At 64.4% G+C, this 113,123-nt stretch carries 109 protein-coding genes, 1 tRNA gene, 1 pseudogene and 2 riboswitches (2 of these 113 only partly in view); of the genes and pseudogenes, 52 read left to right on the forward strand and 59 right to left on the reverse strand.

The window, feature by feature from the left end:
* The 10 genes from ASC75_RS26595 to ASC75_RS00600 form a co-directional block, all read right to left on the reverse strand.
* Positions 1–253 carry the 5' portion of a hypothetical protein gene (locus ASC75_RS26595; protein WP_055969160.1) on the reverse strand. Its footprint begins 152 nt before the window's first position, so only the first 253 of its 405 coding nucleotides appear in the window; the start codon lies at positions 251–253; its stop codon lies beyond the left edge, outside the window.
* A 189-nt stretch (positions 254–442) separates the two neighbouring features.
* A complete protein-coding gene (locus ASC75_RS00560; RefSeq protein ID WP_244487722.1) occupies positions 443–985 on the reverse strand; it encodes a PadR family transcriptional regulator in 543 nt (180 codons plus the stop codon).
* A 294-nt stretch (positions 986–1,279) separates the two neighbouring features.
* Positions 1,280–1,726, reverse strand: a complete 447-nt coding sequence (locus ASC75_RS00565; RefSeq protein ID WP_055969164.1) for a hypothetical protein — start codon at positions 1,724–1,726, stop codon at positions 1,280–1,282.
* 115 nt (positions 1,727–1,841) lie between these two features.
* On the reverse strand, positions 1,842–3,866 hold the full coding sequence (locus ASC75_RS00570) for a VWA domain-containing protein (protein ID WP_055969167.1): 2,025 nt from the start codon (positions 3,864–3,866) through the stop codon (positions 1,842–1,844).
* Between the two features lie 2 nt (positions 3,867–3,868).
* Positions 3,869–4,429: an RNA polymerase sigma factor gene (locus tag ASC75_RS00575; protein ID WP_055970592.1), complete on the reverse strand. Its 561-nt coding sequence runs from the start codon at positions 4,427–4,429 to the stop codon at positions 3,869–3,871.
* Between the two features lie 57 nt (positions 4,430–4,486).
* Entirely contained in the window at positions 4,487–5,665 is a 1,179-nt protein-coding gene (locus ASC75_RS00580) for an NAD(P)/FAD-dependent oxidoreductase (RefSeq protein ID WP_055969170.1), read from the reverse strand.
* Positions 5,666–5,783: 118 nt separating this feature from the next.
* A complete protein-coding gene (locus tag ASC75_RS00585) occupies positions 5,784–7,100 on the reverse strand; it encodes an MFS transporter (RefSeq protein WP_055969172.1) in 1,317 nt (438 codons plus the stop codon).
* On the reverse strand, positions 7,097–7,774 hold the full coding sequence (locus ASC75_RS00590; protein ID WP_055969176.1) for a FadR/GntR family transcriptional regulator: 678 nt from the start codon (positions 7,772–7,774) through the stop codon (positions 7,097–7,099). The genes ASC75_RS00585 and ASC75_RS00590 overlap by 4 nt, the downstream gene beginning before the upstream one ends.
* A gap of 107 nt (positions 7,775–7,881) precedes the next feature.
* Positions 7,882–8,565, reverse strand: a complete 684-nt coding sequence (locus tag ASC75_RS00595) for a 4Fe-4S dicluster domain-containing protein (protein WP_055969179.1) — start codon at positions 8,563–8,565, stop codon at positions 7,882–7,884.
* A 96-nt stretch (positions 8,566–8,661) separates the two neighbouring features.
* Positions 8,662–10,236, reverse strand: a complete 1,575-nt coding sequence (locus ASC75_RS00600; RefSeq protein WP_055970594.1) for a trimethylamine methyltransferase family protein — start codon at positions 10,234–10,236, stop codon at positions 8,662–8,664.
* A 253-nt stretch (positions 10,237–10,489) separates the two neighbouring features.
* Between ASC75_RS00600 and ASC75_RS00605 the strand changes: the two genes are divergently transcribed.
* Complete coding sequence (locus ASC75_RS00605) at positions 10,490–11,188, forward strand: B12-binding domain-containing protein (RefSeq protein WP_055969181.1); 699 nt, start codon at positions 10,490–10,492, stop codon at positions 11,186–11,188.
* A gap of 71 nt (positions 11,189–11,259) precedes the next feature.
* Here the strand turns inward: ASC75_RS00605 and ASC75_RS25035 are convergent, their stop codons facing one another.
* Positions 11,260–11,394 (reverse strand): entericidin A/B family lipoprotein, encoded by a 135-nt coding sequence (locus ASC75_RS25035; protein WP_082496334.1) that lies wholly within the window; start codon positions 11,392–11,394, stop codon positions 11,260–11,262.
* A gap of 62 nt (positions 11,395–11,456) precedes the next feature.
* Here ASC75_RS25035 and ASC75_RS00610 point away from each other — a divergent pair, with 62 nt between their 5' ends.
* From ASC75_RS00610 to ASC75_RS26835, 12 genes are all read left to right on the forward strand, one after another.
* On the forward strand, positions 11,457–12,095 hold the full coding sequence (locus tag ASC75_RS00610; RefSeq protein ID WP_055969184.1) for a DUF1638 domain-containing protein: 639 nt from the start codon (positions 11,457–11,459) through the stop codon (positions 12,093–12,095).
* Positions 12,096–12,143: 48 nt separating this feature from the next.
* The gene (locus tag ASC75_RS00615) at positions 12,144–12,719 is read left to right on the forward strand and encodes a DUF4893 domain-containing protein (protein ID WP_055969187.1); all 576 of its coding nucleotides are present in this window, start codon (positions 12,144–12,146) and stop codon (positions 12,717–12,719) included.
* A 126-nt stretch (positions 12,720–12,845) separates the two neighbouring features.
* Positions 12,846–13,505 (forward strand): exopolysaccharide biosynthesis protein, encoded by a 660-nt coding sequence (locus tag ASC75_RS00620; RefSeq protein WP_055969190.1) that lies wholly within the window; start codon positions 12,846–12,848, stop codon positions 13,503–13,505.
* Between the two features lie 5 nt (positions 13,506–13,510).
* The gene (locus tag ASC75_RS00625) at positions 13,511–14,278 is read left to right on the forward strand and encodes a formyl transferase (RefSeq protein WP_055969193.1); all 768 of its coding nucleotides are present in this window, start codon (positions 13,511–13,513) and stop codon (positions 14,276–14,278) included.
* A gap of 136 nt (positions 14,279–14,414) precedes the next feature.
* A complete protein-coding gene (locus ASC75_RS00630; RefSeq protein ID WP_055970595.1) occupies positions 14,415–14,717 on the forward strand; it encodes a virulence factor in 303 nt (100 codons plus the stop codon).
* Positions 14,710–15,294, forward strand: a complete 585-nt coding sequence (locus ASC75_RS00635; RefSeq protein ID WP_055969196.1) for a methylenetetrahydrofolate reductase C-terminal domain-containing protein — start codon at positions 14,710–14,712, stop codon at positions 15,292–15,294. Before ASC75_RS00630 ends, ASC75_RS00635 begins: the two co-directional genes overlap by 8 nt.
* Positions 15,291–16,391: a methylenetetrahydrofolate reductase gene (locus tag ASC75_RS00640; protein ID WP_055969200.1), complete on the forward strand. Its 1,101-nt coding sequence runs from the start codon at positions 15,291–15,293 to the stop codon at positions 16,389–16,391. Before ASC75_RS00635 ends, ASC75_RS00640 begins: the two co-directional genes overlap by 4 nt.
* Positions 16,392–16,470: 79 nt before the next feature.
* Positions 16,471–17,439, forward strand: a complete 969-nt coding sequence (locus ASC75_RS00645) for a methyltetrahydrofolate cobalamin methyltransferase (protein ID WP_055969203.1) — start codon at positions 16,471–16,473, stop codon at positions 17,437–17,439.
* A 172-nt stretch (positions 17,440–17,611) separates the two neighbouring features.
* Complete coding sequence (locus ASC75_RS00650; protein ID WP_055969206.1) at positions 17,612–19,720, forward strand: ASKHA domain-containing protein; 2,109 nt, start codon at positions 17,612–17,614, stop codon at positions 19,718–19,720.
* Positions 19,721–19,943: 223 nt separating this feature from the next.
* Positions 19,944–20,123, forward strand: a complete 180-nt coding sequence (locus ASC75_RS00655; protein WP_055969210.1) for a hypothetical protein — start codon at positions 19,944–19,946, stop codon at positions 20,121–20,123.
* A gap of 163 nt (positions 20,124–20,286) precedes the next feature.
* Positions 20,287–20,589 (forward strand): hypothetical protein, encoded by a 303-nt coding sequence (locus ASC75_RS00660; RefSeq protein WP_055969212.1) that lies wholly within the window; start codon positions 20,287–20,289, stop codon positions 20,587–20,589.
* Positions 20,580–20,702, forward strand: coding sequence for a hypothetical protein (locus tag ASC75_RS26835; RefSeq protein ID WP_280137920.1), 123 nt, complete (start codon positions 20,580–20,582; stop codon positions 20,700–20,702). Before ASC75_RS00660 ends, ASC75_RS26835 begins: the two co-directional genes overlap by 10 nt.
* 223 nt (positions 20,703–20,925) lie before the next feature.
* Here ASC75_RS26835 and ASC75_RS00665 read toward each other — a convergent pair whose 3' ends face one another.
* Positions 20,926–21,825 carry a LysR substrate-binding domain-containing protein gene (locus ASC75_RS00665; RefSeq protein WP_055969215.1) on the reverse strand — a complete coding sequence of 300 codons (900 nt, stop codon included), beginning with the start codon at positions 21,823–21,825 and terminating at the stop codon, positions 20,926–20,928.
* Between the two features lie 230 nt (positions 21,826–22,055).
* On the opposite strand from ASC75_RS00665, the gene ASC75_RS00670 reads away from it, so the two are divergent.
* The 3 genes from ASC75_RS00670 to ASC75_RS00675 all read left to right on the forward strand — a co-directional run bounded on the left by ASC75_RS00670 (position 22,056) and on the right by ASC75_RS00675 (position 23,957).
* Complete coding sequence (locus tag ASC75_RS00670) at positions 22,056–22,235, forward strand: hypothetical protein (protein ID WP_055969219.1); 180 nt, start codon at positions 22,056–22,058, stop codon at positions 22,233–22,235.
* Between the two features lie 327 nt (positions 22,236–22,562).
* Positions 22,563–22,703, forward strand: a complete 141-nt coding sequence (locus ASC75_RS26325) for a hypothetical protein (protein ID WP_184117355.1) — start codon at positions 22,563–22,565, stop codon at positions 22,701–22,703.
* Positions 22,704–22,955: 252 nt separating this feature from the next.
* A complete protein-coding gene (locus tag ASC75_RS00675) occupies positions 22,956–23,957 on the forward strand; it encodes a GlxA family transcriptional regulator (RefSeq protein WP_055969222.1) in 1,002 nt (333 codons plus the stop codon).
* 10 nt (positions 23,958–23,967) lie between these two features.
* On the opposite strand, the gene ASC75_RS00680 is transcribed toward ASC75_RS00675, so the two are convergent.
* From ASC75_RS00680 to ASC75_RS00730, 11 genes are all read right to left on the reverse strand, one after another.
* Positions 23,968–24,375, reverse strand: coding sequence for a hypothetical protein (locus ASC75_RS00680; RefSeq protein WP_244487723.1), 408 nt, complete (start codon positions 24,373–24,375; stop codon positions 23,968–23,970).
* A gap of 84 nt (positions 24,376–24,459) precedes the next feature.
* Complete coding sequence (locus tag ASC75_RS00685; protein ID WP_055969225.1) at positions 24,460–25,302, reverse strand: DUF1194 domain-containing protein; 843 nt, start codon at positions 25,300–25,302, stop codon at positions 24,460–24,462.
* A gap of 123 nt (positions 25,303–25,425) precedes the next feature.
* Complete coding sequence (locus tag ASC75_RS00690; protein ID WP_055969227.1) at positions 25,426–27,987, reverse strand: FAD-dependent oxidoreductase; 2,562 nt, start codon at positions 27,985–27,987, stop codon at positions 25,426–25,428.
* A gap of 141 nt (positions 27,988–28,128) precedes the next feature.
* On the reverse strand, positions 28,129–29,325 hold the full coding sequence (locus ASC75_RS00695) for a hypothetical protein (RefSeq protein ID WP_156381053.1): 1,197 nt from the start codon (positions 29,323–29,325) through the stop codon (positions 28,129–28,131).
* Positions 29,326–29,351: 26 nt separating this feature from the next.
* Positions 29,352–30,764 carry an aspartate aminotransferase family protein gene (locus tag ASC75_RS00700; RefSeq protein WP_244487738.1) on the reverse strand — a complete coding sequence of 471 codons (1,413 nt, stop codon included), beginning with the start codon at positions 30,762–30,764 and terminating at the stop codon, positions 29,352–29,354.
* Between the two features lie 71 nt (positions 30,765–30,835).
* The gene (locus ASC75_RS00705) at positions 30,836–31,843 is read right to left on the reverse strand and encodes an NAD(P)-dependent oxidoreductase (protein WP_055969233.1); all 1,008 of its coding nucleotides are present in this window, start codon (positions 31,841–31,843) and stop codon (positions 30,836–30,838) included.
* On the reverse strand, positions 31,840–32,274 hold the full coding sequence (locus ASC75_RS00710) for an EamA family transporter (RefSeq protein ID WP_055969236.1): 435 nt from the start codon (positions 32,272–32,274) through the stop codon (positions 31,840–31,842). Before ASC75_RS00710 ends, ASC75_RS00705 begins: the two co-directional genes overlap by 4 nt.
* A 106-nt stretch (positions 32,275–32,380) precedes the next feature.
* Entirely contained in the window at positions 32,381–33,733 is a 1,353-nt protein-coding gene (locus ASC75_RS00715; protein WP_055969239.1) for an FAD-binding oxidoreductase, read from the reverse strand.
* A gap of 2 nt (positions 33,734–33,735) precedes the next feature.
* Positions 33,736–35,169 (reverse strand): UbiA family prenyltransferase, encoded by a 1,434-nt coding sequence (locus ASC75_RS00720; protein WP_055969243.1) that lies wholly within the window; start codon positions 35,167–35,169, stop codon positions 33,736–33,738.
* Positions 35,170–35,387: 218 nt separating this feature from the next.
* Positions 35,388–35,654, reverse strand: a complete 267-nt coding sequence (locus ASC75_RS00725) for a hypothetical protein (protein WP_055969246.1) — start codon at positions 35,652–35,654, stop codon at positions 35,388–35,390.
* 142 nt (positions 35,655–35,796) lie between these two features.
* Complete coding sequence (locus ASC75_RS00730; protein WP_055969249.1) at positions 35,797–38,277, reverse strand: mechanosensitive ion channel family protein; 2,481 nt, start codon at positions 38,275–38,277, stop codon at positions 35,797–35,799.
* A gap of 196 nt (positions 38,278–38,473) precedes the next feature.
* Here ASC75_RS00730 and ASC75_RS00735 point away from each other — a divergent pair, with 196 nt between their 5' ends.
* The 6 genes from ASC75_RS00735 to ASC75_RS00760 all read left to right on the forward strand — a co-directional run bounded on the left by ASC75_RS00735 (position 38,474) and on the right by ASC75_RS00760 (position 44,632).
* Entirely contained in the window at positions 38,474–39,733 is a 1,260-nt protein-coding gene (locus ASC75_RS00735) for a sarcosine oxidase subunit beta family protein (RefSeq protein WP_055969253.1), read from the forward strand.
* 10 nt (positions 39,734–39,743) lie between these two features.
* Positions 39,744–40,043, forward strand: coding sequence for a sarcosine oxidase subunit delta (locus tag ASC75_RS00740; RefSeq protein ID WP_055969256.1), 300 nt, complete (start codon positions 39,744–39,746; stop codon positions 40,041–40,043).
* On the forward strand, positions 40,040–43,036 hold the full coding sequence (locus ASC75_RS00745) for a sarcosine oxidase subunit alpha family protein (protein ID WP_055969259.1): 2,997 nt from the start codon (positions 40,040–40,042) through the stop codon (positions 43,034–43,036). Before ASC75_RS00740 ends, ASC75_RS00745 begins: the two co-directional genes overlap by 4 nt.
* Complete coding sequence (soxG, locus tag ASC75_RS00750; protein ID WP_055969262.1) at positions 43,029–43,613, forward strand: sarcosine oxidase subunit gamma family protein; 585 nt, start codon at positions 43,029–43,031, stop codon at positions 43,611–43,613. Before ASC75_RS00745 ends, soxG begins: the two co-directional genes overlap by 8 nt.
* Before the next feature lie 89 nt (positions 43,614–43,702).
* Positions 43,703–44,188, forward strand: a complete 486-nt coding sequence (locus ASC75_RS00755; RefSeq protein WP_055969264.1) for an SRPBCC family protein — start codon at positions 43,703–43,705, stop codon at positions 44,186–44,188.
* 48 nt (positions 44,189–44,236) lie between these two features.
* Positions 44,237–44,632, forward strand: a complete 396-nt coding sequence (locus ASC75_RS00760) for a RidA family protein (RefSeq protein ID WP_055969267.1) — start codon at positions 44,237–44,239, stop codon at positions 44,630–44,632.
* Between the two features lies 1 nt (position 44,633).
* On the opposite strand, the gene ASC75_RS00765 is transcribed toward ASC75_RS00760, so the two are convergent.
* Entirely contained in the window at positions 44,634–45,344 is a 711-nt protein-coding gene (locus ASC75_RS00765; protein WP_055969271.1) for a nitroreductase, read from the reverse strand.
* A 179-nt stretch (positions 45,345–45,523) separates the two neighbouring features.
* Here ASC75_RS00765 and ASC75_RS00770 point away from each other — a divergent pair, with 179 nt between their 5' ends.
* From ASC75_RS00770 to ASC75_RS00795, 6 genes are all read left to right on the forward strand, one after another.
* Positions 45,524–46,120: an XRE family transcriptional regulator gene (locus ASC75_RS00770; RefSeq protein ID WP_244487724.1), complete on the forward strand. Its 597-nt coding sequence runs from the start codon at positions 45,524–45,526 to the stop codon at positions 46,118–46,120.
* A 22-nt stretch (positions 46,121–46,142) separates the two neighbouring features.
* Entirely contained in the window at positions 46,143–48,596 is a 2,454-nt protein-coding gene (locus tag ASC75_RS00775) for an FAD-dependent oxidoreductase (RefSeq protein ID WP_055969274.1), read from the forward strand.
* Positions 48,596–49,273, forward strand: a complete 678-nt coding sequence (locus tag ASC75_RS00780) for an HAD-IA family hydrolase (protein ID WP_055969277.1) — start codon at positions 48,596–48,598, stop codon at positions 49,271–49,273. Before ASC75_RS00775 ends, ASC75_RS00780 begins: the two co-directional genes overlap by 1 nt.
* A 1-nt stretch (position 49,274) precedes the next feature.
* Complete coding sequence (locus ASC75_RS00785; protein ID WP_055969279.1) at positions 49,275–50,456, forward strand: pyridoxal phosphate-dependent aminotransferase; 1,182 nt, start codon at positions 49,275–49,277, stop codon at positions 50,454–50,456.
* Positions 50,453–52,897, forward strand: coding sequence for an FAD-dependent oxidoreductase (locus ASC75_RS00790; RefSeq protein WP_055969283.1), 2,445 nt, complete (start codon positions 50,453–50,455; stop codon positions 52,895–52,897). Before ASC75_RS00785 ends, ASC75_RS00790 begins: the two co-directional genes overlap by 4 nt.
* 70 nt (positions 52,898–52,967) lie before the next feature.
* Positions 52,968–53,771 carry a creatininase family protein gene (locus ASC75_RS00795; protein WP_055969287.1) on the forward strand — a complete coding sequence of 268 codons (804 nt, stop codon included), beginning with the start codon at positions 52,968–52,970 and terminating at the stop codon, positions 53,769–53,771.
* A 162-nt stretch (positions 53,772–53,933) separates the two neighbouring features.
* Here ASC75_RS00795 and ASC75_RS00800 read toward each other — a convergent pair whose 3' ends face one another.
* The gene (locus tag ASC75_RS00800; RefSeq protein ID WP_055969290.1) at positions 53,934–54,437 is read right to left on the reverse strand and encodes a tyrosine phosphatase family protein; all 504 of its coding nucleotides are present in this window, start codon (positions 54,435–54,437) and stop codon (positions 53,934–53,936) included.
* Entirely contained in the window at positions 54,434–55,492 is a 1,059-nt protein-coding gene (gene cobD / locus ASC75_RS00805; protein WP_184117356.1) for a threonine-phosphate decarboxylase CobD, read from the reverse strand. Before cobD ends, ASC75_RS00800 begins: the two co-directional genes overlap by 4 nt.
* Between cobD and cbiB the strand changes: the two genes are divergently transcribed.
* Complete coding sequence (gene cbiB / locus ASC75_RS00810) at positions 55,491–56,456, forward strand: adenosylcobinamide-phosphate synthase CbiB (RefSeq protein WP_055969296.1); 966 nt, start codon at positions 55,491–55,493, stop codon at positions 56,454–56,456. The two genes, cobD and cbiB, sit on opposite strands and share 2 nt — an antisense overlap.
* Positions 56,457–56,467: 11 nt before the next feature.
* Here the strand turns inward: cbiB and cobO are convergent, their stop codons facing one another.
* The 5 genes from cobO to ASC75_RS00835 all read right to left on the reverse strand — a co-directional run bounded on the left by cobO (position 56,468) and on the right by ASC75_RS00835 (position 59,527).
* A complete protein-coding gene (cobO, locus tag ASC75_RS00815; RefSeq protein ID WP_055969300.1) occupies positions 56,468–57,085 on the reverse strand; it encodes a cob(I)yrinic acid a,c-diamide adenosyltransferase in 618 nt (205 codons plus the stop codon).
* A complete protein-coding gene (gene cobU, locus ASC75_RS00820; RefSeq protein WP_055969303.1) occupies positions 57,085–57,594 on the reverse strand; it encodes a bifunctional adenosylcobinamide kinase/adenosylcobinamide-phosphate guanylyltransferase in 510 nt (169 codons plus the stop codon). Before cobU ends, cobO begins: the two co-directional genes overlap by 1 nt.
* Positions 57,587–58,345, reverse strand: coding sequence for a CbtA family protein (locus tag ASC75_RS00825; RefSeq protein ID WP_055969306.1), 759 nt, complete (start codon positions 58,343–58,345; stop codon positions 57,587–57,589). The genes cobU and ASC75_RS00825 overlap by 8 nt, the downstream gene beginning before the upstream one ends.
* A gap of 16 nt (positions 58,346–58,361) precedes the next feature.
* Positions 58,362–58,538, reverse strand: a complete 177-nt coding sequence (locus ASC75_RS00830; RefSeq protein ID WP_055970598.1) for a CbtB-domain containing protein — start codon at positions 58,536–58,538, stop codon at positions 58,362–58,364.
* A 34-nt stretch (positions 58,539–58,572) separates the two neighbouring features.
* Positions 58,573–58,770: riboswitch (cobalamin riboswitch) on the reverse strand.
* 67 nt (positions 58,771–58,837) lie between these two features.
* Positions 58,838–59,527: a gamma-glutamylcyclotransferase gene (locus ASC75_RS00835; RefSeq protein ID WP_055969309.1), complete on the reverse strand. Its 690-nt coding sequence runs from the start codon at positions 59,525–59,527 to the stop codon at positions 58,838–58,840.
* Between the two features lie 112 nt (positions 59,528–59,639).
* Here ASC75_RS00835 and ASC75_RS00840 point away from each other — a divergent pair, with 112 nt between their 5' ends.
* Together ASC75_RS00840 and ASC75_RS00845 are read left to right on the forward strand one after the other, a co-directional pair.
* A complete protein-coding gene (locus ASC75_RS00840) occupies positions 59,640–60,638 on the forward strand; it encodes a DUF1624 domain-containing protein (protein WP_055970599.1) in 999 nt (332 codons plus the stop codon).
* Positions 60,635–61,111, forward strand: coding sequence for an isoprenylcysteine carboxylmethyltransferase family protein (locus tag ASC75_RS00845; RefSeq protein WP_055969312.1), 477 nt, complete (start codon positions 60,635–60,637; stop codon positions 61,109–61,111). The genes ASC75_RS00840 and ASC75_RS00845 overlap by 4 nt, the downstream gene beginning before the upstream one ends.
* A gap of 292 nt (positions 61,112–61,403) precedes the next feature.
* On the opposite strand, the gene ASC75_RS00850 is transcribed toward ASC75_RS00845, so the two are convergent.
* From ASC75_RS00850 to ASC75_RS00860, 3 genes are all read right to left on the reverse strand, one after another.
* Positions 61,404–61,790: a MerR family DNA-binding transcriptional regulator gene (locus ASC75_RS00850; protein ID WP_055969316.1), complete on the reverse strand. Its 387-nt coding sequence runs from the start codon at positions 61,788–61,790 to the stop codon at positions 61,404–61,406.
* 264 nt (positions 61,791–62,054) lie between these two features.
* A complete protein-coding gene (mgtE, locus tag ASC75_RS00855; RefSeq protein ID WP_055969319.1) occupies positions 62,055–63,479 on the reverse strand; it encodes a magnesium transporter in 1,425 nt (474 codons plus the stop codon).
* Between the two features lie 126 nt (positions 63,480–63,605).
* A complete protein-coding gene (locus ASC75_RS00860) occupies positions 63,606–64,028 on the reverse strand; it encodes a helix-turn-helix domain-containing protein (protein WP_055969323.1) in 423 nt (140 codons plus the stop codon).
* Between the two features lie 73 nt (positions 64,029–64,101).
* Here ASC75_RS00860 and ASC75_RS00865 point away from each other — a divergent pair, with 73 nt between their 5' ends.
* From ASC75_RS00865 to ASC75_RS00875, 3 genes are all read left to right on the forward strand, one after another.
* Entirely contained in the window at positions 64,102–66,441 is a 2,340-nt protein-coding gene (locus tag ASC75_RS00865) for a heavy metal translocating P-type ATPase (protein WP_055969325.1), read from the forward strand.
* Between the two features lie 295 nt (positions 66,442–66,736).
* Positions 66,737–66,943, forward strand: a complete 207-nt coding sequence (locus tag ASC75_RS00870) for a hypothetical protein (protein ID WP_055969328.1) — start codon at positions 66,737–66,739, stop codon at positions 66,941–66,943.
* Positions 66,944–67,170: 227 nt separating this feature from the next.
* Positions 67,171–67,668 (forward strand): hypothetical protein, encoded by a 498-nt coding sequence (locus tag ASC75_RS00875; protein ID WP_156381055.1) that lies wholly within the window; start codon positions 67,171–67,173, stop codon positions 67,666–67,668.
* Positions 67,669–67,912: 244 nt separating this feature from the next.
* Here ASC75_RS00875 and ASC75_RS00880 read toward each other — a convergent pair.
* A tRNA-Leu gene (locus ASC75_RS00880) sits at positions 67,913–67,997 on the reverse strand.
* Positions 67,998–68,205: 208 nt separating this feature from the next.
* Between ASC75_RS00880 and lipB the strand changes: the two genes are divergently transcribed.
* The gene (lipB, locus tag ASC75_RS00885; protein WP_055969334.1) at positions 68,206–68,946 is read left to right on the forward strand and encodes a lipoyl(octanoyl) transferase LipB; all 741 of its coding nucleotides are present in this window, start codon (positions 68,206–68,208) and stop codon (positions 68,944–68,946) included.
* Between the two features lie 457 nt (positions 68,947–69,403).
* On the opposite strand, the gene ASC75_RS00890 is transcribed toward lipB, so the two are convergent.
* The 22 genes from ASC75_RS00890 to ASC75_RS00995 all read right to left on the reverse strand — a co-directional run bounded on the left by ASC75_RS00890 (position 69,404) and on the right by ASC75_RS00995 (position 92,126).
* Entirely contained in the window at positions 69,404–70,090 is a 687-nt protein-coding gene (locus ASC75_RS00890) for an ABC transporter ATP-binding protein (protein ID WP_055969337.1), read from the reverse strand.
* Positions 70,090–71,376 carry a lipoprotein-releasing ABC transporter permease subunit gene (locus ASC75_RS00895; protein WP_055969339.1) on the reverse strand — a complete coding sequence of 429 codons (1,287 nt, stop codon included), beginning with the start codon at positions 71,374–71,376 and terminating at the stop codon, positions 70,090–70,092. Before ASC75_RS00895 ends, ASC75_RS00890 begins: the two co-directional genes overlap by 1 nt.
* Positions 71,373–72,701 (reverse strand): proline--tRNA ligase, encoded by a 1,329-nt coding sequence (proS, locus tag ASC75_RS00900; RefSeq protein ID WP_055970600.1) that lies wholly within the window; start codon positions 72,699–72,701, stop codon positions 71,373–71,375. Before proS ends, ASC75_RS00895 begins: the two co-directional genes overlap by 4 nt.
* A gap of 521 nt (positions 72,702–73,222) precedes the next feature.
* Positions 73,223–73,492 carry a DUF1467 family protein gene (locus tag ASC75_RS00905; RefSeq protein ID WP_055969342.1) on the reverse strand — a complete coding sequence of 90 codons (270 nt, stop codon included), beginning with the start codon at positions 73,490–73,492 and terminating at the stop codon, positions 73,223–73,225.
* Positions 73,489–73,893 carry a methylmalonyl-CoA epimerase gene (gene mce, locus ASC75_RS00910; protein WP_055969345.1) on the reverse strand — a complete coding sequence of 135 codons (405 nt, stop codon included), beginning with the start codon at positions 73,891–73,893 and terminating at the stop codon, positions 73,489–73,491. Before mce ends, ASC75_RS00905 begins: the two co-directional genes overlap by 4 nt.
* A 14-nt stretch (positions 73,894–73,907) precedes the next feature.
* Positions 73,908–75,578, reverse strand: a complete 1,671-nt coding sequence (locus tag ASC75_RS00915; RefSeq protein WP_055969351.1) for a ribonuclease J — start codon at positions 75,576–75,578, stop codon at positions 73,908–73,910.
* A gap of 22 nt (positions 75,579–75,600) precedes the next feature.
* A complete protein-coding gene (locus ASC75_RS00920) occupies positions 75,601–76,428 on the reverse strand; it encodes a biotin--[acetyl-CoA-carboxylase] ligase (protein WP_055969356.1) in 828 nt (275 codons plus the stop codon).
* Between the two features lie 4 nt (positions 76,429–76,432).
* A complete protein-coding gene (nuoN, locus tag ASC75_RS00925) occupies positions 76,433–77,869 on the reverse strand; it encodes an NADH-quinone oxidoreductase subunit NuoN (RefSeq protein ID WP_055969359.1) in 1,437 nt (478 codons plus the stop codon).
* A 17-nt stretch (positions 77,870–77,886) separates the two neighbouring features.
* Positions 77,887–79,392 (reverse strand): NADH-quinone oxidoreductase subunit M, encoded by a 1,506-nt coding sequence (locus tag ASC75_RS00930; RefSeq protein ID WP_055969362.1) that lies wholly within the window; start codon positions 79,390–79,392, stop codon positions 77,887–77,889.
* Positions 79,392–81,380, reverse strand: coding sequence for an NADH-quinone oxidoreductase subunit L (nuoL, locus tag ASC75_RS00935; RefSeq protein ID WP_055969364.1), 1,989 nt, complete (start codon positions 81,378–81,380; stop codon positions 79,392–79,394). The genes ASC75_RS00930 and nuoL overlap by 1 nt, the downstream gene beginning before the upstream one ends.
* Before the next feature lie 10 nt (positions 81,381–81,390).
* A complete protein-coding gene (gene nuoK, locus ASC75_RS00940) occupies positions 81,391–81,699 on the reverse strand; it encodes an NADH-quinone oxidoreductase subunit NuoK (protein ID WP_055969368.1) in 309 nt (102 codons plus the stop codon).
* 2 nt (positions 81,700–81,701) lie between these two features.
* Positions 81,702–82,322: an NADH-quinone oxidoreductase subunit J gene (locus tag ASC75_RS00945; RefSeq protein WP_055969371.1), complete on the reverse strand. Its 621-nt coding sequence runs from the start codon at positions 82,320–82,322 to the stop codon at positions 81,702–81,704.
* A 128-nt stretch (positions 82,323–82,450) separates the two neighbouring features.
* Entirely contained in the window at positions 82,451–82,942 is a 492-nt protein-coding gene (gene nuoI, locus ASC75_RS00950; protein WP_055970601.1) for an NADH-quinone oxidoreductase subunit NuoI, read from the reverse strand.
* Positions 82,942–83,985, reverse strand: a complete 1,044-nt coding sequence (nuoH, locus tag ASC75_RS00955; protein WP_055969376.1) for an NADH-quinone oxidoreductase subunit NuoH — start codon at positions 83,983–83,985, stop codon at positions 82,942–82,944. Before nuoH ends, nuoI begins: the two co-directional genes overlap by 1 nt.
* 8 nt (positions 83,986–83,993) lie before the next feature.
* A complete protein-coding gene (gene nuoG / locus ASC75_RS00960) occupies positions 83,994–86,075 on the reverse strand; it encodes an NADH-quinone oxidoreductase subunit NuoG (RefSeq protein WP_055969379.1) in 2,082 nt (693 codons plus the stop codon).
* Positions 86,076–86,153: 78 nt separating this feature from the next.
* Positions 86,154–86,864, reverse strand: a complete 711-nt coding sequence (locus ASC75_RS00965) for an NADH-ubiquinone dehydrogenase (protein ID WP_055969382.1) — start codon at positions 86,862–86,864, stop codon at positions 86,154–86,156.
* 86 nt (positions 86,865–86,950) lie between these two features.
* Complete coding sequence (nuoF, locus tag ASC75_RS00970; protein WP_055969385.1) at positions 86,951–88,258, reverse strand: NADH-quinone oxidoreductase subunit NuoF; 1,308 nt, start codon at positions 88,256–88,258, stop codon at positions 86,951–86,953.
* Positions 88,259–88,269: 11 nt separating this feature from the next.
* Positions 88,270–89,376: an NADH-quinone oxidoreductase subunit NuoE gene (gene nuoE, locus ASC75_RS00975; RefSeq protein WP_055969388.1), complete on the reverse strand. Its 1,107-nt coding sequence runs from the start codon at positions 89,374–89,376 to the stop codon at positions 88,270–88,272.
* On the reverse strand, positions 89,377–90,567 hold the full coding sequence (locus ASC75_RS00980) for an NADH-quinone oxidoreductase subunit D (protein WP_055969390.1): 1,191 nt from the start codon (positions 90,565–90,567) through the stop codon (positions 89,377–89,379).
* A gap of 9 nt (positions 90,568–90,576) precedes the next feature.
* On the reverse strand, positions 90,577–91,182 hold the full coding sequence (locus tag ASC75_RS00985; protein ID WP_055969393.1) for an NADH-quinone oxidoreductase subunit C: 606 nt from the start codon (positions 91,180–91,182) through the stop codon (positions 90,577–90,579).
* 6 nt (positions 91,183–91,188) lie between these two features.
* Positions 91,189–91,770, reverse strand: a complete 582-nt coding sequence (locus tag ASC75_RS00990; RefSeq protein ID WP_055969396.1) for an NADH-quinone oxidoreductase subunit B — start codon at positions 91,768–91,770, stop codon at positions 91,189–91,191.
* Positions 91,761–92,126 carry an NADH-quinone oxidoreductase subunit A gene (locus ASC75_RS00995; protein ID WP_055969399.1) on the reverse strand — a complete coding sequence of 122 codons (366 nt, stop codon included), beginning with the start codon at positions 92,124–92,126 and terminating at the stop codon, positions 91,761–91,763. The genes ASC75_RS00990 and ASC75_RS00995 overlap by 10 nt, the downstream gene beginning before the upstream one ends.
* 343 nt (positions 92,127–92,469) lie before the next feature.
* On the opposite strand from ASC75_RS00995, the gene ASC75_RS01000 reads away from it, so the two are divergent.
* From ASC75_RS01000 to ASC75_RS01035, 8 genes and pseudogenes are all read left to right on the forward strand, one after another.
* Positions 92,470–93,696: a winged helix-turn-helix domain-containing protein gene (locus tag ASC75_RS01000; protein ID WP_055969401.1), complete on the forward strand. Its 1,227-nt coding sequence runs from the start codon at positions 92,470–92,472 to the stop codon at positions 93,694–93,696.
* Positions 93,692–93,894: riboswitch (cobalamin riboswitch) on the forward strand. Its footprint overlaps the gene before it by 5 nt.
* 111 nt (positions 93,895–94,005) lie before the next feature.
* A complete protein-coding gene (locus ASC75_RS01005; protein ID WP_244487739.1) occupies positions 94,006–94,368 on the forward strand; it encodes a DUF1636 family protein in 363 nt (120 codons plus the stop codon).
* Positions 94,365–95,402, forward strand: a complete 1,038-nt coding sequence (gene cobW / locus ASC75_RS01010) for a cobalamin biosynthesis protein CobW (protein WP_055969407.1) — start codon at positions 94,365–94,367, stop codon at positions 95,400–95,402. The genes ASC75_RS01005 and cobW overlap by 4 nt, the downstream gene beginning before the upstream one ends.
* Positions 95,403–95,567: 165 nt before the next feature.
* Positions 95,568–99,188, forward strand: coding sequence for a cobaltochelatase subunit CobN (locus ASC75_RS01015; RefSeq protein ID WP_055969409.1), 3,621 nt, complete (start codon positions 95,568–95,570; stop codon positions 99,186–99,188).
* A gap of 44 nt (positions 99,189–99,232) precedes the next feature.
* Positions 99,233–100,754 (forward strand): annotated as a pseudogene (gene cobG / locus ASC75_RS01020) (precorrin-3B synthase).
* On the forward strand, positions 100,729–101,361 hold the full coding sequence (locus tag ASC75_RS01025) for a precorrin-8X methylmutase (RefSeq protein ID WP_055969415.1): 633 nt from the start codon (positions 100,729–100,731) through the stop codon (positions 101,359–101,361). The pseudogene cobG and the gene ASC75_RS01025 overlap by 26 nt, the downstream one beginning before the upstream one ends.
* The gene (locus ASC75_RS01030; RefSeq protein WP_055969418.1) at positions 101,358–102,110 is read left to right on the forward strand and encodes a precorrin-2 C(20)-methyltransferase; all 753 of its coding nucleotides are present in this window, start codon (positions 101,358–101,360) and stop codon (positions 102,108–102,110) included. Before ASC75_RS01025 ends, ASC75_RS01030 begins: the two co-directional genes overlap by 4 nt.
* Positions 102,107–102,871, forward strand: coding sequence for a precorrin-3B C(17)-methyltransferase (locus ASC75_RS01035; RefSeq protein ID WP_055969421.1), 765 nt, complete (start codon positions 102,107–102,109; stop codon positions 102,869–102,871). Before ASC75_RS01030 ends, ASC75_RS01035 begins: the two co-directional genes overlap by 4 nt.
* On the opposite strand, the gene ASC75_RS01040 is transcribed toward ASC75_RS01035, so the two are convergent.
* Positions 102,835–103,599: a cobalt-precorrin-6A reductase gene (locus ASC75_RS01040; RefSeq protein WP_055969423.1), complete on the reverse strand. Its 765-nt coding sequence runs from the start codon at positions 103,597–103,599 to the stop codon at positions 102,835–102,837. The genes ASC75_RS01035 and ASC75_RS01040 overlap by 37 nt on opposite strands.
* Positions 103,600–103,753: 154 nt before the next feature.
* Between ASC75_RS01040 and ASC75_RS01045 the strand changes: the two genes are divergently transcribed.
* From ASC75_RS01045 to cobM, 3 genes are read left to right on the forward strand one after another with little or no spacing between them, the layout of a single operon-like run.
* Positions 103,754–104,983, forward strand: a complete 1,230-nt coding sequence (locus tag ASC75_RS01045) for a bifunctional cobalt-precorrin-7 (C(5))-methyltransferase/cobalt-precorrin-6B (C(15))-methyltransferase (protein WP_055969426.1) — start codon at positions 103,754–103,756, stop codon at positions 104,981–104,983.
* Complete coding sequence (locus ASC75_RS01050) at positions 104,980–105,366, forward strand: cobalamin biosynthesis protein (protein WP_055969430.1); 387 nt, start codon at positions 104,980–104,982, stop codon at positions 105,364–105,366. Before ASC75_RS01045 ends, ASC75_RS01050 begins: the two co-directional genes overlap by 4 nt.
* Positions 105,363–106,127 (forward strand): precorrin-4 C(11)-methyltransferase, encoded by a 765-nt coding sequence (gene cobM / locus ASC75_RS01055; RefSeq protein ID WP_055969433.1) that lies wholly within the window; start codon positions 105,363–105,365, stop codon positions 106,125–106,127. The genes ASC75_RS01050 and cobM overlap by 4 nt, the downstream gene beginning before the upstream one ends.
* Here the strand turns inward: cobM and ASC75_RS01060 are convergent.
* The gene (locus ASC75_RS01060; RefSeq protein ID WP_244487725.1) at positions 106,094–107,209 is read right to left on the reverse strand and encodes a cobalt-precorrin-5B (C(1))-methyltransferase; all 1,116 of its coding nucleotides are present in this window, start codon (positions 107,207–107,209) and stop codon (positions 106,094–106,096) included. The genes cobM and ASC75_RS01060 overlap by 34 nt on opposite strands.
* A gap of 53 nt (positions 107,210–107,262) precedes the next feature.
* Between ASC75_RS01060 and cobA the strand changes: the two genes are divergently transcribed.
* The 6 genes from cobA to cysT form a co-directional block, all read left to right on the forward strand.
* Positions 107,263–108,048, forward strand: a complete 786-nt coding sequence (gene cobA / locus ASC75_RS01065; protein ID WP_055969436.1) for a uroporphyrinogen-III C-methyltransferase — start codon at positions 107,263–107,265, stop codon at positions 108,046–108,048.
* Positions 108,045–109,358, forward strand: a complete 1,314-nt coding sequence (locus ASC75_RS01070; RefSeq protein ID WP_055969438.1) for a cobyrinate a,c-diamide synthase — start codon at positions 108,045–108,047, stop codon at positions 109,356–109,358. Before cobA ends, ASC75_RS01070 begins: the two co-directional genes overlap by 4 nt.
* A 1-nt stretch (position 109,359) precedes the next feature.
* Positions 109,360–110,118 carry an adenosylcobinamide-GDP ribazoletransferase gene (gene cobS, locus ASC75_RS01075; RefSeq protein ID WP_055969440.1) on the forward strand — a complete coding sequence of 253 codons (759 nt, stop codon included), beginning with the start codon at positions 109,360–109,362 and terminating at the stop codon, positions 110,116–110,118.
* 24 nt (positions 110,119–110,142) lie between these two features.
* Positions 110,143–111,153: a nicotinate-nucleotide--dimethylbenzimidazole phosphoribosyltransferase gene (gene cobT, locus ASC75_RS01080; RefSeq protein WP_055969443.1), complete on the forward strand. Its 1,011-nt coding sequence runs from the start codon at positions 110,143–110,145 to the stop codon at positions 111,151–111,153.
* A 187-nt stretch (positions 111,154–111,340) separates the two neighbouring features.
* A complete protein-coding gene (locus tag ASC75_RS01085; protein ID WP_055969446.1) occupies positions 111,341–112,327 on the forward strand; it encodes a sulfate ABC transporter substrate-binding protein in 987 nt (328 codons plus the stop codon).
* 180 nt (positions 112,328–112,507) lie between these two features.
* On the forward strand, positions 112,508–113,123 hold the 5' portion of the coding sequence (gene cysT, locus ASC75_RS01090) for a sulfate ABC transporter permease subunit CysT (RefSeq protein ID WP_055969448.1). It continues 206 nt past the right edge of the window; 616 of the gene's 822 nt are visible here — the first part of the coding sequence; it begins with the start codon at positions 112,508–112,510; its stop codon lies off the right edge, out of view.

Genomic DNA, 113,123 nt, shown 5'->3' on the forward strand with positions numbered 1-113,123 from the left:
CCGCGCGGTGGGCGTCGTCGACATCGCTCAGGCGGGCGCGCGACGGCCCCTGGCTGGCGACCTGCGTCGCCTGCTGAACGGGCTTGGCGGGCACATAGACATGGCTGTTTGAGGCAGGATAGGCAGCCTGCGCCGAGGCATCCGCCGCGGCGTCGCTGTTGCGGTTGGCGGCTTCGGGCCGGGTCGACGTCGCCAAAGAATCGGCGGCGCGAACATTCGAAACCGCACCCGACATCGCACGACCGACCAGCATTCTCGAACCACCCCTTGCTCACCCGCACCTTACTTAGCCGAGTTTTGTTGCGATCGGGTTCCGGGGCAAATTCGCTTTTGAATAAAATTGTTCGAAACGGCCCGCAAATCTGGCCTTTCATTGGGTTTCACACAAAAAAAGCTCCCGCCTTTGCGGCGGGAGCCATGACTTCTCGGGTGTTCGCGGGCCTCAGAGGTCTTCGAGGTCGCGGCGGGCCTGCTTGAGGATTTCACGCGCCTTTTCAGCCTGCATCGCCGTCAGCGATCCGCTGCGCAGCCGGCTGAATACGGCAAAGTTCAGCGCCTTGACCTCGTCGCCGAGGGCAACGCCGCTGACCTGCGTCGAGGTCTCGTCGATCTGGGCGTTGATCTTGGCAAGTTCCGCCGCGTTCTCCTCGAGATAGGCCTTGCCCTGCTCGGTGATCGAATAGAGCCGCTTGTTGCCGTTGGCGGCCGAGACCACAAGGTCCGCCTCCTCCAGCATCTGCAGCATCGGATAGATCGCGCCCGGGCTCGGGCTGTATGCACCTTGGAACTTGGCCTCTAGCGCCTTGATGATGTCGTAGCCGTGGCGCGGCTCCTCGGCGATCAGGCCAAGCACGACCAGGCGCAGCGCGCCGGGATCGAACATGCGCGGTCCGCGTCCGCCGAAGGGGCCGCCACGATGACGACCGAAGGGACCGCCGCGGCCATGCCGGCCGCCGCCCCTGCCGCCATCATGCTGGCCCGACATGGACCCATTCTCCACGGCAACGATGATTGAAATTCGGGTGGTTGAACATGTGAGTGCCTCTCCAGGATGTTTCCTTCATGTCGCTATATCTATTAAAAGATATATCTTTTGCAAGATAGAACTTGTCGATTTTCTCGCGGCCTGCGATGGCGACTGCCCGAAAACGGCTCTCGCAAAGCGCCCCAAGCACCCCACGGAGGATTATTTTTCTTATTTACTTCAGATGCTTATGGAAAATTCGCGCCGCAATCGAAGCGGCCAGGGCGAGAGCGAAATCCAGCGCGCTTTTGCGGCCTACGCACCGACGACGATGTCCGCCAGGGTCTTACTGAAGTGCTCTTCCTGTCGCTCCAGCCATACATGGGCCGCCGACCAGTTGGCCGGATCCATCATCGCGACGGGATGATCATGCAGATAGCAGAGCTTGTATTCGCCGCGCAGGCTGACGCCCAGCGCTTGCCCAAGGCCAGGTTCGAACGCCGACAGCCGGTTCAACGTTGTGGCAAAGCCCTCGCCGCGCTGACCGCGCACGAACAGCCCGACGCTTCGATTGGTCAGATAGAGCGAAACCACCAGATCGTCGGCAACGTGCCGCCAGCGCGAATACAGGCTGCCATGGCGTATCCTGGGATCGTTGCGCCGGGCGAGATAACTGTCCCAGAACGCCTTGATCTCGCGAGATGAAAGCGAACGCAGGCCGCCATGCGCGATATCCCATTCGTCCATCTGCCGGTCGGCCATCCGTCGTCTCCGAAGCGCCACCCGTTCGTTTTCGGGTGGACGCCTAGAGATCACAAAAGAACGGCCGGCGAAAAGCCCTTTCCGCCGGCCGGCCCACCTGCCCTTGCCTGTTGCCTTATTGCTTGCTGGCCTGGAGCGAAGATGCCAGCCGCACCAGCGACAGGAACTCCGCGCGATAGCCGAATGGATCGCTCCCGCGCGCCGCAGCGGCAATTTCGGCGATACGCGCATAGTCCATTGCGGCAAGCTGGTCGGTATCGCGCAGCTTTTGCCCGAAGGCCGCTACCGCCACCGAGAAGCGCTGGTCGGCACCTGCCGCATCGAAGCTCGAAACCTCGTTCGACTTCGTCACAGGGGTCGTGATCAGCTTGCTGACATCGCCGTCGGGCGCCTTGTAGCGGATCTTGACGAAGGCGTATTCGCCGGCATTCGCAACACCGTCCTTGCCGGTCGTGGCTTCGCCATAGCGCAGCGGATCGACTGTCTGCGCCGGGCTGCCCTTCGGCGTGATCTCGTAAATCGCCGTCACCGAATGCCCCGAACCGATCTCGCCGGCGTCGACGCGGTCGTTGTTGAAGTCTTCGCGGTTGAGCGCGCGCGTCTCGTAACCGATCAGGCGGTATTCCGAAACCGCACCGGGATTGAACTCGACCTGGATCTTCACGTCCTTGGCGATCGGAAACAGCGTCGACGATGCGTCCTGCACCAGCACCTTCTCGGCCTCGGCCAGCGTGTCGATGTAAGCCGCCGTGCCGTTGCCGTTCTGGGCGATGGTCTGCATCATCTGGTCGTTGAGATTGCCCCGGCCAAAGCCGAATACCGACAGGAACACGCCCGACTTGCGTTTGTCCTCGATCAGCCGCTTGAGATCGTCATCGTCGCTCTGGCCGACATTGAAATCGCCATCGGTGGCCAGCATCACGCGGTTGACCCCGTCCTTGACGAAGGACTTCTGCGCCAGGCGGTAGGCCTCGCGGATGCCCGCCTCGCCCGCCGTCGAACCGCCTGGCGTCAACGTATCGATCGCCTGCAGGATCTTTGCCCGGTCGGATGCCTTTGTCGGTTCGAGCACGGTGCCTGCATCGCCCGCATAGGTGACGATGGAGACGGTATCGTCGGGCTGGAGCTTGCCTATCAAGAGGCGGAACGCCGAACGCAGCAGCGGCAGCTTGTCCGGCTCGTCCATCGAGCCCGACACGTCGATCAGGAACACCAGATTCGCCTTGGGCTGCTCGGCGGGCTTGACGTCATAGCCCTTGATGGCGACATGCATCAGCTTGGTGTGCTGGTTCCAAGGCGTCGGCATGACGCTGACGGTGGTGTTGAACGGCGTCGCCGCCGCATCGGGGCCCTTCCAGTCATACGGGAAATAATTGATCATTTCCTCGACACGCACTGTATCGGCCTGCGGCAGCAGGCCTTCCTTCAGCGAGCGGCGAACGAACGAATAGGATGCCGTGTCGACATCGATCGAGAAGGTCGAAACAGGATGTTCGAGGGCGGAGCGGACCGGATTGGTCTTGAACTCTTCCATGCGGTCGCGGTTTTCCGCCTGCGGCGGCATCGGCATGTCCGAAAGCGCGATCTGGGGCTGAGCCATCAATGTCGGCATGCGGCTGGTCGCAATCGCAGCATCGGCCATCGGTGCTGACGCACCGCCGCCGACCGGTGCGGCCTCGTTCAAGATGGCCTCTTCAGTCGCCGCTTTCGCCTCGGGCTTCGCCGGCGCCGCTGCAAGAAGGTCGGTCGTGGTTTCCCGACGTTCCGCATCAGCCTCCTTGAGCGCGGCGGCGGGTGCCTCTTTCGAGCGCGCGACAGGTGCCTGCGCGACCTCCTGCTCGGCGCCGAAATTAAATGGCGATCCTTCCATCAGGTAGAATGTGGCGTAGCCGGCGATCGGCAGGGCAACCAGACCGGCAAGGGCCGGCGCTGCAATCAGCTTCTTTTGCATGATGTCTCTCCAGAGCTTTCGTGCTCGTTCGGTGAGACGATGGGTCGTGGCCGATCCTTGGGTGGCGGCAGGATTTTTTTCGAGGTCGTAGGCTGCCATGGCGGCGGCAAGCGCGCGCGCCTTGGCGTCGGCACCCGGCGCCGGCGTTGGAATGTTGCGGAGCATGTCGAGTTCGTTGTCGTCGACCATGGTCACTCTTCCCCGGCCGAGCGCATGAGCTGCTTCAGCCGTTTCTTCGCTTCATGGATGTGCCAGGACACCGTGGTTTCCGCGATCGCCATCGCTTCGGCGGCGGCTCCATGTGACAGCCCCTCGCCGTAGACCAGCAGCACCGCATCTCGTTGCTTGTCCGGCAGCTGCCTGACCGCCGCCCACAGCCTGTCGGCAGGGTCCTCGGCGGCCGGCTCGATGTCGACCGCCACCAGCGCATGGGCACCATAGGCGGCGGTCTTCGCCGTCTCTCGTGCGGACTTGCGCTGCATGTCGCGGGCCGCATTCAGCGTCATGGCGTAGAGCCAGGTCGTGAAGGCGCTGCCGCCGCGATAGTCGCGGATGGCGCGGCCAAGCCGCGCGCACACTTCCTGGGCGATGTCTTCGGCGTCGGTCCTGCTGCCGCACCAGCGCCAGGCGACGCGATGGACAAAGCCGTAGTGCCTCTCGACGAGTTCGCCGAAAGCCACCCTGTCGCCGCTGCGCGCTCGTCCGATCAGGTCGTTGTCGGAGGCTTCGCCTTCGTCCAGCATCATCGCCATCATTTGCCTGTTGGACGAAAGCTTTGGGGCAATCCTTGGGGTGGCGCGAAAATATTTCTAGACGGCCTGCCCGGCGGCCCAGCCGGACGACCAGGCCCACTGGAAATTGTAGCCGCCGAGCCAGCCGGTGACGTCGACGACCTCGCCGATGAAGTACAGCCCCGGCACCGACTTCACCTGCATGGTCTTCTGGTCGAGCGCATTGGTGTCGACGCCGCCCAGCGTCACTTCCGCCGTGCGGTAGCCTTCCGAACCGGCCGGCTTGATGCGCCAGGCGTTGACGGCAGCATCGACCGTCTTGATCTGGGCATCGTTCAAGTCGGCGAGATTGCCGTCAAGACCGGTGCGCTCGGCAATCGCCTGCGCCAGCTTCTTGGGCAGATGGGCGGCAAGGACGGTCTGAACCGCCTGCCGGCCATTGGCGCGCTTTGCCTCGCGCAGCAGACCGGCGACGTCGGTTCCGGGCAGCATCGAGATCGCAATCTCGTCGCCCTCGCGCCAATAGGACGAGATCTGCAGGATCGACGGCCCGCTGATGCCGCGATGGGTGAAAAGCATGGCTTCAGAAAAGCTGGTCTTGCCGCATCCGACGTCCGCATCGACGGCAATACCGGACAACGGCGCCAGTTTCACCAGCGTGTTGGCATCGAAGGTCAGCGGCACCAGCGCCGGCCGCGTTTCCACCACGGGCAAGCCGAATTGCGCCGCAAGCTCATAGCCCAAGCCGGTCGCCCCCATCTTGGGGATAGACTTGCCGCCGCAGGCGACGACGAGCGAACTGCAACCGACGCGACCGCCGGATAGGGCCAGTTCGAAGCCGCCGGCAGTCTTGCGAACGTCCTCGACCACGGTCGACAGGCGCAGTTCGACGCCGCTTTCCTGCATCTCCTCGACCAGCATGTCGATGATCTGCCGCGCAGAGCCGTCGCAGAACAGCTGCCCCAGCGTCTTTTCGTGATAGGCGACGCCATGGCGCTCGACGAGCGCAATGAAATGGCGCTGGGTGTAGCGGCTGAGCGCGGAGATGCAGAAATGCGGGTTCTGCGACAGGAAGTTTTTTGGGCTCGCATGGATGTTGGTGAAATTGCAGCGTCCGCCGCCTGAAATGCGGATCTTTTCGCCGGGCGCTCGGGCATGGTCGAGGATCAGCACCGACCGGCCACGCTTGCCCGCCTCGAGCGCGCACATCATGCCCGCGGCGCCGGCGCCGATCACCACGACATCAAAATATTGCATTTCGGACTTTCCAGATCGATCGGCGCGCGACCCAAGCTGACCGCGAAGGCTATATTCCGTGCCTGATAGCCGAACCCGTCGGGATGGCAAAGTTGGAAGTTTGCGCGGGCCGCCTGGATCAGCCCTGCTCGTCGATGCGGACGGTCCTTGCGCGCACATGCAGCGTGCGGCCCGCGCCCAGCCCCATCGCTGCGGCGCCGAGGCCCAGCACGACGAACAGAACCGCCGAAGCCGAAAAGCTGCCGGTCCATCCGCGGATCAGGCCGACCAGCAGCGGCCCGACTGCCGCCAGCACATAACCGACGCCCTGCGCCATGCCGGAAAGGTGTGCCGCGATATGCGAATCCGGCGAGCGCAGCACGATCAGCGTCATCGCCGCCGCGATCAGCCCACCCTGGCCGATGCCTTGCAGGATCGCCCAGAACAACACGGTCGACGTCGGCGCAAACAGGATGCCCAGCAGCGCGACCACCGCCGCAACGACGAGCGCCACGTTAACCCCGCTCTGGTTCTTCCGGCGCACCGCAAAGGACGGCACGGCGAGGCAGGTGACGACCTGCGCCATCACCGATATCGAAACGATCGCACCGGCGGTCGTGGCGTCGAAGCCGCGCTCGCGCAGGATCGGCGCCAGCCAGCCGAAGACGCAGTAGGCGAGTGCCGACTGCAGCCCCATGAACAGCGTGACCTGCCAGGCCAGAAGGTCGCGCCACAAACCGACGACGCGATAACCGCTGTGGCTGGCCTGCTTGCCGGCAGCCAATGCCTGCGGCGCCCAGATCACCAGCACGATCAGCGCCGGCACAGACCAGGCGGCCAGTGCTCCCGACCACGACCCGGTGATCAGGTGCTCGATCGGCAACGTCAGGCCGGCAGCGGCAGCCGAGCCGGCACAAAGGGCCATGGTGTATAGCCCTGTCATCATCGCGGCCTTGCCGGCAAAGTCGCGCTTCACCAGTCCCGGCAGCAGTACGTTGCCGATGGCAATGGCACCACCAGCCATGAAGGTGGCAAGGAAAAGCAGCGGAACGGACCCGAACCAACGCAACCCGGTGCCGATTGCCAGCACGGCGAGCGCCCCGAGCAGCGTGCGTTCGGCCCCGTAACGCTGGGCCAATTTGGGTGCAAACGGCGCAAACAGCCCGAGGCACAGCACCGGCAACGTCGTCAGCAGGCTAGCACCGGTCGTCGAAAGCCCTGTTTCCTGCATCACTTCGGGCAACAGCACCGACAGGCTCGAAAACAGCGGCCTGAGATTGAAGGCGATCAGCACGAGGCTTGCACCGAGCACAATCTGGGCAGTGCGGCTGCGCAGCACAGGCGGTTGCGGCTTGGGCAGGCTGTCGATCTCGGCATCGACAAGCTGGTCGTCGAGGCCGTTGACGGTTTCGATGCGCGAATCTCGCAGGTCGCCGGAACGGAAATTCTGATTCATGGCGCAAGCAGCCTGTCGAGTTCCAGAAGCACCGGTGCGACGAAGTCGCGGATGGCGGCAGCCGCGCGATCCGGATCGCCCGACGCGACCGCGTCGACGATGGCCTCGTGCGCGGGACCGTCTGGTTCCGGCAAATCGCCGCCAAGCGTCGCTTGGATGGTCTCGGCGATGGCACCGGTGAAGAAATCGTAGAGTTCGATCATCGCCTTGTTGCCGGAGGCCTCGACCACGGATTTGTGGAAGGCGATGTCACGGCGGATGAAGGCCTCGTATCCTCCATCGACCTGGGTGCCCCTCTCCTCAAGCAGGCGACGCATTTTCATGACGTCCGCCGGCGTGTGACGTAGCGCGGCAAGCCTCGCCGCCTCGACGTCCAGCGCCGTGCGCGCCTCCCATTGGTCGCGCAGCCCGGCGCGCTTCATCCGATGAAGTGCAGCCGAGGGGTCGACGGTCGAACGAACATAAGTGCCGGAGCCTTGCCGCGTCTCCAGGAGGCCTTGCGAGACCAGCGCCCTCACCGCTTCGCGCACCGTGCCACGGCTGACCGTCAGCAATTCGGCGAGCGCTGCTTCATTGGGGATACGCTCACCGACGCTCCAGCGTCCGCTCACGATTTCGCTGCGCAAGCTTTCGCCCGCACTGTCGGTCAGGTTGGTCCGGCTGGCCGGTTGCATGGCAGAGCCTATTCATCAAGTCATCGGATGACTTGATGAATAGGCTCGACAACCCTCTGGGTCAATTGGACAGGCTTACGGACGCGCTTGGACCAGACCGACCTTCCTCAGAAGCCGCCGAAGCTCCTCATGTGAAAGGCCTGAACCTGTCTGGGATATCTGAAGGCCAGGCCTTGCGGACAAGCGTTGCGGTCCAGACACCCACCGGTCCGGCACGGAACGCCCGTCGGTCCGCGCACATGCGCAAGGCACTCCCGATGGGCGAAACCGGTCTCTGAATAGGCATCGACCGGACAGGACTTAAGGCAGGGTTTTCCGTCGCATAAGTCGCAAAGGTGAATCTGTTTCAGAGATTCTTGCTTGTCGATCTCCGCATCGAACAGCAAGGCGCCGCGATAGGCATGCCACAGCCCGTATTCGGGATGCATCAGTATGCCGAGCGGCGAAGGCTTCAGGCCCTCTGCACGCATCGCCCATTGCTGGAACGGCAGATAGGGCTTGTCCGAAGGCGATACGGCGTGAGCACCGAACGCCCGTGCCACCTTGCCGATCGTCTCGCGCGACCAGCTGTCCAGAGGATTTTCAAGATCCTTTGGCTGCCGTTCGAGCCAGTTCCGGTAATGCGGCCAAGGCGCAGCGCCCGCCTGCCCCACCAGCAGCGCGGACCGAGCCGGTCTGCCTGCCGGTCCGGCCGGTGCGGCGTCGCCATCGCCGAACGCAAAACCGCCGCGCGGAATGAGACCATGCTCAGCCAGCGCGGTGGCGATGTCGTCAACCAGACGGGGTGACAAGCGTCACCCTTTCCGGTCCGGATCGGAGAACGCGCTCCGCCAGACTTCCTTGTGAATGATGCTGGCGACTTTAGCCCCGCCTGAAACGGGCTCCTTTCACGTGAAGGCGTCGGGCATCGACGCCTTCTTGGCGGCGATGAAGTCCTTCAGGCCGTCGTCTATGCTTGGGTCGAGATACGGCGCCTCGTAGCTTTCGAGCCAGCGCCGGGCGAGCTCGTTGGCGCGCTGCGGTGCGGTCTTCTGCCCTTCGGCAAGCCACTGCTCGTAGGAATTGTTGTCGGCGATGCTGGAGCGATAGAACGCGGTTTGGAAATTGGCCTGGGTATGGTCGCAGCCGAGATAATGACTGCCGGGGCCGACCTGGCGGATGGCGTCCATCGCCTGGCCATTTTCCGAGAGATCGACACCTTCGGACAGTCTCTGCGTCATGCCGAGCTGGTCGATGTCCATCATGAACTTTTCGTAGCAGGAGGCGAGACCGCCTTCGAGCCAGCCTGCCGAATGCAGCACGAAGTTGGTGCCGGCCAGGATGGTCGAATTCAGCGTGTTCGCGCTTTCGTACGCTGCCTGTGCATCCGGCACCTTGGAGGCGCAGAGCGAGCCGCCGGTGCGGAACGGCAGTCCGAGGCGGCGTGCGAGCTGGGCAGCACCGTAAGAGACCAGCGACGGCTCCGGCGTGCCGAAAGTCGGGGCGCCCGACTGCATCGAGATCGACGAGGCGAAGGTGCCGAACAGCACCGGCGCGCCCTTGCGGATCAGCTGGGTGAACGATGCGCCGGCCAGCACCTCGGCCAGGACCTGGGTCAGCGTGCCGGCGACCGTCACCGGGCTCATCGCTCCGGCCAGGATGAACGGCGTGACGATGCAGGCCTGGTTGTGGCGCGCATAGACCTTCAGCGCCCCCAGCATGGTTTCGTCGAAGACCATTGGCGAATTGGCGTTGATCAGGCTGGTCAGCACCGTGTTGTTTTCGACGAAGTCGTCGCCGAACACGATCTTGGCCATGGCGATCGTGTCTTCCGCGCGTTCCGGGGCCGTGACCGACCCCATGAACGGCTTGTCGGAATATTTGATGTGGCTGTAGATCATGTCGAGGTGACGCTTGTTCACCGGCACGTCGACCGGCTCGCACACCGTGCCGCCCGAATGGTGGATCGACGGCGCCATGTAGGCGAGCTTCACGAAATTGCGGAAATCCTCGATCGTCGCGTAGCGGCGGTTGCCGTCGAGATCGCGCACGAAGGGCGGGCCGTAGACCGGCGCAAAGACTGTGGCGTTGCCGCCGATCTGTACCGAACGCTCCGAATTGCGCGCATGCTGGGTGTAGATCGAGGGGGCGGTCTTCAGCAGCGAGCGGCACAGGCCCTTGGGAAAGTGGACGCGCTCGCCCTTGACGTCGCAGCCAGCCTCTTTCCACAGCTGCAGCGCCTCGGCGTCGTCGCGGAACTCGATGCCGATTTCCTCGAGCACCGTATCGGCGTTCTTCTCGATGAGCGCCAGCCCCTCCTCGTTGAGGACCTCATACACGTTGATCTGGCGCTTGATGTAAGTGAGCTGGGTGCCGGGCCCGCCGCCGGAGCGTGCGGCGCGCCGTGCGGCCGCTCCGCCACTTGCGCCGCGCCCGCGTCGTCCACCCGACGCTTCCTGATCGGTCACGAGGTTTTCTGTCATCGCCATCATCCTTGAAACACGTTTGGCCGCCTGTCGCAGCACCTCGCAGGATCGTAGTCATGCACCCTAGGCGAAACGGCTTGCCAGCGCCAACGCCTGTCGCAAAATCGACAAGCAAGTCGGCAAGTTATCAGTCGCTTTCGTTTTGCAGGAGGTCGCAAATCAGCTATGGATTTGCGGCACTTGCAAGCTACGTATTAGCGCAGTAGCCGCCCGCCGCAATTTTGGCGCCGTCCCGAGGGAGCCCCCGAACATGTCCGACGACGAAATCATCCTGTCCGAGCTTTCCGACGACGAACTCGTGCAGCAGATGCACGACGATCTCTATGACGGGCTCAAGGAAGAGATCGAGGACGGTACCAACATCCTGCTCGAGCGAGGCTGGGCGCCCTACAAGGTGCTGACCGAGGCGCTCGTCGAAGGCATGCGCATCGTCGGCGAGGATTTCCGCGACGGCATTCTGTTCGTTCCCGAAGTGTTGCTGTCGGCAAACGCCATGAAGGCCGGCATGTTCATCCTGCGCCCGCTACTGGCGGCCACAGGTGCTCCCAAGCAGGGCAAGTTGGTCATCGGCACGGTCAAGGGTGACATCCACGACATCGGCAAGAACCTCGTCGGCATGATGATGGAAGGCGCCGGCTTCGACGTCATCGACCTCGGCATCAACAATCCGGTCGAGAACTATCTGGCAGCCATCGAGGAACATCAGCCCGACATCATCGGCATGTCGGCGCTTTTGACCACGACCATGCCCTACATGAAGGTCGTCATCGACACGATGAAGGAAAAGGGCATCCGCGACGACTTTGTCGTGCTCGTCGGCGGCGCCCCGCTCAACGAGGAATTCGGCAAGGCCGTCGGCGCCGATGCCTACTGCCGCGACGCGGCGGTGGCCGTCGAGACCGCCAAGGACTATATGAAGCGCAAGCACAATTTGCGCGCCTCTGCCTGACGCAACAAGGCCGCACCTTGCGGTGCGGCCTCTTCGTGCCGATGTGAATGAGATTGACGGCGATCAGTCCCCTATTGGACTGTGTCCTCGATGGCGTTCGCCGTACCTTTGACGTCCTTGCCGACGCCGCGAATGGTGTTGGCACAAGAGGCCAGTGCGAGTGCGCAGGCGATGATGGCGACCGGTGCCAGACGTGACAGTTTCATGGACTGGATTCCCTCTCTCTGTATTTCGCCCTAACGCAACGAAGGCCGGTCGACTGGGTTCCATGGCCACAAAGCAAAAAACGAAACCCGACATCGCGGACAGGCTGCTGGTCATAGGCTGCGGCATGATTGCGCGCGAGGTGCTGACGGTCAAGGAGCGGCTGGGACTCGATCATCTCGAACTCACCTGCCTACCGGCCGACTTCCATTTTCGCCCCGACCGCATCGCGCCTGCCATGGACAAGGCTATCACCGAGGCCAAGGCGGAAGGCTACCAGCACATCTATGTCGGTTACGCCGATTGCGGCACCGGCGGCCTGCTCGACCGGGTCTGCGAAAGGCATGGCGTCGAGCGCATCGCGGGCCCGCACTGCTTTGCCTTCTACCAGGGCGCCGAAGCCTACGCCAAGGTCGGCGAAGCCGACATGATGTCGTTCTACATGACCGACTTCCTGTGCAGGCAGTTCGATGCCTTCTTCATCAAGCCACTCGGGCTCGACCGGCACCCGGAGCTGGTGACCGACTACTTCGGAAATTACGAGAAGCTGATCTACCTCGCCCAGACCGACGACCCGGCCCTCGACAAGGTGGCCGAGGACGCCGCCAGGATGCTGGGGCTGGTCTATGAGCGGCGCTCCACCGGCTATGGCGACCTGCCCCAGGCCCTTGCCAACGCAGCGTCAGCCACGGCAGATCATTAAAGCGCCTGATTCCTCCCCTGAGGTTCGGCCACAAGGGGAAGGTTTTTCATGGCTTTTCGCACGTTGATGCTTGCTGCGGTCCTCACGGCGTCCGCCGGTTTTGCCCATGCCGACGGCGCAGTGCAGAAGCTCATGACGCCCGCCGACAAGGCGCGGCTCGAAAAATACGACGACACGCGGAAAGAAGCCCTGCAGGGCGCCAGGACCGGCGCGCCGGCAGATGTGGCCGTGCTCGACGGAATGCTCGCCAAGCCGCTGCTTTCAGTTCCCGATTTTGACATGGCCGGCAATTGGCAGTGCCGCACCATCAAGGCCGGCGGCGACGTGCCTCTCGTGATCTACGGCTGGTTCAAATGCAAGGTCAGCGACGACGGCTCAGGCTGGCAGCTGGAAAAACTGAGCGGCTCCCAGCGTACCAAAGGCCGTTTCTACGACGACGGCGAGAAGCGCTCGATCTATCTCGGCTCCGGCTTCACCGCCGGCGACAAGCCGAAAGCCTATGGCGACGGCCCGGAAACGGACCAGATCGGCTATGCCTTCCGCTCGGGGCCGGCAGAATGGCGCATCGAATTTCCGTCGCCGCGATACGAATCCAAGCTGGACGTCATCGAATTCCGGCGCTGACATTGCATTCGGGGCCGCGCGGCATCACATGCAGCCTTCCGGTGTCATCAAGGATTAACCTGGCCGTCGCACACTGCGATGGGGATCGGCGCATGAAGATGCTGCCGCAAGTGGGCTGAAGACTGCATGAAAAGGCAAAACGACGAATCTGACGCGAGCGAAATCGCTGCGGCGCCGCAGCGGCGTCGCGGACGCCGCCTCTCCACCATCTTTGCCCAGCTCGCCCGCGACGCCAACGGCAACATCTCCATCGGCGACATCAGGGACACCTTGGGCAAGCGCAGCTTCGCGCCGCTCCTGGTGCTGTTCGCCGCCTTCAATCTGCTGCCCCTGCCGCCGGGCGCTTCGGCGGTGCTCGGCCTGCCGTTGCTGATCGTGGCCGCACAGATGGCCTTTGGCAGCAACCGCGCCTGGCTGCCCGACTTCATCACCAAGCGCTCGCTCTCGGCCGAACAGTTCCGCACCGTCACCGACTGGGTCATCCCGAGGCTGATCCGCCTCGAAGAAGTCGTGCGGCCGCGCTACTGGCCATTCTGGCGCAAGCAGGGCGACCGCGTGATCGGCATCATCGCGCTCATCCTGTCGGTGTCGATCACCCTTCCGATTCCCCTCGGCAACTGGCTGCCGGCCTTTGCCACGGCACTCCTCGGGCTGGCACTGTCGGAGCGCGACGGCATCCTCTTTGCCGTGGGCAGTGCCGTTGGCGTCGCCTCGCTGGCAGTCGTCGGCATCGTGGTTGGCGGCGCGGGCTTTGCCACGCACGCCTTCATTGCCTGGCTGGGGTAGCTTGAATGGATCGCAGGCCTATCGTCTTCGTCACCGAAGGCGGCGAACATATCTGGGCTATCATCAACAGTCTGACCGATCGTTTCGGTCCCATATCGGTCGTTCTTGAAACGCCCTATTCCAAGCGTGAGCTGCTGGTCCGCAGGGCCAGGAAGCTCGGCCGGTTGTCCGTCATCGGACAATTGGGCACCATGATCCTCATCCGGCTCGGGAAAAGCTTCTTTCACGGCCGTATCGACCAGCTGATCGCCCAGGAAAACCTGGAAACCGAGCCCCGCGCCGGCCAGGAAATCGTGTCGATTTCATCCGCCAACGGCCCCGAACTGGTCGAGACGGTACGCCGGCTCGAGCCGGCGGTGGTGTTTCTTGCCGGCTGCAGGCTGCTTTCGGCAAGGATCCTCGCCGACATCCCCTGCCCGGTCATCAACTACCACTCCGGCATCAACCCGAAATATCGCGGCATGAATGGCGGATACTGGGCGCTTGCCACCGGCGATACCGGGAATTTCGGCTCAACTGTGCATCTGGTCGATGCCGGCGTCGACACCGGTGCAGTGCTCTACCAGTCGCGCGGAATGCCCGGCAAAGGCGACACCATCGCCAGCTACGCCATGCGCCAGGCCGCCTTCTCCCGCGACATCTGCGCCCGGGCCGTCGAGGATGCCCTGAACGGAACCCTCGCGCCGATCGACACAGGCCTGCCCTCCAGGCAATGGTACCATCCAACCGTCTGGCAGTACCTTTGGACCGGCATCCGACGCGACGTCTGGTAGCGCCGCGGCAACTACCCAACCTCTATCTTTTTACGACACGCCACCGCGTCGCTTTTGAATGCGCGCGCGTCGTCCCATAACAAGCAGCACCCCCGTGGTTGCGGCAAAGCTCAACGTCACTGAAAGCGAGACCGAAATGGCCGACCTGATCATTGTCTACTGGCGCGACATCCCCGCTCAGGTGATCGTCAAAAAGGGCCGGCAGAACGCCAAGCGCGAACTGCCGCTGCGCTTCACCGAGGCGATCGACATGTGCGCCATGCGAACTGGCGCAGGCGACACCGACGCCTATCTGGCGGAGTGGCGCAAGGCCGACCCGGTTCCGGTCAGCGACGACCTCGAAGGCGAAGCCGACAAGGCCATGGCCGAGATCGATGCGAATTTCACACGCGAGCGGCTGGTCGCTCTCGTCAAGGCAGGCGGCAAGGAAGATGGTTGATACCCAGCCGACAGTAACCCAGGCGACCTTGGTCAAGAAGGCCGCTCCCAAGAGCGACTACAAGCCCGCCGACGTGTCGCCCCAGCGCCGCGTCCAGCGCAGCTACACGATCAGGCTGTGGTCGATCCGCCATTCGCGCCTGCTCGAATGGTTCTACAGCCGCTTCGCGGACGCCTTCCTGCTGCTCCACCCCTTGTGGAAAGGGATCGGCTATAGCCGCGTCGAGGCCCCGATCAAGTTTGTCGAGAAGCGCGTCAAGGGCCTGATGTTCGACTGCCGCATGTGCGGCCAGTGCGTACTGTCGTCCACCGGCATGTCGTGCCCGATGAACTGCCCCAAGCAGTTGCGCAACGGCCCATGCGGCGGCGTGCGCGCCAACGGCAATTGCGAGGTCGAGCCCGACATGCCCTGCGTCTGGGTCAAGGCCTGGGAAGGCTCGCGCAACATGGTCAAGGGCGACACCATCCTCAATGTCCAGAAGCCGGTCGACCAGTCGCTGCGCGAAACCTCGGCCTGGCTCAGGGTCACCGCCCAAGCCGCCGCAACGCGCGAAACCGCCAGCAAGGAAGTCGCATGACCCCGCCGCGCCCGCGCCAGACCGACGAGCATCCCGACGGCATCGACCTGCCGCTCGACCGCCTGCCCGGCCATTCGTCGCGGGGAAGGTTGGAGCGCGTACTTCGCCGGGGCGAGTTTGCCGTGACGACGGAACTCAACCCGCCCGACAGCGCCGACCCCGAAGACGTCTACAACCGCGCCAAGATTTTCGACGGCTGGGTCGACGGCATCAATGCGGTCGACGCCTCCGGTGCCAACTGCCACATGTCGTCGGTCGGCATCTGCGCCCTACTGACCCGCATGGGCTACGCCCCGATCATGCAGATCGCCTGCCGCGACAAGAACCGCATCGCCATCCAGGGCGACGTGCTGGGCGCCGCGGCCATGGGCGTCGCCAACATACTCTGCCTCACCGGCGATGGCGTGCAGGCCGGCGACCAGCCTGGCGCCAAGCCGGTCTTCGACCTCGACTCGATGTCGCTGCTCGAAACCGTCCGCATCATGCGTGACAACGGCAAGTTCCTGTCGGGCCGCAAGCTGACGACCCCGCCACAGCTGTTCCTCGGCGCGGCAGTGAACCCCTTCGCCCCGCCCTATGACTTCCGACCGGTCCACCTTGGTAAGAAGATCGCCGCCGGCGCGCAGTTCGTGCAGAGCCAGTACTGCTTCGACGTGCCGATGTTCCGCACCTTCATGCAGCGTGTCCGCGACCTCGGCTACGCCGAACAGTGCTTCATCCTGTGCGGCGTTGGCCCCCTTGCTTCGGCCAAGACCGCCAAGTGGATCCGATCGAACGTGCCGGGCATCCACATCCCGGATTCGATCATCGCGCGCCTAGAAGGTGCCCAGGACCAGAAGAAGGAAGGCAAGCAGATCTGCATCGACATCATCAACGAGGTGAAGGAGATCGCCGGCGTGGCGGGCATCCATGTGATGGCCTACAGGCAGGAGGAATACGTTGCCGAGATCGTCGATGAATCGGGCGTGCTGAAAGGCCGCCGGCCTTGGAAACGCGAAGCCCGCCCTGACGACCAGCTGGTCGCCTCGCGGCTTGAGCACCTCCTGCATGACGACGTTACCGAATCGCAGGTCGACATGGTGAAGACCGCGCACTGAAGATACGGGCGCGGCCGCCGCGCTTGAACGAAAACAGACAACGATATAAAGAAATCTTTATATCCCACGGAGAGGATACATGACCCGCACCATCGTCGCCTCGGCGACCCGCGAAATCGTCATCGGTTTCGACCAGCCCTTCTGCGTGATCGGCGAACGCATCAACCCGACCGGCCGCAAGAAGCTGGCCGCCGAGATGGTCGCCGGCAATTTCGAGACCGTCATCAAGGACGCACTGGAGCAGGCCGCCTGCGGCGCGACGATGCTCGACATCAATGCCGGCGTCACTTCGGTCAACCCGAACGAGACCGAACCGGGCCTGCTGGTGCAGACGCTGGAGATCGTCCAGAACCTCGTCGACCTGCCGCTGGCCATCGACAGCTCGGTGTCGGCAGCCATCGAAGCGGCGCTCAAGGTCGCCAAGGGCCGCCCGCTGGTCAATTCCGTCACCGGCGAAGAAGAAAAGCTCGAAGCGATCCTGCCGCTGGTCAAGAAGTACAATGTGCCCGTCGTCGCCATCTCCAACGACGAAACCGGCATTTCGATGGATCCGGATGTCCGCTTTGCGGTCGCCAAGAAGATCGTCGAGCGTTGCGCCGACTTCGGCATTCCCGCCCATGACGTCGTCGTCGACCCGCTGGTCATGCCGATCGGCGCGCTGGGCGATGCCGGCCGCCAGGTCTTTGCGCTGCTGCGCCGGCTGCGCGAGGAGCTCAAGGTCAACACCACTTGCGGCCTGTCCAACATCTCGTTCGGCCTGCCGCATCGGCACGGCATCAACGCCGCCTTCATCCCGATGGTCATCGGCGCCGGCATGACCTCGGCGATCATGAACCCGGTTCGGCCCCAGGAAATGGAAGCAGTCCGCGGCGCCAACGTGCTCAACGGCACCGACGAGCACTGCACCAACTGGATCAAGACCTACAAGGACTACAAGCCGGCCGAAGGTGGACACGCCGTGGCAGCATCGGTCGCGGTCACTGCGCCAGGCGACGCCGCCGGCGGCCGCCGCCGCGGCGGCCGTGAAGCTCGGATGGCCAGGGGGTAGCCAAAGACATCGTGATCAGCGACGCCACATCTCGCTTCCGCTGCAGCTCCGTCGACGAACGACGGGAAGCGTTGGCGTCGCAGAATTTCCCTTCTTCCCGGCCCCGGGGAGAAGGTACCGGCAAATGGAAGTCGCGCGACGCCACAGCCCCGGTGCAGACTGGAGTATTGCAATGAACTCTCCCGCCAACATCACCGACCCGCTGGTGCTCTTCATGCCCTCGGGCAAGCGCGGACGGTTCCCGGTGGGAACGCCCATCCTCGATGCCGCGCGCCAGCTCGGCGTCTATGTCGAGAGTGTGTGCGGCGGACGCGCCACCTGCGGCCGCTGCCAGATCGAGGTCCAGGAAGGCAATTTCGCCAAGCACAAGATCGTCTCGTCCAACGACCACATCTCGCCAAAGGGTCCGAAGGAAGAGCGCTACGAGCGCGTGCGCGGCCTGCCCGAGGGACGTCGTCTGTCGTGCTCTGCGACCATTGCCGGCGACCTCGTCATCGACGTGCCGCAAGACACCGTCATCAACGCCCAGGTGGTGCGCAAGGCGGCTACCGACCGCGTCATCGAGCGCAATGCCGCCGTCCAGCTCTGCTATGTCGAGTTGGAAGAGCCTGACATGCACAAGCCGCTCGGCGACCTCGACCGCCTCAAGGTCGCGCTCGAAAAGGACTGGGGCTGGAAGGACCTGCTGGTCGCGCCCCACCTCATCCCCCAGGTCCAGAAGATCCTGCGCACCAAGCTGCCTGACCAGCCCGAAGTCAGCCCCGGCAAATGGGGCGTGACTGCCGTGGTCCATCGCGACATGGATTCCTCGCGGCCCTTCATCATCGGTCTTTTCCCCGGCCTCAAGAACGAGGCCTATGGCATCGCCTGCGACATCGGCTCGACCACGATCGCCATGCACCTGGTATCGCTGCTATCGGGCCGCATCGCCGCATCGTCGGGCACATCGAACCCGCAGATCCGCTTCGGCGAAGACCTGATGAGCCGCGTCTCGTACGTGATGATGAACCCGGATGGCCGCGAGGCCATGACCAAGGCCGTGCGCGAGGCGGTCAATTCGCTGATCGGCAAGGTCTGCGAAGAGGGCCAGGCCAACCGAGAGGACATCTTCGACTGCGTCTTCGTCGCCAACCCGATCATGCACCACCTGTTCCTCGGCATCGATCCGACCGAGCTTGGCCAGGCACCGTTCGCACTCGCCGTCTCGGGCGCGCTGCAGTTCTGGGCGCATGAGATCGACATCGAGGTCAACCGCGGCGCGCGCCTCTACACCCTGCCCTGCATCGCCGGCCATGTCGGCGCCGATGCCGCCGGAGCGACGCTCTCGGAAGGCCCATACCGCCAGGACAAGATGATGCTGCTCGTCGATGTCGGCACCAATGCCGAGATCGTTCTTGGCAACAGGAACCGCGTCGTCGCCGCATCCTCGCCCACCGGCCCGGCCTTCGAAGGCGCCGAAATCTCCTCCGGCCAGCGCGCCGCACCGGGTGCCATCGAACGCGTGCGCATCGATCCCGAAACGCTGGAACCGAAGTACCGCGTCATCGGCACCGACAAATGGTCCGACGAGGAAGGCTTCGAGGAAGAATCGTGGACCACCGGCGTTACCGGCATCTGCGGCTCGGCCATCATCGAGGTCGTGGCTGAAATGTATCTGTCGGGGATCATCTCCGAAGACGGCGTCGTCGACGGCACGCTGATGGCCAAGAGCCCCCGCATCATCCCGAACGGCCGGACCTTCTCCTATCTGCTGCGCGAAGGCCGCCAGGGCGAGCCGCGCATCACGGTGACGCAGAACGATATCCGCGCCATCCAGTTGGCCAAGGCAGCACTTTATGCCGGCGTGAAGCTTCTGATGGAAAAGCAGGGCGTCGAGACGGTCGACACCATCCGCTTCGCCGGTGCCTTCGGCTCTTTCATCGATCCGAAATATGCCATGGTGCTCGGCCTGATCCCGGACTGTGTCCTGAGCGAAGTCAAGGCTGTCGGCAATGCAGCCGGCACCGGCGCCCTGATGGCGCTGCTCAACCGCGACCATCGCCGCGAGATCGAGCAGGAGGTCGGCCGGATCGAGAAGATCGAGACTGCCCTCGAACCGCACTTCCAGCAGCTGTTCATCAACGCCATGGCCCTGCCCAACAAGGTCGATCCGTTCCCCCAGCTCGCCGAGCAGGTAAAATTGCCGCCGCGCAAGGTGTCTGGTGCGGAAGGCGAGGCAGCGGACGCCTCTCCGCGGCGCCGTTCTCGCGAGGAACGCGCCGCGCGGCGCGCCCGCGACTGAGCGGATTAGGCAGGACACGGGGCCTGGGCGGGGATTTCGTGCCCCGCTGAAGCGCTTTCGTGCTAGCATGTCCGTATCGGGCATGTTTCCACTGCGCAACCGTTTCAGCACAATCCTGCGTTGAAACGAAATCGACCCGAAACAAATCCGAACTAGTTTCCGCTCGTCAATTGCCGCCTGCGGACGTCCCTGCATCGGCACTCACGATGAAAAGGAGACATCCATGTCGATCATTGGTTCGATAAGCCGCTACGGTGCCGACATCCGCAAGGCACGGCGCAACGCCAGGTCGCTGCGCCATCTGAATAGCCTGCCGCCTGAAATCCAGAAGGACATCGGCTGGCCGGCTGGGTGCGATGAGCAGATCAGGGCACTCCATTCGGCCTTCTTGTCGCAACGCTAGCCTCATCCGGCTGTCCGTTCTGTTTCAGAATCCTTTCATCCTGAAACAGAAAAACGACTAGGCGATATCAAAGTGAAACATAAGCGAACGTAAACTTCTGCCCGGTCGGCGGCGCATCCCAGTCTCGCGTAGCGCCGCCGACCCGTAGTCCCAGGAGACATCCATGTCCATCATCGGTGAGTTTCATCAATTTGGCGCCGTGCTCAGGCATGCCCGTCGTGACGGGCGCGTCGAAAAGATGATGAATGGCCTGCCGCGCGAATTGCAGGTCGAACTCGGCTGGATCGAGGGACCGTCTCGCCATGGGACGGGCACCGCAGGCCAACTCCACAAATACGGCCGCGTGGCGCTGCTGATGAACAAGCTGCCGCTCGACATCCAGATCGAGCTTGGCTGGCCGGTCGGTCCGCTGGCTTCGATGTCGAACGTGATCGCCTTCGACGGGCGGAAAGCACGTTGCGCGTGACCTTCGCCGAAAAGGTCCACATGCTGGCGTTCCGCAGTCGCAGCCCCGGTCGGCCTGCCGCGGCCGACCGGCGCTTGCGCTGGACGCTCAAGGCGATGCGCCGCGTCGGCTAGATCCCAGATCTCCAGGCAAATCCGACGGACAGGCGCCATGCCTTTATTTGACTAACTCGGTCGCCTCGGCGCCCGTTACAAACAGGCGCGCAACGAGCGCAGGACGGCGCGGATCATGAATGCGCTGCCGCCCGAGATCCAGCGCGACCTCGACTGGAACCCGCCGCCATCAGCGATGGCGAAGGTCTATCGCTGGGCCGCGGTGTCGGTCAGGCGCTGAGCTTCAGAACTTGCCGGTGAGATTGAAGGTTTCGAACGCCGCGCGGATGTGATCGGCGGCAGCCTTCACCGGTGCGCTCGCCTCCGGCGCCACGATCATCGCCAGGCTATAGTTGCCGATCTCCGGCATGCCGTCCTTGGGGCCGAGTTCGACGAGTTCTTCGCCAAGGAAGGATTTCGGCAGTGGCGCAACGGCCAGGTCTGAAAGGATCGCGGCGCGCTGGCCTGCCGTGTGCGCGCTCATGTAGGCGACACGGTAGTTACGTCCCTCGCGGCCCAGCGCCTCCAGCGCCCCTGCCCGCCAGGCACAACCCTCTTCCCACAGCGACACCGGCAACGGCTCGCGCATATGGGCGCAGCCACCCTTGGCACCGGCCCAGACGATCGGCTCCGTCAGAAGCGTCTCCGCACCGGCCGCATTGGCCTTGCACGCATTGGTGAGCAACGTGATGTCGAGGGCGCGGTCGTCCATGCGCCGGCGCAAATTGCTGCTCTGGTCGATGATGACGTCGACGGCGATTGCAGGATGGGTCTGGGCGAAACGCTTGAGCACGAACGGCAGCACGCGCTCGCCGAAATCATCGGGCGAACCCAGCCGTACCACGCCGACGATGTCGGGAATGATGAACTTCGACACCGCCTCGCGATTGATCGCCAGCATGCGGCGGGCATAACCGAGCAGCATCTCGCCATCGGTCGTCAGCGCCACCGAACGGGCGTCGCGCAGGAACACCGACCGGCCGAGAATGTCCTCGAGCTTCTTGATCTGCATCGAAACGGCCGACGGTGTGCGGAACACCGCATTGGCGGCGGTCGTGAAGCTGCCCGTCTCGGCGATCGCCACGAAGGTGCGCAGCACATCGAGATCGAGCAACGGCAGAGGATGATTGAGTGGCGCGTTCATGACCGATGTCCTTCAATATTTCTGATCGAACACATCATTTCATTTCGTTTGATTGAACCTCATGTCTCGGCGATAGTCAACTCCATCGAAGCACGGGGCATAGGCTCCAGCATCGAGGTTGCCCGGAAGCAGAAGCGCGAATGTGCGCAAGACGGTTTGAAACCAGCGGTGCCCACCGGGCGAGCACCTGAAGCCGGCCTTGGACCGGCCCATGAGGAAAGGTAACCGCAATGTCTATTCTTTCATCGATCGGTCGTATCGCCAGCGGGTTCAACGCAGCCCGCGCCCGCAATCGCACCGCGCGCTCGATCAGTTCCCTCCCGCTTGAATTGCAGAAGGACATCGGCTGGCCCGAGGCCTTCGATTCCGAAACCGGCTATCGTCATGGCAATGGCGGCCAGGCGCACTGAGCGAGACTGAAGAACGGCCTGCCGCACAAGGATCCGGCAGGTCCGATCGCACGGCGCTCTCGCGACAGCCATGCACCCCTGCACACCAATGCGACCTGCACGCATGGCCCGCAACCTGAGACTCAAGTAACTGTAAATATTGACTATTTTCCGACATTCGATGCACGATTTCGAAGCTGTCGGAAACGATGTCGCTTTTGTCGCTCGCCGCTTCGTTTTTGCAGCATACGGGGCCGTGTCCAAGCCCTATATGCGCATCATCAAACGAGCTGCCCCACTCCAGAGCGCGAAGGCACCCCGTGTAACCTGGATGCATGGAGACGTGTCATGAAGATTTTCGCCCGCCTTTTCGGCATCGGCCGCAACGCAACGCTCTCGACCGCGATCGAGCGCCAGCGCCTTGCCAAGACGATGCCCGGCCAGACCGGCGCCTTGGCCGCCAATCGCCTTGGCATGCTCATCGGCTGAATCGAGCCGATCCGCTCCCTCCCGCGGATCGCAACCTGACCGCCCTCCGGCCAACGCCGGAGCGGCGGTTTTTTCATGCCTGCCGCCTCACAAGCGCCACACTGCCGAAAATCCAGGGGCAACGGACACCGATGTCGCAGATTTAATTTTAGCGACAGGCCCAAACCCATTGACAGCAAGGGAATTTGCTGTTGTCGCTATGCTATTCGCGACATCAGGTTCGCGCCGTTTCCGGCCAGCGTGAGGGTTCCTTTGAACGCCATCAGACATCCGATCAAACGATCGCTTGTGTTCTTCCTCGTACCCGATTTCACCATGGTTGCGTTTGCAACTGCCCTCGACCCGCTGCGCATCGCCAATCGCATGCTCGGCTATGAAGCCTACAAATGGCGGCTTGCCAGCATCGACGGCAAGGCGGTGCGCGCGTCCAACAGCGTCGAATGCGCGGTCGACACCTCGCTCGAAGAGGAGCGCAAGAAGATGGCCGGGCCCGAGCGCCCGTCGATGGTCATCGTCTGCACCGGCATCAATGTCGAGACCTACACCAACAAGTCAGTCTTTGCCTGGCTGCGCGAGGAGTACAATCGCGGCGTCGCCGTCGGCGGCCTGTGCACCGGTGCCTATGTGCTGGCCAATGCCGGCCTGCTGTCCAACAAGCGCTGCGCCATCCATTGGGAAAACCTGCCCGGCTTCTCCGAGGCCTTCCCCAAGGCCAATGTCTACGCCGACCTCTTCGAGGTCGACCAGAACATCTACACCTGCGCCGGCGGCACCGCCGCGCTCGACATGATGCTGAAGCTGATCGGCGACGATTTCGACGACAATCTCGTCAACCGCATCTGCGAACAGGTGCTGACCGACCGCGTGCGCAGCCCCACCGACCGCCAGAGGCTGCCGCTGCGCGCACGGCTGGGTGTGCAGAACTCCAAGGTGTTGACCATCATCGAGCTGATGGAGGCGAACCTGTCGGAGCCGCTGTCGCTGATCGAGATCGCCGACCATGTCGGGCTGTCGCGCCGCCAGATCGAACGCCTGTTCCGGACGGAGATGGGCCGCTCCCCTGCCCGCTACTATCTCGAGATCAGGCTCGACCGCGCCCGCCACCTGCTGATCCAGTCATCGATGCCGGTGGTCGAGGTCGCGGTCGCCTGCGGCTTCGTCTCGGCCTCGCATTTCTCCAAATGCTACCGCGAGCTCTATGCCCGCTCGCCGCAGCAGGAGCGCCTCGATCGAAAACAGCTGATCGCGGCTTGAGCGGCGGCACTTACTGGTCGCCGTCGTAACCGCCATCCCGGTAATCGTCGGAACCGCCGTCCTGGTAGTCGTCGTATCCCTGGTCGTCACAGATGCATTCGGCTGATGATATCACGTCGTTCCAGCCGCCGACCGAGCGCACGTTGCGGAAAAACTCCTGCGATGCGCCTCCCATTCGGGTGTGCTCGTGGGCGACGAGCGAACAGCCCGGGGCGACGCGCACCGACGATACCCTGTCGTTCCAGAACTGCCCGTTGCGAAAGCTGACGGACTGGCCTGACGCCATCGGCAGGACACGCCCGCGGAACGAGACGTGCTCATACATCTCGCACGCGGTTTCGTCCTCATAGTATTGAGCGCCGGCAGTGCCGACCATGAGGACCGAAGCGACCGCTGCAATGGCTGCTTGGCGTTTCACGATCCGAGTTTCCTTCCATACGTCAACGGTTCGGGGAACCTTGCGCTCCCCAACATTGACGCTTGTATGGCAACATCGGAAATTCTAGCGGCTGTCCCACAGCCAGGAACGGTCGCGCCACAGCTTCTCGCCGACCAGGCAATCGTATTTCGGTCGCGCCTGGGCAAGCACGACGGGCGGATGAGCAGCCTCCTCAGCAGCCCATTGGGGCGAAGCCGGGCCGGCCAGTTCCATCACCAGCTTGCGCCGTATCGCTTCGGGAAACTGCGACCACTCGTTGACCGGGATCATGAAGGCGCCCGGCCCGCCGATGACGCAATCGGCGTAGTAGCGATCGAGATCCTCGACGTCATAGGCATTGCCGAAGCCGCCATTGGTCATCAGCGGCAGCCCGTTGATGGTGATCCCCTGGGCCACCACGCCGTCGCGGATGAGATCGACCGGCGGCCCCTGGTTGTTCGGCCCGTCGCCGGAGATGTCGATCACCCGCTTCATGCCGCGAAAGGCGCTTTCCGCGAACAGATCGCTGCCGAATTCGAGCGCGCTGGAGATCGAGGTCCGGCGAGCACTGTTGGGTGGCTTGGCGGTGAGCTGGCGAACCACGCGCTCGGCGTCGGCGCGATTGGCAATGACCGTCCACGGCACGATGACGATCTGGGAGGTCGACCCTGCCCACTCGACATAGGTGACGGCGATCTTGCCATAGGCACCTTCGGCGATCGCCTGCAATACGCGTTCATGCGTCAGGGCGGCGGCATAGCCGTGGCGCTGGATTTCGAGTTCATCCGGCGACATCGACAGCGAAACGTCGACGGCAAGCACCAGCTCGACATCGACCTGCTCGACTGCCTGGGAAGGGGACGCGAGGCCGAGCATCAGCGCCACAGCGGCACCGCCTGCAAAAAGAGCTTTGGCCACAGCAGACATTCATTGAGGGTAAGCGAGAATCCTCCACTTCAAAAGAAAAGCCCGGCAAGAATGCCGAGCTTTTCATTCACATTGTTGCGAAGTGCTGTCCGAATGCCTGCGCCAAGCCGACAAGAATGGCGATCAGCTCCGCGGCTTGAGGTTCTCCGGGTCGTAGAGCGGCTTGTAGCCAACGCCTGCGACTTCGACTGGATAAGTCTCGCCGAAATACTCGACCTGCAGCTTGCGGCCTTCCTGGGCATAAGCGTGCGGCAGGTAGGCGAGCGCGATGTTCTTGCCGATGGTCGGGCCATAAGCGACGGAGGTCGTGTAGGAGCGGCGGCCGAGCTCGTCGACGAGAACAGCGCCCGTCTGCGGATCCATGACCGGCAGCGTGCCGACAGGGTAGCGCTTGACGCCGTTCCCGTCGGTGTTCTCGGTCATGACCAGCGTGCACAGCATGGCCGGCTGGTGGTCGCGTGCCTTGTACTCCAAGTGCTTGGCCTTGCCGCGGAAATCCGCGTCCTTGACCTTCGGACGGGCAAGATCGGCCTCGATGAGATTGTACTGGGTCAGCAGATCGGCGTTCTGCAGGCGCAGGCTCTTTTCCATGCGGCGCGAATTGGCATAGGTCTCGACACCGAACGCCATGACGCCGGTCGCGCGCAGCGCATCCCAGACGGCAAGGCCGTCCTCGTATTTCATGTGCAGCTCCCAGCCCTGTTCGCCGACATAGGAGATGCGGAAGGCTGTCACGTTCTTGCCTGCGATGTCGATCTGCTTGATCGCAGCGAAGGCGAAGTTCTCCTGGTCGAGACCAACGGGATCCGCCGTCACCTTCTTTAGCGTCTCACGGGCGTTCGGGCCCCAGATGCCGATGGTGATGAACTTTTCCGAGACGTCGGAGATCGTGACGTCGAGGCCACGATCCTCGGCGACGCGCTTCATGTAGTGGAAATCGCGCGGGCCTGCGTCGGCACCGTTCACGAGGCGGCAGCGGTCGGCCATGCGGAAGACGGTGAAGTCGGCGCGCACCATGCCCTCGTCGTCGAGGAAGTGGGTGTAGACGCCCTTGCCGATGTTGCCGTCGCCACCGATCTTGGCGGCGCAAAGCCATTCGAGCAGTTCGACATGGTCAGGGCCCTCGATGTCGACCATGTGGAAATGGCTGAGGTTGACGATGCCGCAATCCTCGCTCATCGCAAGATGCTCGGCATTGGAAACACGCCAGAAGTGGCGGCTGTCCCATTCGTTCTCGCGCACCGGCACCCGATTGCCGTATTTTTCCAGCAAGTGCTCATTGGCCTTGTAGCCATGCGCACGCTCCCAGCCGCCGAGCTCCATGAAATAGCCGCCGAGCTCGACTTCGCGCTCGTAGAACGGCGAACGCTTGACGTTGCGCCCCGTCGCATAGGGCTCGCGGGTGTGCACGGCCGGGAAATAGATCTTTTGAGCCGCTTCGAAGGTACGGCCTTCGATGAACTTCTCCTCCAGCTGGTGTGGATAGAAGCGGGCATAGTCGATCGAGTTGTGGTCGATCTCGGTGCGGCCGTCGGTCATCCAGTCGGCGATCAGCTTGCCGTAACCGGGGCCGTCCTTGACCCAGATGGCTACGCAGTACCAGAGACCGCGCACCTTCTGGCTCTCGCCGCAGGAGGCGCCGCCGGCGGCGGAAACTTGCAGCAAGCCGTTGAACGAGTGGCTTTCGTTGTAGCCGATCTCGCCGAGGATCGGCGTCAGCTCCATGGCGCGCTCCAGCGGCTCCATGATCTGTTCCATGTCGAGGTCGCGCTGCGACGGCGACAGGCGCGCTTCGTGCTTTTCGAGAATGTCGCGCGGATGGCAGAGGCGCGGATTGGTGGTCTCGTAATAGCCCCACTCGATCTGGCCACCTTCGGTAGTCTTCGGATCGCCGGTGTCGCGCATGTAGGCTGAGTTGCCCTGGTCGCGCAGCAGCGGGAAGCCGATTTCCTTGCCCGTCCCTTCGAACTCGTTGTAGGGGCCGAAGAAGGTCAGCGGGTGGTCGACCGGCATCACCGGCAGGTCCTCGCCGACCATCTCGGCGATCAGGCGGCCCCAGATGCCGGCGCAAACGACGACATGGTCGGCCATGATGGTGCCGCGATGCGTGACGACACCCTTGATGCGCCCGCCCTCGACGATCAGCGACGTCGCCGGCGTGTTGCCGAAAACCTGGAGCTTGCCTGATTTTTCTGCGGCATCGACCAGCTTGCCCGCCACCGTCTGCGAACGCGGGATGACCAGGCCGGCGTCCGGATCGAACATGCCGCCCATGACCTGATCTTCCTCGATCAGCGGAAACATCGCCTTGATCTCGGACGGCGAGACATAGTGCGCGCGGGTGCCGAAGGCCTTGGCGGAGGACAGCTTGCGCTTGATCTCTTCCATCCAGGTGTCGTCGCCGGTGCGCGCCACTTCCAGACCGCCGATGCGGGCGTAGTGGCCCATCTTCTCGTAGAAATCGATGGAATACTGCGTCGTCCAGACCGACAGATAGTCATGGCTGGTGGTGTAGCAGAAATCGGAGGCATGCGCCGTCGAGCCGATGTCGGTGGGCACGCCCGACTTGTCGATGCCGACGATGTCGTCCCAGCCACGCTCGATCAGGTGATGGGCAATGGACGCACCGACAATACCGCCCAACCCGACGATGACGACCTTCGCCTTTTTCGGAAACTCTGCCATTGCCCTCGACTCCGAGATGATAGTTTGGCGGCAGACTATAGGGCGGGACCGCACAATTGCAGCCTGTTTGCGACATTGCCAAAGAGCCGCGCGACCTCGCGAAATTGAAGCTTACGCAGCCTGCCAAACGGCATGCATCCGCTATGCGGCTCGCTGTGCAACGGCCGTGTCGAAACGCGGCTTCCACATCGTCACCAGCATCATGCTCATCGCCCCGATGAAGACGAAGAAGAAGCGGTCGTCGGGCAGTGGAAAGCTGGCGAACTTGCCCAGCGTGCCAATTGCCAAGGCGAAGACCAGTGCGTTCTCCCGGCCGCCTCCCATCGGTCCGGCGCGGGCAAGCAGCGCCCAACCGGCCAGCAGCAAGGCCAGGATCGCCGGCCATTCATTGTCCATCACGGCAACGACCGCCCCCCTGACGTAGCCGCGGGCAAAGTCGACCAACGAAAAATCGGGATGGAAATTCGCCATCGAGTTCTGGATCTGCACGCATGAGAAATAGAAGTGCGCCCACCAGCCCGGATGACCGCCGAGCCTGGCAACGATCATGCCGCCGGCCAGCGCCGCCACGAAGGTGATGAGAAGCGGCAGCACGCGCCAACCGAAGGCGATGGCTGTCAACAGCAGCGCAAAGACCAGGATGATGTTGTCGGGCCGCAGGAATACTGACGCGAACAGCAGCACGCAGGCAGCAAGGTCGCGTTTCCTGAGCAGCAGGTAGATCGCAACGAACGAGACCAGCGAGACCAGCATGTCGGGCACGACGGCCGTGGTCATATGGGCATAGTCGGCGAGCACCAGCAGCGGCGCTAGCACGAACACCCCTTGCAGGGCGTCCTCCCTGGCAAGCCAGAAGAGGCAGAAGCCCCCTAGCGCCAGCGACGGCAGGACGCTCAGCAGGATGGCGGCGTTAACAAGCCCGACGACCGGCTCAAGCGCCCGCAACGTCGCGATGTAGGCCACCTTCACCCGATACATCGACAATTGTGACTGGAAGTCGGCAGGGTTCTGCCACTGGTTGAGGTTGTACGGGTTGCTCTGTTGCAGCGCATAAAGCTGGGTGTCGCTCGCGCGCTCGCCGATCAGCTTCCAGGTTTCGGCGTGAAGTTCGACCGGATCGCTGTGGCGATCCTCGAGCGCCGTCGCGACATAGGCGACCATGTCCCAGTTGTAGTCGGGCCGGACCAGCGCATAGGCCGAGATGGCGAGGCAGACGACGGCAAAGAATGCCGTCGCCAGGCGGTCGAGCAATCGCTTGCTGCCGAGCGCCTGTGTAAGCCATTGGACGATGCCCCTCCGCAGCGCCCAATCCATGACCGTTCCGCCGCGAGCCATCATCTCGAGTTTCCCGCCCGCCCTGTGCGTCAACCGACCTGGCTCTTCACGAAGTCCTTGACGATGGAAACGATGCCGCGCCCAAGAAGGCTGTCGAGAGACTGGACCAGCACATCGACATCGCCACGGCTGCAGGTCAGCGGCGGCAGCAAGCGAACGACGTTGCGGTTGTACTCGGTGAAGGCCACCAGCACGTCGTAGTCGCGCAGCAGCAGCGCCCCGACGAAGCCCGAAAGCGAGCCCTTGAGCTTGTCGTCGAGCACGCTGACGACCGGACGCAGCACCATCGGCAAGGTCTGCGAGAAATCGTGGAACTCCAGGCCGACCATCAGACCCTTGCCGCGCACATCCTTGATGATCTTGGGATATTTCGCCTTGAGCTCTTCCAGCCGCTCCAGCAGATAGGCGCCGGTCGCAGCGGAGTTCTCGATCAGCCCCTCGTCGTAAAGCACGTTGAGCGTCTCAATTGCAGTGATGCAGCCTTCGCCGATGCCGCCGAAAGTCGCCATAGCGTGGATCATCGCCGTCTTGGGGGTGCCGTAGGCTTTCATGTAGACGTCGCGGCGGGCGATCATCGCCGCCATGGCCGCCTTGCCGCCGCCGAGCGACTTGGCGACGGCCGTGATGTCGGGCACGACATCGTAATGCTCGAAGGCGTAGAAGCGGCCCGAACGACCGACACCGCACTGCACCTCGTCGGCAACCCAGATGACGCCGTACTTGTCACAGAGCGCGCGCAGCTTCTGCCAGTACTCAGCCGGTGCCTGGTTGATGCCGCCGCCGCCCTGGATGGTTTCGAGCACGATGGCACCGATTGCCGGATCGGAACGGAACGCATTCTCGACAGCGTCGATGTCACCGAAGGGCACGCGCGCGGTGTTGTCGGTGAGCCGGAACTCACCGCGATAAAGCGCACCGTCGGTGATCGAGAGCACGCCCTTGGTCTTGCCGTGAAACGAGTTCTCGGCATAGACGATCTTGGGACGCGCCGGGCCCGCCGCGCGCTCGGCAAGCTTGACCGCCGCCTCCATCGCTTCCGAGCCGGACGAGCCGAAGAAGACCATGTCGAGGTCGCCCGGCGAAATCTGGGCCAGATTGTAGGCCAGCGCCGATGCGTATTGGGACATGAAGGCGATGCCGATCTCGTGACGCTTCTCGTCCTGGAATTTCTTGCGCGCCTCGGTCACGCGCGGATGGTTGTGGCCGAGCGCCAGCGAGCCGAATCCGCCGAAGAAGTCGAGGATCTTGCGGCCGTTCTGGTCGATGTAGTGCATGCCCTCGGCACGCTCGATCTTGATCTTGTGAAAGCCGAGCAGCTTCATGAAATGCAGCTGGCCCGGGTTGAGATGCGCCTTGAAGAGGTCGGTCATCTTCGCGACGTCGAGCGACTTGGCCTGCTCGACCGTCATCAGCTTCGGCTTGGCGATCGCCGTGGCCGACATTGCGGGGGCACCGCCAATGGCGAGGGAACTGGCTGCATCCGGCTTGGTAACGAGCGTCATGGTCATATCCTTCATTCGGCCGGGGCGTGGTGCGCGCCAGCAGCGACGCTGTCCTTCTTGGCGCGGTATTCCTTGTAGGCAGCGATCAGCATGTCTTCGTCGCGATACTTTGGCACCCAGCCGAGTTGGCGGTCGCCCTTGCTGACGTCGAGCACGCATTCCTCGTCGGCGATCAGATATTGCTCGGGGTCCATGATCGGCAAGTTCAAGAGGTCGAGCAGGTCGAGCGTCCGCTTGACCGCCCAGGCCGGCGTCGGCAGCAGGATCGACTTCGAGCCGGCATGCTTGACCAGGTCGCCGAGGAGTTTGCGCACCGGCGGCGGGTTGAGCGAACCGAGGTTGTAGGCCTCGTTGGGCACGCCGGCCTTCCAGGCCAGACGTGCCGCCTCGGCGCAATCGAACACCGAGATGAACTGATACGGGTTCCTGCCCGAGCCGATCATCGGCACGGGAAGGTTCCAGTCGATCAGCTTGAACAGCTTTTCCAGGATACCGAGACGACCGGGGCCGATGATCAGGCGTGGCCGGAACAGCGAGATGTTCATGCCGCGGTCGCGCCACACCGCGGCCAGTTCCTCGGTCTTCTGCTTCGACCAGCCATATTCGCCCAGCGGCGCCACCGGATGCTCCTCGGTCATCGGATAGGTGACCGTGTGGCCGTAGATCATGTCGGTCGTGTAGTGCACGAGCTTCGACGCGCCCGCATGGTCCATCGCCTTGATGATGTTCTCGGTGCCGAAATAGTTGACCGGGAAGAAGAAGTCGTGCCGCTTGGCCCGGACCTGGATCGGCGACAGCATCTTGGCCGACAGATTGTAGACCACGTCATCGATCTTGAGGCCGAGTGCCGCGATCGACGCAGGGTCGGTCACGTCGCACTGGACGAAACGCACGTTTCGGTAATGCGCCAGCTCGCTCTTGACGATGTCCGCGACGATAACTTCCTCGCCGTCGGCGATCAGCTTTGGCGCAAGATGGCGACCGACGAAACCGTCGCCTCCGAAAATGACGTGTCTCATCGCAGGAGCTCGCTTGTCTTGGTGGGTTCGGTGGAGGCGGTGACGACCGTTTCATCATGGTCGCGGCCGCTCTGGGCGATCAGCACGGTGCCGACGCAGATGAAAGCAATGCCGGCGATGCGCCAGGCATTCAGGTCTTCCCGGAAAACGAAATAGGCAAACACCGCGACCGCGACATAGGCCAGGCTGAGGAACGGATAGGCAAAGCTGAGCTCGACCTTCGACAGCACATAGAGGTGCGACGCCATCGAAATGACAAAGGTCAGAAGTCCGGCAAAGACCCACGGACTGAAGACAATCTGCAGCAGCTTTACCAAGGGATTTGCACCCTCGAACGAAATCGCCCCAAGCGACATCATGCCCTGCTTGAGCATCAACTGTGCAGCGGCGTTGGTCATCACTGTGAAAAGAATGAAGGGCAGGTATTTCATTGCTTTATCCGTTCTCTTCGCAAGCTAGCGGCAAGCCGCGAATATTCCGTGAAACTTTCCGTACAATTTGAAACACCTGTGCATTTCTCGACCGATTGCAGGCGGCCTACTCGGCCGCTTGCGCAGCCCTACCGTTGCGCGACCCCAGTCGACCCGCGGTGCGCGCCCAGAAATCCGACATGAACGCTGGATCACGCATCGTTTCGAGCCGCTGCCAATCCGGAAAGGAGGCCGCGAAGGTCGCTGCCGACATGCGGGCGTCCTTGTAGGGATTGACCGCGCCACCGGCCTCTACAGTGATGCGGTCGAGTTCGGCGAGAAGCCTCAGCGTGCGCTGGCCATGGTTAGGAAAATCCAGCGTCAGCGTGTAGCCGGGCCGGGCAAACGACATCAGGGCTGGCGACCGCTGCGCGCCGAAACGCTTGAGCACCGTCAGGAACGAGCCCTGCCCCGCCTGTCGTGTCGCCGCCAGCAATGCCGACATGGTCTCGCGCGCCGCCTCGACCGGCACGGCACTCTGGTGCTGGAAAAGCCCATTCGGGCCATAGAGCCGGTTCCAGCCAGCCACGCGGTCGAGCGGAAAGAAGAATTTCCGGTAGCTTGCCGTGCTGGTCGCGGCCCGTCCGCGCCGCCAGCCATAGGCGGCGTTGAACAGCCTCAGGAACGGCCGGTTGAGCAGGGTCAGCGGCGGCTGGAACGGCACCGACAGTCTCGCCGCCCCTTGCGCGGTCGCGCGCGCACCATCGGCAGCGTGATTGCCGGCGAGCAAGAGGCCGCGCCCGGCGCTTCTTCCGCCCGCCAATTGATCGATCCAGGCGACCGCATATTCGTTATCGCGGTCGGCCGCCTCAGCCAGGTCGAAATATTCTTCCAGGCTGCCGAACGGCTTGACCGTCTCGGCGATGTCGAGCGACGGCACGCGCATGAGACGGATGGCGGCGGAAAGAATGATGCCGGTCAGCCCCATCCCGCCGATCGTCGCCCAAAACAGCCGTGCGTTTTCCAATGGCGAACAGGCATAGGTGAGGCCATCGGAGCGCAGCAGCGTCAGCCGTTCGACATGGCAGCCGAAGCTGCCGCGGCGATGATGGTTCTTGCCATGGACGTCATTGGCGACCGCGCCGCCGAGCGTGACGAACTGGGTACCGGGCACCACGGCAGGGAAAAAGCCGTGCGGCGCTCCCGCCGCGATGATATCGGCAAGCAGTACACCTGCCTCGGCCTCGATCACGCCGGTCTCCACATTAAAGGAGAGGATTCGATCGTGTGAGCGCATGTCAACGACGGCGCCGCCACTGTTCTGGCAACTGTCGCCGTAGCTGCGGCCATTGCCATAGGCGAGCAGCGACGCTGCGCGCGCCGATCCGCTGGTCAGCAATTCGGTCGCCTCGGCAACATCGATCGCCTGGCGAGCAGGTGGGTTGGTGCGGCCGAAGCTTTGGTAGTCGCCAGCCGCCATGCTCACCACCCCGCGACCAGAAGCAAGGCAGCACCGATCAGAACCACGATCTGGCTGCGCCAGTCGCGAATGATGAAGACCACAGGATCGTCATGCAGTTCGTCGCGGCGGGCGAGTATCCAGACTCGCATGGTGAGGTAGAGCACGATGGGCGCCAGCGGCCATATCAGCCAAGGCTCCCGGTAAAGTTCGCGCACGGCGCTGCTGTCGATGTAGAGCGCCAGCACCAGCACCGACGAAAAGGCCGAGGCCATGCCAGCCTGTGCGACGATGTCCTGGTCTTCGATGCGGTAGCCGCGCCCGGCAATGCGCTCGCCGACATTCAACGTCGACGAGCGCAGTTCGACGTAGCGCTTCACCAGCGCCAGCGACAGGAAGAAAAAGATGGAGAAGGCAAGCAGCCAGAACGAAACGTCGACGCCGGTCGCTGCCGCACCCGCCAGGATGCGCAGGGTATAAAGTCCCGCCAGCGTCAGCACATCGAGCAGCAGCATGCGCTTGACCGCCAGCGAATAGGCGGTCGTGGCGACGAGGTAGATGAGCAGTACAGCCAGAAATTCGATCGACGTGAAGGCAGCCGTCGCCAGGCTGATGACGAGCAGGATGGCAACCGAGGCAAGCCCGAAGGGTATCGATAGCTTGCCGCTGGCGAACGGTCGATCGCGCTTCGTCGGATGCGACCGGTCGAGCGTCAGGTCGAAGAAATCATTGACGATGTAGATGGCCGATGCCGCCGCACTGAACGACACGAACGCCAGCAAGGCCGGCGCCAGCATGTCGAGATTGACGTATTTGTGCGCCAGCACCAGAGGTACCGCGATCAGCGAATTCTTGAGCCACTGGTGGACACGCAGCATCTTGAGGATCGTACGCAGGCTCGGCTGCTGCGTCGCGATCAGCTCCGAGCCGTGGCTTGCCTGCCAGCGCGCGGCGGCGCGGTCGGGGGCAACGACGATCGCCGCGCGCGCGGCCTCGAATACCTTGAGATCGTGACGGCTGTTGCCGGCATAATCGAAGCCGCCGTCGCCATAAGCCGCCACCAGGGCGTTGCGCTTGCGCTCGGAGGTCAGGTTTTCGTCGCCGTCACTGGCAAGCACGGCATCGAACAAACCAAGATGCCGGGCAATCGCATCGGCAAACTTTCGCGGAGTGCCGGTGGCAAGCACGATCTTGCGGCCATTGGACTGTTCGTCACGAAGCCGCTTCAGAACTTCAGGCCTGTAAGGCAGCGTTGCCGGATCGATGTCGACCGCAGCCGCAATCGCCTGCTTCAGACGGGCCGGCCCCCCGAGCAGCCAGAACGGCACCAGAAAGATGTTCAGAGGGTTCTTCTTGAGAAGTGCAAACAGCCCTTCCCATAGCAAATCGGTCGCAATCAGCGTACCGTCGAGATCGACCGCGAGCGGTATTGCGCTGTTTTCTGATCGCGCGTCCATCGTCCTGCCTGCCCTGCCCTTGCCGGACGGCATTACCCTCCGGACCCCCACCAGTCCGCTATAGCGGGCCACCGGGTTCGGGATGGTTAAGGCGGCAGCGGAATGCTGGAGGCGCGCCGGTCATTTCCTCGGTCATGCTTAAACAGATGTTAGCAACATACGCAAAAGGCCGAGCATCCGCCCGGCCTTTCGATCAGTTGCCAGCAATGGGCCGCGATTTACTTGATGCGGGCGACCCCGCCCGAAATCTCTACCGTCTCCGCACCGGTCAGCGCTTCGCGGTCGCCATTCGGCATCGTCACGAAGCAGCCATTCGAGCAGAATTCGACCGTCTCGCCGGCGGCAAGAGCGAGTTCGGTCTTGGAACCGCCCTCCGTCACGATCAGCGTACGCGGCTCGGTATCGAGGTTTACCGCGCTCGCGGCATGCGCCGCACCCGACATGGCCAGGAAGAGCGCGCCTGCGGCGACAAGAAACCTTTTCATTCTCATCATCGGTGTTTCCACCGCCTCTGTTCATTTTCGCAAGGCATTCTCGCCGTTTGCAAGAGAGCTTATATGAGTCCGAAGCTGAACGGCAACTGAATGCCTTGTTCATGCCACAATTGGTTGGCGCGACGCCGACGTTTCATTCCGGGTCGGCTTTTTTCCTTCCAGGCTTGCGCCTGGCCGCAGCTTCGGCGGTGCGTTTGTTGCGCGCTTCTTCCACCTCCGCGACCAGCGCTTCGGCCTGCTCGTCATCGGCAGGCCATTTCTCGGCGGGCTTGGGATCGTGTGCGCGCGGTGTCGACGGAATAAAGATATGCTCGCGCTCGAAGGCTTCCAGGATAGCGAAACGGATGTCGTTCTGGACCGAATTGCTGCCCGTCACGTCGCCGAGGAAGAAACGAATCTCGAATTCCAGCGCCGCCGTGCCGAAATTTGCGAACAGCACGAAGGGTTCCGGGTTCCTCAGGATCATCGGATGTGCCCGCACGATGTCGAGCATGACGTCATGGGCGCGCTTAACGTCCGAATCGTAGGCGACGCCAACCTTGATGTCGACGCGGCCGAGCTTGTTGCGATGGGTCCAGTTGCCGACGGCGCTGTTGATCAGGTCAGAATTCGGCAGGATCACCGACTGGCGCTGGAACGTCTCGATCTCGGTGGCGCGCACGCTGATCTTCTTGACCGTGCCCGACACCTGGCCGGCAACGATCCAGTCACCGACCTTGAAGGGCCGCTCGGCAAGCAGGATCAGGCCCGAGACGAAGTTGGAGACCACGTTCTGCAGGCCGAAACCGATGCCGAGGGAAAGCGCACCGGCAACGAGCGCGAGATTGGAAAGGTCGATACCTGCCGCCGACACGGCGATCAGCCCGGCAATCGCCACGCCGGCATAGCCGACGGCCAGCCGGATCGAATTGCGCACGCCGGCATCAACCTTGCCGCGCGCCATGACCGAGCCGTCGAGCCACCCCTGGAACCAGCGCGTCACGAAATAGCCGATGGCAAACACCATGACGCCCGAAAGCAGACCGGCCGGCGAGAAGTTGAAGCTGCCGATCTGGAAGCCCGAGCCGATGCGGTAGAGCCAGGTGATCATGTCGCCGGGCTGGAAACCCCAGGTAAACAGGATCAGCGGCACACCGACGATCAGCACCAGCAGGTTGATGATCATGCTGGTGACGAGGCCAAGCTGGTCGAGCGTTGCATCGTCGAGGGTGAACATCCGCTTGATGCGCCGGCCGACAGTCGTCTTGATGAAGGCGTCTTCCTCGTTGATCGCCTGGGACGACAGGAAGCCGATATACATGGTGGCCAGGATCGTGCCGGTAATGACGATCTGCTGCGACACGAAGCGGGCCAGGCCGATGTACCCCAGCAGGGCCGCGACGATGGTGACCCCGCCCAGCGCAAGCACGATGTAACGGAAAAGCCGCGGCCAGGGCTTCGGACGGCCGTCTTCATCGACGAACGGTCGCACCAGACCGATGAGGATGACCAGCACGCCGATCACGACGGTCGAGGTCAGCGCCTCGCCCACCGTCAATGCCAGCGGCGAACCGAGCACTTGGTAGACCGAACTCAGGAAATAGTCGAGGCCGGTAAAGAAGGCGGTGGCGGTGATGAGCAGCATCAGCCAGCGCGCCGCGCCGCTTTCGACCGGAATCAGCCGCCATTTGGGCAGCCTGGGCGAAAGCACCGCCATACCGAGGCGCGAGACGAAGAACACGATGGCGATGACATAGAACAGCGACCACAGCATCGCGCCAATGTCGCCACGCAGCACCTCGAAATAATCGAACAGGTAGTAGGTGACGCCGAGGAACACGACCAGCGCCGTCGACTGCATGAAGGTCGACCAGAACGCCACCGAAAGCCGGCTGAGATAGGACGGCTCCTCTACCCTGCCGTCGGGCTCGAACATCCGGCCGAACATGCGCCGGCCGCCGAGAATGATGACCGCCGCCGCGCCAAGGGCGAAGAATGTTGCCGCAAGCATCGACTTGAGCTTGAAGCTGACAACGAAACGGACCCAGGACGAGACCGTGCGGTAGAGGTCGCTCATCTCCGTCCTGAAGGCGTCGACCACCTCCGATCCCAAGGCGAAATTGATCTGGTAGCGCTTGGTCAGGAGATTCTGGAACAGGCTGCGGCGTATCTCGGTGATCTGGCTGATCAGCTTGTCGATGCGGATCGAGAGGTTTTCGGCAACGCCGAGCACGGCGTTGATCTCGGTTTTCTCCGCGGCCAGGGCCTCGCGCTCGCTGGTCACCACCGCAGGTTCAGCCGGCTGGCCTTCCGCGGGCGGTTTGCCGAGCTGCTCCAGGCGGGTGTTGATCTCGGTCAGGCGCGGACGGAATGCGACACCGCTTTGCAGCAGGTCGCGCGACAGCTGCTCGAGCTGAAGTCGGATGTCGACAAGCCCGGCATCGTCCTCGGCGCTGGCATCCATCTTCTTCTGCAGCCCGTCGACCTTCGACGACAGGCTGGCGATGACTTCCTGCTGGTCTGCAATGACACCGGCAGGCGCCTTGCCGAGATCCTGCGCGATGGCCTGCGACAGGAGCACCGCCGCGAAAATGAACAGGGTGACGCCGATGCGCCGGACTGCGGAGAAAAGCATGGTTTGTCAGCGACTCACGGTCTGTTTGCCAAGTTCACGGCGCGCCATTGATAAAGACGCCCAACCTGCCGGGCAAGCCGGCCCCGGATGGGCTGGTGGGAAAGTCGGCCTAGCGAAAGGCCATGGCGGAATATTGGCTTTGAATTCCGGAAGCTGCCTGTAGTGTCCGCCCACAGCCCATAGGATGATTTGCAGTATGGCGGAATATTCGGCCTTTTCGCTTCTCAGGAACGCGCTCAGCGGAAACCGCGACTGGAAACCGGCATGGCGCAAGCCAAGTCCCAAGGCATCCTACGACGTGGTGGTCATCGGCGGCGGCGGGCACGGGCTGTCGACTGCGTATTATCTCGCCAAGGAACACGGCATCACCAATGTGGCGGTGCTCGAGAAAGGCTACCTCGGTTCCGGCAATGTCGGCCGCAACACCACCGCCGTCCGCTCGAACTACCTCTTGCCGCAGAACACGCGCTTCTACGAGCACTCGATGAAGATGTGGGAAAACCTTTCCCACGAATTGAACTACAACGTCATGTTCTCGCAGCGCGGCGTGCTCAACCTCGCCCACACCCCGGGACAGCTCGACGACCTGGCGCGCAAGGGCAACGCCATGCGTCATCTCGGCGTCGATGCCGACCTGATGACGCCGGCCCAGATCGGCCGCCGCGTGCCCAGGCTCGACATGTCGCGGTCAGCACGTTTCCCGATCTATGGCGGACTGATCCAGGAGAGCGCGGGCACTGCACGGCACGATGCGGTTGCCTGGGGCTATGCCCGCGGCGCCGACCGCCGCGGCGTCGACATCATCGAGAATTGCGAAGTCACCGGCTTCCTCCGCGACGGTGACCGGGTCACCGGCGTCACCACTAGCCGTGGCGAGATCCGTGCCAAGAAGATTGCGGTCGCGGTCGCCGGCAGCACCGGACGCGTCATGCAGCTTGCCGGCATCGAACGCATGCCGATCGAAAGCCACGTCCTTCAGGCCTTCGTGTCGGAATCGCTCAAGCCGTTCCTCGACACGGTGGTGACTTTCGGCATGGGGCACTTCTATGTCGGCCAGTCCGACAAGGGCGGCCTGATCTATGGCGGCGACCTCGACGGCTACAATTCATATGCCCAGCGCGGCAGCCTGCCCATCGTCGAGGAAGTGATGAGCGAAATGCTGGCGCTGTTCCCGTCGCTCGCGACGGTCCGCGTGCTGCGGTCATGGGGCGGGGTCTGCGACATGTCGATGGACGGTTCGCCGATCATCGCCACGGGGCCCCTGCCCGGCATGTATCTCAATTGCGGCTGGTGTTACGGCGGCTTCAAGGCGACGCCGGCCTCCGGCTTCTGCTTTGCCCACACCATCGCCCGGGACGCGCCACACGAGCTCAACGCGCCCTTCACGCTCGACCGTTTCAGCCGCGGCACCGTCATCGACGACAAGGGCCAGGGTCCGACACCGCGCATGCATTAGGGTTTGAACCATGCTGATCACCTGCCCCTATTGCGGTCCCCGCGACGTTTCCGAATTCGCCTACCAGGGTGACGGCAACCGCAGCCGGCCCGACCCGTCCTCGACCGACCTGGCCGCCTGGAACGCCTATGTCTATGACCGGCTCAACCCGGCCGGCACGCATAACGAGATCTGGCAGCATGCCGGCGGCTGCCGGGCCCATCTTGCAGTGGTGCGCGACACGCTGACCCACGAGATATCAAGCGTGCGCTTTGCCCGCGAAAAGGGCGCGCCTGCCCATGGCCGCCGCAAGTCGGGAGCCAAGGCATGAGCCCGCGCCGCAGGCCCTCGGGTGGCCGGATCGACCGGCTCCGCACCATCCGCTTCACCTTCGACGGCACGGCCTTTACCGGTCACCAGGGCGACACGCTGGCGTCCGCGCTGCTTGCCAACGGCGTTTCGCTGTTCGGCCGTTCGTTCAAGTACCATCGCCCGCGCGGCCTGCTGACCGCAGGCGTCGACGAACCCAACGCGCTGGTGACGGTCTTGCGCGGCGATGTTCGCGAACCCAACATTCCAGCGACAATGGTCGAAATCCACGACGGCCTTGTTGCCGTCAGCCAGAACCGCTTCCCCTCGCTCGCCTACGACGTCAGCGCCGTCAACCAGCTCGGCGGCAAGGTCCTTTCGGCCGGCTTCTACTACAAAACCTTCATGGGACCGGTGGTTGGCCCGCTGAAGGGCACACGCTTCTGGATGCTGTGCGAGAAGATCATCCGCCGCGCCGCCGGCCTCGGTCGCGCCGGCCATGCCCCCGACACTGCCCGCTACGAGCGCATGAACGCCTTCTGCGACGTGCTCATCGTCGGCTCGGGGCCGGCCGGGCTCGCCGCTGCGCGCGAGGCAGCGGCTTCAGGCGCCAACGTCATCCTTGCCGAGCTCGACCCGCAATTCGGTGGCTCGGCCAACTGGTCCGGCGAAACGATCGACGGCGAACCGGCAGCCGCCTGGGCGTCCGACATCGTCGGCGAACTCAGGGACCAGGCCAACGTCCGCCTGCTCAAGCGCACCACCGTCTGGGGCTATTATGACGACAATACGCTTGCCGCCGTCGAGCGCGTCAGCGACCACAAGGCCTCCCCCGCCAAGGGTGCGCCGCGCCACCGCCATTGGACGATCAGGGCCGGCAAGGTGGTGCTCGCCACCGGCGCGTTCGAGCGGCCGCTGGTGTTTCCCGGCAACGACCGCCCGGGAGTGGTTATGGCGAGCGCGGCACAGCGCTATGCCAACGAGTTTGGCGTGCTTCCGGGCGACAAGGTCGCGGTTTTCACCAACAACGACAGCGCCTACCGGTCTGCCGTCGCCCTCAACAACGCCGGCGCAACCGTGGCAGCCATCGTCGACGTGCGCGCCGAAATCTCCGAGGAGTGCCATACGCTTGCCCGCCAATGCGGCGCCGAGCTGATCCTAGGCCATGCCGTAACTGCCACCGAAGGCGGCAGGAAGCTGACCGGCATCAAGCTAGCGCCATTCACCGTGGCAACCGCAGCCCTGCCCTCCGGCGTCCGCAGCATTGAGGCCGATTGCCTGCTGATGTCCGGCGGCTGGTCGCCGACGATCCATCTCGCCAGCCAGGCCGGCGCACGGCCGCTCTGGGATGCCGAGCTCCAGGCATTCCTGCCGCCCGAGACAGGCAAGGGCTGGGTCGGCGCCGGCGCATTCAACGGCACCTTCTCGACCGCGAAAGCCATCGCCGAGGGTTTTGCTGCCGGCCGTGTCGCGGCAAACCTTCCCATGGTGGAGATCGGCGCGCTGCCCGACGTCGAGCCGGCGGCACTCGATCCGCGCCCGGCGCCGGTTTTCGAGATCAGGGCCAAGGGCAAGTCCTTCGTCGACTTCCAGCACGACGTGACGTCCGACGACGTGCGCCTTGCCCATATCGAGGGCTTCGTCTCGGTCGAGCACCTCAAGCGCTACACCACGCTCGGCATGGCGACCGACCAGGGCAAGGGCTCGAACGTTCCAGGCCTTGCCATCATGGCCGAGGCCCTTGGCAAGCCGATCCCCGAGGTCGGCACCACGCGGTTCCGGCCACCCTATGCGCCGGTTTCGGTCGGTGCGCTCGCCGCCGAGCGCTTCGGCGATCTCAAGCCCGAACGGCTGACGCCTATGCACGACTGGCACCTCGACAACGAGGCCACCATGTATTCGGCCGGGCTCTGGTTCCGCCCGATGATCTATGGCGGCCCGGGCGAGACCATCGAGCAGGCCTATGTCAGGGAAGCGCGAGCAACCCGCGAAACCGCCGGCATCGTCGACGTCTCTACACTCGGCAAGATCGCCGTCCAGGGCCCCGACGCAGCCGAATTCCTCGACCGTGTCTATTCCAACCTGTTTTCGACACTCCCGGTCGGCAAGGCGCGTTACGGCCTGATGCTGCGCGAGGACGGCCTTGTCTTCGACGACGGCACCACCTGGCGGCTCGGCGACAACGACTTCCTGATGACCACGACCACGGCCAATGCCGGCAAGGTCATGCAGCATCTCGAATATTTCCTCGATGTCGTCTGGCCGGACCTCAAGGTTCACCTGACCTCCGTCACCGACCAGTGGGCGGGGGCTGCGATCGGCGGGCCCAAGGCCAGGGAAATCCTGGCGTCCTGCGTCACCGGCACCAGGGTCGACAACGAGGCCCTGCCCTTCATGGGCATCGTCCATGGCGAGATCGCGGGCGCGCCTGTCATGATCTGCCGGCTGTCCTTCTCCGGCGAGATGGCCTTCGAGGTCTATTCCGGCGCCGGCCATGGCACGCATGTCTGGGAAGCGCTGACCGAGGCAGGCAAACCATTCGGCATGGTGCCCTATGGTCTCGAAGCCTTGGGCACGATGCGCATCGAAAAAGGCCACGTCACCGGCGCGGAGATCGACGGCCGCACCTCGGCCCGCGACCTGCATCTCGGCTGGATGCTGTCCCGGAAAAAGCCCTTCATCGGTTCGGCCATGATGGATCGCGAAGGCCTGGTTGCCTCGGGCCGGCTCGAACTCGTCGGCCTGGTTTCGCTCGACAACCGCCCGCTCAGCGGCGGCGCGCATATCGTCGAGGAAATCGACACCGCCAATCCGCACGGCTCGCTCGGCCACATCACCGCCGCCTGCTTCTCGCCGGCGCTCGAAAAATACATCGCGTTGGCGCTTGTCGCGGACGGCAAGGCAAGGCACGGCACGCGCGCCCATGTCTCAGATCCCCTGCGCGACCGGTTCGGCCCGGTCGAGATCGTCAGCCACCACTTCTTCGACCCCGAAGGGAAGCGCATGCATGGTTGAGCAGCTTTCACCGCTCGCAGCAGTGTTCCGGCCTGGTTCGCACGGCAACTTCGTCGACGGCGTCGGCGTGACCCTTTCCGAGATGGCTCCTGGTTCCATCGTCCAGCTTGCTGCCTGGCCGGGCGAGGAGAAGAAACTGATCGCGGCCATCACCTCCCTCACCGGGCTCAAGCTTGCCGATGGCGCCGGCGCCGGGGCCGCATCCGAACGCCACACTGTCTTCGGCTTCGCACCGGGCAAGTTCTTGCTCACCGACACGGCGGAAGGGCTTGTATCTGCGGCCGGTGTAGTCACCCCGGCCATGGGCACCATTACCGACCTGTCCCATGGCCGAACCGCCATTCGCATTGCCGGCCCAAGGTCCGAATGGGTGCTGGCAAAGCTGTTCGCCGTCGATTTCTCGCTCGTCGCCTTCCCCCAGGGATCCGGCATCTCGACCGCCCACCACGACATCTTCGCCCAGATCCAGCGAAGCGGTCCCGACCGCTTCGACCTCTACGTCTTCCGTTCCTTCGCCCGATCGCTCTGGAAGATGCTGTGCCATGCCTCCGACGAGGTCGGCTACGAGGTGAGGTAGCGGTGGCCGGCCCCTCTTCGATGGACTAGGATCCCCGTAGCCCGCCATGCCCTGGCGAGGCCGATCTCGGTGTCTGAAGGTGCCGGGCCATGGCGAGCAATTCGTTCCGCTTCGATGAGGTCTGGGAAATTCCCGAGGCTCCGCCGCAAGAGGTGTGGGAGGTGCTGGCCGACCCCGGCCTGCTGCCGCTCTGGTGGGGCGACGCCTACAAGGAGGTCGAGAAACTGACCTCGCATGACCGGCCAACGGTCGGCGCCAGGGCGCGCGCCCGCGCCCGCGGCTTCCTGCCCTACGAACTGAATTTCATTCTCGAAGCGGTCGAACTCGAGCCCGGCAAGGTCGTCGGCGTCAGGACCACGGGCGATTTCGACGGCCATTGGCGTGCCGTGCTGTCGCCGGCCGATGAGGGAACTCACATAGACCTCACCTGGCAGGTGCTGGTCGAACGGCCGATCCTGCGCCTGCTTTCGCCCCTGCTCCGCCCGGCCTTCGCGTGGAACCATCGCTGGACGACGCCGCGCGGCGAAGCAGGCCTGCGCCGCTATCTCGCCGAGCGGCACAAGAAATCAGGCTAGCCGGCCTGCCTTCCAGCCGGCAATATGCGGCCACCGAGGGGAAAAATCATGGAATTCATCAATTCGGCAGAAGCCAAGGCACTCAAGCTGCCGTTCAGCCAGGCCGTCCGCGTCGGCGACGTGCTCTATCTCTCCGGCGCGCTAGGCAACCGCCCCGGCACGCTGGAACTCGTTGCCGGCGGCATGGAAGCCGAAACGCGCCAGACGATGGAGAACATCAAGGCGGTGCTGGAAGAGAACGGCCTCGGCATGGCCGATATCTTCAAATGCACGGCCATGCTGGCCGACATGTCGAGATGGCCCGACTTCAACAAGGTCTATGCCGGTTATTTCGACCCCGACCGACTGCCGGCACGGTCCGCATTCGGCGCCAATGGCCTGGCGCTCGGGGCGCTGGTCGAACTGGAATGCTGCGCCTACATGGGCAACCGGCCCAAGGTCTGACCTATTTCAGGAACTGCACCCATTGGTCCTGCGGGGCGCGCTCCGTGCGGAAGGTGCTTTCCGGCTTGCTGGTGTCCTCGTGGCCAAGCGCCATGCCGCAGACCACCACCTCTTCTTCGGGAATGCCGAGCACCGGCCTGATCTGGCGGTGGTAGGGCGCAAACGCCGCCTGCGGGCAGGTATGCAGTCCCCTCGCCCGTGCCGCAATCATGATGTTCTGCAGGAACATGCCGTAGTCGATCCACGAACCCTGGTTCAGCCGGCGGTCGATGGTGAAGATCATGCCCACGGGCGCGTCGAAGAAAACGAAGTTGCGGTCGTGCTGCGCCCGCATCCTGTCGACATCGCGGCGACCGATGCCGAGCACGCCATAGAGGCCAAAACCGTTAGCGCGGCGGCGGCCAAGATAGGGTTCGAAAAACTGGTCGGGATAATATTTGTACTCGTCCCAGACCGCCTTTTCGGCGCGCACACCCGAGTTGAGGATGGCGTTGCTGATGCCGCGCAGCGTCTCGCCCGAGGTCACGTAGACCTTCCAGGGCTGCATGTTGGTACCCGAAGGCGCACGCGCAGCGACTTCAAGGATGTCGCTGATGACGCTGTCTTCGACAGGAGTCGGCAAAAAAGCGCGCACCGAACGCCGCGAGACGATCGCTTCATCGACGATTTCGGTGTCAGTCAGTTCCAACGGTTTTTGGTCCGGTGCCAGCATCGGCTGTCCCTATGGCATCGATATTGTCGGAACGCCCCTCACCGCCCGTTCGAAATCGAGCCTTTGCACTCTCTCCCGGAGTCTCGCAAGCGAAACTTGCTGGACCATGAAAATGAGCTTGAATTTTTCACGGCGATGACGTTTCATGAAATTCTGCAGTTAATTTTCACGAGGCCGCCTTGAGTCCTACCGCAACAGCCTCCCTTCGCAAGGAAAGCGATGTCGCGGGCGACCTGCTCGCCAACGACCTGCGCGCGCTGCGCAAGTCGCGCGGACTGACGCTGGCCGAAATAGCCCTGAAGCTGGGCCGCTCCGTTGGCTGGGTCAGCCAGGTCGAGCGCGGACTGTCGACGCCGTCGATCGGCGATCTCAGGGAGTTCGCCGCGCTGTTCGGCGTGCCCATCAGCCTGTTCTTCGCCCATGAAGCCCCCGTCGAAGCCGAGCGCGGCGTTGTTGTCCGCTCCGGCCGCCGCCGGACATTGGGCAGCAGCGAATCCGGCCTTGTGGAAGAACTACTGTCGCCCGACCTTGGCGGCAGCTTCGAAATGCTGCGTTCGATCTTCGCCCCGGGCGCCGGCATGGCCAAGCCCGTAACCCGCCCCACCGAGGAGGCCGGCTACGTCGTCTCGGGCGGCTTCGACATCGAGATCGACGGCACCTGGCATAGCCTTGGCGAAGGCGACAGCTTCCGCTTCGACCACAAGCCGTTCCGGTGGAGGAACCCGGGAACGGCACCGGCAGTGGTCATCTGGATCGTATCGCCGCCAGTCTATTGATTGCGTTTCTGGGGAGAAAGTCATGGCTGAGTTGCCGAGCACAGCACGCGTGGTGATCATCGGCGGAGGCGCGGTCGGCGTCTCCTCGCTCTACCACCTCGCCAAGGCGGGCTGGACCGATTGCGTGCTGCTCGAAAAGAACGAGCTGACCTCGGGGTCGACCTGGCATGCGGCCGGCAACGTGCCGACATTCTCGTCGTCCTGGTCGCTCATGAACATGCAGCGCTATTCGACCGAGCTCTATCGCGGACTGGCGGCGGAAGTCGACTATCCGATGAACTACCACGTCACCGGCTCGATCCGGCTCGCCCACTCCAGGGAGCGCATGCAGGAATTCCAGCGCGCCAAGGGCATGGGCCGCTACCAGGGCATGGACATCGACGTCATCGGCCTCGACGAGATCAGGCGCCGCTATCCCTTCATCGAGACGCACGACCTCAAGGGCGCGCTCTATGACCCCAATGACGGCGACATCGATCCCGCGCAGCTGACCCAAGCCCTGGCCAAGGGCGCGCGTGACATGGGGGCGAAGATCGTCCGCTTCTGCCCGGTCATTTCAGTCCGCCGCGACAAGGGCGAATGGGTCGTCGCGACCGAAAAGGGCGAAATCCGCTGCGAGAAGGTGGTCAACGCCGCAGGCTACCGCGCCGCCGAGGTCGGAAAGATGTTCGGCCGCGACGTGCCGATGATGGTCATCAGCCACCAGTACATCCTGTTCGACGAAATCCCCGAGCTCGCCGCATGGTCGCGGGACGCCGGCCACAAGCTGCCGCTGCTGCGCGACGTCGACACCTCCTACTACCTCCGCCAGGAGAAGAACGGCATGAACCTAGGCCCCTATGAGCGCAACTGCCGCGCCCATTGGGCAACGCCCGACGACCGAATGCCTGAGGATTTTTCCTTTCAGCTTTACCCAGACGATCTCGAGCGGCTGGAATGGTATCTCGACGACGCCGTCCGCCGCGTGCCGATCCTCGGCACCGCCGGCCTGTCCAAGATCATCAACGGCCCGATCCCCTACGCTCCCGACGGCAACCCGCTGATCGGCCCGATGCCCGGGGTGCCAAATGCCTTCGAGGCCTGCGTCTTCACCTTCGGCATCGCCCAGGCGGGCGGCGCGGGCAAGGTGCTGGCCGAGTGGGTCACTCAGGGCGAAACGGAGTGGGACATGTGGTCCTGCGACCCGCGCCGCTTCACCTCATTTGCGTCTAACCCCGATTACGCTGTCGCCAAGGGCATGGAGGTCTACGGCCACGAATACGCCATCCACTTTTCCCGGCACGCATGGCCGGCTGCACGGAACCGCAAGCTCTCGCCCATCCACGCCCGCATCGCCGCTCTCGGCGCCCAGTTCAACGCCTACAATGGATGGGAGCGCGCGACCTGGTACGCCCAGCCGGGCGACGATGTTTCGGCTGAGTCGACCCAGACCTTTGCCCGCTCCGGCCCATGGGAGAACAGAATCCGCGAGGAATGCCTGGCCGTGCGCGATGCCGCAGGCATCCTCGACCTGCCCGGCTTCAGCCGCTTCAACCTCGATGGACCCGGTGCCGCGGCATGGCTCGAGACGCAGGTCACCGGCACCGTGCCCAAGGTCGGCCGCATCGGGCTTTGCTATTTCGCCGACGATCACGGCCGCATCGTCACCGAGATGTCGGTTGTCCGCCACGCGGAAGACCTGATGACGCTGATCACGGCCGCCGTGGCGCAGTGGCACGACTTCGAATGGCTGAAGGCGCACATGCCTGCCGATGCAACCTTCGAGCTCATCGACCGCACCGAGGAATATGCGACGCAGATCCTTGCCGGGCCCAATTCGCGGACAATCCTGGTCGAGGTCTGCGAGGCCGACCTTTCCGCGCCGTGGCTGACACACCAGGAGACCACCATCGCCGGGCGCTGGGCCAAGCTGGTGCGCGTCTCCTTCGCAGGCGAACTCGGCTGGGAAATCCACACCAAGCTTGCCGACACCGCTACCGTTTTCGACGCGATCTGGTCGGCGGGCCAGAAGCACGGGCTGAAACCCTTCGGCATGTTTGCGCTCGACTCGCTGCGGCTGGAAAAGGGCTACCGCGCATGGAAGGGCGATCTGTCGACCGACTACACCATCCTGCAGGGCGGACTGGAACGCTTCGTCAGATGGGACAAGCCCGCGTTCCGCGGCAAGGCGGCGCTGCTCAACGAGAAGCAGCAGGGCGTTTCGAAGCGCTTCGTCACCCTCGTCATCGACACTCCAGGCGACTGCGACGCGCCCTACATGTCGACGCTCTGGCACAATGGCGTAGTTGTCGGTGAGACCACGTCAGGAGGTTGGGGCCACAGGGTGGACAAATCGATTGCGCTGGGCATGCTGCGTGCCGATCTGGCCGTGCCGGGCGCAACCATCGAAGTCGAGATTTTCGGCGAGCGCTTCAGCGCCACGGTCCAGCAGGACAAGCCCTTGTGGGATCCCGAAAACGAAAGGCTACGCTCATAATGTCCCTTCCCTTCCCCGATCGTGCTTTCGGCGCCTTCATGTTCGACATGGACGGCACCATCCTGAGCTCGATCGCCGCCACCGAACGCGTCTGGAGCGCCTGGGCGATCAAGCATGGGCTCGACGTGGCAACCTTCCTGCCAACGATTCATGGAGTACGCGCCTACGAGACGATTTCCCGGCTGAACCTTCCGGGCATCGACCTGATGACCGAGATCGAAGAGCTGACCCAGGCCGAATTCGACGACGTCGACGACATTGAATCGATCCATGGGGCTGCGAATTTCCTCAACGCCCTGCCGGCCGAACGCTGGGCAATCGTGACGTCGGCGCCGCGCCGGCTGGCACTGCGCAGGCTCGAGGCCGCCGGCCTGCCTGTCCCGCGGACGATGGTCACCGGCGAAGACGTCGCCAATGGCAAGCCTGCCCCCGACTGCTTCCTGCTCGGTGCTGAGCGGCTTGGCCACAAGGCAGAGGATTGCCTGGTGTTCGAGGACGCGCCGGCCGGCATTCGCGCGGCGGAAGCCGCAGGCGCGCAGGTGCTAGTCATCACCGCTACGCACAATCATGCCGGCGGCACGCCGCATCCGTCGATATCTGGCTATGGCGCGCTGACGCCCCGGCTCGACAGTGCGAGCCGGCTGACGCTCGCCACCCTGCTGGCTGCGGGAGCCTGACATGCCGAAGCCCTCTTCCCGCATCTCCGGCATCGTCCCGTCTGGCAAGGACGGCTGGGAAGTGCATTTTGACGCCATGACACGCAAGCAGGCCGGCGACGACATCATCATGCTGTCGGTCGGCGACCACGACTTCGATACGCCGTCGGAGACGGTCGAAGCCTGCGTCGACGCAGTCCGCGCCGGCTACCACCACTACACGCAACTTCCCGGCCTGCCGCGCCTGCGCGCCGCCATGGCCAAGATCTCGACCCGCTGCACCGGCATCGACACCGCGCTCTCGGAGATTATCGCCACGCCCGGCGGCCAGGCCGCACTTTACGCCGCGGTCCAGGCAACGCATGATCCGGGCGATCACGCCGTGGTCGTGGCGCCCTATTATGCCACCTACCCCGGCACCTTCCGCGCCGCCGGTGCCAGCTACACCGTGGTCGAGGCGCACGCCGCCGACGGCTTCCAGCCGCGCGCTGACGAGATCGAAAAGGCGCTGAAGCCCAACACGCGCTCGATCCTCATCAACACGCCGAACAACCCGACCGGCGCCGTCTATAGCAGGAAATGCCTGGAGGAGATCGCCGAGCGCTGCGTCCGCCGCGACCTCTGGCTTTTGTCGGACGAGGTCTACTGGACGCTCGGTGGTGGCGAGCATGTCTCGCCGAGGGCCCTGCCCGGCATGGCCGAGCGCACGTTGGTCATCAATTCGATGTCCAAGAGCCACGGCATGACCGGCTGGCGCATCGGCTGGCTCACTGCCCCTGCCGATCTCATATCGCTGGTGATCAACCTCAACCTCGTCACCACTTATGGCCTGACCGACTTCGTCAGCCGTGCGGCGATCGAGGCGCTGGAAAACCATTTCGGCGTCGAGCAGATCGCGGCCACCTATGCCGGCCGCCGCACGCTGTTCATCGACCAGATGCGCGGCCTGAACAACGTCACCGTGCGCGGTTCGGAAGGCGGCATGTATGTCATGCTCGACGTCAGCGCTATCGAGCCTGACTGCGAGAAGTTCGCCTGGGACTTGCTCCAAAGGGAAAAGGTCGCCGTCATGCCGGGCAAGAGCTTCGGCGACGCCGCCTCGGGTCACATCCGCATCAGCCTGTGCCAACCCGACGACGTACTGATGGAGGCCGCCGGTCGCCTGAGGCGCTTTGCCAACAGCTACGAGAGAACGGCCGCATGACCGAAATCCCCGCCCGCGCCCGCGCCGTCATCATCGGCGGCGGCGTGTCCGGCTGCTCCGTCGCCTATCATCTGGCGAAGCTCGGCTGGACCGACATCGTGCTTCTGGAGCGCAAGCAGCTCACATCAGGCACGACATGGCACGCGGCGGGGTTGATCGGACAGCTCAGGGCGTCGCAGAACATGACGCGGCTGGCGAAATATTCGGCCGACCTCTACGTCAAGCTGGAGGAAGAGACCGGGGTCGCCACCGGCATGCGTCAGGTCGGCTCCATTACGGTCGCGCTGACCGAGGAGCGAAAGCACGAGATCTACCGCCAGGCGTCGCTTGCGCGCGCGTTCAATGTCGACGTGCGCGAGATTTCACCTAGCGAAGTCAAGCAGATGTACCCGCATCTCAACGTCGCCGACGTGGTCGGCGCGGTGCATCTGCCGCTCGACGGCCAGTGCGATCCGGCCAACATCGCCATGGCCTTGGCCAAGGGCGCACGCCAGCGCGGCGCCAGGATCGTCGAGAACGTCAAGGTGTCAAAGGTTCATACCAAAGATGGCCGCGTCTCTGGCGTGTCCTGGGCGCAAGGATCCGAGCAGGGAACCATCGACACCGATATCGTCGTCAACTGCGCGGGCATGTGGGCGCGCGAACTCGGCGCGCAGAACGGCGTTACCATCCCACTGCATGCCTGCGAGCATTTCTACCTCGTCACCGAGGCCATCCCCGGCCTTGGCCGACTGCCGGTGCTGCGGGTGCCCGACGAGTGCGCCTACTACAAGGAAGACGCCGGCAAGATGATGCTTGGCGCCTTCGAGCCGGTGGCCAAGCCCTGGGGCATGGACGGCATCCGCGAGGACTTCTGCTTCGACCAACTGCCCGAGGACATGGACCATTTCGCCCCAATCCTCGAAATGGGCGTCAACCGCATGCCGATGCTGGAAACCGCCGGCATCCACACCTTCTTCAACGGTCCCGAGAGCTTCACCCCCGACGACCGCTATTATCTCGGCGAAGCGCCGGAACTCGGCGGCTACTGGGTCGCCGCCGGCTACAACTCCATCGGCATCGTCTCCTCGGGCGGTGCCGGCATGGCGCTGGCGCAGTGGATCCACGATGGCGAGGCGCCCTTCGACCTGTGGGAGGTCGACATCCGCCGCGCCCAGCCGTTCCAGAAAAACCGCAGCTACCTCAGGGAGCGCGTGTCGGAGACACTCGGCCTGCTCTACGCCGACCATTTCCCCTACCGCCAGATGGCGACGTCGCGAAACATCCGCCGCTCGCCGTTGCACGAGCATCTGAAGGCGCGCGGCGCCGTTTTCGGCGAAGTCGCCGGCTGGGAGCGCGCCAACTGGTTTGCCCGCGAGGGCCAGGAGCGCGAGTATCGCTATTCCTGGAAGCGGCAGAACTGGTTCGACAACCAGCGCGACGAACATCTCGCCGTCCGCAACGGCGTCGGCCTGTTCGACATGACCTCCTTCGGCAAGATCAGGATCGAGGGCCGCGACGCGCTGGCCTATCTCCAGCGCCTCTGCGCCAACGACATGGACGTCGAGCCTGGAAAAATCGTCTACACTCAGATGCTCAACCAGCGCGGCGGCATCGAGAGCGACCTGACGGTCACCCGCCTTTCGCCAACTGCCTTCCTGGCCGTTGTCCCTGGCGCGACCTTGCAGCGCGACCTCGCCTGGTTCCGGAAACATCTGGGCGACGCGTTCGTCGTCATCACCGATGTGACGGCCTCCGAGAGCGTGCTCTGCCTGATGGGGCCGAACTCGCGGGAACTGCTCGAGAAGGTCAGCCCCAACGATTTTTCCAATGACAAGAATCCGTTCTGCACCTGGCAGGAGATCGAGATCGGCATGGGCCTCGCCCGCGCCCATCGCGTCACCTATGTCGGCGAGCTCGGCTGGGAGCTTTACGTCTCGACCGACCAGGCGGCGCACGTGTTCGAGGCGATCGAGGACGCCGGAGCCGATCTCGGCCTGAAGCTCTGCGGTCTGCACACGCTCGATTCCTGCCGCATCGAAAAGGCGTTCCGCCATTTCGGTCACGACATCACCGACGAGGACCATGTCCTGGAAGCCGGACTCGGCTTTGCGGTGAAATCAGGCAAGGGCGAATTCATCGGCCGCGATGCGGTATTGCGCAAGCGCGACGCCGGCCTTACCCGCCGACTGGTCCAGTTCCGCCTGGCGGACCCCGAACCACTGCTCTTTCACAACGAAGCCATCGTCCGCGATGGCAGGATCGTTGGCACGATCACGTCGGGAAACTACGGCCACCATCTCGGCGGCGCCATAGGCCTCGGCTACGTGCCCTGCGCCAACGAAACGGAAGCCGATGTGCTCGGCTCCAGCTACGAGATCGAGATCGCCGGCGAGCGTTTCGCCGCCGAGGCCTCGCTCAAGCCGATGTATGACCCGAAGGCCGAGCGCGTCCGAATGTAACCGCCTCTTACAAAATCGCCCGCGCTGACATATTCAGTCGGAGGCGAGTTTCATGCGGCGAGGCCAGACAGTGACGAAAAAGCAGCGACGCGTCTGGTGGGGCGACTTCAAGGCGGCCGATTTTGCGGCGATCGACCCCGAGGCGACGATCGCCGTCATCCCCGTCGCCGCGATCGAGCAGCACGGCCCGCACCTGCCGGTTTCGACCGACCTCGCCATCATGGAGGGCATGCTGGCCGAGACCTTCGCCCATATGCCCGACGATCTCGACGCCCGCTTCCTGCCGATCCAGGCGGTTGGAAAATCCGACGAGCACATCCATGCGCCCGGCACGCTCAGCCTGCCGGCCAACATGCTGGTCGACGCCTGGACCGAACTCGGCGCATCGATTACCCGGTCGGGCATCCGCAAGTTCGTGTTCGTCACCTCGCATGGCGGCAACGAGGAGGTGATGGGCATCGCCTCGCGCGAACTGCGCGTGCGTTACGGCGCGCTCTCGGTGCGCTCGAGCTGGGGCCGTTTCGGCACGCCCGACGGTCTGTACCCTGCCCGCGAAATGCAGCTCGGTATCCATGGCGGCGACCTCGAGACCTCGCTGATACTGCATTTCCGGCCGGAACTGGTCGACATGGCCAAGGCGCAGGATTTTTCCTCGAGCTTCGAGCGTGCCGAAGGCGCGTTCGACCTGCTGCGTTCGCATGGCCCGCACGGATTCTCGTGGATTGCTTCCGATCTCAATCCACATGGCGTCGTCGGCAATGCGGCTATCGCTACCGCCGAAAAAGGTCGCCTGACGGCAGGCCATCAGGCCAAGGGCTTCGTCCGCCTGCTGCAGGACATCCGCAAGGCCAAGCTGGCAGAGTGGATCGCTTAGAGACTTGTTTTCGTGCTCGCCCGCCATCAGGCGAATACAGCTCAGTAGTCCTCATGGTGAGCCTGTCGAACCACGAGGACGCCGAGCGCCATATCTGATGACCCCAAAACCCATGGTTCGACAGGCTCACCATGAGGATTTGGTGCGCTCGTCATCTACGGGCTAAACCTCCAACCCGAACGGCACACCCTCGAAGCAATCTGCACCGCGGCCGAGGGCAGCGATGGCGGTCACCATCCTCCCGTCGCGCCCGAGAATCTGGTCGGCCACCGCAATCAGCCTTGGATTGGGCGTCGCGGTCGGCGAAAGCCGGCGCAACAGCGCGGCAAGCTCGGCCTCATCGCGCGACGGATCGAGCGCTGCCGCGATGATGTAGGCGGACGCCGTCGAGCGGCTGACGCCGGCCCAGCAGTTGATCGCCAGCGGCCGCGAGCGGTCCCAGGCGCGGGCGAAGTCCAGCAACTGCCGCACATGCGCCTCACCGGGCAGTGTCATGCCATCCTGCTCGGCTGCGATGTCATGCATGTTCATCAGCAGGTGGTTTTCGGCGCGAATTGCCAACGGCCGGGTCATCTCCGTGCCGGCCGAGAGCAGCGAGATCAGCCGTTCGGCGCCAATACGGGTGACCGTCTCGTCGACCTTCGACAACGGGCAGACATAAATCACCGCGCCGCCTCCTTCTTGGTCGCTTCCCGGTCCTGCGCCCAATCGCCCAGGGCCACATCGAGTCTGCGCCATTCGACCTCGTGCCCCGGGAGGCCGCAGCGCAGTTGCGTCGGCCGGTCGGCAAAACTGCGCACCAAAATGCCCTCGCGCCCCAGCGCTTTGAACAGCCCAACGGCGTCGGGAATGTCGACATGGCGAAACAGCGATGTGCCGCCGGTAACGATCACACCGGCGCGGGCGAAGGCCTGGTCGAGCCGGTGCGCGGCATGCGCCAGCGTCGTCCGCATCTCGCGCTGCCAGTCCACGTCCGACAGCGCCTTGATGCCGTATTCCAGCGACGGCACCGCCACCGACCACGGCCCCAGCTCTTCCTCCAGCCGTCCAGCGATATCGGGGTGAGCCAGCGCAAACCCAAGCCGAATGCCGGCAAGCCCATAAAACTTGCCGAAGGAGCGCAGAACGACAAGACCACCCATGTCGACATCACCGGCAAGGCTCTGCGCCTGCGGCCCGACATCCATGAACGCCTCGTCGACCACGAGCAGCCCGCCGCGCGCGCGCAGGCTGGCTGCGAGTTCGAGCAGGTCCTTGCGCTGGACGACGCGGCCGTCGGGATTGTTCGGATTGACCACGACGGCGAGTTCCGCCTCGAAAAGCTGGGCGAACTCCCTTGTCTCGGCCACCTGATGGCCTGCAATCGCCGCGGCGCGGGCATGTTCCTGATAGGTGGGCCCGAGCACGAAGGCGCGGCCCGGCCGTACCAGCGAGGCGATGCGCGGCAGGAGGATCTGGGTGCCCGGCGCAGGCACCAAATTGGCCGCCGAGGGCGCGCCATAGGCGGTGGCGGCAACGGCTGCGAGGTCGCGCGCGCGGCCCGGTTCGGGCAGACGCGACAAGGCTGTGGCAGGCAGCTCGAAAAGCGGATAGGAGTTCGGATTAATCCCGGTCGACAGGTCGACGAACGGCTCGGGCGCTCCCGGAAACAGCGCCCTCGCCCGTTCCAGGCTGCCACCGTGGTCCACGGTCCCTGTCCTACGTCCTGCAAGAAGCGTCATGTCTTTTCCGCTCGCCTTCCTGTCGCTTCTGGTTGAACTCGGTCTCGGCTACCCGGACCGGCTGGTTCGCAAGATCGGCCATCCGGTGATCTGGATCGGCAATCTGATATCCTTTCTCGACACCAGCCTCAACCGAGCCACCGATACCGACGCTCAGCGCCGCTTCTGGGGCGTGGCCGCGCTCGTCGTCATCGTCTTTGTGCCCGCCACGATCGCCTTCGCCATCGAACGCCTGTTCGGCCTGTTGCCTCTAGGCATCCTTCTCACCGCCATCGCCGCCTCCAGCCTCGTCGCCCAACGCAGCCTCGGCAGCCACGTCAAGGCGGTCGCCGACGCGCTCGACAGCGGCGGCATCGTTGCCGGCCGCAAGGCCGTCTCCCAGATCGTCGGCCGCGACCCCGAGCGCCTGGACGAAGCCGGCGTCAGCCGCGCGGCCATCGAGAGCCTGGCCGAAAACTTCTCCGACGGCATCACCGCCCCTGCCTTCTGGCTCGCCATCGGCGGTTTCGCCGGCGGCGCTGCCTACAAGGCCGCCAACACCGCCGACTCGATGATCGGCCACCGCACCAAGCGGCACGAGGCCTTCGGCTGGGCGGCGGCCCGTTTCGACGACCTCGTCAATCTGCCGGCCTCACGCCTGACCGCGCTCGCCATCGTGCTGGCCGCCTTCCTCATACCCGGTGCCGACCCGAAGACGGCATGGGAAGCCGTCTGGCGCGACGCGAACAAGCACCGTTCGCCCAATGCCGGCTGGCCCGAGGCCGCAATGGCCGGCGCGCTTGGCCTCGCCCTTGCCGGCCCGCGCGCCTATGGCGGCGTGATGGTCGAGGACGCCTTCATGGGATCGGGCGGCCGCCGCGAGGCCAATGCCCAGGACATCCGCTCGGCACTGCGCCTCTACTGGACGGCCGACGCCATCCTTGTCGTCGCCATCGGCCTTGTCGGCCTCGCCATCTGGCTCTGACGCACCGAAAGCTAGAACTCGATCCCCTTCTGCGCCTTCACGCCGGCAGCGAAGTGATGCTTGGTAGCGCCCATTTCGGTGACGAGATCGGCAGCCTCGACCAGTGCCGGCTTGGCGTTGCGGCCAGTGACCACGACATGCAGGCCCTCGCGCCGGCCCTTGAGCGTCGAGACGACAGCATCGAGATCGAGATAGTCATAGCGCAGCGCAATGTTGAGTTCATCGAGCACGACGAGTGAGATGCTCGGGTCTGCCAAAAGCTCCTGCGCTTTCGCCCAGGCAGCCTCTGCAGCAGCAATGTCGCGCATCTTGTCCTGCGTCTCCCAGGTGAAGCCCTCGCCCATCGTGTGCCACACGACGCGGTCGCCGAAGGCGGCAAACGCGTCCTGCTCGCCGGAATGCCAGGCACCCTTGATGAACTGCACGACGCCGACGCGATGGCCATAGCCGAGCATGCGCAGCGCCAGCCCGAAGGCCGCCGTCGACTTGCCTTTACCGGGACCGGTGTTGACGATCAGCAGTCCCTTCTCGACGATGGTCTTTCCCGCCACCTCGGCATCCTGCACCGCCTTCCGCTTGGCCATCTTGGCGCGGTGGCGCTCAGCTTCCTGTTCGTCGATCGTCTTCATCATTTCACCTTCATCGGCAGACCGGCGACCATGTACAGCACCGCGTCGGCCACGGCCGCCACCTTCTGGTTGAGGCGGCCAGCATCGTCACGGAAGCGACGGGCCAGTGCATTGTCGGGCACGATTCCGAGCCCGACCTCGTTGGAGACCACGAACCACGGCCCTCGCGGGCGCGACAGCACGTCCGCGAGGGCGGCGCATTCGGCCTCGACATCGTGATCGGCCAGCATGTGATTGGTGAGCCAGAGCGTCAGGCAGTCGACCAGCACCGGCGCGCCCTCGGGCACGCTGCCAAGCGCGCCCGCGATATCCAGCGGTGCGTCGAGCGTTTGCCAGCCTTCGCCGCGGCGATCACGATGGATCGAGATGCGCTCGCGCATCTCGTCGTCATAGGCCTGCGCCGTGGCGATGTAGGTCCACGGAGCAGGAATTTGCGTGATGAGCCGCTCGGCATGCGCGCTCTTGCCGGAGCGCGCACCGCCGAGCAGGAAGGTCAGCGTCTCAGGCAAGGCGACCGTTCAGCGACTGTGCGGGTTCGCTCATGAAGCGATTGCGCACGTAGCCTGCCACCGCGCCCAGCACGACCCAGAACACCAGGTTGGAGATGGTGACAGCGACGACAAAGCTGTGGTGCAGGTCGGCCGGGATCGGTGACTCATGGCTTTCCGGCTGCGGCGCCCCGACGATGTGCGGCGCGACGATCAGCGCAACGCCGAGGACAGCCAGCGGCAACGACTGCTTGAAGGCAATCAGCGCGAGGCCAGCAGCGGTGGCCACGACAGTCAGCGTCCACCATATCTGGCGCGAGACGAGATCGGCGGCAGGCATGGCCGGCAGTTCCGGCGGCAGGCCGAGACCAGGCGCCAATGTGAAGACGGCAAAGCCGGCAAAACCCCAGAACACGCCCTGGCGCCAGTTGGCGATGCCGCCGGCAAACTCGGAGACGGCGACCAGGATCAGTCCGAAAGCGATGCCACTGACGATGTTGGCGAGCGCCGAGTAAGCGAAACGCTCGAAGCCGTCGGCAGGCGCCCACGCTTCTTCCTCGGCCGGCGCCACAGCCTGTGCGTCGGCAGCAGGCGCGGTCGCTTCGGTACCGGCCACGGGTGCCGCGCCGTGGTCGTGGCCGCCGGCGTTTTCATAGGTCTCCGCCTTGAAGATCAGCGGATCGGTTGAATAGGTCTGGAGCGCAGCAAGGATCACGCCGGCCAATAGGCCACTGATCGCCGCGATGAACACGACGTTGCGAAAGACGGACATGGTTGGCTTGCTTTCGTTAGTGGCAGGGGAAAGCCATCGAGTGGCGATAGTCGTGGGCAGCATTGTGCACCACTTCCATGTGCGAGAACCCGAGGAAGCCAACAACGAAAAGGCCGAGCAGCGCGGCAAGAGCCAGCTGCATGATACGCGACTGCGAGGAGACGTCGGTGCCGAGAGCAGAAACAGTGTTCATCATAAGTCCTTTCGCCCTCCACCCGAGGGCACAGAGATAAGTGCCTGTCGCCGGCAGGTCTCCTGGCTTGCGGATTGGCACCCTTCCCCGCCTTCCCGAAGCAAGCTTCAGTGGCATTTGGGGAGGACTAGCCGCATACAGTTGCGGGGGCAGCCACGGCTTCGGACCCTCTAATGGACCTTACCGCATTCCCTCTTGATTCCGTAACGGAACCGACGACGCCGCAACTATAGAAACAAATGGCTTGGGCGGCAAACCAAATTCCGACGCCGCGGCGCTCGAATGCGGCGTTCTTGCGATCAGCCGCGCGCGGTGATTCGTTCGGCCACCAGGTGCTGCAGCCGCCACAGATGCCGGTCGTGGATGGAACGCTGCTCCAGGTTCTTGACCACATTGTAGAGATAGTCGGCGGCCGAGCCCCAGTGGCCGCAGGTCGTGGCCAGACGCTTTACGACCTCGTCCTCGCCAAGCGCCCCGGCATAGGCATGGCCTTGACGGTTGATGACGAAAGCGAGTGCGGTCAACGGCCCCTCATCGGTGGCGAGGTTCAGCCAGCGCGGCTTGTAGGTCGAGGGCTTCAGCGTCATCTCGCGGCGAAACAGCTTGTCCAGTTGCTCGCGCCGGTCGCCGTCCGTCAGCCTGAGCGCCACGCCCTTGCATTGGCCGCCGCGATCCATGCCCATCATCAGCCCGGGCTCAGTCTTTGTGGCGCGCCAGCGGGTCATGTTGATGCAGAACGAACGGTGCCAACCGCGCGCCAGCGCCACCCTTTCGTCGGTGTGTTCGACCTCGGGCTTCCAGATCAGCGAGCCATAGGCAAACAGCCACAGCGGCCCATTGCCGGGATAGGCGGCAAGCGTCTTGTCGATCATGCGTTCGTAATCGGCATCGTCGAGGTGCTGCGCATCAGGATCGGGGCCGGCATCAGCCACCTCACGATGGCAAAGTGCCACCAGTTCCTCGGTCAGCGACATCACACGACCGTTCATTGCAGGCATCCCCGAACCCTGTGCATGACGTTGGCTAGTCCCTCTCTTGCCGCGGTTCAACCATGATAGTGCTGCATGGGCGGCGAAACACCCGAAGCCCAAGCGAATGGCCATGACGATGCAACCGACCACCGACCAACTTCAAGCCCGGACACCGCGCGTTAAGGTGATCGACATTGCCCGTGGCGTGGCCCTCGTCGCCATGGCCGTCTACCATTTCGCCTGGGATCTCGAGTTCTTCGGCTATGCCGACCCTGGCATGACCGCCTTCGGCGGCTGGAAGCTGTTCGCCCGCTCGATTGCGTCGAGCTTCCTGTTTCTTGTCGGCGTAAGCCTCGTCCTTGCCCACGCAAAAGGCATCCGTTGGCGCGGTTTCCGCAAGCGGCTGGCGATGGTGGTTACCGCCGCCACGGCAATTTCGGTGGCAACATGGTTCGCCATGCCCAACACTTTCATCTTCTTCGGCATCCTGCACCAGATCGCCTTTGCCAGCGTCGTCGGCCTCGCGTTCCTGCGCCTGCCGCCGCTGTTGACGCTGGCCGCCGCCGTGCTGGTGATCCTGGCGCCGATCTATCTGCGCAACGATACCTTCAACCACCCGGCCCTGCTCTGGATCGGCCTTAACACCGTTGCCCCGCGCTCCAACGATTTCGTGCCCGTCTTCCCCTTCTTCGGTGCGGTTCTGGCAGGCATGGGCGTTGCCGGGCTGGCGCTGAAATCCGGCCTGTACGACCGGCTGGCGCAGTTGAAACCCGGCACTTGGTCGAAACCGCTCGACTTCTTCGGCCGCCACAGCCTCGCCTTCTACCTCATCCACCAGCCCGTGCTGATTTCCTTGGTCTGGGCCTGGGCGCAGGTCTTCCCGGCACCCGTCGAAACCCGCGAAGTCGGCTTCCTCAAGTCCTGCCAGATCTCGTGCGAGCAAAGCCGCGACACCGATTTCTGCACGCGCTACTGTGTCTGCATGCTCGACGAGCTGCAGAAGGACGATTCGCTCGACCGCCTCTATGCCAGCGACCAAAGCCCTGAACTGAAGTCGCGTGTCGGCGACACCGCCGCCATGTGCACCGCAAGGACGGACGGCGAAATACCATCGGGAGGATCGCAATGACCGACATCAAGGCAGCCCCCAACCGGGTGCCATGGCCGCCTATCATCTACCTGCTGGCGATTGCCATCGCCATCGTGCTTGGACTGCTCTATCCGCTGCCCTGGATCACCGAGCCGATCTCGGATCTCTTGTTTGCCGCCGGCTGGCTGGCGATCGCCGGCTTTGTCGCGATCGAGGTGTCGGCGATGCGCGCCCTGAAGCGTGGCAACACCACCATCCGGCCTGACAAGGCATCGGACCATCTGGTGACGAACGGGCCGTTCTCCTTCACCCGCAACCCGATCTACTTCGGCAACACGCTGCTGATGATCGGCATCGGCATGGTCAGCGGCAGCCTCTGGTTCATCCTCCTGGCACTGATCGCCGCTTTCGCAACCCAGAAGCTCGCCATCGAGCGCGAGGAAAAGCACCTGCAGGCGCGCTTCGGCAAGAAATACATCGACTACGCGAAGAAGGTCCGCCGCTGGATCTGACGCGTTCCCCGTTTTCGGCAATCCGCTTGATTGATGGCGGCGGCCAAGTCGTGCGTCCTTCGACAAGCTCAGGATGAGGACCGTAGGCGCTGCCTCAGGATGAGGACCGTAGGCGCTGCACTCAAGACTGCGACCCCTAAGACTGCGACCCCAAGAAGAATCGAAGGCTCTGATTTTCAGCCAGAATCGAAGGCGCTGACCGTCAACACCTGCCGGCAACGCCAACGGTCCTCATCCTGAGCTTGTCGAAGGACGCACAACCCTCCAACCGCCGCAGCTCACGCAACCCACGTCAGGTATTGACGCCCAGTTCCACCAGCCGCTCGACACAGGATTCTTCGGCCTGGTCCAGTTCGGCGAGCGTCTCCTCGAGGTCGCGACGCTTCTGGCGCAAATCCTCGCGCTTCTCCTCGATGCGCTTGATCATCAGCTTGAGCTGGCCGACCTCGCCGGGCGGCTCGCGATACATCTGGATGATCTCGCGGATCTCGTTGATTGAGAAACCAAGGCGCTTCCCGCGCATGATCTGGCGAATGAGATGCCGGTCGGACGGCCGGAACAGCCGAGTCCGGCCGCGACGCACCGGTTGCACCAGCCCTTCATCTTCATAGAAGCGCAAGGTCCGCGTCGAGATGTCGAATTCGCGGGTCAGTTCGGTGATCGAATAATATTCCCGCATCGTTCCTCCACCCCGCGAGCAAGACCGCCCCGCCTCAAAATCATGCCGGGCACTAGCCGAGGCGAACGTGCCGGTGACAGCAAGCGCCACGCGGCAAGGACCATGGTTGATCCGCGCGGAGTCTCGCACGCGATTTACGTAAAAGTCAATTGAACTCGACCGTCTCTGTAGCCTGCAATAATCCGCTCGATCGCACACGCCGAGGACACGCCAGAGTTGCGATTCCGGCAAGGCCCCGGCGAAAGCCGAACCCGGATTTCGGTGTCATCCGCCGCCGAGATGCAACCACCATGTCGCGAGGCTGAGGAAGGCAAGGAAGCCGATCACGTCGGTGATCATGGTCGTGAAGATCGATGACGAAATCGCCGGGTCGGCGCCGACCTTGTCGAGCAATAGCGGAATCAGGATGCCGCCGAGTGCCGCCGCCAGCATGTTGAGCACCATCGCCGCGGCGATGACAAAGCCCAGGTCGGGATTGTGGAACCACAGACCGGCGACCAGGCCGAGGATGGCCGCAATCACCGCGCCATTGAGCAGCCCGACCATCACCTCTCGGCGGATGACCCGGCCGGCGTTGTAGATGTCGAGATCGCGCGTGGCGAGCGCCCGCACCGTCACCGTCATCGTCTGCGTGCCGGCATTGCCGCCGAGCGAGGCAACGATAGGCATCAGCGCGGCCAACGCCACCATCTCCTCGATGGTCGCGCCGAACTGGCTGATCACCGACGCCGAAATGAAGGCGGTGCCGAGATTGACCAAAAGCCAGGGCACGCGCGAGCGCGAGGTGGCGGCGACGGTGTCCGACAGCTCTTCGTCGCCAACGCCGCCCATGCGCAGAAGATCTTCTTCGGCCTCCTGCTGGATGACGTCGACCACGTCGTCGATGGTCAGCACGCCGACCAGCCGCTCGTTCTCGTCGACGACGGCGGCGGACAGCAGATCGTATTGCTCGAATTCGCGCGCCGCCTCTTCCTGGTCCATCGTCGCGGGAATGGCGTGCCGCGTCTCGTGCATCACCTCTTCGATCTTGACCGCGCGCTTGGTGCGCAGAATCTGGTCGAGATCGACAGCCCCAAGCAGCTTGAAGGTCGGGTCTATGACGAAGACCTGGCTGAATTGGTCGGGCAAATCCTTGTCGTCGCGCAGATAGTCGATGGTCTGGCCAATGGTCCAGAACGGCGGCACCGCGACGAATTCCGTCTGCATGCGGCGACCGGCCGATTCTTCGGGATAGTCGAGCGAGCGGCGCAGCCTGATACGCTCGGTGAACGGCAGTTGCGCCAGGATCTCATTCTGGTCCTCGGCGTCGAGATCCTCGAGGATGTAGACAGCGTCGTCGGAATCGAGCTCCTGGACGGCCTGGGCAATCTGCTCGTTGGGAAGGTTGTCGACGATGTCGAGGCGGATCGCCTCGTCGACCTCGGTCAGCGCCGAAAAGTCGAAATCGGACCCCATCAACTCGACCAGTGCAAGCCGCTGTTCGGGCAGCAACGCCTCCAGCAGGTCGCCGAGTTCGGATTGGTGGAGGCCAGAGACGTCGCGCTTCAGCGACAGCGTGTCGCGATCTGCGATCGCCGCGCCGATATGGGCGAGGTACGACGCAAGTATGGCCCCATCCTCGCCGTAGATTTCGGCGCGGACAGAATCAGCGGCGTCGGCGCCGTGCATATGGTCGTGTCGGGCTTCCATCGGCGCTTCCCGCTTGCGGATTTCGGGATTCGAGGTGGGTTATCCCTAGCCCGCCAAGGGTCGGAATATCAAATGAAATACCGCACGATCAGGCCTCGCGGATCAGCCATTTCCACCCTGTTCCAATCACGCCACATGCTCGCTTGCGCATTGCCTGTGATCGGCCAGCACCTCGATGATGCGGCAGTCGCAGATACGGCCGTGGCCGCATTCATCGATCATCCGCGACAGCTCGCCGCGCAGCGCCTGGAGCCGTTCGATGCGCCTGTCCACCTCCAGCAGATGCGCCTTGGCGATGCTGTCGGCCTGATGGCACGACGCCTGCGGTTCCTGCGACATGGCGAGAAGCCCGCGGATGTGCTCGACCTCGAACCCAAGCTCGCGGGCATGGCGGATGAAGTTCAGCCGATCGACCTCCGGTTTGCCGTAGCGGCGCTGGTTGCCCTCGGTGCGCGGTGGCGCTGCAATCAGCCCGATCTGCTCGTAGAAGCGGATCGTCGGCACTTTCACGCCGGTGCGCCGGGCCAGTTCGCCAATCGGAATGTTCATCTCGAAAAACCTCTTGATCCTCTAGTGGCTAGAGATTCTAGCATCAGGTCATATAGGATTGAAAGGACTTGAAATGAACGATGCCAGCATCGGCAGGACGCGCTTTCGCGTCGGTGGCATGGACTGCGCCTCCTGCGCGACCAAGATCGAAAACGCGGTGACCCGCCTCCCCGGGATTACCGAAGTTGGCATCTCGGTCTCGGCAGGCACCATGACGGTGTCGCATCGCGGCCCGGCCCCGACCACCGAGATTTCGCGGCAGGTCAAGGCGCTCGGCTATTCCGTCGCTTCGCTGGGCGCGGCGCGGACCGCGGAACCGAAGGCCAAGGCGCACGAGCACGGCCCGGGCTGCAGCCACGATCATGATCACAAGGGGCATGACCATTCAGGTCATGATCACTCAGGCCACGACCATCCGGGACACGACCATTCCGGGCATGATCACAAGCACGACCACTCGGGTCACGATCACACGGGCCACGGCCACGGCGGTGTTGCTGCCCATGACGAACCTGCCGACGCGGGCCACAACCACTTCGACCTCGATGACGGCCCCTGGTGGAAAACCCGCAAGGCGAAGATGACCATCGCCTGTGGCACGGCGCTTGTCGCCGCCTACGCCATCGGTCAGCTGATGCCGCAGATCGGACACTGGGCCTTCCTGGTGGCGCTGGCCGTCGGCCTGATCCCCGTCGCCCGCCGCGCCTATGCCGGCGCCATCACCGGCACGCCTTTCTCCATCGAGACGCTGATGACGATCGCCGCCGTGGGCGCGGTCTTCATCGGTGCCACCGAGGAAGCGGCGATGGTGGTACTGCTGTTCCTCATCGGCGAGCTGCTCGAGGGCGTTGCTGCCCGCCGCGCCCGCGCCAGCATCCGCGGCCTAGCCGACCTCGTCCCTAAGACCGCCTTGGTCGAAGAAGGTGGCGTGACGCGTGAAGTCCCAGCCGACTCGCTGGCGCTCGGCTCGGTGATCCTGATTCGCCCCGGCGACCGGGTCGCGGCCGACGGCACCGTCGTCGAAGGCTCGAGCACGCTCGACGAAGCGCCTGTCACCGGCGAAAGCGTGCCGAAGCTGAAGAGCGTCGGCGACGCCGTCTTTGCCGGCACCATCAACACCGACGCCGTGCTCAAGGTTCGTGTCACGGCAACCGCTGCCGACAACACCATCGCCCGCGTCATCCAGCTGGTCGAGGAGGCCCAGGAGAGCAAGGCCCCGACCGAGCGCTTCATCGATCGCTTCTCGCGCTACTACACGCCCGCGGTGCTTGTCGTCGGCGCGCTGGTCGCCGTCATGCCGCCGCTGGTTGCCGGTGGCGACTGGCAGGAATGGATCTACAAGGGCCTCGCCATCCTGCTGATCGGCTGCCCCTGCGCCCTGGTCATCTCGACACCCGCTGCCATTGCCGCCGGCCTGTCCGCTGGCGCGCGCCGCGGCCTGCTGCTCAAGGGTGGCGCCGTGCTGGAAGGGATGCGCCGGGTGACCTCGGTCGCGCTCGACAAGACCGGCACGCTGACCGAAGGCAAGCCGAAGGTGACGGACATCGTCGCCATCGGCCGTTCCGAGGCAAATGTCCTGTCGCTGGCCGCAGCACTCGAGACCGGCTCCAGCCACCCGCTGGCGGTTGCCATCCTCGGCCGCGCCAAGGCCGACGGCGTGCCTGTGCCCCCGGCCGTGGCTGCCAAGGCCGTCGCCGGCAAGGGCGTCACGGCCAAGGTCGGCGGCGAAGAGGTGTTCCTCGCCTCCCCGAATGCCGCCGACGATCTCGCCGCTCTCAGCGCCGAGCACAAGGAACGGATTGCGGCCTTCAATGCCGAGGGCAAGACCGTCTCGGTGCTTCTGGTCGACAGCAAGGCAATCGGCCTCATCGCCATGCGCGACGAGCCGCGTCCCGACGCCATCGCCGCCCTTGCGAGGCTGAAGGACGAAGGCATCGCAACGGTGATGCTGACCGGCGACAACGAGGCCACCGCACGTGCCATCGGCAAGAGCCTCGGCATCTCGGTACGAGCCGGCCTGCTGCCCGACGACAAGCAGCGCATCGTTCGCGAATTGCAGCAGCAGGGCCAGGTGGTCGCCAAGGTCGGCGACGGCATCAACGACGCCCCTGCCCTTGCGGCCGCCGATTTCGGCATCGCCATGGGCGGCGGCACCGACGTCGCGCTGGAAACCGCCGATGCAGCCATCCTCCATGGCCGCGTCAGCGATATCCCCGACATGATCGCACTTTCGAAGTCGGTGATGGGCAACATCACCCAGAACATCACCATCGCGCTCGGCTTGAAGGCCGTGTTCCTGGTGACGACGATCATTGGCCTCACCGGCCTGTGGCCGGCGATCCTGGCCGACACCGGCGCGACGGTCCTTGTGACGGCAAACGCCATGCGGCTGCTCGCCTGGCGCGGCCGGTGAAGCGACCGGAGAAATGACCGTCCTGCGGGCCGCCCGGGTCAGACCCGGGCGGCCCGTTTGACAATCCTGCCCATATGGCCGAGATATCGGCCATGCAAAAATCCTTTGCCATCCTCGTCATCTGCAAAGGCGGCCTCCAAATAGGCTGATAGCCTGGTGCCACTACCTGCGAGAGCAAGAGCGGCACCAGGAACGCGACACCCTCACCATATCACGAATCTGCCTGTCCCGGCCGAGCGATCTGCTGCGTTGTCGCGCGCCGCTCGTTGCCGCGGCATTCCTTTGGACTGTTCAAATGACCTTCAAATACAGCTTCACCTTCCCGATCAGCGGCGCAAACAAGCTGCCTCGTTTCAAGGACTGGGCGGCACAACACGCGGCCGATATCGACGTCAGCCTGCCGCCTCAGGTTCCGGTGAAGAGCGAGAGCCTGACGATCCGCCTCAAGTCCGCCGACGACCGGCAACAGCTCATGACCAAGCTTGCCGGCGTCGACCTGTAACGCCTAGCGACGGTGACGGGCCAGCCCCGTCACCGCTCACTTGCGGCAGATCATGCACCATTGGCCGCACTGCCCCGGACAACTCGGCATCCTTCTTGCCCCGGCCCCGCAATCGGCATCAGGCTGGGCCGGGCATTTTGACAACCTTGCCCACACCCCATAAGTTCGCCGGACCAGCAGTCGTCCGCTCCGGATGGAGCAGGCCTTTCGAAAAGATCGGCGACATGATGACCTCGGCATTGGCACTTCTTCTGGCGATGTTCACCTCCTCCGCAGCGATTGCGGACGAGAATGCCTTTCTCGAAGCTCTTTCCGGCAATTGGCATGGTGGCGGACAGGTACGATTGAAACCCGGCGCGATGCCGCTTTCCGTCTCCTGCAGCCTCGATTCCCGCGCCTACGGCACGGCCCTCAACCTCGCTGGCGCCTGCCGCGCTAAAGTCATGTTCTCCCGCCGCATAGGTGTCGATCTTCAAGCCAACGGCAGGCGCTACACCGGCTCATATGTCGGTTCGAGGCGTGGTGCCGCGCGGCTTTCCGGCACCCGCACCGGCGACACGCTCAATCTCCAGATCATCTGGCCGGACAAGGGCTCCGGCTCGCGCGTCGCCAGCATGCAACTGGCAAGCGTCGGCACCAGGCATATGCGGATCGTCACCATCGAACCGCATCCCCAGACAGGAAAGAAGGTCGTGACGGCGACAATCGAGCTGACCCGCAACTAGCTGGCCTCGCATCGAGCTTTCAGGACATCCGTTCACTTCCGAAGCGCTGCTGTCGCGGCTACGGAACCGACACGATGCCCAGCCCTTGGGCGGCTGGCATCCCAGGACGCCGCAATCAACGGCAGCAAGGCTGCGCAACTCTCTGTAATTCCTGAAAACACCGGCGAGCCCCGGGGTGGCTCAAGCTGTTTCATCCTGGATGGAACGGCTCGCTCAGGTGATTTGGTATTCACCTGAAAAGTGATGGTGCGGTCGAGAAGACTCGAACTTCCACGGGTTGCCCCACAGCGACCTCAACGCTGCGCGTCTACCAATTCCGCCACGACCGCACTGTCACGAAGGGCCGGTCCGAACCGGCTCGCGGCATGTAGCAAATCGTTTCCGGGGAAACAAGCGCCCTGTGCGATATTCGTCCATCATTCTTGCTTGCCGCTGCGGAAGACGCCGCCACTTCAGGCAATAGCCGGCTTTCCGGGCGCGGGGACTGGACGTTTTGGCCGCAAGCGGCCATATCAGGCCGAAGAACGGACCGTCCAGATGACCGAACGCAGCCTGATCGCCACGTCGTTTCTCGCCCTTCCCGGCTCAGCCCCGGTCGAATGGCGAATCGAACCCGGCCTTACCCCCTACGACCAGGCACTCGCGATCATGGAAGAGCGCGCCGACGCGATTCGCCAGGGCAGCGCCGGCGAGATGGTCTGGCTGGTCGAGCATCCGCCGATCTACACCGCCGGCACCAGCGCCCAGGAACAGGATCTGGTCGAGCCCGACCGCTTCCCCGTCTTCAAGACCGGCCGCGGCGGCGAATACACCTATCACGGCCCCGGCCAGCGTGTGGCCTACGTCATGCTCGACCTCAAGCGCCGGCGCGAGGACGTGCGCGCCTTCGTCGCGGCACTCGAGGCCTGGATCATATTGGCGCTCGCCGCCTTCAACGTGAAGGGCGAACGCCGCGAGGACAGGGTCGGTGTATGGGTGGTCAGACCCGACCGCCCGGCCCTGCCGGACGGTTCACCCGCGGAAGACAAGATTGCCGCCATCGGCATACGCCTGCGTCGCTGGGTGAGCTTCCACGGCATCGCCATCAACGTCGAACCCGAGCTCGGCCACTTCTCCGGCATCGTGCCTTGCGGCGTCACCGACCACGGCGTCACCAGCCTTGTCGACCTTGGCCTGCCGGTGACGATGAGCGACCTCGACGTTGCGCTCAAGGCGGCGTTCGAAGAGATATTCGGACCGGCAGACATGATCGCCGAGAGCGTCCGAAAGACCGCCTAGGAACCCGCCTGCCGCCCCCAACATTGCGGCGGGCTTCAAGCGCAGTGTCGAGCCCTCGGCTCATTCCGGCATCGGGATATGTCCCGGTGCCGCATTCCTCATCGGTTCAGAACCCCATCGAAAAGAGGCCGAACCGGCATTCAATCACAGTGCGCCGATCCACATCGCCATGGTGACGAGGAAGGTGCTCATGCAGACCATCGAAATGACATCCTGTACCAGCTCAGCCATCTGTCGCTCCTGTTTTTAATATGTTCGTAATTTGTTCTATTTTTGTTCAAATGTCAACGTGCGCCAATTGCATTCGGGCGCCGGCGTTCGCGCCGAGCGATTCGACAGTAAATGAAGGGTTTATGCGCGCGAACGACCACCGCCGCGCGTTAACGAACGCGCGTCAGCCATCACCGGCATTGAAGTGAAGTCTGCAGGAATAGGCGCCCGGGGTGACCGCCCGCAGCTAGCGCAGCGGAACGATCTTGCCCTCGGCGAGCGTCACGCGGCGGTCCATGCGCCCGGCCAGTTCGTGGTTGTGCGTGGCAATCAGCGCCGCCAGACCGGATTGCCTGACGAGCGCCGAAAGCGCGTCGAAGACATAGCCTGCCGTCACCGGGTCGAGATTGCCGGTCGGCTCGTCGGCCAGCAGCACCAGCGGCGCATTGGCCACCGCTCGTGCGATCGCCACGCGCTGCTGCTCGCCGCCGGAGAGCTCGGACGGCCGGTGCTCGGCGCGCTTGCCGATCTTCATGTAGTCGAGCAGTTGCGCCGCACGCTCGCTCGCCTGGGCAGGGCTGAGCCCCTTCAGCAGCTGCGGCATCATCACATTCTCCAGCGCCGAGAATTCGGGCAGCAGGTGATGGAACTGATAGACGAAGCCGACGTCGTTGCGGCGGATCGCGGTACGCTCGTCGTCCGAAAGCCGCCCGCAGGCGCGTCCGTTCAGGATGACGTCGCCGCCGTCCGGGCGCTCCAGCAGGCCGGCGGTGTGCAGCAGCGTCGACTTGCCGGCGCCCGACGGCGCCACCAACGCCACCATCTCGCCCGGCGTGAGCGAGAAGTTGGCGTCATTCAGGATCGTCAGCTTGCGCGAGCCCTGCTCGTAATGGCGTTCGACGCTCTTGAGTTCGATAACGGCTTCAGTGGCCATCATTCGTACCTCAGCGCTTCGACCGGATCGAGCGTTGCCGCCCGCCATGCCGGAAACAGTGTCGCGAGGAACGACAGCACAAGCGCCATGAGAACCACCGATACCGTCTCACTCACATCCATCTTGGCCGGCAGCTGGCTGAGGAAATAGAGCTCGGGATTGAACAGAACCGTGCCCGACAGCCACGAGAAGAACTGCCTGATGCGCTCGACATTGAGGCAGATGACGACGCCGAGCAGCACGCCGGCAATGGTGCCGGTCATGCCGATGGCCGCGCCCGTCATCAAGAAGATGCGCATGACGGCACCCCGCGTCGCGCCCATCGTGCGCAGGATGGCGATGTCGTGACCCTTGTCCTTCACCAGCATGATGAGGCCTGAAATGATGTTCAGCGCCGCGACCAGCACGATCAGCGTCAGGATCATGAACATGACGTTGCGTTCGACCTGCAGCGCGGAAAAGAAGGTCTGGTTGCGCTGGCGCCAGTCGGTCAGGAAGATCGGCCGCTGGGCCGCCTCCTCCACCTTGGTCTTCAGCGCATCGACATCGTCGGGATTGTCGACATAGATCTCGATCGAGCCGACCTTGCCTTCGGAATTGAAGTAGAGCTGGGCCTCGTTGAGCGGCATGAAGACGATCGAGCTGTCATACTCGGACATGCCGACCTCGAAGATGCCGGAGATCGGATAGGCTTTCGCCCGCGGCGTCGTGCCCATCGGCGTGACGTCGCCGTCTGGCGAGATCAGCCGGATGGAATCGCCCAGCACCAGGCCCATGTTCTCGGCCATGCGCTTGCCGATGACGACGCCCTCGCCCTCGTCGAAGCCGACGATCGAGCCCTGCTTGATGTTGTTGGCGACCAGCGTCACCTTGCCGAGGTCGCTGCCCCTGATGCCGCGCACCAGCGCGCCGGCACCCGCGCCGACATTGCCCTGTGCCAGCACCTGGCCCTCGACCAGCGGGATGGCATATTTCACGCCGGCAACGCCGTTGATGCGGTCGGCGACCGCCGAATAGTCCTCGAGCGGCGTATCGATCGCGGTCACGACCAGATGGCCGTTGACGCCGAGGATACGGGTCAGGAGTTCGGCGCGAAACCCGTTCATCACCGCCATCACCACGATCAGCGTGGCGACGCCGAGCATGATGCCGAGGAACGAGATCGAGGCGATGACCGAGATCACCGTTTCCTTGCGCTTCGAACGCAGGTAGCGCCAGGCCACCATGCGCTCGAACACCGAGAACGGCCCGGCTCCGGCTGGCTTGGCCGCCGTCACTTGGCTCATGCCTTGGCGCCCAGCTTGGCGAGTGCGGCAGCCACCGGCAGCGTTTCGCGCTCGCCGGTCTTGCGGTTCTTGATCTCGACCTCGCCGGCAGCAGCACCGCGCGGACCGACGATGACCTGCCACGGCAGGCCGATCAGGTCGGCGGTGGCGAACTTGCCGCCGGCGCGCTGGTCGGTGTCGTCATAGAGCACGTCCTTGCCAGCGGCTTCGAAGGCCTTGTAGGCCTCGTCGCAGATCCGGTCGCACTCGGCGTCGCCGACCTTCATGTTGATCAGGCCGATGTCGAACGGAGCCACCGCTTCCGGCCAGATGATGCCGTTCTCGTCATGGCTCGCCTCGATGATCGCGGCGATCAGCCGCGACGGGCCGATGCCGTAGGAGCCCATCGAGACGAAATGCTCCTTGCCGTCGGGGCCCATGACCTTGGCGCCCATCGGCTTGGAATACTTCTCGCCGAAGTGGAAGATGTGGCCGACCTCGATGCCGCGCGCCGACACCTTGTCGGCCTCGGGCACTGCATCCCAGGCCGCTTCGTCGTGCATCTCTTCGGTCGCCGCATAAGGCGTCGTCCACTGCTTGACGATGCCGTCGATCTCGCCGTCATTACCGAAATCGGTTTCGGCGCCAGGCACTGGCAGCGCCAGGTAATCGCGGTGGCAGAACACCTGGCTTTCGCCGGTTTCGGCCAGGATGATGAACTCATGGCTCAGGTCGCCACCGATCGGGCCGGTATCGGCACGCATCGGGATAGCCTGCAGGCCCATCCGCGTGAAGGTACGGAGATAGGAGACGAACATCCTGTTGTAGGCGGCCTTGGCGCCCTCGAAGTCGAGGTCGAAGGAATAAGCATCCTTCATCAGGAATTCGCGGCTGCGCATGACGCCGAAGCGCGGGCGCACCTCGTCGCGGAACTTCCACTGGATATGGTAGAGGTTGAGCGGCAGGTCCTTGTACGTCTTGACGTAGGACCGGAAGATTTCCGTCACCATCTCTTCGTTGGTCGGGCCGAACAGCATGTCGCGCTCGTGCCGGTCCTTGATGCGCAACATCTCCTTGCCGTAGTCGTCGTAGCGGCCGCTTTCGCGCCACAGGTCGGCCGACTGGATCGTCGGCATCAGAATTTCAAGCGCTCCGGCACGATCCTGCTCTTCGCGCACGATGCGGCAGATCTTGTCCAGCACGCGCTTGCCCAGCGGCAGCCAGGAGAAGCTGCCGGCCGCCTGTTGCCTGATCATGCCCGCACGCAGCATCAGCCGGTGGGAAATGATGTCCGCCTCGCGGGGATTTTCTTTCAGGATAGGCAGGAAATAGCGCGACAGACGCATCGAATGTTCCATGAAAACGATGATGCCGGAATCGGCACGGGAAAGGCTTGCTTGAACGCGCTTCATAGCCATTTCATGGCCGAATGGAAACCCGCGCACGCCGTTTCGACGCAGCGTCAGAATGACCTGTCGCGTTGCCCCGCTCGTCCTGCCAAACAATTGTGCATTGCAGCACAGGATTGCTCTTGCCGAAGCAAAATTCTGCGTGACATTTCATTTCGGCTTGGTCTAATGTGCCCCGATAACCGAGAGGGCGGAGAAAAATCCGCTCTCCTACGCGGTCAAAGTCTTGGGAGGATGCGATCTAGGCGCGATAACTCGCAGCCGCCGGCAACGGAAAGCAGATCGGACGCGTTTAAATTGCAAGGCTTCGCGCCTTGCATTTTTTTTGGGCAATCATCAACTTACGATGCGCTGTTGAAGTAACGACTTCAACAGACGAGTCTTCCGGCTATACCCGAATGACATGAAAGGCAGCCTATGCCTGCCGCACGTCCGGCAGGGCGCGCGGTGGCCGTCGCTCAGTCGATCTTCGGCAGGAACAGCGGAAAGTCGTTGAAGCTGTAGCCGAGGCCGAGGGTGACGCCATAGAACGCGCCCATCAGCACCGCCGTCACCACCGTTGTCCACAGTACGGCGCGCAGCATGTGCGGCCCGCGCGGCGCACTCGCCTCGGTGCCCATCGTGACGTTGTTGTCGTCGTCCTGCGTCTTCACGCCGAACGGCAGGATGGCAAACAGGGTCAGCCACCAGAAGACGAAATACATCGCAATGATCGAAATCCAGGTCATGCCTGTTCGAGCTCCACGAGCGTACCCTGAAAGTCCTTGGGGTGCAGGAAAAGCACCGGCTTGCCATGCGCGCCTGTCTTCGGGTTGCCGTCGCCGAGCACGCGCGCGCCCGTAGCCTTGAGATGATCCCGCGCAGCCAGGATGTCGTCAACCTCGTAGCAGACATGGTGCATGCCGCCCGAAGGGCTCTTGGCCAGGAATGCCGCGATCGGCGAGCCCTCGCCCAGCGGCTCGAGCAGTTCGATCTTGGTGTTGCCGACGTCGATGAAGACAACCGTCACACCGTGCTCGGGCAAGGCCTGCGGCTCGGTCACCCTTGCGCCCAGCGTATCGCGGTAGACCGCGCTCGCCGCCGCCAGGTCCGGCACGGCAATGGCGACATGGTTCAAGCGTCCGAGCATATCAAATCCTGCCTTCAGCGGGTGACGAACACCGTCACCAGCGGTTTCTTGCCCCAGGCCTCGTTGGCGGCACCGCGCACTGCGCGACGCACGGCCTCCTGCACCAGGTCGAGGTCTTTTCGGCGCGCACGGGGTATGGAGTCCACGGCGCCGATTGCCGCATCGAGCATCAATTCCTCGAGCGCCTCGCCGCCGGCATCGACTTCAGCGACGCCAATGGCCACCAGGTCCGGATCGCCCGACAGCTCGTACTTATCGTCGAGCACGACATTGACCGCAACATGGCCGGCAAACGACAACTTGCGCCGATCGCGGATTCCCATCGCCTCGTCCGAGCCGATCAGCTTGCCGTCCTTGTAGACGCGGCCGAACGGCACCTGGTCGATGATCTCCGCAGCGCCCGGCCACAGCCTCAGCATGTCGCCGTCGCGGATCTGCGCCACTTCCGGAATGCCCGACATCGACATCAGCGAGCCCTGGCCCACCAGATGCGCTGCCTCGCCGTGGACCGGCACGCCGATGCGCGGGCGGACCCATTCGTACATGCGCTTCAGTTCGCTGCGGCGCGGGTGACCGGAAACGTGGACCAGCGCATCGCCGTCCTCGATGATCTTCATGCCCTGGTCGATGAGCAGGTTCTTGATCTCGAGGATCGCCTTTTCGTTGCCGGGGATCGTACGCGAGGAAAACACCACCGTGTCGCCGGGCGACAGCGCCACCGACTTCATCTCGTCGCGGGCCAGCTTGGCCAGTGCCGCCCGCGGCTCGCCCTGGCTGCCAGTGCAGATGACGACGAGGTTTTCGCGCGGGATGTAGCCGTAGTCTTCCTCGGAAACGAATTCCGGCAATCCGTCCATGTAGCCGAGCTCGCTCGACACATCGATGACCCGCTTCAGCGATCGCCCCATGACCAGAACCTGGCGACCGGCGTCGCGCGCGGCTTCGGCGATCGAGCGGACGCGGCCGACATTCGACGAGAAGGTCGTCACCGCGACACGGCCCTTGGCCTCTTCGATCACCTTGCGCAGCCCCTGCCCGACCTGCTGCTCGGACGGCGAGTCGCCCTCGCGCAGCGCATTGGTAGAATCGCAGACCAGCGCCAGCACGCCCTTGTCGCCATAGGCGCGGAACCGCGCCTCGTCGGTCATCGGGCCGATTTCCGGCGCCGGGTCGATCTTCCAGTCGCCGGTGTGGATCACGGTGCCGGCAGGGCTGGTGATCGCCAGCGAAACCGGCTCGGGGATGGAGTGGCTGACGGCGATCGCCTCGATCTCGAACGGACCAACGGTGAACTTCTCGCCGGCACGATAGACGGTCACCGGGATTTTCGGCGCACCCTGTTCCGACTGCCGCTTGGCTTCCAGCAGGCCAGCAGCAAAGGGTGTCATCCAGACCGGGGCCTTGAGCTTCGGCCAGATGTCGTGCAGCGCGCCGTAGTGATCCTCATGCGCATGCGTGATGATGATGCCGCGGAGGTTTGTCAGCTCCTCCTCGATGAAACGCGTATCGGGCAGCACCAGGTCGACGCCGGGCAGGCTCGCATCGGGGAAGGTCACGCCGACATCGATGATGATCCACTCGCGTGCGTCCGCCGGGCCGAAGCCGTAGAGCGCGAAGTTCATCCCGATCTCGCCGACGCCGCCCAACGGCACGAATACGAGTTCGGCCTTATCCGATTTCGCCATGTCAGAAATCCTTTCAGCCCTGTCAGGCCGCGCCGGCCGAAGCGACCGCGCCGAAATGCACATCGCCAGCGGCGATCTTGACCGTTTCACCTTTAGCGTCACGGATAACGAAGCGGCAATCCTCGTCGATGGTCTCGAAGATGCCGCGCACCACATTTCCCTCGACCCGCACGGCCACTTCGCTGCCCAGGCCGGCGGCGCGTGCCAGCCAGAGCTTGCGGATCCCGGCCAGACCCCGGCCCTCGGCCCAGAGGCGTTCGTTCTCGCTCCACGCATCGGAAAGCGCCAGGAACAGCGTCTCGGCATCAACGCCAGCCCCGAGGCTGGCGAGCGACGTCGCGGGATAAGGAACGTCGGTCGGATGGGCCACGACATTGACGCCAATGCCGATCGCGATGCCGAGCCGCCCATGCCCAAGCAATGTCGATTCAAGCAGGATGCCGGCAAGCTTGGCGCCCGACGCCAGGACGTCGTTCGGCCATTTCAGCTCGAAGCGCTTGACGCCCGGCCCACTGCCGCCATCGACACCGACGGAAAAACGGGCATTGGGCGCCACCGCATCCAGCGCATCTGCAAGCGCCAGGCCGGCAACGAAGCCGAGCGTCGCCGCATAATGCAGATCGTGATCGAGAACCTTGAGCAGGGTCGCGGCGAGATTGCCTTCCGGCGTCGCCCACACGCGGCCGCGCCGGCCGCGACCGCTGTCCTGCTTCTTGGAGACGATCCAGAGCTTGCCCGGATCGCCCGCCATTGCACGCTCCAACGCCAGCGCATTGGTCGACCCTACCGCCTGGTGGGCCTCCAGCCTGAAGCCTTGGGCATTTGCGGTCGGTGCGAGTTGGAATCCCATCCCGTCAGAAGAAGGTCTTGGCAGCAGCGCCAGCCATCTGCCCGACAGGGCCGCCGATCAGAACGTAGAACAGCACGAAGATGCCGGACAGGCCAAGCACGAGGCGAAGCTCGCCCGCCATCGGCTGGAAGCCGCCGACCGGCTCGTCGAACCACATGATCTTGATGATGCGCAGGTAGTAATAGGCACCCACCACCGAAGCCAGCATGCCGATCACCGCAAGCGCGTAGAGCTTGGCGTCGATCGCCGCGAGGAAGACGTACCATTTCCCCCAGAAGCCCGCCAGCGGCGGGATGCCGGCCAGCGAGAACATCAGGATGGTCAGGATCGTCGCCATCATCGGATTGGTCGAGGACAGGCCGGCGAGATCGCCAATCTGTTCGACATTGCCGTCCTTGCGGCGCATGGCGAGGATGAAGGCGAAGGTGCCCAGCGTCATCACCAGGTAGATCAGCATGTAGATGACCACGCCGCGCACGCCGGCTTCGCTGTTGGCGGCGAGGCCGACAAGCGCGTAGCCCATGTGACCGATCGACGAATAGGCCATCAGGCGCTTGATGTTCTTCTGCCCGATTGCCGCGAAGGCGCCCAGAACCATGGAGGCGATCGAGACGAAGACGATGATCTGCTGCCAGTCGAGGCCGATCGGCTCGAACGCACCCATGGTCACGCGCACGATCAGCGCCATCGCAGCCATCTTGGGAGCTGCGGCGAAGAATGCCGTCACCGGGGTCGGCGCGCCTTCATAAACGTCGGGCGTCCACATGTGGAACGGCACCGCCGAGATCTTGAAGCACAGGCCGGCGAGCACGAACACCAGGCCGAAGACCAGTCCGAGCTGGCGCTCGCCGCCGGTCAGTGCCGCTGCGATCGCCTCGAACGAGGTGTGGCCGGTGTAGCCGTAGACCAGGCTGATACCGTACAGCAGCATGCCCGACGACAGCGCACCGAGGACGAAGTACTTCAGGCCCGCCTCGGTCGAACGCACGTTGTCGCGGTTGATCGCGGCAATGACGTAGAGCGCCAGCGACTGCAGCTCGAGCCCGAGATAGAGCGCCAGCATGTCGTTTGCCGAGATCATCAGCAGCATGCCGAGCGTCGCCAGCATGGCCAGCACCGGGAATTCGAACTTGTCGAACTTCTCTGCCTTGGCAAAACCCACCGACATGATGAGCGTCACCACAGCACCAACCAGCGTCAGCAGCTTCATGAAGCGCGCGAACGGGTCGGAAATGAAGGCCGTGCCATAGCCCTGCCCGTCATGGCCGAACACCAGCATCCAGGCGCCGGCCGCAATCAGCAGCGCAACGGCCAGTCCGGTCACGGTCGTGTTGGCGCGCTCGCCGGAGAACACGCCGATCATCAGCAGCGCCATCGCGCCGACGGCGATGATCAGCTCCGGCATGGAGAGCGAGAGGCTCGAGAGGAGTTCGGGCGTCATGGTTCGCAAAACCCCTGTCAGTTCGCCGCCGCGGTCTGCGCGGCGTCGATCGATACGGTTACGTTATTGACCAACGCCTTCACGGAAGCCGCCGTGGCGTCGAACACCGGTGCCGGGTAGACACCGTAGAAGATGACCAGGATGACGAGCGGGTAGAGCACCACCTTTTCACGGCCCGACAGGTCGAACAGGCCCTTCAGGCTTTCCTTGGTCAGCGCGCCGAAGACGACGCGGCGGTACAGCCACAGCGCATAGGCAGCCGACAGGATCACGCCGGTTGCGGCAAGCAGTGCCACCCAGGTATTGACCTTAAAGATGCCGAACAGCGTCAGGAACTCGCCGACGAAGCCGCTGGTGCCGGGAAGACCGACATTGGCCATGGTGAAGATCAGGAACGCCACCGCATATTTCGGCATGTTGTTGACCAGGCCGCCATAGGCCGCGATGTCACGCGTGTGCATGCGGTCGTAGACGACGCCGACGCAGAGGAACAGCGCGCCGGACACGAGGCCGTGGCTCAGCATCTGGAAGATCGCGCCCTGCACGCCTTCCTGGTTCATCGAGAAGATGCCCATGGTGACGTAGCCCATGTGGGCCACCGACGAATAAGCGATCAGCTTCTTCATGTCCTCCTGCATCAGCGCCACCAGCGAGGTGTAGATGATGGCGACGACCGACAGCGCGAAGACCAGCGGGGCGAAGAACTCGGAGGCCAGCGGGAACATCGGCAGCGAGAAGCGCAGGAAGCCGTAGCCGCCCATCTTCAGCAGGATGCCCGCCAGGATGACCGAACCGGCGGTCGGCGCCTCAACGTGCGCGTCGGGCAACCAGGTGTGAACCGGCCACATCGGCATCTTCACCGCAAACGAGGCGAAGAAGGCAAGCCACAGCCAGGTCTGCATGTTCTCCGGGAAGCCATGCGACAGCAGCGTCGGGATGTCGGTCGTTCCGGCCTGCCAGAACATCGCCATCACCGCCAGCAGCATCAGCACCGAGCCGAGCAGCGTGAACAGGAAGAACTTGAAGCTGGCATAGACGCGACGCTTGCCACCCCAGACGCCGATGATGATGAACATCGGGATCAGCACGGCTTCGAAGAAAACGTAGAACAGCACGATATCGAGCGCGCAGAACACGCCGATCATCAGCGTTTCCAGGATCAGGAACGAGATCATGTATTCCTTGACGCGCTTCTCCACCGAATCCCAGCTGGCCAGGATGCAGAGCGGCATCAGGAAGGTCGTCAGGATGACGAACAGCATCGAAATGCCGTCCACGCCCATGTGGTACGAGATGCCGGAATCGAGCCAGGCGAACTTTTCGACGAACTGGAAGCCAGCCTCGTTGTTGTCGAAATAGATCCAGATCAGCAGCGACACCGCGAAGGTGAAAACCGTGGTCAGCAGCGCGACGTTGCGGATATTGCGGCGCGCGGCATCACCATCGTCCCTGATCAGCAGGATCAGGAACGCACCGACCAGCGGCAGGAAGGTGACCAGCGACAGAATGGGAACGCCAGACATCAGAAGGAGCTCCCGAGCATCATCCAGGTAACGAGGGCCGCCACGCCGATCAGCATGGCGAAGGCGTAGTGATAGAGGTAACCGGTCTGCAGCTTGACGACACGGTTGGTGACGTCGACGACGCGGGCCGAGATGCCGTCGGCACCGAACCCGTCGATCAGCCAGCCGTCACCCTTCTTCCACAGGAAGCGGCCGAGCCACTTGGCTGGGCGCACGAACAGGAAGTCGTACAGCTCGTCGAAGTACCACTTGTTGAGCAGGAAGGCGTAGAGCCCGCGATGGCGTTCCGCCAGTACCTTCGGCATCTCCGGCGAGCGGATATAGAACAGGTAGGCCATCAGGAAGCCGGCGATCATCGCGACGAACGGCGCGAGCTTCACCCACATCGGCACGCCATGGAAGTCGTGCAGGATATGGTTGGTCTCGAGCGTGAACAGTGCGCCCTTCCAGAATTCGTTGTAGCCCTCGCCGATGAACTGGTCGTGGAACACGACGCCCGCAAACAGCGCGCCGACGGCCAGGATGAACAGCGGCACCAGCATCACCGGCGGCGATTCATGCACATGGTGCATGACGTCGGCGGTGGCACGCGGCTTGCCGTGGAAGGTCATGAAGATCAGGCGCCAGGAATAGAAGCTGGTGAAGCAGGCGGCGATCACCAGCGCCGCGAAGGCCAGCCCGGCGACCGCATTGTGGCCGACGAATGCGCCCTCGATGATGGCGTCCTTGGAGAAGAATCCGGCCGTGCCGATGATCGTCGCCGGTATGCCGACGCCGGTCAGCGCCAGCGTGCCGATGACCATCATCCAGTAGGTCGTCGGGATCAGCTTGCGGAGGCCGCCCATCTTGCGCATGTCCTGCTCGTCGGAGACGGCATGGATCACCGAGCCGGAGCCCAGGAACAGCAGCGCCTTGAAAAAGGCGTGCGTGAACAGGTGGAAGATGGCTGCCGAGTAAAAGCCCATGCCCAGCGCCACGAACATGTAGCCGAGCTGCGAGCAGGTCGAATAGGCGATGACGCGCTTGATGTCGTTCTGCACCAGGCCGACGGTCGCGGCAAAGAAGGCGGTGAAGGCGCCAATGAAGGTCACGACGGTCAGCGCCGAATGCGACAGCTCGAACACCGGCGACATGCGGGCCAGCATGAACACGCCGGCGGTCACCATGGTCGCCGCGTGGATCAGCGCCGACACGGGCGTCGGGCCTTCCATGGCGTCAGGCAGCCAGGTGTGCAGCGGTACCTGCGCCGACTTGCCCATGGCACCCATGAACAGCAGCAGGCAGACGATGGTCAACGCACCCTGCTTGTCGAGCGCATAGCCGAGGAAGGTGAGCACGGTTTCGCTGCTCGCTGCGGCCCCTTCGGCCGGCAGATAAGAAGCGGCGCCGGCAAAGATCGTGCTGAACTCGACCGAGCCGAACAGGACGAACAGGCCGAAGATGCCGAGCAGGAAGCCAAAATCGCCGACGCGATTGACCACGAACGCCTTGATGGCGGCGGCATTTGCCGACGGCTTCTTGTACCAGAAGCCGATCAGCAGATACGACGCCAGGCCCACGCCTTCCCAGCCGAAGAACATCTGGACGAGGTTGTCCGAGGTCACCAGCATCAGCATGGCGAAGGTGAACAGCGACAGATAGGCGAAGAAGCGCGGCCGATGCGGATCGTGATGCATGTAGCCGATCGAGTAGATATGGACGAGCGCCGACACCGTGTTGACCACGACCAGCATGACCGTGGTCAGCGTGTCGATGCGCAGTGCCCAGTTGGCCTGCAGGCCGCCAGAGTCGATGAAGCGCAGCACCGGCACGGTGAACACTTCGACGTCGCCGAGGCCGACGGTGATGAAGGCGACCCAGGACAGGGCAGCCGATACGACCAGCAGGCCCGAGGTGATGTATTCGGACGCCTTGGCGCCGATCGAGCGGCCGAACAGGCCGGCGATCAGGAAGCCGAGAAGCGGAAGGAAGACGATTAGCTGATACATTTTTGTCCCGTCAGCCCTTCATCATGTTCACGTCTTCGACCGCGATGGAGCCGCGGTTGCGGAAGAATACGACCAAAATGGCAAGCCCGATTGCCGCTTCAGCGGCGGCGACCGTCAGCACGAACAGCGCAAACACCTGGCCGACGAGATCGCCGAGCTGGGCCGAGAACGCCACGAAATTGATGTTGACCGCGAGTAGGATCAGTTCGACCGACATCAGGATGACGATGACGTTCTTGCGGTTCAGGAAAATGCCGAACACGCCGAGCGTGAACAGGACCGCCGAAAGGGTGAGATAGTGCCCGATACCGACAACCATGATCAGATTCCCTTGCCCGTCTCGACCTTCTTGACCTCGATCGCGGTGGCCGGCGTGCGGGCGACCTGAGCCGGGATGCTCTGGCGCTTGACGTTCGGCTTGTGGCGCAGCGTCAGCACGATGGCGCCGATCATGGCGACCAGCAGCACTAGGCCGGCGATCTGGAAGAAATAGATGTAGTTCGTATAGAGGATGTCCCCGAGCGCAGCCGTGTTGTGGCGCGTGGCGATATCGGGCGTCGGCTGCGCAACCGCTGTCGCGAGCTTCGGCGCGAAGGCATAGCCGCCGGTCACCACGATCAGCTCGGCAGCCAGGATCAGGCCGACAAGCGCCCCGATCGGCGCATATTGCAGCGCGCCCGACTTGAGCTCGGCGAAGTCGACGTCGAGCATCATGACCACGAACAGGAACAGCACCGCCACCGCGCCGACATAAACGACGAGCAGGATCATCGCCAGGAACTCGGCGCCGGTCAAAAGGAACAGGCCCGCGGCGTTGAAGAACGTCAGGATCAGGTAGAGCACCGAGTGAACCGGGTTGCGCGCCGAGATGACCATGAAGGCCGACGCCACCGCGATGAAGGCGAAGAGGTAGAAAAATACCGCTTCAAGTCCGTTGAGCATGGGTTCCCCCGGTTTTCCTTTCGGGCCGAGCGCGCCTGCGCCCTGCCCTGTTCACGTCCTTGCTCCGCCTCCGGTGCAGGTCGCGCGTTCCTTAGACGAGCCGACTTGGCCCGTCCATTGTTCAAGCCTCAGCGATAGGGCGAATCCATAGCGATGTTGCGCGCGATCTCGCGCTCCCACCGGTCGCCATTCGCAAGCAGCTTGTCCTTGTCGTAGTAAAGCTCCTCGCGCGTTTCCGTCGCGAATTCGAAATTCGGCCCCTCGACGATGGCGTCGACCGGGCATGCTTCCTGGCAGAAGCCGCAATAGATGCACTTCACCATGTCGATGTCGTAGCGCACCGTGCGGCGGGTGCCGTCGTTGCGGCGTGGGCCGGCCTCGATGGTGATGGCCTGCGCCGGACAGATCGCCTCGCACAGCTTGCAGGCGATGCAGCGCTCTTCGCCGTTGGGATAGCGGCGCAGGGCATGCTCGCCACGGAAGCGCGGGCTGACCGGACCCTTTTCATGCGGATAGTTCAGCGTCGCCTTGGGCGCGAAGAACTGGCGCATGGACAGGAAGAACGCACCGACGAAGTCCTGCAGCAGCAGCGATTTGGCGGCTTGGGCTAGCGCAGACATCATGCGGCTCCCGAAAGCTTGAGGACGGCGGCGGTGATGACGACCATCGCCAGCGAGATCGGCAGGAACACCTTCCAGCCCAGGCGCATCAGCTGGTCGTAGCGGTAGCGCGGCACAAAGGACTTCACCATGGCGAACATAAAGAACACCATGCAGACCTTGAGAACGAACCAGATCACGCCTGGAACCCAGGTGAAGGGTGCGAAGTCGAATGGCGGCAGCCATCCGCCGAGGAACAGGATCGTCGTCAGCGCGCACATCAAAACGATCGCGACATACTCGCCGAGGAAGAACAGCAGGAACGGCGTCGACGAGTATTCGATCATGTGACCGGCGACGAGTTCCGACTCGGCCTCGACCAGGTCGAAGGGCGGGCGGTTGGTCTCGGCCAGCGCGGAGATGAAGAAGATCACGAACATCGGGAACAGCACCAGCCAGTTCCAGTCGAGGAACGTGTTCGGCAGGCCAAGCCGCGTGCCGATGCCGTCGCCCTGCGACAGCACGATGTCGGTCAGGTTCAGCGAGCCGACGGTGAGCAGCACGCAGACGATGACGAAGCCGATCGAGACTTCATAGGACACCATCTGGGCAGCCGAACGCAGCGCGCCGAGGAACGGATACTTCGAGTTCGAGGCCCAGCCGCCCATGATCACGCCATAGACCTCGAGCGAAGAGATGGCGAAGACATAGAGGATGCCGACATTGACGTTGGCGATAGCCCAGCCTTCACTGACCGGAATCACCGCCCATGCCGAGATCGCCAGCACCGCCGAGACGACGGGAGCGAGCAGGAACACGCCCTTGTTGGAGCCTGACGGGATCACCGGCTCCTTGAAGACGAACTTCAAAAGATCGGCGAAGGCCTGGAGCAGGCCCCAGGGACCGACGACGTTCGGACCGCGGCGCAGCTGTACAGCCGCCCAGATCTTGCGGTCGGCGTAGAGGATGTAGGCGACGAAGATCAGCAGAACGACGATCAGGACGACCGACTTCAGGAGAATGATCAACGCCGGCAGGACGTAGAAGGAGAAAAAGGTATCCATGACAGCCCTTACTCCGCCGCCTGCTTGAAGCCGTTTTTGGCCAGTGCCGAACACTCGGCCATCACCGCCGACGCGCGCGCGATCGGGTTGGTGAGGTAAAAGTCCTTCACTACCGAGGTGAAGGCTGCCTTGTTCAGGCGGCCGCCGAGCTTGGCGACCTTGGCGATGTCGTCATTGTCGCCGGCATCGATCTCGTCGATGCGCGCCAGATGCGGGAACTCCGCATAAAGCCTGGCGCGCAGCTGCTGCAGCGAATCGAAGGGCAGCTTGTGACCGAGCACGTCGGACAGCGCCCGCAGGATCGCCCAGTCTTCCTTGGCCTCGCCCGGCGCGAAGCCGGCGCGGCCGGTCACCTGGACGCGGCCCTCGGTGTTCACATAGGTGCCCGACTTCTCGGTGTAGGCAGCACCCGGCAGGATGACATTGGCGCGGTGTGCGCCGGCATCGCCATGCGTGCCGACATAGACCACGAAGGCGTCGCCGGTCTTGCTGAGGTCGAGCTCGTCGGCGCCGAGCAGGAACAGCACGTCGCTGTCGCCGAGCATGCCGGCAACGTTCTTGCCGCCCTCGCCCGGCACGAAGCCGACATCCAGGCCGCCGACGCGGGCGGCCGCGGTGTGGAGCACGGCAAAGCCGTTCCAGTCCGGACGGCTCGCCTTGACGGCGCCGGCAAGCTTGGCCGCCTGGCCGAGCACGGCCGCACCATCGGTCCGCGCGATCGCGCCCTGACCGACGATGATCAGCGGATGCGAAGCCTTCTTGAGGACCGAGAAGAACTTGCCGTTGCCTTCGGCCAGATCCTTGAGCGTGTCCGGACCCGAGCCCAGTTGCTCGTAGTCATAGCGGGTGTCGCCGACCTCGCCGATGACGGCAACCGGCACATTGGCTGCACGCCAATGCTTGCGGATGCGGGCGTTCAGCACCGAAGCCTCGAAGCGCGGGTTGGCGCCGATGATCAGGATGGCGTCGGCCTGCTCGATGCCTTCGATGGTCGGGTTGAAGATGTAGCTGGCGCGGCCCAGCGACGGATCGAGTGCTGCACCATCCTGGCGGCAGTCGATGTTCTTCGAGCCGAGCGACGCGATCAGCTGCTTCAGCGCATACATTTCCTCGGTGGTCGCGAGATCGCCGGCGATGGCGCCGATGCGTTCAGGCGACGCCTTGGAAACGGCATCCTTGATCGCGGCAAAGGCTTCCGGCCAAGTCGCGGGCGCCAGCTTGCCGCCCTTGCGGACGTAGGGCCGGTCGAGACGCTGCGTGCGCAGGCCGTCCCAAATGAAACGGGTCTTGTCGGAGATCCACTCCTCGTTCACCTGCTCGTTGATGCGCGGCATGATGCGCATCACTTCGCGGCCACGCGTGTCGACGCGGATGGCCGAACCGACGGCATCCATCACGTCGATGGATTCGGTCTTGGTCAGCTCCCACGGACGCGCCTGGAAGGCATAGGGCTTCGAGGTCAACGCGCCGACCGGGCACAGGTCGATGACGTTGCCCTGCAGCTCGGAGGTCATCGCCTGCTCGAGATAGGTGGTGATCTCGGCGTCCTCGCCGCGGCCGATCAGGCCGAGCTCGGAAATGCCGGCCACTTCGGTCGTGAAGCGGACGCAGCGCGTGCAGTGGATGCAGCGCGTCATGATCGTCTTGACCAGCGGGCCGATGTACTTGTCTTCGACCGCGCGCTTGTTTTCGTTGTAGCGCGAGCCGTCGAGGCCGAAAGCCATCGCCTGGTCCTGCAGGTCGCATTCGCCGCCCTGGTCGCAGATCGGGCAGTCAAGCGGATGGTTGATGAGCAGGAACTCCATCACGCCTTCGCGGGCCTTCTTGACCATCGGCGTGTTGGTGAAGATTTCCGGCGTCTCGCCGTTCGGACCCGGGCGCAGGTCGCGCACGCCCATGGCGCAGGATGCCGCCGGCTTGGGCGGGCCGCCCTTCACCTCGACAAGGCACATGCGGCAGTTGCCGGCAATCGACAGCCGCTCATGGAAGCAGAAGCGCGGCACTTCCGCGCCCGCCTCTTCCGCCGCCTGCAGCAGCGTATAGTGGTCGGGTACCGAAATCTCTTTCCCGTCGACCTTAAGCTTTGCCATAGCGCCTCAAATCCCGCGGCTAACCCGCATTCCGTCCTGCAAGGGGCGCGGCTTGCGCTGCGCCCCGAAATCCACAATTCACGCGGCTGAGTTGCCGCCGGCAAGCGTCACCGCCTGCCCGATCCAGTCGTCCCGGCCGATCCGGCCCTTGAAGCCGAGATAGTCGTTGGCCCAGGCCACTTCTTCCGGCGTCCAGCCGGCGATCTGGCCATAGGTCCAGATGCCGAGACCGTTCAGCACCTGCTCCAGCTTCGGCCCGATGCCGGAGATAGCCTTCAGATCGTCAGCCGCTTCCGGCCGTTCGATCGAAGCCGGCTGCCTGAAATCCTCGGGCTGGATGCCCGCCGGCGCTGCTTCGACCCCGGCAGCCTCGACACCCATCGGATCGGTCGCAGCGACAACCGCCGGCTTCGCCTCGGCCTTCTCCAGCTTGCGCGCCAGCGTCTTCACCTCGGCGATCAGCGACGCGGTCGAGGCCGCATCCCTCTTCGCAGTCGTCTCGCGCACCGGCTTGGCCTGCGTCGCACCGGTGAAATCGCCGAAGTCTGGCGAAAACAGGCGCTGCGCCGCCTCTGACGCACCGGTCACGGCCCCGATCCAGACGCCCATGGCGTGACTGGCGAGGCCGACACTCAGTGCGGAAGCAGCAGCGATTCCAGCGGCGGGGTGCACCATGAGGTTCGCCGTACCGGCAAACTCCTTGGGCAGCATCGCCACGAAGTCCCTGTTCATCTGCTCCAAACGTTCCATCTCAGGCACTGCACTTTCGGGAATGGGAAATGTCGACATTGATAGCTCCTTGTCGCCTTCGCCGTTCGCCTCTGCCTCGTCGTTTCCTGTTTCGGACCTTTGGCCCGCACTTTCTGACTTAACCCTTACTCCGCCGCCACCAGCACCGGCTCGGCGCGGTGCGAATTGCGCGAAAACTCGTCGATGCGCCGCTCGATCTCGGGGCGGAAGTTGCGGATCAGGCCCTGGATCGGCCATGCGGCCGCATCGCCCAGTGCGCAGATCGTGTGGCCTTCCACCTGCTTGGTGACGTCGAGCAGCATGTCGATCTCGCGCTTGTGCGCTTCGCCGCGCACCAGGCGCTCCATCACGCGCCACATCCAACCGGTGCCTTCGCGGCACGGCGTGCACTGGCCGCAGCTCTCGTGCTTGAAGAAGTAGCTGAGGCGCGCGATCGCCTTCACGATGTCGGTCGACTTGTCCATGACGATCACGGCAGCCGTTCCGAACGACGACTTGCGCTCGCGCAGGCCGTCGAAATCCATCGGGCAGTCGATGATGTCCTCGGCCTTGACCACCGGGCAGGACGCGCCGCCGGGGATGACCGCCAAAAGATTGTCCCAGCCGCCGCGAATGCCGCCGCCGTGCTTTTCCACCAGCTCGCGGAAGGTGATGCCCATGGCCTCTTCAACGGTGCAGGGCGTGTTGACGTGGCCGACCAGCATGAACAGCTTGGTGCCGACATTGTTCGGACGGCCGATGCCGGAGAACCAGGCAGCGCCACGGCGCAGGATGGTCGGCGCAACGGCGATCGACTCGACGTTGTTGACCGTTGTCGGGCAGCCATAGAGGCCGACATTGGCCGGGAACGGCGGCTTCAGGCGCGGCTGGCCCTTCTTGCCCTCGAGGCTTTCGAGCAGAGCGGTTTCTTCGCCGCAGATATAGGCGCCGGCGCCGTGATGGACATAGATGTCGAAATCGTAGCCGTTCTTGTTGTTCTTGCCGATCAGCTTGGCCTCATAGGCCTCGTCGATGGCGCGCTGCAGCGCTTCGCGTTCGCGGATGAACTCGCCGCGCACGTAGATGTAGGCGGCCACCGCCCCCATGGCGAAACCGGCGAGCAGGCAGCCTTCGACCAGCGTATGCGGGTCATGGCGCAGGATGTCGCGGTCCTTGCAGGTGCCCGGCTCGGATTCGTCGGCGTTGACGACGAGATAGGACGGGCGACCGTCGGGGTTGCTCTTCGGCATGAACGACCACTTGAGACCGGTCGGGAAGCCGGCGCCGCCGCGGCCGCGCAGGCCCGAAGCCTTCATCTCGTTGATGATCCACTCGCGGCCCTTTTCGATCAGGCCGGCGGTGCCGTCCCAATGGCCACGCGCCATCGCCCCGGCCAGCGACTGGTCGAAGCGGCCGTAGATATTGGTAAAGATGCGGTCCTTGTCTTCAAGCATGATTACGCTCCTCAGACCGGCTTCTTACCGAAGACGCGGATGTATTCGGCCACACCACCCTTGGCGAGCGCCTTGGCCTGCTTGACCCAGTCGTCACGTTCGATGCGACCCTTGAAATTCAGATAGCCGTCGACCCATTCGCGCTCAGCCTTCTTCCACGAAGCCACCTGGGCAAACGTGAAGATACCGAGCTCGTGCAGGGTGCCCTCGATCTTCGGGCCGACGCCCGAAATCAGCTTGAGATCGTCGACGGCAACCGGACGGGCGATGCCGGCCGGGCGGTTCTTGTCTTCGAGCGAAGGCTTCGGCGCAGCGACGCTTGCTGCCTTCTCGGCGGCCGGTGCTGCCTTGACCTTCGACGGGGTCTTCACCGCCGGGCTGGTCTCAATCGCGTCGGTCTTCGGCTTGGCTGCGTTCGACGGCGGAACGGTCGTCTCCACCACGGCTGCCTTGGCGGCCTTGGAAGCAGCCTTGGCTTCCTTGTCGCGGGTCGTCTTGAGAACGCCCTTCTCTTCCTTGAGCGACGTGAACCCGGTCAGCGGCGCGGAGTACACGCGGCCGGTCTGCGGGCCGGTCTTGACCTGCTCGCCCTTGCCGGCTTCGAACTGGTCGATGATCTCGCCCAGGCGCTCCGGCGTCAGGTCCTCATAGGTGTCCTTGAAGATCATGACCATCGGTGCGTTCACGCAGGCGCCGAGACACTCGACTTCCTCCCATGAAAGCGTGCCCGCATCGTTGGTGTGAAACTGGTCATGATGGATCTTCGAGCGGCAGACGTCCATCAGCTCTTCCGAGCCGCGCAGCATGCAGGGCGTGGTGCCGCACACCTGGATATGGGCGCGCGTGCCGACCGGCTTGAGCTGGAACTGCGTGTAGAAGGTCGCGACTTCGAGGGCGCGGATATAGGGCATGTCGAGCATATCGGCGACATGCTCGATGGCAGCCTTCGTCACCCAGCCGTCCTGCTCCTGCGCAAGCATGAGCAGCGGGATGACGGCCGACTGTTCGCGGCCCTTGGGGTACTTCTTGATCCAGGTCTTGGCCTGCGCCGTGAATGCCTTGTTGAAGGCGAAGGACGCTGGCTGGACGCTGGCTTCTGCGAGACGGCGGACTGACATTTAGCGGTCGACCTCACCAAACACGATGTCGAGGGAGCCGAGAACGGCCGAGATATCCGCGAGCATGTGGCCGCGGCACAGGAAATCCATCGCCTGGAGATGGGCGAAGCCTGGCGCGCGCAGCTTGCAGCGGTAGGGCTTGTTGGTGCCGTCGGAGACCAGGAAGACGCCGAACTCGCCCTTGGGCGCCTCGACGGCCGCATAGACCTCGCCAGCCGGCACGCGGTAGCCTTCGGTGTAGAGCTTGAAGTGATGGATCAAGGATTCCATCGAGCGCTTCATCGCCTGGCGCTTCGGCGGAACCACCTTGCCGTCCATGTTGGACACCGGGCCGGTGCTCTCCTTGCCGAGCAACAGATCGACGCACTGGCGCATGATCTTCGCCGACTGGCGCATCTCTTCCATGCGGATCAGGTAACGATCGTAGCAGTCGCCGTTCTTGCCGATCGGGATGTCGAAATCCATCTCCGAGTAGCACTCGTAGGGCTGGCTCTTGCGCAGGTCCCAGGCAGCGCCTGAACCGCGCACCATCACGCCCGAGAAGCCCCAGGCCCAGGCGTCGTCGAGCGACACCACGCCGATGTCGACGTTGCGCTGCTTGAAGATGCGGTTGGGGGTCAGAAGGTCGTCGAGGTTCTTGACCGTCTGCAGGAATGGATCGATCCACTTGCCGATGTCTTCGACGAGCTTCTGCGGCAGGTCCTGATGGACGCCGCCCGGACGGAAATAGGCTGCGTGCATGCGCGCGCCGCAGGCCCGCTCATAAAACACCATCAGCTTTTCGCGCTCTTCGAAGCCCCACAGCGGCGGGGTCAGCGCGCCGACGTCCATGGCCTGCGTGGTGACGTTGAGCAGGTGCGACAGGATGCGGCCGATCTCGGAAAACAGTACCCGGATGATCTGGCCGCGCTTCGGCACCTCGATGCCGAGCAGGCGCTCGACCGCGAGCGCAAAAGCATGCTCCTGGTTCATCGGCGCGACATAGTCGAGACGATCGAAATAGGGCACGGCCTGCAGATAGGTCTTCTGCTCGATCAGCTTTTCGGTGCCGCGGTGCAAAAGGCCGATATGCGGATCGACGCGATCGACGACTTCGCCGTCGAGTTCGAGCACCAGGCGCAGGACGCCGTGCGCTGCCGGGTGCTGCGGACCGAAGTTGATGTTGAAGTTACGGACGGAGGTTTCAGCCATGTCGCCGCCTCAATTCGTCTTGGCTTTTTCGTCGCCCGGCAGCACGTATTCGGTGCCTTCCCAAGGAGACAAAAAGTCGAAATTGCGGAATTCCTGCTTGAGCTCGACCGGCTCGTAAACGACGCGCTTCTGCTCGTCGTCGTAACGAACCTCGACGAAACCGGTGAGCGGGAAGTCCTTGCGCAGCGGATGACCCTCGAAACCGTAGTCGGTCAGCAGGCGGCGCAGGTCAGGATGGCCGGAAAACAGGATGCCGTACATGTCGTAGGCTTCGCGCTCGAACCAGTCGGCGCCGGGAAATACCGAAGTGATCGACGGCACCGGCGTGTCTTCGTCCGTGCTGACCTTGACGCGGATGCGCAGGTTCTGGCGCGGCGACATCAGGTGATAGACGACGTCGAAACGCTTGCGGCGCTGCGGATAGTCGACACCGGCGGCATCGATGAATGAGACGAACTGGCACTGCACGTCCGAGCGCAAGAAGGTCATCACGTCGACGATGTCGGCTGCCTTCACCGTCAGCGTCAGTTCGCCATAGGCGACAACGCTTTCTTCGATGTCCGCATCGAGCTTTTCCGCAATGTAGGCGGCAAGGTCGTTCAGGGCTTCACTCATCTGGGATCACCGCTCGATCGTGCCGGTGCGGCGGATCTTCTTCTGGAGAAGAAGGATGCCGTAGAGAAGTGCTTCGGCGGTCGGAGGGCAGCCGGGCACGTAGATGTCGACGGGCACGACGCGATCGCAGCCGCGCACCACCGAATAGGAATAATGGTAGTAGCCGCCGCCATTGGCGCACGAGCCCATCGAAATGACGTAGCGCGGCTCCGGCATCTGGTCGTAGACCTTGCGCAGCGCGGGCGCCATCTTGTTGGTCAGCGTGCCGGCGACGATCATCACGTCCGACTGGCGCGGAGAAGCGCGCGGCGCGATGCCGAAGCGTTCGGCGTCATAACGCGGCATCGAGATGTGCATCATCTCGACGGCGCAGCAGGCCAGGCCGAAGGTCATCCACATCAGCGAGCCGGTGCGCGCCCAGGTGATCAGCGCCTCGGACGAGGTGACGATGAAGCCCTTGTCCGAAAGCTCGCTGTTCAGCTCGCCGAAAAAGGCGTCGTCGGAACCGATGAGCTTGCCGGTGTTAGGATCGATGATGCCTTTCGGCTTCGGCGCGATCAGGGTGCCGGAGGCGTCGTTCAATCCCATTCCAGCGCTCCCTTTTTCCACTCGTAGATAAAGCCGATGGTCAGCACGGCCAGGAAGATCATCATCGACCAGAAGCCGAGCATTCCGATCTCGCCGAAGGACACCGCCCACGGGAACAGGAACGCCACTTCGAGATCGAAGATGATGAACAGGATGGAGACCAGGTAGAAGCGAATGTCGAACTTCATGCGGGCATCGTCGAACGAGTTGAAGCCGCACTCGTAGGCAGAAAGCTTCTCCGGATCCGGATTTCGGTAGGCGACAAGGAAGGGCGCCACGATAAGGGCGATGCCGACGAGTAGCGCCACACCGATGAAGATGACGATGGGCAGATACGAACTCAGGAGAGCGTTCATGCTGCGAATTCCGTTGGTGGCCTATCCACCCAGATTTACAGCACGGGGTCCGTTTCCGGAAGCGCGACGAATTCTCGCCGGCCCTGACGAAACGGTCGTGCTGCAATGCGGCGACGGTTAGCGCAGCCGGTCGGGCGAAGCAAGCCCAACCTTGTCCAAAACGGGGCAAACCCCACCGCTGGACCAAAATCCTGCGCGTGTGGCTCCTGTTTGATTTCCTTCGTCTTTTACTCAACTTTACATTCCTGACAAGCCTGGAACCGCACTCCTGCTAGCATTTGCAGCAAAGGCCGATTCTGGTGCCCCTGCGTCACTCATCCGGAGACTGCGATAGCTTGCCGCAATGAAGGAAAAACTCTCGCTTCCCACCGCCCGCCGCATCGCACTCGCGGCCCAGGGCTTCGCCGATCCGCGCCCGTCCGGCGCGATCACCCGACGTCACCTGCAGCGCGTGCTCGGCCGCACCGGCCTGCTGCAGATCGACTCGGTCAGCGCCGTCGTGCGCGCCCACTACATGCCGCTCTATTCGCGCCTCGGCCCCTACCCCATGGCGCTGCTCGACGACGCCATGCAGCCGAAAAAGCGCATGCTCTTCGAATACTGGGCGCATGAAGCCTCGCTGCTGCCGCTGGAGACCTTTCCGCTGCTGCGCTGGCGCATGGAGCGGGCGGACACCGAGATGTATTCGGGGCTGGCGAAGTTCGGCCGCGAGCAGGCTCCTTACATAGAAGGGATCTATCGCCAGGTGGTCGACCGCGGCCCGATCGCCGCCTCGGACATCGAGGGCGCCAAGGGTTCGGGCGGCTGGTGGGGCTGGAGCCTTGAGAAGCGCGCCTTCGAATGGCTGTTCTGGGCCGGCCGCATCACCACCCATTCCCGCCGCGGCTTCGAGCGTCTCTACGACCTGCCCGAGCGCGTGCTGCCGGCCGACATCTACAACAGCCCTGCCCTGCGGGCCGAAGATGCCCATCGCGAACTGTTGCGAATCTCCGCTCAGGCCCATGGCGTCGCGACCGGCATCTGCCTGCGCGACTATTTCCGCCTGTCGCCGGACGACATGAAGGGCCGGCTCGAAGAGCTGGTCGAGATGGGCGAACTGATTCCCGTGCGCGTCGAAGGCTGGAACAGGCAGGCCTATCTGCATGCCGAGGCCCGCATCCCTCGAAAAGTGCAAGCACGCGCCCTGCTCGCGCCCTTCGACCCGCTGGTGTTCGAGCGCACCCGCGCCGAGCAATTGTTCGACTTCCGCTACCGCATCGAGATCTACACGCCAGCGGACAAGCGCCAGTACGGCTACTACGTCCTGCCCTTCCTGCTCGGCGAACGCATCGTCGCCCGCATCGACCTCAAGGCCGACCGCCCGGCCGGCGTGCTGCGCGTCCACGCCGCCTATGCCGAGCCCTGCGCGCCGCCGGAAACAGCAGCCCAACTCTTTGAAGAACTCAAGCAGATGCGCGACTGGCTCGGCCTCGAACGCATCGAGGTCACGCCCGCCGGCGACCTCGGCCCGGCGCTGAGCGACATTGTTGGTCGCTCCATTGCGTTGACTCCACCCCGCGCGAAAGCCTAAATCGCCCACAGACGGTCCTTCGCCCGCAACGGCGGAGGCTAAGAGGGAATGCGGTGCGGCGCATATGCGCCAAAACCGCGGCTGTCCCCGCAACTGTGAGCGAAGAGCCAGACCCGAAGACCACTGGGATTTCCCGGGAAGGCGGGCGAAGGCGACGATCCGCAAGCCAGGAGACCTGCCGTCGCAGACATTGATCCGATCGCCTGGCGGGTGCCCCGGGCAGGGAGCCTGGATTTGGACTTCGACGACAACCTTCCGGTCGGAACTTCTGACGCATCCGGCGATGCAGCAGGCGCGCGCGCCTGCGACGTGACCATCCTCGTGTGCTCCTCCTGCCGTGACGAAACCGGTTCGGACGCCCATCCCCGCGCCGGAGAAAGACTTGCCGAATCCGCCCGTCGGGCAGCAGTCGGCCAAGGCATCACCGTCCGCACTGTCGAGTGCCTCGGCAATTGCAAGCGCCGCCTGAGTGCCGCCCTGCTCCGGGACGGCGCGTGGAGCTACGTCTTCGGCGATCTCAACGTTTCCTCCGGCGACGATCTCGTCACCGGCGCACAACTGTTCAGCACCTCAACCGACGGCCTGATCCCCTGGCGCGGCCGTCCCGACAGCCTCAAGCGCGGCCTCGTCGCGCGCATCCCTCCGCTTGCTCTCATCAAGGAAGACAAATGACCGCCTCCGTCGAACGCGTTCCCTGCACCGTCGTCACCGGCTTTCTCGGCGCCGGCAAGACCACGCTGCTCCGCAACATCCTCGAGAATTCCAAGGGCAAGCGCCTCGCCATCATCGTCAACGAGTTCGGCGATGTCGGCATCGACGGCGAAATTCTGAAGGGCTGCGGCATCGACGCCTGCCCGGAGGAAAACATCGTCGAGCTGGCAAATGGCTGCATCTGCTGCACCGTCGCCGATGATTTTGTCCCGGCCCTCGACCAGATTCTCGCGCGCACCCCAAAAGTCGACCACATCCTGATCGAGACTTCCGGCCTCGCGCTGCCGAAGCCTCTGGTCCAGGCCTTCCAGTGGCCGACGGTGAAGAGCCGCGTCACCGTCGACGGGGTCATCGCCGTGGTCGATGGCCCGGCTCTCGCCGAAGGCAAGGTCGCCTCCGACATGGAAGCGCTGGCCGCCCAACGCCAGGCCGATGATTCGCTCGATCACGACGACCCTGTCGAGGAGGTGTTCGAGGACCAGGTTGCCTGCGCCGACCTCATCATCCTGTCCAAGTCCGACCTTCTCGACGACGCCGGCCATGCCCGCGCCAGCGCCATCGTCAGCGAGCACCTCGCCCGCGCGGTCAAGATCGTGCCGTCGGCGCATGGCAAGGTCGACCCATCGGTGCTGCTCGGCCTCGGCCTCGCCGTCGAGGACGACATCGAGAACCGCAAGACCCACCACGACGGCGCCTTCGACCACGAGCACGACGATTTCGACACCTTCGTCATCGAGATTCCCTCGATCGCCAACCCCGACGAACTGGCCAAGCGCGTCGCCACGGCCGCCGAGGAAGAAAACGTGCTGCGCGTGAAGGGCTTTGTCGACGTCGGCGGCAAGCCGATGCGCCTGCTCGTCCAGGCCGTCGGCCCGCGCGTCAACCACTACTATGACCGCGCCTGGACCGCCGAGGACGACCGCCGCTCGCGCCTCGTCGTCATTGGCCTCAAGGGCCTCGACCGCCCGGCCATCGAGCGTATCCTGGTCGGCTAAAACGATGTCCCCTCACCCGACCTCCGCTGCGCTCGGTCGACCTCTCTCCAAACTGGAGCGGAGATCGCCGACGTCAGCGCGTGCCTCATCTCCCTGCCGGGGAGAAGGTCGCCCGAAGGGCTGGATGAGGGGGACATTTCGCGCGACCTCAAGCGAGGCGAGCTGATGCACATCCTCACCACCACCTCCGCCTCGCTCGACGACCTCATCGAGCCTGTGGACCTCGGGCAGAAGCCTGCGGATGTGGTGGCGCTGTCCTTCACCGACAGCGATCTGGCAGGCCTCGCCAACGCCTGGAAGGCGGGTGCAGCAAACCTGCCGTCGATGCGGCTCGCCAGCCTGCGCGACCTCCGGCACCCGATGTCGGTCGACCTGTGGATCGACAGCGTGGCTGCCCACGCCAGAGTCATCCTCGTCCGTATCCTCGGTGGTCACGACTGGTGGCGCTACGGCTGCGACCAGCTTGCTGCGGTGGCTCGCGAAAGAGGCATCGCGCTGGCGCTGCTGCCGGGCGAAAGCCATGACGAAGATCTCAGGCTGATCGAAGCCTCGACGCTGCCCCGCGCCGAACTCGATGCCCTGCTCGGCTATTTCCGCGAGGGCGGCCCGGAGAACATGAAGGCGCTGGTCGCGCGGCTGGCTGGGCTGGCGGGTGACAAGAGCATCATCGTAGCACCTGTGGCGATGCCGAAAGCGGGGTTTTATGATCCGGAGCGGGGCGTGATTGAAGCCCCCTTCTCCCCGTTCACGGGGAGAAGGTCCCGGCAGGGGGATGAGGGGCAAGCACCGACCTCTGGCAGCTTTGCGCAGCCCCTCAACCGCCCCTTCGGGGCACCTTCTCCCCGTGAACGGGGAGAAGGAAACGTCATCCCCATCCTCTTCTACCGTTCGATGCTGCTCGCCGCAGACGTCGCCCCCATCGACGCGCTGGTCGAAGCACTCAGGGCACACGGCCTGCGCCCCGTCCCGATCTTCGTCTCCAGCCTTAAGGACAAGGCGTCCCTCGCCTTCGTCGAGACCGCCCTCGCACAGCTCAACCCCGCGGCCATCGTCACCGCCACCGCCTTCGCCGCCGGCGCCGAGCCGGGCGCGGAAACGCTGTTCGACCGCGCCGGCGTGCCGGTGTTCCAGGTCATCGTCGCCACCACCCGCCGCGAGGCCTGGGAGGGCAGCCCGCGAGGTCTCGCGCCCGCCGACCTTGCCATGCATGTGGTGATGCCCGAACTCGACGGCCGCATCCTCGCCGGCGCCGTCTCCTTCAAGGCCGAGAGCGAGGTCGACCCCGCGCTCGGCTTCCGCGCCTTTGCCAACCGGCCCGAACCCGACCGCGTCGACCAGGTCGCCCGCCGCATCGCCGCGCATCTCAGGCTGCGCGAGACGCGGCCCGAAAACCGCAAGCTCGTGATCCTCATCCCCGACTACCCCAGCGCCCCTGGCCGGACGGGTTATGCCGTCGGCCTCGACGTTCCGAACAGCGTGCTCGCAATGCTGCACGACCTGAAGGACGCGGGCTATGCGGTTGAAGGGATTCCGGAATCACCGCGCGCACTGCTCGACCTGATCGAGGCAGGTGGGCATGGGCTGGCCCTGAATGACTATCTCGCGCTTTCCGCCGATCTGCCCACAGATGCAAGAAATGCGGTTGAGGCGGCGTGGGGAGAAGCAGCGCAGGAAGCTGTAATTGCGCTTTCGCGCCGCCCCTCATCCTCTGCCGGACCATCTCCCCGTCAGGACGGGGAGATGGAAGTCTGCCGCAACGCCAGCGAAGACAGCCTCAACGCTTACGCCCCCCTCTCCCCGTCCTTACGGGGAGAGGGTAAGGGTGAGGGGCAGCTCAACCTTTGCGAGGAGCAACGCCATTTCCCCTTCCGCGCTGCAACCTTCGGCAATGTCACCGTAGCCCTCGCCCCCGACCGTGGCCGCTCGGCCGATCGCCGCGCCGATTACCACGACCCGACGCTGCCGCCCCGCCATGCCTTGCTCGCCTTCGGCTTCTGGCTGCAGAAGTCGCTCGGCATCCACGCCATCGTCCATGTCGGCGCCCATGGCACGCTCGAATGGCTGCCGGGCAAGACAGTGGCGCTGAGCCAAAACTGCTTCCCCGAGATCGTCACCGGCTCGCTGCCGGTGGTCTATCCCTTCATCGTCTCCAATCCCGGCGAGGCAGCCCAGGCCAAGCGCCGCACCGCGGCCGTGACTCTTGGCCACCTGCCGCCGCCGCTCGCCAGCGCCGGGCTGGATGAAAACCAACACAAGCTCGAGCGGCTGGTCGACGAATACGCCCAGGCCGACGGCCTCGACCGCCGCCGCCGCGACCGGCTCGCGAAGCTGATCGTCGAGACGGCGTCGCAGACCGGCCTTGCCGCCGAGGCCGGCGTCGCCAACACCGACGCGCCCGACGAAGCGCTGCGCCGCATCGACGCCTGGCTCTGCGACCTCAAGGACTTCGCCATCAAGGACGGCCTGCACGTCTATGGCCGCACAGAAGAAAACGAGCCGGACCCAGCGCGCCGCGCCAGTGCCGAGGCCGAGCGGAAAAACCTGATCGCAGCGCTCGACGGCCGCCACGTCAAGGCTGGTCCCTCGGGCGCCCCGGCGCGCGGCCGCACCGACGTCCTGCCAACCGGGCGCAACCTGTTCACCTCCGACCCACGCACCATGCCGACGCCGACCGCCTTCGACCTCGGCAAGATGGCCTCCGACGAGATCATGCGCAGCTACCTGCAAAGCCATGGCGAATGGCCGCGCGCGCTGGTCATCGATCTTTGGGGCAGCGCGTCGCTGCGCACCGGCGGTGAGGAGATCGCACAAGGCCTGGCGCTGATGGGCTGCCGGCCACAATGGGACGCCGCGACCGGCCGCGTCACCGGCATCGAGGTGCTGCCGCCGGCAGCGCTCGGCCGCCCGCGCGTCGACGTCACCTGGCGCATCTCCGGCCTGTTCCGCGACATGTTCCCGACCCAGATCGCGCTGGTCGATGCCGCTGCCTGTGCTGTTGCCACCCGCGACGAGGACGATCATGACAACCCGCTCGCTGCCAGCACCCGCGCCGCGGGCAAGGTCGAGCCGCGCATTTTCGGCTCCTCCCCCGGCACCTATGGCGCTGGCCTCGAAGACCTTTTGTCCAGCGGCGACTGGCAGGCCCGCGAAGAGCTCGGCCGCGCCTATCTCGACGCCGCATCCCACGCCTATGGCGGCAGCGACGGCGAAGGCTTTTCCGCGCCCGGCGCATTCGCCGGCCGCATCGCCGAGGCTGACCTTCTCGTCCACACCGGCGACGACCCCGGCCGCGACATCCTCGAAGGCTCCGCCGACGTCGCCTTCATCGGCGGCTTTTCGGCGGCGGTGGCAGCACTCGGCAAGAACGCCGACGTCATCGTGCTCGACACATCGGACCCGCAAAAGCCGCGCCCGCGTTCGGTCACCGAGGCCGTCGGCCGCGTCGTCAGGGCACGCGCCACCAACGCCCGCTTCATCGCCGGCCAGATGCGCCACGGCCCGCGCGGCGCCTCCGAATTCGCCGAGACCGTCGACCGGCTGATCGGCTTCGCCGAAACCACCAACGCCATTCCGGGCGCGCTGATCGAGGCCGTCCACGACGCCTATGTCGGTGACGAAGCCGTCCGCGACTTCATGCTGCGCGAGAACCCGGCAGCGGCAAAGTTCATCGCCGAGCGTTTCGCCACTGCCCGCCGGCGTGGTCTGTGGCACCCGCTGCGCAATTCCATCGACGACGATCTCGTCGCCCTCATCGCCGAGGCTGAAGCGCGTGAGGTGGCGGCATGACAGGCTTTTCCCGTCGCGGTGCCTGTCCGGCGCTATCAGCCCCGATGCAGACCGGCGACGGCCTGCTCGTGCGGATCAATCCGCTCGTCGGAGAACTTACGCCCAACACCTTGATCGGACTCTGCGAATCGGCAGCTAGACATGGCAACGGCATCGTCGAGGTCACTGCACGCGGCAGTATCCAGATCAGAGGGCTGACGGAGGAGAGTGCCTGTCTGCTGGCCGAAGAAGTCGACACGCTGGGCATCGCGGTGCGTACCGCTGTGCCCGTCGACACGAGCCCGCTCGCTGGCATCGATCCCGAGGAAGTCGTTGATCCCGCGCCTCTCGCCGCAGGGATCCGCACCAGCATTGAGGCTGCTGGGCTCGCTTCGAGGCTCGGGCCAAAAGTGTCCGTTGTCGTTGATGGATGTGGCCAGATCAGGCTCGGCGCCATCATGGGCGATGTCAGGCTTGTCGCAGCGGATGCAGAACGCTGGCGCCTGTCGGTGGCTGGCGATGAGACCTCGACGCGTTTGGTCGGCGAGTTCGATGCGGATGCCGCCTGCCGCGCCACGCTCGACATGCTTCACGCAATTGCGGCGCTGGGTCGGCAAGGCCGCGCCCGTGACCTCAAACCGGAGGCCTTGCGCGCCGCCATAGCAGGATTTGAAGCCTCTCGTTCCTTCGCACCCCCCTCTGTCCTGCCGGACATCTCCCCCGCAAGGGGGGAGATTGGCAGCTCCGCTGGTAGCGCTCATCTTAAAGCGCTGCGTATGGGCGGAGACGGCGATGACAGCCTGATCTCCCCCCTTGCGGGGGAGATGTCCGGCAGGACAGAGGGGGGTGGGAAGGATCGCGACCTAAACGATCAGCCATCGCCAAAAGCAGCTGATTCAAATCATGAGCACTCCGCCGCAACCGATTCATCTCCCATCGGAATCTTCCCGCTAACCGGCGCCCGAATCGCCCTCGGCATCGCGCTACCCTTCGGCAGCGTCGATGCCCCAACCCTGACCAAATTCAGCCAGGCAGCGAAAGCCGCCGGCGCCACCGGCATCCGCCCAGCACCCGGCCGAACCCTCCTCGTCATGGGCCTCGACCACCCAGCCACCACCGCCCTCACCGCCACCGCCCAATCCCTCGGCTTCGTCACCTCGCCCGCCGACCCGCGCATCCGCATCGCCGCCTGCCCCGGCGCGCCGGCTTGCGCATCGGGCATGATCGCCGCGCGTGACGTCGCCTCGAATATCGCAACCAAAATCGGCGATGACCTCGACCCAACGCTTTCGCTCCACGTCTCCGGCTGCGCCAAGGGCTGCGCCCATCCGGGGCCTGCCGCGCTCACCATCGTCGGTGACGAAAAAGGTGCGGCATTTGTCGTCGGCGGAACGGCAAAGGGCCTTCCGGCAACCTACACCGCAGGATATGAAGCCGCGCGCGGCATGGGCCGCCTCATGAAATTGCTCGCCCAGGAGTGCAAGCCGGACGAAAATGCCGCCGCTTGCCTCGCAAGGCTGGGCGCAAAGCGCCTCGCGCAAGCACTGGCACAGGAATGAACATGGCCGCCTACGACTACATCCATGATGGCACGGCCATCTACGAACGCTCCTTCGCCATCATCCGCGCTGAGGCCGACCTCACGCGCTTCTCGGAAAACGAGGCGGATGTCGCGGTGCGCATGATCCATGCCTGCGGCCTTGTCGAGGCAGCCGAGCATTTCGTCTTCTCCGAAAACTTCGTCTCCGCCGCGCGCGGTGCGCTGCAGGCCGGCGCGCCGATCTTCTGCGACGCCGAGATGGTGTCGCGCGGCGTCACCCGCGCCCGCCTGCCCGCCGACAATGAGGTGATCTGCACCCTGCGCGATCCACGCACGGCCGAGATCGCGAAAGAAGTCGGCAATACCCGCTCCGCTGCTGCCATCGACCTCTGGGTCGAAAGGCTCGCGGGCTCCGTCGTCGCCATCGGAAATGCGCCGACAGCCCTGTTCTACCTGCTCGAGAAGCTGCGCGACGGCGCGCCAAAACCTGCCGCCATCATCGGCATGCCGGTCGGTTTCGTTGGCGCTGCCGAATCCAAGGACGCGCTGGCCGAGAATTCCTACGGCGTGCCCTATGCCATCGTCCGTGGCCGCCTCGGCGGCAGCGCCATGACTGCGGCTGCGCTCAACTCGCTGGCGAGGCCCGGCGTATGACTGCTTCCGCTGCAAAAGGCCGCCTCATCGGCGTCGGCACCGGACCCGGCGACCCCGAACTGCTGACGGTCAAGGCCGTGCGCGCGTTGGCCGAGGCCGACGTGATCGCGCATTTTTCCAAGCGCGGCGCCAACGGCAACGCCCGCACCATCACCGGTGCGCATTTCCGCGACGGCGTGATCGAGCTGCCGCTCGTCTATCCCGTGACGATCGAGATCGACAAGGATCACGACGACTATCGCTCGGCGATCACGGGTTTCTACGAGGAGTCGGCGCAGGCCGTCGCCGCCCATCTCGACCAAGGCCGCACTGTCGCCATCCTGTCCGAAGGCGACCCGCTGTTCTACGGCTCCTACATGCACCTGCATGTGCGCCTGTCGCATCTCTACCCGACCGAGGTCATCCCGGGCGTCACCGCCATGTCGGGCTGCTGGTCGCAGACCGGCGTGCCGATCGTCCAGGGCGACGACGTGTTGTCGGTGCTGCCGGGCACCATGAGCGAGTTCGAGCTCACCCGCCGCCTCGCCGACGCCGACGCCGCCGTCATCATGAAGGTCGGCCGCAACCTGTCCAAGATCCGCAAGGCGCTGGAGGCGACCGGCAAGCTCGACCGCGCGCTTTATGTCGAGCGCGGCACCATGCCGAACACGCAGCACATGCGGCTGGTCGACAAGACGGACGACATCGCACCCTATTTCGCCATCGTGCTGGTGCCCGGCTGGGCCGGCAAGCCTGGAGCGGACAAGTGAGCAGCCGCCTCGTCGTTATCGGCCTTGGGCCCGGCAATCCCGACCAGATCACGCCGGAAGCCAGCCGCGCGGTCGCTGAAGCCAGCCATTTCTACGGCTACAAGCCCTATCTCGACCGGCTGGAGCTGCGCCCCGACCAGACCCGCGTCGCCTCCGACAACCGCGAGGAAATCTCGCGCTCCAACGCCGCGCTCGAAATGGCAGCCAGCGGCCACAAGGTCGCCATGGTCTCCGGCGGCGATCCCGGCGTCTTCGCCATGGCCGCCGCCGTCTGCGAAGCGATCGAGGCCGGCCCGAAAGAATGGCGCGACATCGAGCTCGCGGTCATTCCTGGCGTCACCGCCATGCTGGCCGTCGCTGCCCGCGTCGGCGCGCCGCTCGGCCACGATTTCTGCGCCATCAACCTGTCGGACAACCTGAAGCCGTGGGATTTGGTCGAACGTCGCCTGGTCGCGGTCGCCCAGGCCGGATTCGTCATTTCGCTCTACAATCCGATCAGCAAGGCCCGCCCGTGGCAGCTCGGCAGCGCGTTCGAAACGCTACGCAACCACTTGCCTGAAAAAACGCCAGTCATCTTCGGCCGCGCCGCCGGCCGGCCCGACGAACGCATCGAAATCGTAACGCTCGGCGAGGCCGTTGCTGATATGGCCGACATGGCCACCTGCGTCGTCATCGGCTCACCGGAAACGCGCCTCATCGAACGTGACGGCAAGCCCCCGCTGGTCTACACGCCGCGCTTTTCAACTGGTGTGGCGAAATGATCGACCATCTCGGCCATCGCAGAGACGCTTGGTGCGGAGGGCACGTCGGGCAGCTGCGGTCGGCGGAACAGGATCACCTCGATGCCAAGCTGCCTGGCCGCCGCGATCTTGCCGTAGGTCGCCTGCCCGCCGCTGTTCTTGGCAACGATAACCTCGATCCTGTACGCCTCGAGCAGCGCCCGTTCGTCGACTTCGGAGAACGGCCCGCGCGCCAGGATGTAGCTAGCGTCGGGCACGCCGAGCGCAGGCTCGATCGGATCGACGCTGCGAATGACATAGCCATGTTGGGGGGCGGTCTCGAACGCCGCCACCTCCTGCCGTCCGAGCGCCAGGAACACGCGGCGCGATGCCTCGCCCAGCGCGGCAACCGCTTCTTCGGCATTGTCCACCAGCGTCCAGCGATCTCCGGCGACAGGTGCCCAGCCGGGACGGCACAGAGCAAGAATCGGCACACCAGCTATCCGCGCCGCCTCAGCCGCATTGGCCGAAATGCGCGCGGCATAGGGATGCGTGGCGTCGATCAGCAGGTCGGTCTCGTGCTCGACCAACCAGTCGGCCAGCCCCCGCGCGCCGCCGAAGCCTCCCACCCGCACCGGCACCGGCTGCTCGACCGGGTTTTCGGTTCGTCCGGCCAGCGACAGGGTGATGTCGAGATCCCCGCGCGCAGCAAGCTTCGCCGCCAGCAGCCGCGCTTCGGTGGTTCCGCCCAGGATCAGTATCTTCTTCATGTCGCCTGCGATTATCCTAATAAGGGGGAAACGGCCCCTCACCCTTACCCTCTCCCCGTAATGACGGGGAGAGGGAGTCGTCAACCTGGCCGCTTCTCCCTTCTCCCCGCCTGCGGGGAGAAGGTGCCGGCAGGCGGATGAGGGGCAGCGCGACATGACAGACTCACATAGCGCCGTGCAAAAGTGGCTCACCGTCGTCGGTATCGGCGAGGACGGCGTGGCAGGCCTCGGCGACGAGGCCAAGCGCGCGATTTCGTCTGCTGCCCACGTCTTCGGCGGCAAACGCCACCTCGCACTGGCCGCAGCGCTGATCCGCGGCGAGGCTCGCCCGTGGCCGACGCCCTTCGACAGCGAAATGCGTGACGTCGTCGCCCTGCGCGGTGAAGCCGTCTGCGTGCTGGCCTCCGGCGATCCGTTCCTGCACGGCGTCGGCGTCACCCTCGCTCGTGCGGTCCCTTCATCGGAAATGCGCGTCATCCCCGCCCCGTCCGCCTTCTCGATGGCCGCCTCGCGGCTCGGCTGGGCGCTGCAGGACGTCGAGACCATCTCGCTGCACGGCCACGCCATCGACCTGATCCGTCCGTTGCAGCAGCCCGGCGCGCGCATCATCGCGCTCACCTCCGACGGCGAAGCGCCTGCCAGCATCGCCAGGCTCGTCGCCGACAGTGGCTTCGGCGCCTCGCGCCTTACGATTCTGGAAGCCTTGGGCGGCGAAAACGAAAGTATCCGCGTCACCACCGCCGACGACTTCAACCTCAAAAACATCAACCCGCTCAACGTCCTGGCGCTTGAGCTTGAATCAACTCCGCAGGCGCGCATCCTGCCACTCGCCTCGGGGCTCCCGGACGGCCTGTTCGAGCATGACGGCCAAATCACCAAACGCGAGATCCGTGCGGTCACGCTGTCCACCCTCGCCCCGCGCCGTGGCGAGCTGCTGTGGGACATCGGCGCCGGCTCCGGCTCGATCTCCATCGAGTGGATGCTCTGCCACCCCTCCCTGCGCGCCATCGCCATCGAGCACAACGCTGAACGCGCCGAGCGCATCGAACGCAACGCCGCCAGCTGCGGCGTGCCGGGTCTCAAGGTCGTCAGGGGCGCTGCGCCCGAAGCTCTGGCCGGTCTGCCCACGCCCGACGTCATTTTCATCGGCGGCGGCGGCTCGGAAGCGGGTGTCTTCGATGCGGCCATCGCAGCACTGCGCCCCGGCGGCCGCCTCGTGGCCAACGCCGTCACACTCGAAATGGAAACGCTGCTGCTGTCGCGCCATGCCGCGCTCGGCGGCGAGCTCCTGCGCCTTCAACTCTCCCGCGCCGCCCCTGTTGGCACGATGACCGGCTGGCGGCCGGCGATGCCGGTCACGCAGTGGAGCTGGGTCAAGCCATGATGGTCGCAGGCATTGGCTGCCGCAAAGGCGCGGCGCACGAAGACATTCTTTCCGCCATCGAAACCGCGCTCGAAACGCATGGCCTTGCGGTCACGGCGCTGTCGGCGCTGGCCACCGCCACCCTGAAGCGCGACGAGCCCGGCATCCTCGCCGCCGCGCGCCGGCTCGACCTGCCGCTGCTCGTCATGGATGACGCGGCACTGGCCGCCGCCGCATCCCGCACGCTCAGCCACTCGCAGGCTTCGTTGGAAGCAGCCGGCACGCCTTCCGTGTCCGAAGCCGCCGCCCTCGCCGCCGCCGGCGCCGACGCCGCCCTGCTCGGCCCGCGCATATCCGTCGGCCCCGCCACCTGCGCCATCGCCACCTCTGGAGCCACAGCTTGACCGTCCATTTCATCGGCGCCGGCCCGGGCGCGGCAGACCTCATCACAGTGCGCGGCAGCCGCCTGCTCGGCACTTGTCCGGTCTGTCTCTATGCCGGTTCGATCGTTTCGCCGGAACTGCTCACCTATTGCCCCGATGACGCCCGGCTGGTCGACACCGCACCGATGTCGCTCGACGAGATCGAGGCGGAGTACGTCGCCGCCCACAAGGCTGGCCACGACGTCGCCCGCCTGCATTCGGGCGATCTGTCGGTGTGGAGTGCTGTCGCCGAGCAGATCCGCCGGCTGGAGAAAAACGGCATCCCCTACACGCTGACCCCCGGCGTGCCGTCCTTTGCCGCGGCCGCTGCGGCGCTGAAGCGCGAGTTGACCATCCCCGAAGTCGCACAGAGCCTGGTGCTGACCCGCACCTCCGGTCGCGCCTCGAAAATGCCTCCAGGCGAAACCCTCGCCGGCTTCGGCCGCACGGGGGCGACGCTCGCCGTCCACCTGTCGATCCACTCCATCGACCAGGTGGTGGCCGAACTCACCCCACACTACGGCCTGGATTGCCCCGTTGCGGTCGTGTTCCGCGCCTCCTGGCCGGACGAGCGCATCGTCAGGGCCACTCTGTCGACAATATCAGGCGAACTGGCCAAGGATCCCATCGAGCGCACCGCCATCATCTTCGTCGGCCAGTCGCTGGCGGCGGAGGACTTTCGCGAAAGCTCGCTCTACGACGCCTATTATCAGCGCCGCTTCAGGGGCCGCGACGGGCTATGACAGGCGGCGAAGGGCGCATGCCCCATCAGCTCGCCCTCGCGGTTGAAGACGAGGATTTCGAGCGCGATATCGGCACTGTTGAGCGCGCCGGCTGCCGTGCGCCAGGCCGCCCTGGCGATCGCGTCGCCGATCGGGATGCCAGCCTTGCGCGCTTCGATGAAGGCTTCAGCCACCGTGTTGGCGCCCTTGATGCGGGCTTCAAGCTCGGCATCCGCCCCCGCCTCGACCGCGACAGCCGCCAGCCCGTCGAGATCCGCCGAACCCCGGCTAGAATGCACGTCGAGCAGGCCTTGCGACAGCTTGGTCATCTTGGCGACACCGCCGGCAATCGTCACCCTCGGCACTGGGTGGGCGCGAATGTATTTCGCCATGCCGCCGACGAAGTCGCCCATGTCGATCAGTTGCACCTCGTGCAGGCCATGGAATTTCTGCACGGCCATCTCGGAAGCATTGCCGGTCGAGCCCGCGACATGGTCAAAACCCATTGCGCGCGCCACGTCGACGCCGCGGTGGATGGAGTGGACCCAGGCCGAGCAGGAATAAGGAATGACGATGCCGGTCGTTCCAAGGATCGAGATGCCGCCCAAGATGCCAAGGCGTGGGTTCAGCGTCTTCAGCGCCATCTCCTCGCCGCCGGCAACGGAAATCTCGACCTCGACATCGGCGCCCTCGCCCAGCACCTCGGCCACGACGTCGGCGATCATCTTGCGGGGCACCGGATTGATCGACGCTTCGCCCGGCGGGATCGGCAGCCCTGGCCGCGTCACTGTGCCGACGCCCTTGCCCGCCTTGAACACGACGCCGCTGCCCGGCACTCCCGGCCGAACAGTGCTCATCACCAGCGCGCCATGCGTGACGTCTGGATCGTCGCCGGCGTCCTTGATGATGCCGGCCATCGCCCAATCGTTGCCACGTTCACTCTTCGCCAGCGCAAAGGCCACGTTCTGCCCGCCCGGCAGAACGATCTCGACCGGGTCCGGAAACGCCCCCGCCTTCAATGCCAGGCACGCCGCCTTGGTGGCGGCGGTGGCGCAGGCGCCGGTGGTCCAGCCGCGCTTGAGCGGACGATCTTCTTCATTCATGACGCGATCTATAGGCTGGCCGAGCCTGAACGTCATCGCCGAAAGCGACACGCATGAGCCTTGAAACTGCCATCTCGCGTCTGAACTACCAGCAGCGCATTCTCGAGCCGGGCCATGTCTGGCTCGCCGGCGCCGGCCCCGGCGATCCCGGGCTGCTGACGCTGGACGTTTTGTCGGCGCTCGCCCAGGCCGATGCGCTGGTGCATGATGCACTGGTATCACCCGAAATCGTCGCCGTTGCCGAGCAGGCGGAGAAGTTCTTCGTCGGCAAGCGCGGCGGGCGGCTGTCGATACCACAGGGCGACATCAACGCGCTGCTGGTCAAGCTGGCACGCGAAGGCCGCAAGGTCGTGCGGCTCAAGGGCGGCCATCCCTTCGTCTTCGGCCGCGGTGCGGAGGAAGCGCTGGTGCTGACCCGCGAGAACATCCCGTGGCGGGTACTGTCGGGCATAACCTCTGCCTTCGGCGGCCTGTCCTCTGCGGGCATCCCGGCCACCATGCGCGGCGTCAACGGCGCCATCATCCTCGCCACCGGCTTTGCCGCCGTGAGCGACGACCGGCCCGACTGGGCAGCCCTTGCCCGCACCGGCCAGCCCATCGTCATCTACATGGGCCTGACCCACATGGCCGACACGGTGGCCGAGCTGATGGCCGGCGGCCTATCGGTCGACACGCCCGCGGCCTTCGTCGAAAACGCCTCGATGCCGGAGGAACGCACAGTCACTGCGACGCTGGGCACGCTGGTCGCCACCGCCGAGCGCGAAAAGGTCGTGTCGCCGTCACTCATCGTCGTCGGCGGCATCGTTGCGCTGCGCGCCGAACTGATGGGGCAAGAATGACAGCGCGCGGACTCATCATCGGCGCCCCGCGCTCGGGCTCGGGCAAGACCAGCGTCACCATCGGCCTTTTGCGCGCGCTCGCCCGCCGCGGCGTCAAGGTGCGCGGCGCGAAGTCCGGCCCCGACTACATCGACCCCGGCTTCCACGCGGCCGCCACCGGCCTTCCCGGCGTCAATCTCGACAGCTGGGCCATGGCGCCTTCCCTGCTCAACGCGCTTGCCGCCGATGCATCGTCCGACGCCGAGATCGTGATCCTCGAAAGCGCCATGGGCCTGTTCGACGGCATCCCCTCGGACAAGGGCCGTTCCGGCGCGGCAGCCGATCTCGCCCGGCTTTACGGCCTGCCGGTTCTGCTGGTGCTCGACGTCTCAGGCCAATCCCAGACCGCCGCCGCCATCGCCAAGGGTTTCGCCACCTACGATCCCGATGTCCGCATCGCGGGCGTGGTGCTCAACAGGCTCGGCAGCGACCGTCACCGCAAGCTTGCCGGCGACGCTATCGAGGCGCTCGGCCTGCCCGTCGTCGGCGCCATCCTGCGCGACCCGACCTTGTCGATTCCCGAGCGCCATCTCGGCCTCGTCCAGGCCGAGGAGCATGCCGACCTCTTCGCCCACATCGAAAAGCTCGCCGACATGGTCGAGCGCTCGCTCGACCTGGATGCCATCATCGCGCTGGCGACGCCACTGGCGCCAACCGCCGGCGACCAAGCTTTCGCGCTGCCGCCGCCGGGCCAGCGCATCGCACTCGCCCGGGACGCCGCCTTCACCTTCCTTTACCCTCACCTTGCCGCCCACTGGCGCGCCATGGGGGCGGAACTGGTGCAGTTCTCGCCGCTCGCCGACCAGGCGCCCGACGCCTCCTGTGATGTCTGCTGGCTGCCAGGCGGCTATCCCGAACTCCATGCCGGCCGCCTCGCCGCTGCTGAGAACTTCATATCCGGCACTCGCCGTTTCGCCGAAACCAGGCCCGTCCATGGCGAGTGCGGCGGCTTCATGGTGCTCGGCCGCTCCATCGAGGACGCCGATGGCGTCACCCACGGCATGCTCGGCCTGCTCGGCCACGCCACCAGCTTCGCCAAGCGCAAGATGAACCTCGGCTACCGCCAGGCGACACTCTCGGCACCCTGCCCGCTCGGCCCTGCGGGCGGCATCATACGTGGCCACGAATTCCACTACGCCCAGACGATCGAGCGTGGTGAGGACACGCCTTTGGGCGAAATCGCCGATGGCCAGGGCAACCCGCTCGGCGGCTTCGGCGGCCGGCGCGGCCATGTCACCGGCACCTTCTTCCACGCGATCGCGCGAGGTTGAGATGGTCAAGCCGGCGACCATCTTCGACGACATCCGCCTCGGCCTCGTCTTCTTCACCCGCCTGCCGTTGCCGCATTTCGAGGTCAGGGACCGTTCGCTTGCCGACGCAATCTGGACCGCGCCGCTGGTCGGCGTCGTCGTGGCGTTCGTCGCCTGGCTCGCCTTTGCTGCCGGACACGCTCTCGGCCTCGCCGAGGGACCGGCGGCCGCCCTGGCAATTGCCGCCGCCATGCTGGTCACGGGTTGCCTGCATGAAGACGGCTTATCCGATTGCGCCGACGGCTTCGGCGGTGGGCGCACGCGTGAACGCAAGCTGGAGATCATGCGCGACAGCCGCATCGGCAGCTATGGCGCCGCAGCCCTGATGCTTTCGATCCTGGCGCGCTTGAGCGCGATCACCGAAATCGAGGATCCCGCTCCGGTCTTCGCCGCCCTGGTCGCCGCGCATGTCGGCTCGCGCGCGCTGATCCCAGCTTTCATGCACCTCTTGCCGCAGGCACGCATCGACGGTCTTGCCGCCGGCGTCGGCACAGTCGCCGATAGTGCCGCGGTCACAGCCCTCGTCATCGGCGCGCTCGGCCTGCTCTTCCTCGGCCTCCAGGGCGCGATCGTTGCCGCCTTGTGCCTCGCCATCCTCTTCTTCGGCTTCAGAAAGCTTTGCCTCGCGCAGATCGGCGGCCAGAGCGGCGACACCATCGGTGCCCTGCAACAGCTCGCCGAAATCGCGCTGCTGTTCGTCGCATCCGCCATCCTTGCTTGATTCAGTTTTGGAGTATTCGCAGACATGGCCTTCAAATCGCTCGATCAATTGCGCAATGCCTGCCTCGACCTGCCCTCCGGCAGCGATACCGCAGCGGATGCCGTCGCCCGCCGCCAGGACACGCTGACCAAGCCGCGCGGCAGCCTCGGCAAGCTGGAGCAGATCGCCGCATGGCTCGGCCGCTGGCAAGACCGCGACATGCCCAAGCTCGACAGGGTCAAGGTTATCGTCTTCGCCGGCAACCATGGCGTCACCGCCCAAGGCGTGTCTGCCTACCCGTCCGAGGTGACAGTGCAGATGGTCGCCAACTTCGCCGGCGGCGGCGCTGCCATCAACCAGCTCGCCCGCCTTGCCGGCGCCGAACTTTCGGTGATCCCACTCGACCTCAACCATCCCACCGGCGACTTCACGCAGACAGTCGCGATGACCGAGGCCGAGTTCCTCGCTGCCGTCTCCACCGGATACGAGGCGGTCGACCAGGACCTCGACCTGATCTGCTTCGGCGAAATGGGCATCGGCAACACCACCCCGGCCGCGGCCATCGCCGCCGGCCTGTTCGGTGGCACCGGGCGCGACTGGGCCGGTCGCGGCACAGGCGTCGACGACAGCGGCCTATCGCGCAAGTTTGCCGCAATCGATGCCGGCCTTGCCCGCCATGCGGCGACGCTCAACGATCCGCTGGCCGTCGCTGCCAATCTCGGCGGCCGCGAGCTTGCCGCCATCCTCGGCGCCACCCTCGCCGCGCGCCACCACAACGTGCCCGTCCTGCTCGACGGCTTCGTCGTCACCGCCGCTGTCGCGCCACTGGCAAGACTCCACCCCGAAGGCCTTGCCCACACGCTCTCCGCCCACGTCTCCGCCGAAGCCGGCCACCCCCAGTTGCTGGAGGCGCTGAAACTTGCGCCGCTGCTCGATCTCGGCATGCGGTTGGGCGAAGGCTCCGGCGCCTGCCTTGCGGTCAACCTCGTCCGATCGGCACTGGAATGCCATGCCCGCATGGCGAGCTTTGCCGAAGCCGGCGTGACGGACAAATAGTCGGACTTTCCCCTGGCAACAGTTCAAAAACTTCGCATTGGAAAACGATTTCTTCGGTTTCAGAAAAGATAGAAGAAAATTCTCATCATGAGCGCAGAGGCAACCAGCCTCTGCCTCCTCCTGGCGCAGCCTCCCGACTATCTTGCGGCCTACTTCAGCCATTTGCCGCTTGTCTCAGGAGAGCCCCATGAAACGTTTCCTTCTCGTCGGCGCCGCGCTCGCCGCGATCCTCGCCGGCCCGCTGGAGGCTTCCGCCGCCGACAAGCTGCTCAATGCCTCCTACGACGTCGCCCGCGAGCTGTTCGCGGGCGAGAACGCCGCCTTCATCGCCAAGAACCCGGGCATCACCGTCGACCAGTCGCATGCCGGCACCTCCAAGCAAGCGCGCGCCATCGTCGAGGGACTCGAGGCCGACGTCGTCACCTTCAACCAGGTCACCGACATCGACTTCCTGGTCAAGAACGGCTTCGTTTCCGACGACTGGAAGCAGGATTTTGCCAACCAGGCCTCGCCCTTCTATTCGCTGCCGTCCTTCCTCGTCCGCGCCGGCAACCCCAAGGGCATCAAGGACTGGTCCGATCTCGTCCGCGACGACGTCAAGGTGATCTTCCCCAATCCCAAGACCTCGGGCAATGCGCGCTACACCTATCTCGCGGCGACCGCCTACGCCAAGGAAGCCTTCAAGGGCGACGAGGCCAAGGTGAAGGAGTTCGTGACCAAGCTGTTCGACAACGTGCCGGTGTTCGACACCGGCGGCCGCGCCGCCACCACCACTTTCGTCGAGCGCAACATCGGAGACGTCCTCATCACCTTCGAAGCCGAGACCCGCTCCATCGCCAGGGAGTACGGCGCCGACAAGGTCGAGAGCGTCATCCCGTCCGTCAGCCTGCTCGCCGAGTTCCCCGTCGCGATCGTCGACAAGGTGGTCGACAAGCGCGGTTCGCGCGATCTCGCCAAGTCCTACCTCGATTTCCTCTATTCGCCCGAAGGTCAGCGCATCGCCGCCCAGCATGGCAACCGCGTCCATGAGCCTGCCGTCGCCGCCGAATTCAAGGAACAGTTCCCCGAGGTTCGTCTCGTCACTGTCGAAGACGTCTTCGGCGGCTGGGACAAGGTCCAGAAGGAACATTTCGGTTCCGGCGGACTGCTCGAAGAGATCTACGGCGAGCGTTGATCGCACGTGCATGACCCCGAAAATCGATATCGATTTTCGCAAAAGGATCATGCACAACTCAAGTGCTGCAGCGTCCTTCGCGCGTCCAGAATAGACGCGCGGCGCTGTCACCATGCTGTTGAAAATTGGAAAGCCGGTCACGCCGGCTTTCCGCATTGACGTATCCAGGAAGGCATTTCAGTGGCGCGCCGCATTCTGCCAGGGTTCCCCCTGGCGCTGGGGATAACCCTCGTCTACGTCTCGATCATCGTCGCGCTTCCGCTCGGCGCGCTGGTCTTCAAGGCGGCCAGCCTCGGTTTCGAGGACTATTGGCGCATCGTCTCCTCGCCGCGTGCGGTCGCCAGTTATCGCGTCACCGCGCTGTCGGCGCTTGCGGCCACCGCCTTCAACCTGGTCTTCGGCATGGCGCTCGCCTGGGTGCTGGTGCGTTATCGCTTTCCCGGCCGCCGCTTCGTCGACGCGCTGGTCGACTTGCCCTTCGCGCTGCCGACGGCCGTTGCCGGCATCGCGCTGACCACGCTGTTTGCCGAAAACGGCTGGTTCGGCTCGGTCCTTGCACAAGCCGGCATCAAGGTCGCCTACACGCCGCTCGGCATCATGGTCGCCATGGCCTTCACCAGCCTGCCCTTCATCGTGCGCACCGTGCAGCCCGTGCTGGAAGACCTCGACCCGGCACTTGAGGAAGCCGCGCAAACGCTTGGCGGCAGCGATCATTCGATCTTCCTGCGCGTCATCCTGCCGCTGCTGACGCCAGCACTGCTCGCCGGCCTGTCGCTGTCCTTCGCCCGCAGCCTCG

Origin of the sequence: Aminobacter sp. DSM 101952, from assembly GCF_001424795.1 — a bacterium.
GTDB lineage: Bacteria > Pseudomonadota > Alphaproteobacteria > Rhizobiales > Rhizobiaceae > Aminobacter > Aminobacter aganoensis.

Excerpts from the sequence above, each read along its gene's own strand:
- ASC75_RS00610 (WP_055969184.1), top strand. The coding sequence starts at position 11,457 with ATGGCCACAAAGCAAAAAACGAAACCCGACATCGCGGACAGGCTGCTG.
- ASC75_RS00755 (WP_055969264.1), top strand. The coding sequence starts at position 43,703 with ATGGCGAGCAATTCGTTCCGCTTCGATGAGGTCTGGGAAATTCCCGAG.
- mgtE (WP_055969319.1), bottom strand. The coding sequence starts at position 63,479 with ATGGAAGCCCGACACGACCATATGCACGGCGCCGACGCCGCTGATTCT.
- ASC75_RS00980 (WP_055969390.1), bottom strand. The coding sequence starts at position 90,567 with ATGGCTGAAACCTCCGTCCGTAACTTCAACATCAACTTCGGTCCGCAG.
- ASC75_RS00915 (WP_055969351.1), bottom strand. The coding sequence starts at position 75,578 with ATGGCGAAATCGGATAAGGCCGAACTCGTATTCGTGCCGTTGGGCGGC.
- nuoN (WP_055969359.1), bottom strand. The coding sequence starts at position 77,869 with ATGACGCCCGAACTCCTCTCGAGCCTCTCGCTCTCCATGCCGGAGCTG.
- ASC75_RS00785 (WP_055969279.1), top strand. The coding sequence starts at position 49,275 with ATGCCGAAGCCCTCTTCCCGCATCTCCGGCATCGTCCCGTCTGGCAAG.
- ASC75_RS01025 (WP_055969415.1), top strand. The coding sequence starts at position 100,729 with ATGGCCGCCTACGACTACATCCATGATGGCACGGCCATCTACGAACGC.
- ASC75_RS00765 (WP_055969271.1), bottom strand. The coding sequence starts at position 45,344 with ATGCTGGCACCGGACCAAAAACCGTTGGAACTGACTGACACCGAAATC.
- ASC75_RS00570 (WP_055969167.1), bottom strand. The coding sequence starts at position 3,866 with ATGGTCGACGACAACGAACTCGACATGCTCCGCAACATTCCAACGCCG.
- nuoE (WP_055969388.1), bottom strand. The coding sequence starts at position 89,376 with ATGTCAGTCCGCCGTCTCGCAGAAGCCAGCGTCCAGCCAGCGTCCTTC.
- ASC75_RS01045 (WP_055969426.1), top strand. The coding sequence starts at position 103,754 with ATGACAGACTCACATAGCGCCGTGCAAAAGTGGCTCACCGTCGTCGGT.
- ASC75_RS00965 (WP_055969382.1), bottom strand. The coding sequence starts at position 86,864 with ATGTCGACATTTCCCATTCCCGAAAGTGCAGTGCCTGAGATGGAACGT.
- ASC75_RS00920 (WP_055969356.1), bottom strand. The coding sequence starts at position 76,428 with ATGGGATTCCAACTCGCACCGACCGCAAATGCCCAAGGCTTCAGGCTG.
- ASC75_RS00685 (WP_055969225.1), bottom strand. The coding sequence starts at position 25,302 with ATGTCTGCTGTGGCCAAAGCTCTTTTTGCAGGCGGTGCCGCTGTGGCG.
- ASC75_RS00990 (WP_055969396.1), bottom strand. The coding sequence starts at position 91,770 with ATGGGATTGAACGACGCCTCCGGCACCCTGATCGCGCCGAAGCCGAAA.
- mce (WP_055969345.1), bottom strand. The coding sequence starts at position 73,893 with ATGCTCGGACGCTTGAACCATGTCGCCATTGCCGTGCCGGACCTGGCG.
- ASC75_RS00615 (WP_055969187.1), top strand. The coding sequence starts at position 12,144 with ATGGCTTTTCGCACGTTGATGCTTGCTGCGGTCCTCACGGCGTCCGCC.
- ASC75_RS01015 (WP_055969409.1), top strand. The coding sequence starts at position 95,568 with ATGCACATCCTCACCACCACCTCCGCCTCGCTCGACGACCTCATCGAG.
- ASC75_RS00905 (WP_055969342.1), bottom strand. The coding sequence starts at position 73,492 with ATGACCTGGATTTCGATCATTGCGATGTATTTCGTCTTCTGGTGGCTG.
- ASC75_RS01050 (WP_055969430.1), top strand. The coding sequence starts at position 104,980 with ATGATGGTCGCAGGCATTGGCTGCCGCAAAGGCGCGGCGCACGAAGAC.
- ASC75_RS00725 (WP_055969246.1), bottom strand. The coding sequence starts at position 35,654 with ATGAAAAGGTTTCTTGTCGCCGCAGGCGCGCTCTTCCTGGCCATGTCG.
- ASC75_RS00580 (WP_055969170.1), bottom strand. The coding sequence starts at position 5,665 with ATGCAATATTTTGATGTCGTGGTGATCGGCGCCGGCGCCGCGGGCATG.
- ASC75_RS00635 (WP_055969196.1), top strand. The coding sequence starts at position 14,710 with ATGGTTGATACCCAGCCGACAGTAACCCAGGCGACCTTGGTCAAGAAG.
- ASC75_RS00735 (WP_055969253.1), top strand. The coding sequence starts at position 38,474 with ATGGCGGAATATTCGGCCTTTTCGCTTCTCAGGAACGCGCTCAGCGGA.
- ASC75_RS00565 (WP_055969164.1), bottom strand. The coding sequence starts at position 1,726 with ATGGCCGACCGGCAGATGGACGAATGGGATATCGCGCATGGCGGCCTG.
- cobO (WP_055969300.1), bottom strand. The coding sequence starts at position 57,085 with ATGAAGACGATCGACGAACAGGAAGCTGAGCGCCACCGCGCCAAGATG.
- cbiB (WP_055969296.1), top strand. The coding sequence starts at position 55,491 with ATGTCTTTTCCGCTCGCCTTCCTGTCGCTTCTGGTTGAACTCGGTCTC.
- ASC75_RS00870 (WP_055969328.1), top strand. The coding sequence starts at position 66,737 with ATGACCTTCAAATACAGCTTCACCTTCCCGATCAGCGGCGCAAACAAG.
- ASC75_RS01085 (WP_055969446.1), top strand. The coding sequence starts at position 111,341 with ATGAAACGTTTCCTTCTCGTCGGCGCCGCGCTCGCCGCGATCCTCGCC.
- ASC75_RS00890 (WP_055969337.1), bottom strand. The coding sequence starts at position 70,090 with ATGGCCACTGAAGCCGTTATCGAACTCAAGAGCGTCGAACGCCATTAC.
- soxG (WP_055969262.1), top strand. The coding sequence starts at position 43,029 with ATGGTTGAGCAGCTTTCACCGCTCGCAGCAGTGTTCCGGCCTGGTTCG.
- ASC75_RS00665 (WP_055969215.1), bottom strand. The coding sequence starts at position 21,825 with ATGAACGCGCCACTCAATCATCCTCTGCCGTTGCTCGATCTCGATGTG.
- ASC75_RS00690 (WP_055969227.1), bottom strand. The coding sequence starts at position 27,987 with ATGGCAGAGTTTCCGAAAAAGGCGAAGGTCGTCATCGTCGGGTTGGGC.
- ASC75_RS00875 (WP_156381055.1), top strand. The coding sequence starts at position 67,171 with ATGACCTCGGCATTGGCACTTCTTCTGGCGATGTTCACCTCCTCCGCA.
- ASC75_RS00840 (WP_055970599.1), top strand. The coding sequence starts at position 59,640 with ATGACGATGCAACCGACCACCGACCAACTTCAAGCCCGGACACCGCGC.
- ASC75_RS00780 (WP_055969277.1), top strand. The coding sequence starts at position 48,596 with ATGTCCCTTCCCTTCCCCGATCGTGCTTTCGGCGCCTTCATGTTCGAC.
- ASC75_RS00775 (WP_055969274.1), top strand. The coding sequence starts at position 46,143 with ATGGCTGAGTTGCCGAGCACAGCACGCGTGGTGATCATCGGCGGAGGC.
- ASC75_RS01040 (WP_055969423.1), bottom strand. The coding sequence starts at position 103,599 with ATGAAGAAGATACTGATCCTGGGCGGAACCACCGAAGCGCGGCTGCTG.
- ASC75_RS00740 (WP_055969256.1), top strand. The coding sequence starts at position 39,744 with ATGCTGATCACCTGCCCCTATTGCGGTCCCCGCGACGTTTCCGAATTC.
- ASC75_RS00720 (WP_055969243.1), bottom strand. The coding sequence starts at position 35,169 with ATGGACGCGCGATCAGAAAACAGCGCAATACCGCTCGCGGTCGATCTC.
- ASC75_RS00850 (WP_055969316.1), bottom strand. The coding sequence starts at position 61,790 with ATGCGGGAATATTATTCGATCACCGAACTGACCCGCGAATTCGACATC.
- ASC75_RS00710 (WP_055969236.1), bottom strand. The coding sequence starts at position 32,274 with ATGAAATACCTGCCCTTCATTCTTTTCACAGTGATGACCAACGCCGCT.
- nuoL (WP_055969364.1), bottom strand. The coding sequence starts at position 81,380 with ATGTATCAGCTAATCGTCTTCCTTCCGCTTCTCGGCTTCCTGATCGCC.
- ASC75_RS00865 (WP_055969325.1), top strand. The coding sequence starts at position 64,102 with ATGAACGATGCCAGCATCGGCAGGACGCGCTTTCGCGTCGGTGGCATG.
- nuoF (WP_055969385.1), bottom strand. The coding sequence starts at position 88,258 with ATGCTTGAAGACAAGGACCGCATCTTTACCAATATCTACGGCCGCTTC.
- ASC75_RS26325 (WP_184117355.1), top strand. The coding sequence starts at position 22,563 with ATGAAGATTTTCGCCCGCCTTTTCGGCATCGGCCGCAACGCAACGCTC.
- lipB (WP_055969334.1), top strand. The coding sequence starts at position 68,206 with ATGACCGAACGCAGCCTGATCGCCACGTCGTTTCTCGCCCTTCCCGGC.
- ASC75_RS00705 (WP_055969233.1), bottom strand. The coding sequence starts at position 31,843 with ATGAGACACGTCATTTTCGGAGGCGACGGTTTCGTCGGTCGCCATCTT.
- ASC75_RS00760 (WP_055969267.1), top strand. The coding sequence starts at position 44,237 with ATGGAATTCATCAATTCGGCAGAAGCCAAGGCACTCAAGCTGCCGTTC.
- ASC75_RS00630 (WP_055970595.1), top strand. The coding sequence starts at position 14,415 with ATGGCCGACCTGATCATTGTCTACTGGCGCGACATCCCCGCTCAGGTG.
- ASC75_RS00625 (WP_055969193.1), top strand. The coding sequence starts at position 13,511 with ATGGATCGCAGGCCTATCGTCTTCGTCACCGAAGGCGGCGAACATATC.
- cobW (WP_055969407.1), top strand. The coding sequence starts at position 94,365 with ATGACCGCCTCCGTCGAACGCGTTCCCTGCACCGTCGTCACCGGCTTT.
- ASC75_RS00985 (WP_055969393.1), bottom strand. The coding sequence starts at position 91,182 with ATGAGTGAAGCCCTGAACGACCTTGCCGCCTACATTGCGGAAAAGCTC.
- ASC75_RS00845 (WP_055969312.1), top strand. The coding sequence starts at position 60,635 with ATGACCGACATCAAGGCAGCCCCCAACCGGGTGCCATGGCCGCCTATC.
- ASC75_RS00575 (WP_055970592.1), bottom strand. The coding sequence starts at position 4,429 with ATGGCGATGATGCTGGACGAAGGCGAAGCCTCCGACAACGACCTGATC.
- ASC75_RS00895 (WP_055969339.1), bottom strand. The coding sequence starts at position 71,376 with ATGAGCCAAGTGACGGCGGCCAAGCCAGCCGGAGCCGGGCCGTTCTCG.
- ASC75_RS00825 (WP_055969306.1), bottom strand. The coding sequence starts at position 58,345 with ATGTCCGTCTTTCGCAACGTCGTGTTCATCGCGGCGATCAGTGGCCTA.
- ASC75_RS00930 (WP_055969362.1), bottom strand. The coding sequence starts at position 79,392 with ATGTCTGGCGTTCCCATTCTGTCGCTGGTCACCTTCCTGCCGCTGGTC.
- cobT (WP_055969443.1), top strand. The coding sequence starts at position 110,143 with ATGGCCTTCAAATCGCTCGATCAATTGCGCAATGCCTGCCTCGACCTG.
- ASC75_RS01000 (WP_055969401.1), top strand. The coding sequence starts at position 92,470 with ATGAAGGAAAAACTCTCGCTTCCCACCGCCCGCCGCATCGCACTCGCG.
- ASC75_RS00600 (WP_055970594.1), bottom strand. The coding sequence starts at position 10,236 with ATGACAGAAAACCTCGTGACCGATCAGGAAGCGTCGGGTGGACGACGC.
- ASC75_RS00945 (WP_055969371.1), bottom strand. The coding sequence starts at position 82,322 with ATGCTCAACGGACTTGAAGCGGTATTTTTCTACCTCTTCGCCTTCATC.
- ASC75_RS00560 (WP_244487722.1), bottom strand. The coding sequence starts at position 985 with ATGTCGGGCCAGCATGATGGCGGCAGGGGCGGCGGCCGGCATGGCCGC.
- cobD (WP_184117356.1), bottom strand. The coding sequence starts at position 55,492 with ATGACGCTTCTTGCAGGACGTAGGACAGGGACCGTGGACCACGGTGGC.
- nuoI (WP_055970601.1), bottom strand. The coding sequence starts at position 82,942 with ATGTCTGCGCTAGCCCAAGCCGCCAAATCGCTGCTGCTGCAGGACTTC.
- ASC75_RS00830 (WP_055970598.1), bottom strand. The coding sequence starts at position 58,538 with ATGAACACTGTTTCTGCTCTCGGCACCGACGTCTCCTCGCAGTCGCGT.
- ASC75_RS00640 (WP_055969200.1), top strand. The coding sequence starts at position 15,291 with ATGACCCCGCCGCGCCCGCGCCAGACCGACGAGCATCCCGACGGCATC.
- ASC75_RS00790 (WP_055969283.1), top strand. The coding sequence starts at position 50,453 with ATGACCGAAATCCCCGCCCGCGCCCGCGCCGTCATCATCGGCGGCGGC.
- ASC75_RS00620 (WP_055969190.1), top strand. The coding sequence starts at position 12,846 with ATGAAAAGGCAAAACGACGAATCTGACGCGAGCGAAATCGCTGCGGCG.
- cobA (WP_055969436.1), top strand. The coding sequence starts at position 107,263 with ATGAGCCTTGAAACTGCCATCTCGCGTCTGAACTACCAGCAGCGCATT.
- ASC75_RS00745 (WP_055969259.1), top strand. The coding sequence starts at position 40,040 with ATGAGCCCGCGCCGCAGGCCCTCGGGTGGCCGGATCGACCGGCTCCGC.
- ASC75_RS01030 (WP_055969418.1), top strand. The coding sequence starts at position 101,358 with ATGACTGCTTCCGCTGCAAAAGGCCGCCTCATCGGCGTCGGCACCGGA.
- ASC75_RS00655 (WP_055969210.1), top strand. The coding sequence starts at position 19,944 with ATGTCGATCATTGGTTCGATAAGCCGCTACGGTGCCGACATCCGCAAG.
- ASC75_RS00650 (WP_055969206.1), top strand. The coding sequence starts at position 17,612 with ATGAACTCTCCCGCCAACATCACCGACCCGCTGGTGCTCTTCATGCCC.
- ASC75_RS01060 (WP_244487725.1), bottom strand. The coding sequence starts at position 107,209 with ATGAATGAAGAAGATCGTCCGCTCAAGCGCGGCTGGACCACCGGCGCC.
- ASC75_RS00715 (WP_055969239.1), bottom strand. The coding sequence starts at position 33,733 with ATGGCGGCTGGCGACTACCAAAGCTTCGGCCGCACCAACCCACCTGCT.
- ASC75_RS00585 (WP_055969172.1), bottom strand. The coding sequence starts at position 7,100 with ATGAATCAGAATTTCCGTTCCGGCGACCTGCGAGATTCGCGCATCGAA.
- ASC75_RS00670 (WP_055969219.1), top strand. The coding sequence starts at position 22,056 with ATGTCTATTCTTTCATCGATCGGTCGTATCGCCAGCGGGTTCAACGCA.
- ASC75_RS00700 (WP_244487738.1), bottom strand. The coding sequence starts at position 30,764 with ATGTCGGCCACGGCGATCGCCAAGCCGAAGCTGATGACGGTCGAGCAG.
- ASC75_RS00660 (WP_055969212.1), top strand. The coding sequence starts at position 20,287 with ATGTCCATCATCGGTGAGTTTCATCAATTTGGCGCCGTGCTCAGGCAT.
- ASC75_RS00645 (WP_055969203.1), top strand. The coding sequence starts at position 16,471 with ATGACCCGCACCATCGTCGCCTCGGCGACCCGCGAAATCGTCATCGGT.
- ASC75_RS00995 (WP_055969399.1), bottom strand. The coding sequence starts at position 92,126 with ATGAACGCTCTCCTGAGTTCGTATCTGCCCATCGTCATCTTCATCGGT.
- cobS (WP_055969440.1), top strand. The coding sequence starts at position 109,360 with ATGGTCAAGCCGGCGACCATCTTCGACGACATCCGCCTCGGCCTCGTC.
- ASC75_RS25035 (WP_082496334.1), bottom strand. The coding sequence starts at position 11,394 with ATGAAACTGTCACGTCTGGCACCGGTCGCCATCATCGCCTGCGCACTC.
- ASC75_RS00590 (WP_055969176.1), bottom strand. The coding sequence starts at position 7,774 with ATGCAACCGGCCAGCCGGACCAACCTGACCGACAGTGCGGGCGAAAGC.
- ASC75_RS00695 (WP_156381053.1), bottom strand. The coding sequence starts at position 29,325 with ATGATGGCTCGCGGCGGAACGGTCATGGATTGGGCGCTGCGGAGGGGC.
- nuoG (WP_055969379.1), bottom strand. The coding sequence starts at position 86,075 with ATGGCAAAGCTTAAGGTCGACGGGAAAGAGATTTCGGTACCCGACCAC.
- nuoK (WP_055969368.1), bottom strand. The coding sequence starts at position 81,699 with ATGGTTGTCGGTATCGGGCACTATCTCACCCTTTCGGCGGTCCTGTTC.
- proS (WP_055970600.1), bottom strand. The coding sequence starts at position 72,701 with ATGCGTCTGTCGCGCTATTTCCTGCCTATCCTGAAAGAAAATCCCCGC.
- ASC75_RS00730 (WP_055969249.1), bottom strand. The coding sequence starts at position 38,277 with ATGCTTTTCTCCGCAGTCCGGCGCATCGGCGTCACCCTGTTCATTTTC.
- ASC75_RS01070 (WP_055969438.1), top strand. The coding sequence starts at position 108,045 with ATGACAGCGCGCGGACTCATCATCGGCGCCCCGCGCTCGGGCTCGGGC.
- ASC75_RS00860 (WP_055969323.1), bottom strand. The coding sequence starts at position 64,028 with ATGAACATTCCGATTGGCGAACTGGCCCGGCGCACCGGCGTGAAAGTG.
- nuoH (WP_055969376.1), bottom strand. The coding sequence starts at position 83,985 with ATGGATACCTTTTTCTCCTTCTACGTCCTGCCGGCGTTGATCATTCTC.
- ASC75_RS00605 (WP_055969181.1), top strand. The coding sequence starts at position 10,490 with ATGTCCGACGACGAAATCATCCTGTCCGAGCTTTCCGACGACGAACTC.
- ASC75_RS00835 (WP_055969309.1), bottom strand. The coding sequence starts at position 59,527 with ATGAACGGTCGTGTGATGTCGCTGACCGAGGAACTGGTGGCACTTTGC.